109 protein-coding genes and 1 pseudogene (2 of these 110 running past the window's edge) are annotated in these 113,845 nt (G+C 63.4%); 42 read left to right on the top strand and 68 right to left on the bottom strand.

All coding sequences use genetic code 11. The features are described from left to right. Together AC56PL_RS21650 and AC56PL_RS21645 are read left to right on the top strand one after the other, a co-directional pair. Positions 1–267: the 3' end of an NADPH-dependent FMN reductase gene (locus AC56PL_RS21650; RefSeq protein WP_497155121.1), read on the top strand. Its footprint begins 267 nt before the window's first position; the window shows 267 of its 534 coding nt (coding positions 268–534); the start codon falls outside the window, past its left edge; its stop codon occupies positions 265–267. 2 nt (positions 268–269) lie between these two features. Then, complete coding sequence (locus AC56PL_RS21645) at positions 270–1,802, top strand: DHA2 family efflux MFS transporter permease subunit (RefSeq protein ID WP_497155120.1); 1,533 nt, start codon at positions 270–272, stop codon at positions 1,800–1,802. Between the two features lie 8 nt (positions 1,803–1,810). Here the strand turns inward: AC56PL_RS21645 and AC56PL_RS21640 are convergent, their stop codons facing one another. Further along, positions 1,811–2,683 carry a universal stress protein gene (locus AC56PL_RS21640; RefSeq protein ID WP_495518041.1) on the bottom strand — a complete coding sequence of 291 codons (873 nt, stop codon included), beginning with the start codon at positions 2,681–2,683 and terminating at the stop codon, positions 1,811–1,813. 412 nt (positions 2,684–3,095) lie between these two features. On the opposite strand from AC56PL_RS21640, the gene AC56PL_RS21635 reads away from it, so the two are divergent. Further along, positions 3,096–3,251: a hypothetical protein gene (locus AC56PL_RS21635; protein WP_495518042.1), complete on the top strand. Its 156-nt coding sequence runs from the start codon at positions 3,096–3,098 to the stop codon at positions 3,249–3,251. Between the two features lie 121 nt (positions 3,252–3,372). Here the strand turns inward: AC56PL_RS21635 and AC56PL_RS21630 are convergent, their stop codons facing one another. After that, a complete protein-coding gene (locus AC56PL_RS21630; protein WP_497155119.1) occupies positions 3,373–5,004 on the bottom strand; it encodes an AMP-binding protein in 1,632 nt (543 codons plus the stop codon). Positions 5,005–5,102: 98 nt separating this feature from the next. Here AC56PL_RS21630 and AC56PL_RS21625 point away from each other — a divergent pair, with 98 nt between their 5' ends. Continuing rightward, on the top strand, positions 5,103–5,966 hold the full coding sequence (locus tag AC56PL_RS21625) for a LuxR C-terminal-related transcriptional regulator (protein WP_495518044.1): 864 nt from the start codon (positions 5,103–5,105) through the stop codon (positions 5,964–5,966). A 72-nt stretch (positions 5,967–6,038) separates the two neighbouring features. Here AC56PL_RS21625 and AC56PL_RS21620 read toward each other — a convergent pair whose 3' ends face one another. Further along, positions 6,039–6,968, bottom strand: a complete 930-nt coding sequence (locus tag AC56PL_RS21620; protein ID WP_495518045.1) for an NAD-dependent epimerase/dehydratase family protein — start codon at positions 6,966–6,968, stop codon at positions 6,039–6,041. Positions 6,969–7,133: 165 nt separating this feature from the next. On the opposite strand from AC56PL_RS21620, the gene AC56PL_RS21615 reads away from it, so the two are divergent. Then, positions 7,134–8,336 carry a trans-sulfuration enzyme family protein gene (locus AC56PL_RS21615; RefSeq protein ID WP_497155118.1) on the top strand — a complete coding sequence of 401 codons (1,203 nt, stop codon included), beginning with the start codon at positions 7,134–7,136 and terminating at the stop codon, positions 8,334–8,336. Here the strand turns inward: AC56PL_RS21615 and AC56PL_RS21610 are convergent. The 5 genes from AC56PL_RS21610 to AC56PL_RS21590 form a co-directional block, all read right to left on the bottom strand. Beyond that, positions 8,329–9,552, bottom strand: a complete 1,224-nt coding sequence (locus AC56PL_RS21610; protein ID WP_497155117.1) for an MFS transporter — start codon at positions 9,550–9,552, stop codon at positions 8,329–8,331. The two genes, AC56PL_RS21615 and AC56PL_RS21610, sit on opposite strands and share 8 nt — an antisense overlap. Positions 9,553–9,691: 139 nt before the next feature. Further along, entirely contained in the window at positions 9,692–10,921 is a 1,230-nt protein-coding gene (locus AC56PL_RS21605) for an MFS transporter (RefSeq protein WP_495518048.1), read from the bottom strand. A 221-nt stretch (positions 10,922–11,142) separates the two neighbouring features. Further along, complete coding sequence (locus AC56PL_RS21600; protein ID WP_495518049.1) at positions 11,143–11,466, bottom strand: SMR family transporter; 324 nt, start codon at positions 11,464–11,466, stop codon at positions 11,143–11,145. 5 nt (positions 11,467–11,471) lie between these two features. After that, on the bottom strand, positions 11,472–11,822 hold the full coding sequence (locus AC56PL_RS21595) for an SMR family transporter (RefSeq protein ID WP_495518050.1): 351 nt from the start codon (positions 11,820–11,822) through the stop codon (positions 11,472–11,474). An 11-nt stretch (positions 11,823–11,833) separates the two neighbouring features. Then, positions 11,834–13,021, bottom strand: a complete 1,188-nt coding sequence (locus tag AC56PL_RS21590; RefSeq protein WP_497155116.1) for an alpha/beta fold hydrolase — start codon at positions 13,019–13,021, stop codon at positions 11,834–11,836. 151 nt (positions 13,022–13,172) lie between these two features. On the opposite strand from AC56PL_RS21590, the gene AC56PL_RS21585 reads away from it, so the two are divergent. From AC56PL_RS21585 to AC56PL_RS21560, 6 genes are all read left to right on the top strand, one after another. Further along, positions 13,173–14,183: an EamA family transporter gene (locus AC56PL_RS21585; protein ID WP_497155115.1), complete on the top strand. Its 1,011-nt coding sequence runs from the start codon at positions 13,173–13,175 to the stop codon at positions 14,181–14,183. A gap of 38 nt (positions 14,184–14,221) precedes the next feature. Next, a complete protein-coding gene (locus tag AC56PL_RS21580) occupies positions 14,222–14,917 on the top strand; it encodes a type 1 glutamine amidotransferase domain-containing protein (RefSeq protein ID WP_497155114.1) in 696 nt (231 codons plus the stop codon). A gap of 99 nt (positions 14,918–15,016) precedes the next feature. Continuing rightward, positions 15,017–15,988 carry a TIGR00341 family protein gene (locus tag AC56PL_RS21575; protein ID WP_495518054.1) on the top strand — a complete coding sequence of 324 codons (972 nt, stop codon included), beginning with the start codon at positions 15,017–15,019 and terminating at the stop codon, positions 15,986–15,988. Positions 15,989–16,082: 94 nt separating this feature from the next. Beyond that, positions 16,083–16,448: a nuclear transport factor 2 family protein gene (locus AC56PL_RS21570; RefSeq protein ID WP_495518417.1), complete on the top strand. Its 366-nt coding sequence runs from the start codon at positions 16,083–16,085 to the stop codon at positions 16,446–16,448. A gap of 166 nt (positions 16,449–16,614) precedes the next feature. Beyond that, complete coding sequence (locus tag AC56PL_RS21565; protein WP_497155113.1) at positions 16,615–17,832, top strand: acetyl-CoA C-acetyltransferase; 1,218 nt, start codon at positions 16,615–16,617, stop codon at positions 17,830–17,832. Positions 17,833–17,870: 38 nt separating this feature from the next. Further along, positions 17,871–18,743: an LLM class F420-dependent oxidoreductase gene (locus AC56PL_RS21560; protein ID WP_497155112.1), complete on the top strand. Its 873-nt coding sequence runs from the start codon at positions 17,871–17,873 to the stop codon at positions 18,741–18,743. A 45-nt stretch (positions 18,744–18,788) separates the two neighbouring features. Here AC56PL_RS21560 and AC56PL_RS21555 read toward each other — a convergent pair whose 3' ends face one another. Further along, on the bottom strand, positions 18,789–19,907 hold the full coding sequence (locus tag AC56PL_RS21555; protein WP_495518057.1) for an NDMA-dependent alcohol dehydrogenase: 1,119 nt from the start codon (positions 19,905–19,907) through the stop codon (positions 18,789–18,791). 73 nt (positions 19,908–19,980) lie between these two features. Then, positions 19,981–21,411, bottom strand: coding sequence for an aldehyde dehydrogenase family protein (locus AC56PL_RS21550; RefSeq protein WP_497155111.1), 1,431 nt, complete (start codon positions 21,409–21,411; stop codon positions 19,981–19,983). Between the two features lie 296 nt (positions 21,412–21,707). Between AC56PL_RS21550 and AC56PL_RS21545 the strand changes: the two genes are divergently transcribed. The 3 genes from AC56PL_RS21545 (at position 21,708) to AC56PL_RS21535 (ending at position 25,118) form a co-directional block, all read left to right on the top strand. Beyond that, the gene (locus tag AC56PL_RS21545) at positions 21,708–22,451 is read left to right on the top strand and encodes an SDR family oxidoreductase (protein ID WP_495518059.1); all 744 of its coding nucleotides are present in this window, start codon (positions 21,708–21,710) and stop codon (positions 22,449–22,451) included. A gap of 26 nt (positions 22,452–22,477) precedes the next feature. Further along, the gene (locus tag AC56PL_RS21540) at positions 22,478–23,317 is read left to right on the top strand and encodes a mycofactocin-coupled SDR family oxidoreductase (RefSeq protein ID WP_495518060.1); all 840 of its coding nucleotides are present in this window, start codon (positions 22,478–22,480) and stop codon (positions 23,315–23,317) included. Between the two features lie 349 nt (positions 23,318–23,666). Continuing rightward, entirely contained in the window at positions 23,667–25,118 is a 1,452-nt protein-coding gene (locus AC56PL_RS21535; RefSeq protein ID WP_495518061.1) for an MFS transporter, read from the top strand. A gap of 94 nt (positions 25,119–25,212) precedes the next feature. Here the strand turns inward: AC56PL_RS21535 and AC56PL_RS21530 are convergent, their stop codons facing one another. The 9 genes from AC56PL_RS21530 to AC56PL_RS21490 form a co-directional block, all read right to left on the bottom strand. Then, positions 25,213–25,974: an SDR family oxidoreductase gene (locus AC56PL_RS21530; protein ID WP_495518062.1), complete on the bottom strand. Its 762-nt coding sequence runs from the start codon at positions 25,972–25,974 to the stop codon at positions 25,213–25,215. 87 nt (positions 25,975–26,061) lie between these two features. Continuing rightward, a complete protein-coding gene (locus AC56PL_RS21525; protein WP_495518063.1) occupies positions 26,062–26,877 on the bottom strand; it encodes a mycofactocin-coupled SDR family oxidoreductase in 816 nt (271 codons plus the stop codon). 66 nt (positions 26,878–26,943) lie between these two features. Next, entirely contained in the window at positions 26,944–27,999 is a 1,056-nt protein-coding gene (locus AC56PL_RS21520; protein WP_495518064.1) for a 2Fe-2S iron-sulfur cluster-binding protein, read from the bottom strand. Positions 28,000–28,108: 109 nt separating this feature from the next. After that, complete coding sequence (locus AC56PL_RS21515; RefSeq protein WP_497155110.1) at positions 28,109–28,939, bottom strand: MaoC/PaaZ C-terminal domain-containing protein; 831 nt, start codon at positions 28,937–28,939, stop codon at positions 28,109–28,111. Between the two features lie 16 nt (positions 28,940–28,955). Next, a complete protein-coding gene (locus AC56PL_RS21510) occupies positions 28,956–30,134 on the bottom strand; it encodes a lipid-transfer protein (protein WP_497155109.1) in 1,179 nt (392 codons plus the stop codon). Further along, positions 30,135–30,554 carry a MaoC family dehydratase gene (locus tag AC56PL_RS21505; RefSeq protein ID WP_497155108.1) on the bottom strand — a complete coding sequence of 140 codons (420 nt, stop codon included), beginning with the start codon at positions 30,552–30,554 and terminating at the stop codon, positions 30,135–30,137. Continuing rightward, positions 30,551–31,654, bottom strand: coding sequence for an acyl-CoA dehydrogenase family protein (locus tag AC56PL_RS21500; protein WP_497155107.1), 1,104 nt, complete (start codon positions 31,652–31,654; stop codon positions 30,551–30,553). Before AC56PL_RS21500 ends, AC56PL_RS21505 begins: the two co-directional genes overlap by 4 nt. Continuing rightward, positions 31,654–32,592, bottom strand: a complete 939-nt coding sequence (locus tag AC56PL_RS21495) for an FAS1-like dehydratase domain-containing protein (protein WP_495518069.1) — start codon at positions 32,590–32,592, stop codon at positions 31,654–31,656. Before AC56PL_RS21495 ends, AC56PL_RS21500 begins: the two co-directional genes overlap by 1 nt. Continuing rightward, positions 32,589–33,755: an acyl-CoA dehydrogenase family protein gene (locus AC56PL_RS21490; protein WP_497155106.1), complete on the bottom strand. Its 1,167-nt coding sequence runs from the start codon at positions 33,753–33,755 to the stop codon at positions 32,589–32,591. Before AC56PL_RS21490 ends, AC56PL_RS21495 begins: the two co-directional genes overlap by 4 nt. Positions 33,756–33,891: 136 nt before the next feature. On the opposite strand from AC56PL_RS21490, the gene AC56PL_RS21485 reads away from it, so the two are divergent. From AC56PL_RS21485 to AC56PL_RS21470, 4 genes are read left to right on the top strand one after another with little or no spacing between them, the layout of a single operon-like run. Continuing rightward, entirely contained in the window at positions 33,892–34,347 is a 456-nt protein-coding gene (locus AC56PL_RS21485; RefSeq protein ID WP_497155105.1) for a nuclear transport factor 2 family protein, read from the top strand. Positions 34,348–34,354: 7 nt separating this feature from the next. Then, entirely contained in the window at positions 34,355–35,254 is a 900-nt protein-coding gene (locus AC56PL_RS21480) for a TIGR03619 family F420-dependent LLM class oxidoreductase (protein ID WP_497155104.1), read from the top strand. A 16-nt stretch (positions 35,255–35,270) separates the two neighbouring features. Then, complete coding sequence (locus AC56PL_RS21475; RefSeq protein ID WP_497155103.1) at positions 35,271–35,780, top strand: nuclear transport factor 2 family protein; 510 nt, start codon at positions 35,271–35,273, stop codon at positions 35,778–35,780. Positions 35,781–35,823: 43 nt separating this feature from the next. After that, entirely contained in the window at positions 35,824–36,606 is a 783-nt protein-coding gene (locus AC56PL_RS21470; protein WP_495518418.1) for an SDR family oxidoreductase, read from the top strand. Positions 36,607–36,652: 46 nt separating this feature from the next. Here AC56PL_RS21470 and AC56PL_RS21465 read toward each other — a convergent pair whose 3' ends face one another. The 8 genes from AC56PL_RS21465 to AC56PL_RS21430 form a co-directional block, all read right to left on the bottom strand. After that, positions 36,653–37,525, bottom strand: coding sequence for an SDR family oxidoreductase (locus tag AC56PL_RS21465; protein WP_495518074.1), 873 nt, complete (start codon positions 37,523–37,525; stop codon positions 36,653–36,655). Positions 37,526–37,573: 48 nt separating this feature from the next. Next, positions 37,574–38,275, bottom strand: coding sequence for an IclR family transcriptional regulator domain-containing protein (locus tag AC56PL_RS21460; protein WP_495518419.1), 702 nt, complete (start codon positions 38,273–38,275; stop codon positions 37,574–37,576). Between the two features lie 38 nt (positions 38,276–38,313). Then, on the bottom strand, positions 38,314–39,120 hold the full coding sequence (locus AC56PL_RS21455) for an ATP-binding cassette domain-containing protein (RefSeq protein WP_497155102.1): 807 nt from the start codon (positions 39,118–39,120) through the stop codon (positions 38,314–38,316). Continuing rightward, positions 39,117–40,166: an oligopeptide/dipeptide ABC transporter ATP-binding protein gene (locus AC56PL_RS21450; protein ID WP_495518076.1), complete on the bottom strand. Its 1,050-nt coding sequence runs from the start codon at positions 40,164–40,166 to the stop codon at positions 39,117–39,119. The genes AC56PL_RS21455 and AC56PL_RS21450 overlap by 4 nt, the downstream gene beginning before the upstream one ends. Further along, the gene (locus AC56PL_RS21445) at positions 40,156–41,049 is read right to left on the bottom strand and encodes an ABC transporter permease subunit (protein WP_495518077.1); all 894 of its coding nucleotides are present in this window, start codon (positions 41,047–41,049) and stop codon (positions 40,156–40,158) included. Before AC56PL_RS21445 ends, AC56PL_RS21450 begins: the two co-directional genes overlap by 11 nt. Then, positions 41,046–41,987, bottom strand: coding sequence for an ABC transporter permease subunit (locus AC56PL_RS21440; protein WP_495518078.1), 942 nt, complete (start codon positions 41,985–41,987; stop codon positions 41,046–41,048). Before AC56PL_RS21440 ends, AC56PL_RS21445 begins: the two co-directional genes overlap by 4 nt. Positions 41,988–42,011: 24 nt before the next feature. Further along, entirely contained in the window at positions 42,012–43,541 is a 1,530-nt protein-coding gene (locus AC56PL_RS21435) for an ABC transporter substrate-binding protein (RefSeq protein WP_497155101.1), read from the bottom strand. A gap of 121 nt (positions 43,542–43,662) precedes the next feature. Next, positions 43,663–44,580, bottom strand: coding sequence for an NAD-dependent epimerase/dehydratase family protein (locus AC56PL_RS21430; protein ID WP_497155100.1), 918 nt, complete (start codon positions 44,578–44,580; stop codon positions 43,663–43,665). A 336-nt stretch (positions 44,581–44,916) separates the two neighbouring features. On the opposite strand from AC56PL_RS21430, the gene AC56PL_RS21425 reads away from it, so the two are divergent. Further along, on the top strand, positions 44,917–45,741 hold the full coding sequence (locus tag AC56PL_RS21425) for an SDR family NAD(P)-dependent oxidoreductase (RefSeq protein ID WP_497155099.1): 825 nt from the start codon (positions 44,917–44,919) through the stop codon (positions 45,739–45,741). 133 nt (positions 45,742–45,874) lie between these two features. After that, complete coding sequence (locus AC56PL_RS21420; protein WP_497155098.1) at positions 45,875–46,615, top strand: TetR/AcrR family transcriptional regulator; 741 nt, start codon at positions 45,875–45,877, stop codon at positions 46,613–46,615. A 131-nt stretch (positions 46,616–46,746) separates the two neighbouring features. Here the strand turns inward: AC56PL_RS21420 and casI are convergent, their stop codons facing one another. After that, a complete protein-coding gene (gene casI, locus AC56PL_RS21415; RefSeq protein ID WP_495518420.1) occupies positions 46,747–48,399 on the bottom strand; it encodes a steroid-22-oyl-CoA synthetase in 1,653 nt (550 codons plus the stop codon). A gap of 349 nt (positions 48,400–48,748) precedes the next feature. On the opposite strand from casI, the gene casG reads away from it, so the two are divergent. Continuing rightward, positions 48,749–50,410 (top strand): steroid-24-oyl-CoA synthetase, encoded by a 1,662-nt coding sequence (gene casG, locus AC56PL_RS21410; RefSeq protein WP_495518083.1) that lies wholly within the window; start codon positions 48,749–48,751, stop codon positions 50,408–50,410. A 141-nt stretch (positions 50,411–50,551) separates the two neighbouring features. On the opposite strand, the gene AC56PL_RS21405 is transcribed toward casG, so the two are convergent. Beyond that, a complete protein-coding gene (locus tag AC56PL_RS21405; protein ID WP_497155097.1) occupies positions 50,552–51,763 on the bottom strand; it encodes an HNH endonuclease in 1,212 nt (403 codons plus the stop codon). Positions 51,764–52,110: 347 nt separating this feature from the next. Here AC56PL_RS21405 and AC56PL_RS21400 point away from each other — a divergent pair, with 347 nt between their 5' ends. The 4 genes and pseudogenes from AC56PL_RS21400 (at position 52,111) to AC56PL_RS21385 (ending at position 54,963) form a co-directional block, all read left to right on the top strand. After that, positions 52,111–52,488 (top strand): SdpI family protein, encoded by a 378-nt coding sequence (locus AC56PL_RS21400; protein WP_495518085.1) that lies wholly within the window; start codon positions 52,111–52,113, stop codon positions 52,486–52,488. 226 nt (positions 52,489–52,714) lie between these two features. Continuing rightward, positions 52,715–52,780, top strand: coding sequence for a chloramphenicol resistance leader peptide (locus tag AC56PL_RS21395; protein ID WP_497155306.1), 66 nt, complete (start codon positions 52,715–52,717; stop codon positions 52,778–52,780). A gap of 21 nt (positions 52,781–52,801) precedes the next feature. Then, a complete protein-coding gene (gene cmx / locus AC56PL_RS21390; RefSeq protein ID WP_497155096.1) occupies positions 52,802–53,977 on the top strand; it encodes a chloramphenicol efflux MFS transporter Cmx in 1,176 nt (391 codons plus the stop codon). Then, positions 53,977–54,963 (top strand): annotated as a pseudogene (locus tag AC56PL_RS21385) (IS481 family transposase). Before cmx ends, AC56PL_RS21385 begins: the two are co-directional and overlap by 1 nt. Here the strand turns inward: AC56PL_RS21385 and AC56PL_RS21380 are convergent. From AC56PL_RS21380 to AC56PL_RS21355, 6 genes are all read right to left on the bottom strand, one after another. Beyond that, entirely contained in the window at positions 54,960–55,748 is a 789-nt protein-coding gene (locus AC56PL_RS21380; RefSeq protein WP_497155095.1) for an SDR family NAD(P)-dependent oxidoreductase, read from the bottom strand. The pseudogene AC56PL_RS21385 and the gene AC56PL_RS21380 overlap by 4 nt on opposite strands. Before the next feature lie 25 nt (positions 55,749–55,773). Further along, complete coding sequence (locus AC56PL_RS21375) at positions 55,774–56,430, bottom strand: PaaI family thioesterase (RefSeq protein ID WP_497155094.1); 657 nt, start codon at positions 56,428–56,430, stop codon at positions 55,774–55,776. Continuing rightward, entirely contained in the window at positions 56,427–57,296 is an 870-nt protein-coding gene (locus AC56PL_RS21370; protein WP_495518089.1) for a MaoC/PaaZ C-terminal domain-containing protein, read from the bottom strand. Before AC56PL_RS21370 ends, AC56PL_RS21375 begins: the two co-directional genes overlap by 4 nt. A gap of 22 nt (positions 57,297–57,318) precedes the next feature. After that, positions 57,319–59,520 (bottom strand): acyl-CoA dehydrogenase family protein, encoded by a 2,202-nt coding sequence (locus AC56PL_RS21365; protein WP_497155093.1) that lies wholly within the window; start codon positions 59,518–59,520, stop codon positions 57,319–57,321. A gap of 73 nt (positions 59,521–59,593) precedes the next feature. Further along, entirely contained in the window at positions 59,594–60,757 is a 1,164-nt protein-coding gene (locus AC56PL_RS21360) for a steroid 3-ketoacyl-CoA thiolase (RefSeq protein ID WP_495518091.1), read from the bottom strand. A 252-nt stretch (positions 60,758–61,009) separates the two neighbouring features. Beyond that, entirely contained in the window at positions 61,010–61,651 is a 642-nt protein-coding gene (locus AC56PL_RS21355; RefSeq protein ID WP_495518092.1) for a TetR family transcriptional regulator, read from the bottom strand. A gap of 162 nt (positions 61,652–61,813) precedes the next feature. Here AC56PL_RS21355 and AC56PL_RS21350 point away from each other — a divergent pair, with 162 nt between their 5' ends. Beyond that, on the top strand, positions 61,814–63,352 hold the full coding sequence (locus AC56PL_RS21350) for an FAD-dependent oxidoreductase (RefSeq protein ID WP_495518093.1): 1,539 nt from the start codon (positions 61,814–61,816) through the stop codon (positions 63,350–63,352). An 11-nt stretch (positions 63,353–63,363) separates the two neighbouring features. Here the strand turns inward: AC56PL_RS21350 and hsaA are convergent, their stop codons facing one another. Then, positions 63,364–64,530 (bottom strand): 3-hydroxy-9,10-secoandrosta-1,3,5(10)-triene-9,17-dione monooxygenase oxygenase subunit, encoded by a 1,167-nt coding sequence (gene hsaA, locus AC56PL_RS21345; RefSeq protein ID WP_497155092.1) that lies wholly within the window; start codon positions 64,528–64,530, stop codon positions 63,364–63,366. Between the two features lie 184 nt (positions 64,531–64,714). Here hsaA and AC56PL_RS21340 point away from each other — a divergent pair, with 184 nt between their 5' ends. From AC56PL_RS21340 to AC56PL_RS21325, 4 genes are all read left to right on the top strand, one after another. Then, positions 64,715–65,878, top strand: a complete 1,164-nt coding sequence (locus tag AC56PL_RS21340) for a Rieske 2Fe-2S domain-containing protein (RefSeq protein ID WP_495518095.1) — start codon at positions 64,715–64,717, stop codon at positions 65,876–65,878. Beyond that, entirely contained in the window at positions 65,856–66,119 is a 264-nt protein-coding gene (locus tag AC56PL_RS21335) for a hypothetical protein (RefSeq protein WP_495518096.1), read from the top strand. The genes AC56PL_RS21340 and AC56PL_RS21335 overlap by 23 nt, the downstream gene beginning before the upstream one ends. 57 nt (positions 66,120–66,176) lie before the next feature. Continuing rightward, positions 66,177–66,965, top strand: coding sequence for an SDR family NAD(P)-dependent oxidoreductase (locus AC56PL_RS21330; protein WP_495518097.1), 789 nt, complete (start codon positions 66,177–66,179; stop codon positions 66,963–66,965). Positions 66,966–67,050: 85 nt separating this feature from the next. Further along, positions 67,051–67,554 (top strand): ClbS/DfsB family four-helix bundle protein, encoded by a 504-nt coding sequence (locus AC56PL_RS21325; RefSeq protein ID WP_497155091.1) that lies wholly within the window; start codon positions 67,051–67,053, stop codon positions 67,552–67,554. 109 nt (positions 67,555–67,663) lie between these two features. Here AC56PL_RS21325 and bphC read toward each other — a convergent pair whose 3' ends face one another. From bphC to AC56PL_RS21305, 4 genes are all read right to left on the bottom strand, one after another. Then, positions 67,664–68,590 (bottom strand): biphenyl-2,3-diol 1,2-dioxygenase, encoded by a 927-nt coding sequence (bphC, locus tag AC56PL_RS21320; RefSeq protein WP_495518099.1) that lies wholly within the window; start codon positions 68,588–68,590, stop codon positions 67,664–67,666. 25 nt (positions 68,591–68,615) lie between these two features. Further along, entirely contained in the window at positions 68,616–69,794 is a 1,179-nt protein-coding gene (locus AC56PL_RS21315; RefSeq protein WP_495518100.1) for an acyl-CoA dehydrogenase family protein, read from the bottom strand. A 91-nt stretch (positions 69,795–69,885) separates the two neighbouring features. Next, positions 69,886–71,601 carry an FAD-binding protein gene (locus AC56PL_RS21310; protein WP_495518101.1) on the bottom strand — a complete coding sequence of 572 codons (1,716 nt, stop codon included), beginning with the start codon at positions 71,599–71,601 and terminating at the stop codon, positions 69,886–69,888. Continuing rightward, positions 71,598–72,473: an alpha/beta fold hydrolase gene (locus AC56PL_RS21305; RefSeq protein ID WP_497155090.1), complete on the bottom strand. Its 876-nt coding sequence runs from the start codon at positions 72,471–72,473 to the stop codon at positions 71,598–71,600. Before AC56PL_RS21305 ends, AC56PL_RS21310 begins: the two co-directional genes overlap by 4 nt. A 201-nt stretch (positions 72,474–72,674) precedes the next feature. Between AC56PL_RS21305 and AC56PL_RS21300 the strand changes: the two genes are divergently transcribed. After that, positions 72,675–73,178, top strand: coding sequence for a flavin reductase (locus AC56PL_RS21300; protein ID WP_495518103.1), 504 nt, complete (start codon positions 72,675–72,677; stop codon positions 73,176–73,178). 61 nt (positions 73,179–73,239) lie between these two features. On the opposite strand, the gene AC56PL_RS21295 is transcribed toward AC56PL_RS21300, so the two are convergent. Both AC56PL_RS21295 and AC56PL_RS21290 read right to left on the bottom strand, forming a co-directional pair. Then, the gene (locus AC56PL_RS21295) at positions 73,240–74,130 is read right to left on the bottom strand and encodes an IclR family transcriptional regulator domain-containing protein (protein ID WP_495518104.1); all 891 of its coding nucleotides are present in this window, start codon (positions 74,128–74,130) and stop codon (positions 73,240–73,242) included. A gap of 233 nt (positions 74,131–74,363) precedes the next feature. Beyond that, positions 74,364–75,833 carry an MFS transporter gene (locus AC56PL_RS21290; RefSeq protein ID WP_497155089.1) on the bottom strand — a complete coding sequence of 490 codons (1,470 nt, stop codon included), beginning with the start codon at positions 75,831–75,833 and terminating at the stop codon, positions 74,364–74,366. A 357-nt stretch (positions 75,834–76,190) separates the two neighbouring features. Between AC56PL_RS21290 and AC56PL_RS21285 the strand changes: the two genes are divergently transcribed. The 3 genes from AC56PL_RS21285 (at position 76,191) to AC56PL_RS21275 (ending at position 78,894) form a co-directional block, all read left to right on the top strand. After that, the gene (locus AC56PL_RS21285) at positions 76,191–77,123 is read left to right on the top strand and encodes a 3-oxoacyl-ACP reductase (RefSeq protein WP_495518106.1); all 933 of its coding nucleotides are present in this window, start codon (positions 76,191–76,193) and stop codon (positions 77,121–77,123) included. Between the two features lie 96 nt (positions 77,124–77,219). Then, positions 77,220–77,747 carry a nuclear transport factor 2 family protein gene (locus AC56PL_RS21280; protein WP_495518107.1) on the top strand — a complete coding sequence of 176 codons (528 nt, stop codon included), beginning with the start codon at positions 77,220–77,222 and terminating at the stop codon, positions 77,745–77,747. A gap of 4 nt (positions 77,748–77,751) precedes the next feature. Then, positions 77,752–78,894, top strand: coding sequence for an NADH:flavin oxidoreductase (locus tag AC56PL_RS21275; RefSeq protein ID WP_497155088.1), 1,143 nt, complete (start codon positions 77,752–77,754; stop codon positions 78,892–78,894). A gap of 55 nt (positions 78,895–78,949) precedes the next feature. Here the strand turns inward: AC56PL_RS21275 and AC56PL_RS21270 are convergent, their stop codons facing one another. From AC56PL_RS21270 to AC56PL_RS21230, 9 genes are all read right to left on the bottom strand, one after another. Further along, positions 78,950–80,425, bottom strand: a complete 1,476-nt coding sequence (locus tag AC56PL_RS21270) for an FAD-binding protein (protein ID WP_495518109.1) — start codon at positions 80,423–80,425, stop codon at positions 78,950–78,952. A gap of 146 nt (positions 80,426–80,571) precedes the next feature. Then, on the bottom strand, positions 80,572–81,465 hold the full coding sequence (locus AC56PL_RS21265; protein WP_497155087.1) for a TIGR03619 family F420-dependent LLM class oxidoreductase: 894 nt from the start codon (positions 81,463–81,465) through the stop codon (positions 80,572–80,574). 10 nt (positions 81,466–81,475) lie between these two features. Further along, a complete protein-coding gene (locus AC56PL_RS21260; RefSeq protein ID WP_482144506.1) occupies positions 81,476–82,537 on the bottom strand; it encodes a DUF1214 domain-containing protein in 1,062 nt (353 codons plus the stop codon). Positions 82,538–82,576: 39 nt separating this feature from the next. Then, positions 82,577–83,725, bottom strand: coding sequence for a sulfotransferase family protein (locus AC56PL_RS21255; protein ID WP_497155086.1), 1,149 nt, complete (start codon positions 83,723–83,725; stop codon positions 82,577–82,579). Between the two features lie 23 nt (positions 83,726–83,748). After that, positions 83,749–84,558 carry an SDR family oxidoreductase gene (locus tag AC56PL_RS21250; RefSeq protein ID WP_497155085.1) on the bottom strand — a complete coding sequence of 270 codons (810 nt, stop codon included), beginning with the start codon at positions 84,556–84,558 and terminating at the stop codon, positions 83,749–83,751. After that, positions 84,555–84,932: a nuclear transport factor 2 family protein gene (locus tag AC56PL_RS21245; RefSeq protein ID WP_497155084.1), complete on the bottom strand. Its 378-nt coding sequence runs from the start codon at positions 84,930–84,932 to the stop codon at positions 84,555–84,557. Before AC56PL_RS21245 ends, AC56PL_RS21250 begins: the two co-directional genes overlap by 4 nt. A gap of 44 nt (positions 84,933–84,976) precedes the next feature. Next, the gene (cysN, locus tag AC56PL_RS21240; protein WP_497155083.1) at positions 84,977–86,878 is read right to left on the bottom strand and encodes a sulfate adenylyltransferase subunit CysN; all 1,902 of its coding nucleotides are present in this window, start codon (positions 86,876–86,878) and stop codon (positions 84,977–84,979) included. Further along, positions 86,878–87,795: a sulfate adenylyltransferase subunit CysD gene (gene cysD, locus AC56PL_RS21235; protein WP_495518115.1), complete on the bottom strand. Its 918-nt coding sequence runs from the start codon at positions 87,793–87,795 to the stop codon at positions 86,878–86,880. Before cysD ends, cysN begins: the two co-directional genes overlap by 1 nt. Further along, entirely contained in the window at positions 87,792–88,580 is a 789-nt protein-coding gene (locus tag AC56PL_RS21230; protein ID WP_497155082.1) for a 3'(2'),5'-bisphosphate nucleotidase CysQ, read from the bottom strand. The genes cysD and AC56PL_RS21230 overlap by 4 nt, the downstream gene beginning before the upstream one ends. A 150-nt stretch (positions 88,581–88,730) precedes the next feature. On the opposite strand from AC56PL_RS21230, the gene AC56PL_RS21225 reads away from it, so the two are divergent. Continuing rightward, positions 88,731–89,348 (top strand): TetR/AcrR family transcriptional regulator, encoded by a 618-nt coding sequence (locus AC56PL_RS21225; RefSeq protein WP_497155081.1) that lies wholly within the window; start codon positions 88,731–88,733, stop codon positions 89,346–89,348. 11 nt (positions 89,349–89,359) lie between these two features. Here AC56PL_RS21225 and AC56PL_RS21220 read toward each other — a convergent pair whose 3' ends face one another. The 3 genes from AC56PL_RS21220 to scpC form a co-directional block, all read right to left on the bottom strand. Beyond that, complete coding sequence (locus AC56PL_RS21220; RefSeq protein ID WP_497155080.1) at positions 89,360–90,640, bottom strand: MFS transporter; 1,281 nt, start codon at positions 90,638–90,640, stop codon at positions 89,360–89,362. Continuing rightward, the gene (locus AC56PL_RS21215; RefSeq protein WP_495518119.1) at positions 90,637–91,278 is read right to left on the bottom strand and encodes an FCD domain-containing protein; all 642 of its coding nucleotides are present in this window, start codon (positions 91,276–91,278) and stop codon (positions 90,637–90,639) included. Before AC56PL_RS21215 ends, AC56PL_RS21220 begins: the two co-directional genes overlap by 4 nt. Before the next feature lie 181 nt (positions 91,279–91,459). Beyond that, positions 91,460–93,001, bottom strand: a complete 1,542-nt coding sequence (scpC, locus tag AC56PL_RS21210) for a succinyl-CoA:acetate CoA-transferase ScpC (RefSeq protein ID WP_497155079.1) — start codon at positions 92,999–93,001, stop codon at positions 91,460–91,462. 332 nt (positions 93,002–93,333) lie between these two features. Between scpC and AC56PL_RS21205 the strand changes: the two genes are divergently transcribed. Then, complete coding sequence (locus AC56PL_RS21205) at positions 93,334–93,891, top strand: CsbD family protein (protein WP_495518121.1); 558 nt, start codon at positions 93,334–93,336, stop codon at positions 93,889–93,891. Positions 93,892–93,922: 31 nt separating this feature from the next. Then, positions 93,923–94,603, top strand: coding sequence for an IF2 family translation initiation factor (locus AC56PL_RS21200; protein ID WP_495518122.1), 681 nt, complete (start codon positions 93,923–93,925; stop codon positions 94,601–94,603). A gap of 55 nt (positions 94,604–94,658) precedes the next feature. Here AC56PL_RS21200 and AC56PL_RS21195 read toward each other — a convergent pair whose 3' ends face one another. Further along, the gene (locus AC56PL_RS21195) at positions 94,659–94,820 is read right to left on the bottom strand and encodes a hypothetical protein (RefSeq protein WP_497155078.1); all 162 of its coding nucleotides are present in this window, start codon (positions 94,818–94,820) and stop codon (positions 94,659–94,661) included. 195 nt (positions 94,821–95,015) lie between these two features. Here AC56PL_RS21195 and AC56PL_RS21190 point away from each other — a divergent pair, with 195 nt between their 5' ends. Beyond that, positions 95,016–95,294 (top strand): DUF1918 domain-containing protein, encoded by a 279-nt coding sequence (locus AC56PL_RS21190; RefSeq protein WP_495518123.1) that lies wholly within the window; start codon positions 95,016–95,018, stop codon positions 95,292–95,294. A gap of 61 nt (positions 95,295–95,355) precedes the next feature. Here AC56PL_RS21190 and AC56PL_RS21185 read toward each other — a convergent pair whose 3' ends face one another. The 5 genes from AC56PL_RS21185 to AC56PL_RS21165 all read right to left on the bottom strand — a co-directional run bounded on the left by AC56PL_RS21185 (position 95,356) and on the right by AC56PL_RS21165 (position 99,783). Continuing rightward, a complete protein-coding gene (locus AC56PL_RS21185; protein WP_495518124.1) occupies positions 95,356–95,619 on the bottom strand; it encodes an Atu4866 domain-containing protein in 264 nt (87 codons plus the stop codon). Between the two features lie 188 nt (positions 95,620–95,807). Next, on the bottom strand, positions 95,808–96,593 hold the full coding sequence (locus AC56PL_RS21180) for an ABC transporter ATP-binding protein (RefSeq protein WP_497155077.1): 786 nt from the start codon (positions 96,591–96,593) through the stop codon (positions 95,808–95,810). Beyond that, positions 96,590–97,594 (bottom strand): FecCD family ABC transporter permease, encoded by a 1,005-nt coding sequence (locus AC56PL_RS21175; RefSeq protein ID WP_497155305.1) that lies wholly within the window; start codon positions 97,592–97,594, stop codon positions 96,590–96,592. Before AC56PL_RS21175 ends, AC56PL_RS21180 begins: the two co-directional genes overlap by 4 nt. Before the next feature lie 53 nt (positions 97,595–97,647). After that, positions 97,648–98,694, bottom strand: coding sequence for an ABC transporter substrate-binding protein (locus AC56PL_RS21170; RefSeq protein WP_497155076.1), 1,047 nt, complete (start codon positions 98,692–98,694; stop codon positions 97,648–97,650). A gap of 216 nt (positions 98,695–98,910) precedes the next feature. Continuing rightward, complete coding sequence (locus tag AC56PL_RS21165) at positions 98,911–99,783, bottom strand: universal stress protein (RefSeq protein ID WP_497155075.1); 873 nt, start codon at positions 99,781–99,783, stop codon at positions 98,911–98,913. A 302-nt stretch (positions 99,784–100,085) separates the two neighbouring features. On the opposite strand from AC56PL_RS21165, the gene AC56PL_RS21160 reads away from it, so the two are divergent. Further along, positions 100,086–100,451 (top strand): hypothetical protein, encoded by a 366-nt coding sequence (locus AC56PL_RS21160; protein WP_497155074.1) that lies wholly within the window; start codon positions 100,086–100,088, stop codon positions 100,449–100,451. 5 nt (positions 100,452–100,456) lie between these two features. Here the strand turns inward: AC56PL_RS21160 and AC56PL_RS21155 are convergent, their stop codons facing one another. The 3 genes from AC56PL_RS21155 to AC56PL_RS21145 form a co-directional block, all read right to left on the bottom strand. Next, complete coding sequence (locus tag AC56PL_RS21155) at positions 100,457–101,917, bottom strand: multicopper oxidase family protein (protein ID WP_497155073.1); 1,461 nt, start codon at positions 101,915–101,917, stop codon at positions 100,457–100,459. After that, complete coding sequence (locus AC56PL_RS21150; RefSeq protein WP_495518129.1) at positions 101,910–102,377, bottom strand: hypothetical protein; 468 nt, start codon at positions 102,375–102,377, stop codon at positions 101,910–101,912. The genes AC56PL_RS21155 and AC56PL_RS21150 overlap by 8 nt, the downstream gene beginning before the upstream one ends. Positions 102,378–102,569: 192 nt before the next feature. Then, complete coding sequence (locus tag AC56PL_RS21145) at positions 102,570–105,809, bottom strand: ATP-binding protein (RefSeq protein ID WP_497155072.1); 3,240 nt, start codon at positions 105,807–105,809, stop codon at positions 102,570–102,572. A 565-nt stretch (positions 105,810–106,374) separates the two neighbouring features. On the opposite strand from AC56PL_RS21145, the gene AC56PL_RS21140 reads away from it, so the two are divergent. Together AC56PL_RS21140 and AC56PL_RS21135 are read left to right on the top strand one after the other, a co-directional pair. After that, positions 106,375–106,884 carry a hypothetical protein gene (locus AC56PL_RS21140; RefSeq protein ID WP_497155071.1) on the top strand — a complete coding sequence of 170 codons (510 nt, stop codon included), beginning with the start codon at positions 106,375–106,377 and terminating at the stop codon, positions 106,882–106,884. Between the two features lie 140 nt (positions 106,885–107,024). Continuing rightward, complete coding sequence (locus AC56PL_RS21135; RefSeq protein ID WP_497155070.1) at positions 107,025–108,491, top strand: lipocalin-like domain-containing protein; 1,467 nt, start codon at positions 107,025–107,027, stop codon at positions 108,489–108,491. Positions 108,492–108,557: 66 nt separating this feature from the next. Here the strand turns inward: AC56PL_RS21135 and AC56PL_RS21130 are convergent, their stop codons facing one another. Together AC56PL_RS21130 and AC56PL_RS21125 are read right to left on the bottom strand one after the other, a co-directional pair. Then, entirely contained in the window at positions 108,558–109,727 is a 1,170-nt protein-coding gene (locus AC56PL_RS21130) for a zinc-dependent alcohol dehydrogenase (RefSeq protein WP_497155069.1), read from the bottom strand. Next, positions 109,727–110,269 carry a hypothetical protein gene (locus AC56PL_RS21125; protein WP_497155068.1) on the bottom strand — a complete coding sequence of 181 codons (543 nt, stop codon included), beginning with the start codon at positions 110,267–110,269 and terminating at the stop codon, positions 109,727–109,729. Before AC56PL_RS21125 ends, AC56PL_RS21130 begins: the two co-directional genes overlap by 1 nt. A gap of 182 nt (positions 110,270–110,451) precedes the next feature. Here AC56PL_RS21125 and AC56PL_RS21120 point away from each other — a divergent pair, with 182 nt between their 5' ends. Next, positions 110,452–111,516 carry an NAD-dependent epimerase/dehydratase family protein gene (locus AC56PL_RS21120; RefSeq protein WP_497155067.1) on the top strand — a complete coding sequence of 355 codons (1,065 nt, stop codon included), beginning with the start codon at positions 110,452–110,454 and terminating at the stop codon, positions 111,514–111,516. Positions 111,517–111,623: 107 nt separating this feature from the next. Here the strand turns inward: AC56PL_RS21120 and AC56PL_RS21115 are convergent, their stop codons facing one another. From AC56PL_RS21115 to AC56PL_RS21105, 3 genes are all read right to left on the bottom strand, one after another. Then, positions 111,624–112,340 (bottom strand): NADPH-dependent F420 reductase, encoded by a 717-nt coding sequence (locus AC56PL_RS21115; protein WP_497155066.1) that lies wholly within the window; start codon positions 112,338–112,340, stop codon positions 111,624–111,626. 25 nt (positions 112,341–112,365) lie between these two features. Beyond that, positions 112,366–113,694, bottom strand: a complete 1,329-nt coding sequence (locus AC56PL_RS21110; protein ID WP_497155065.1) for an NtaA/DmoA family FMN-dependent monooxygenase — start codon at positions 113,692–113,694, stop codon at positions 112,366–112,368. Between the two features lie 102 nt (positions 113,695–113,796). Next, positions 113,797–113,845, bottom strand: the 3' end of a protein-coding gene (locus AC56PL_RS21105) for a TetR family transcriptional regulator (protein ID WP_495518138.1). 548 nt of this gene lie beyond the right edge of the window; only the last 49 of its 597 coding nucleotides appear in the window; the start codon falls outside the window, past its right edge — the gene reads right to left on this strand; the stop codon is at positions 113,797–113,799.

Below are 113,845 nucleotides of genomic sequence, written 5' to 3'. Positions count from 1 at the left end.
CACAAGCCGGTGACGTTTGTGTCCTATGGCGGCATGTCGGGAGGACTACGCGCGGTGGAACATCTGCGCGCGGTGTTTGCCGAGCTGTATTCGGTCGGCACCCGAAACGGGGTGGTCCTCCACGCGCCCTGGGAGCACCTCACCGACGACCGACTCACACTCGACGAGACCGCGATCATCTCGGCCCGCAGCGCCATGGACGAATTGGTCTGGTGGGCCGAACTGCTCAAACCCGAACGCAAGCACCGAGATCGAGGCGCAGCCTGACCATGGACCTGCGTACGAAGAAAGTCGCGGCCGTACTGGCGCTGGGCACGCTGATGGTGATGCTCGACGTCACCGTCACCGTGGTCGCGATCCCGCGACTGGCCGAATCATTCGACACCAACCTCGCCACGGTCCAGTGGGTGACCACCGCCTACGCCCTCGCATTGGTCGCGGTGATGCCCACCGCGGCATGGGCAATACGCCGGTTCGGCGCCAAGCGGGTCTACCTCACCGCCCTCGTCCTGTTCGTCGGCGGCTCGGCACTGGCCGGTCTGGCCTGGAACATCGAGAGTCTCATCGCGTTTCGAGCCGTCCAAGGCCTCGGCGGCGGGTACCTGCAGCCTGTCGGGATGACCATCGCGTTGCAGATGGTCGACGAACGTCATCGCGGCAAACTGATGGGCTGGCTCGGACTTCCCCTGTTGATCGGGCCCGTTCTCGGGCCGGTTACCGGCGGACTGCTGGTCGATGGCATCGGATGGCGGGCGCTGTTCCTGATCAACGTCCCGATCGGGATCGCGGCCATCACGTTGGCCACCAAAATCTTTCCGCAACAGGCGGGCACCGATCGCGGTCGACTCGACTGGATCGCCCTGGCCACACTGGCTCCCGGCGGCGCATTGCTCGTCTTCGGATTGGCGCAGGCCGGCGACAGCGGTGAGCCGATGTCGGCCCGAGTTCTGATTCCGGCGGGCTGCGGCCTCACACTACTGGCCCTGTTCATCGCCCGCACCCTTCGGTCGCCGCACCCCCTGCTCGATCTACGACTGCTCAAACAACGGTCGCTGGCCGTCGGATCAGGCAGCCTGTTCCTGGTCGCGGGGGCCTATTTCGGGTCGATGATGCTCGGGCCCATCTACATCCAGGCAGTCCGGGGTGACAGCGCCACCACCGCCGGACTGATCGTGATCGGGCAGGCCGTGACCACCGGCCTGGTGGTCCAGATCGCCAGCCGTCTCACCGACCGTGTCGATCCTCGCCGGGTGGTCTGGTTCGGCATCAGTGCCACCGTGGTCGCGATGATCCTGATGACCACGACACTCGACGAGAACACCTCGTACCCAACGCTCGTAGGCATCGGAGTGGTCATGGGTATGGGCATCGGCGCCACGCTGATGCCGCTGATGGCGGCGTCACTGCGCGGAATACAGGGGCCGGCGATCTCTTCGGGTACAACCATTCTCACCACCGGCAACCAATTTGCGGCTGCTGTCGGCGCCGCGCTCAGTGCCACTGTCCTGACCACCCTGTTCAACAACCGCGCCGAGTTGCTCGGCGACACCGGCATGGCCGGGGCCCTTCGGCTCAGCGCCGACGAACAGTCCGTGGCGGCACCGGATCTCGCGAGCGCCGTGGCAGACACCTACCTGTTGACACTCGGTCTACTGATCGCCGCCCTGGTGATCGCCGCATTCCTGCCGAAGTCGTCGCCGCCACCAGAATCAACAACGCCGGCGCCCGCTGAGCGGACACCGGCGCGCAGTGTGGACGAAAAAGTAGTGCAGGAACAAGAACTTTCAGCTGAGCCCAGCTGAAAGTCGTGTCAGCTCTCGGCTGACGGCTTCACCACCAGGACCGGGCACCGCGCCCTGTGCAGGACCGCCTGGCTGGTGGAGCCGAGCAGCAGACCCCGGAATCCACCACGACCACGGCTGCCGACGACCAGAAGTTGGGCATCCTTGGCATGTTCGAGAAGCTGATGCGCCGGACCGTCGGGAACGATCACACGCTTGACCTCGACATCGGGATAGTCGGCACCGAAACCGGCTATCCGCTCGGCGACGACCTCGTGGGCGTCATCGGACAGTTGCTGAAGCTGATCGGGCTCGAGGCCGTAACCGTGAAGCGCATCGGCGGCCAGGTCGGTCCAGGTGTGGACCACGAGCAACCCGGTTTTCAGCAGTGACGCCTGTTCGAATGCAGCAGCAACCGCGCCCTCGCTCAACGCTGAACCGTCGAGGCCGACAACAACCGGTCCTGTTCCGCCCGGACCCGCGTAGACAAGCACCGGGCAGGAGGCATGTGCGGCGACGTCCACGCCCACCGAGCCGAGGAACATCCCCTTGACACCACCGAGTCCGCGGCTGCCGACCACGACCAGCGACGCGTGGTGCGATTCTTCGATCAGCAGCGTCCCGGCGCGCCCTTCGGCGACTTTGGATTTCACCTCGACCCCGGGAGTGATGTCCCGGACCCGTGCGGCGGCCTTGTCGACGTTGGCATGCGCTTCTTGCCGGATGATGTCGATGACATCCTGCGGAATGACCAGCGCCGGCGCGTACAGCGCCCCCTGGGTTTCGTACGCACCCAGTATCGACAAAGATTTGCCTTGCCGCTCAGCGGCTTTCGCCGCCCACTCCACAGCTTCCAGGGATGAGTCCGAACCGTCGACTCCAACAACAATCGTGGTGCTCATGTGTGAACCTCCTTGCTATTCGTCGTGTTCAATACAATCGCGCCGGGCCTGCGCAGTCAACGCGCAGGGCCCGGTCTACTGCACCACAATTCACCGCGCCGACGTAGGGCACTTGTGCCCAATGCAACCGGTTCCACCGAATTGCCCGTACACTAGGTCTTGTCGGATACATCCACCACCGGCAACCTTCGTCGAACTTCCTCGAATCCGATATCCCGGAACCTTGCGAATCGCCGATAGCCGGTTGACGTTTGATCACCAATTTTCCTGGCACCGTGGGAAACCTTGAAGAGGTTCTCGAGTGAGTCCTTTCCAGACCGCGGTCGTCGGCGACACCCGGCAGCTCTTGCGCAGATCCCGTGCAGTGCACGACAACACAAGAGCCGCACCACATCGAAGAAAGTAGCCACACATGCCCGAAACCGAACTGTTCTCGCACCGCGAGTCGATCCGTTCAGAACCCACCGCACAGAGCTCCAAGGACGCGCCGCGGATCCCGCAGCCGGTCTTCTCCGACCAGGTGGTCGATCCCGCGGTACAACGCGCACAACAACGCGCACCGCGCTGAGCGACCCAGCTCGCCGCAGGTAAATCTCCGGATACGACAATGGCCCGCCGATGATCGGCGGGCCATTGTTGTGTGTGATCGGTCACAGTCGCGTGCGTCGTTGACGGTTACCCCGGGTCGATCAGCGCTTACGGAGCAGGAAGCGTTGAACCTTGCCGCTGGGCGTCTTCGGTAGCGAGTCGATGAAGTGAACCTTGCGGGGGTAGGCGTGAGCCGCGAACTTCATCTTGACCAGCTGCTGGAGTTCGGTTTCGAGTTCTGGCGACGCGTCCGACGGATCCCGGAGCACCACATACGCTTCGAGCACCTCACCACGCAGCTCATCGGCCTTGCCCACCACCGCGGCCTCGACCACGGCCTCGTGCATGACCAGCACGCTTTCGACGTCGAAAGGGCCGATGCGGTAGCCGGCCATGATGATCACATCGTCATCGCGGGACGAGAAGGTGAAGAAGCCGTTCTCGTCCACCGATCCGGAGTCTCCGGTGACGTACCAGCGGCCGTCTTCGGTGTACCGGCCTGCGGTCTTCTCCGGCGCGTTCACGTATCCGGTGAACCAGAGCAGGTCGCTGGCGGTGGTGTCGATCGCAACCCTGCCGACAGTGCCAACCGGGGCCACCGAGTCGGACTCCTCTTCGAGCACCGCGCAGGACCAGCCCGGCAACGGCCGTCCCATCGAGCCCGCGGGCACGTCGGCGCGCAGATCGTCGTGCCAGGCGTTGACGATGAACATGCCGTGCTCGGTCTGGCCGTACTGGTCGCGCACAGACACCCCGAGGACATCCTTCGACCAGCCGACGACGTCGGGCGTCAGCGGTTCACCCGCGGACGACGCGCGGCGCAGATTGATCGACTCCGGAACCGGTCCGTCGTCAGCCCGCAGTGCGCGGTACACGGTCGGTGCCGCAGCGAAGTTGGTGACGCCGAACTGCTCGAGCACCTTCCACGTCAACGCGGGCGAGAATCCGGCGTGCAGCAGCAGGCTCCGCGAGCCGGTCGCCAGCGGGCCGAGCAGCGAATAGTAGAGGCCGTAGGCCCAGCCGGGATCGGCCGCATTCCAGAACACGTCGTCGGGGCGCACGTCGAGCCCGAACTCCTGGTACGCGTGGAACGATGCCAGCGCCCGAACCGGAACCGGGACACCCTTGGGTCTGCCCGTCGTTCCGCTGGTGAACAGCTCGACGAGCAACCCGTCGCCTCCGACCGCAACAGGTTGGCCGCCCGGTTCGTCGGCGTCGTGGGCCTCGATCAAATCAGCCAGTTGCAGTTCGTGATCCGCAGACTCACCGGCCGCGATGACCTGCCACGTCGCATCGGCCGGGATGTCCTCGCCGGGGGCCAGCTTGTGGAGCTGATCGAGGTCGGAGATCACGAATTTGGCGCCGCTGTTGGTCAGGCGGAACGCGATGGCCGGGGGCGCGAACGCCGTGAAGAGTGGAACGTACACGGCTCCGCGCCGCCAGACGCCCAACGCCGCGACCACCAGTTCGGCCGATTTGCTCATCAGGCTCGCGACACGGTCGCCCGGCTCGACGCCGAGCGCGGCAAGGGCAGCCGCGAACTTCGACGATTTCTCCCGTAGCTCCCCGTAGGTCAGATCGACGGAAACCAGTTCCCCGGTGTCGTCGGTCTCGATCACCGTGAACGCCACTGCATCGGCTGGGTGTCGATCACACAGCAGGTCAGCGGCACACGCATCGGGACGATCGTACTGAGCCAGCATCTCGCTGACCCGCTCGGTTGTGGCAAACATATTCGCTTGAATCCTCACTGATCAGGACACTTCTACTCGGGAGTAGGATCCACGTCACAGTAACCCACCCGCTACCCCCGAAAAGGGCTGACTGACCGATGACAGGCCGGCATCCACTGCTGCGACCGCGCGATACCGACGCTCTCCGGGACGAGATGCGGGCACTGGCGATGGCGTCACAGACCCCTGTCGTGTTCGGCGGCGAGGTTCATGCCGGCACCTTGCTGCTCACCGAATTCGTCGGCGTGCGCACCAACGGCCTGCGTGGACTGAATGTGAATCCCGCGGCCGGTCTCGGTGGCCGCGTGGTGCAGCGCCGGCAACCGGCGTCGGTGTCCGACTACCGCACCGCGTCCGCGATCACCCACGACTACGACGGGCCGGTCCTGGGCGAGGGCCTGCGGTCGGTCCTGGCGGTACCCGTCGTGGTCGACTCGAGCACCCGGGCAGTGATCTACGCGGCCCGCCGTGACGCGGCCCCGATCGGCAGTCGTACCTCCGAGTCGGTGATCGCGGCGTGCCGGCGGTTGGCAACGGAGATCGCGATACGCGATGAGGTGGACCGGCGAACCCGAATGCTTGCCTCCACGTCCGGGGACACCGCAGAGCGCCCCGACTCGGCGACGCTCGAGGAGTTGCGCAGCATTCACGCCGGGCTCCGGGACCTTGCCGGACGGATCGACCCGGCGCACGGTCGTCGGGCCCGTGAACTGTCCGACCGGCTCGCCCGCGTCGTCGGCGGCGAGCCTGCCGAACCGGCACCCGAGGTGGATCTGTCCCGGCGGGAAATCGACGTCCTCGCCGTGGTGGCGCTCGGTTGCTCCAATTCCGAAGTCGCCAAGACACTCTCGGTGAAGCCAGAGACCGTGAAGAGTTATCTGCGCAGCGCGATGCACAAGCTGGGCGTCCACAACCGGCACGAAGCCGTGGTCACGGCTCGGCGAATGAACCTGCTCCCCTAGCCCGATGATGTGGCCTTCTGGCGGTACCCACCTGGGCTTTTAGTCGCCAAAGGGGCACACCATCGGAAGGATCTAGCGACCAGCTCGAATCATGATGTCCCAGTGAGCATGTAGCGCGTTGGTGTCGAGGACATCGCAGCTGAGCAACACCGGATCGATGCGTCCTTGCGCGGCTTCGATGGCAGCAACGGTCATGGTGGCCGTGATCTCGGACTGGTTGCGGCCCTCGGTGTACAGCCATCGACCGGTGTTCCGGTTACGGACCAGCACCGACCACTCTTCGCTTCCGGGCATATGGATCTTCCTCAGCATGGGCCGGCCCAGAACCGGCATCAGCGCCGCAGCCCGCAACGCCAGCGTCGCCGTGACCGAACTCAGGGTCAGGTAGTTCGCCACGTGAGGTCCATCCGACCCGATCGCCAGATAGTCGGGAAAGTCTGCTCGCACATACCGCTTTCGGGTGTCGTGGGGGCCTTCGAGAATCCGGGACCGGACCATGTTCCGGATCGCCTCCCCCGAGACATAGTCGGTGAACGATGTACCGAGAAGATCGACCGTCCATTCGACAGCGGCCTTGCCATGGCGTTCACCCGCCCCGAGCATCAACCCGATGTCGACGCCGTCGGATGAATCGGCGGCAAGCGCGGTGGCCATGATGGTCGTCAGGCCGGGCGCCAACCCCACGCAGGTGAGCACCCCACCTGCGGCCGGGGCGGCCATGATCGCCTCGAGATACCTGGGGGTGGCGCTGATGTCGACGAATCTCGCTGCCCCGGCTTCTTTCGCGAGGGCGGGATCCTCGATGCCGGAGGCGTTGACGACCACATCCATGCCATCAACCGCCGCGCGATACGCTTCCCCACCGGACGCCGCAAGGTCGACGACCACGTCGCTTGCCTCTGCTCTGCGACCGACCCGGACCACGTGGTGGCCGTCGTCGTGCAATTTACGGACGACCCTCGTCCCGACCTCGCCATTGGCACCGAGCACCGCGATATTCATATGACATCTCCGCCCCGTTTGCGTTCGTGACAGTTCACAAACATTCTCCCACCCGATTTTCGGCTACAACATGTCTTCGGTCGTCATCTGTTCCGGGTTAATTCGGCGGGCGGCGTTGGCGCGTCGCGACTGCGAGTGCGGTTGCAGTCCTCCTACCCTGATGACATGCCCCGCCCCGACAATCACGATCCAGCCACCCTCGCCTTCGACAGCCGCGCGGTTCATGCAGGCAACAGCATCGACAAGGGATCCGGAGCGATCCGAACACCGATCGTGATGGCCAATTCGTATGCGCTACCCGATGATCCGTCGCAGGTCAGCTGGTCGGGCACGGAGATTCCGCTCTACACCCGCAACTCCGGGGCCAATCAGATTGCGTTGCAGCACAAATTGGCCTCACTCGAAGGTGCCGAGGACGCAGTCGTATTGGCTTCGGGGGTCGCAGCGCTGCATGCGGTGTTCTTCACCCATCTCGAATCCGGGGACCATGTGCTGATCGCCGACGTCACCTACGAGGCGACGTTTCGGTTGTTCACCGAACTCCTGCCGCGCAAATACGGTATCGAGGCAACGTTCGTCGATGCATCGGACCTCGATTCCATCCGGGCCGCACTGCGGCCCAACACCCGCCTGGTTCACATCGAAGCGATCGCCAACCCGACCACCAAGGTCACCGATATCGGTGCCGTCGCCGAGATCGCGCACGCGGCAGGCGCGCTGGTGGTGGTCGACTCGACCTTCACCCCGCCACCGCTGTACCGACCACTCGCCGACGGTGCAGATCTGGTGGTGCACTCTCTGACGAAGTACTACAACGGCCACGGCGACGCCATGGGCGGCGTGGTCCTCGGCGCCAAGGCACTGATCGACCCCATCAAGACCGACGCCATGGTTGATGTCGGCGGCGTGATCTCGCCGTTCAATGCCTGGCTCATCAGTCGGGGGTCCGTCACTCTGCCGCTGCGAATGGCGCGCCACCTCGAGTCGGCCGCGCAGGTCGCCGAGTTCCTCGAAAGCGATGCGCGCGTGGCCTATGTCGCCTACCCGGGCCTGCAGTCACATCCTCAGCACGCACTGGCGACGACCCAATTCGGTGGACGCGGCTACGGTGCGATGATGGCGTTTGCGGTCAGAGGTGATCCCGACACCCAGAACCGGTTCGTCTCGAATCTGCGGATGATCACCTCGGCCGTATCGCTCGGTCACGACGAGACACTGATCGTCCACGTCGGCACGAATGGGCCACGGGTGCAGCACTATCCGGAAGAGTTCCGTACCTGGGGACATCTCCGGTTCTCCATCGGACTCGAAGACCCCTCCGACATCATCGCCGATCTCGCAGCGGCGCTGGACGCCACGTTCAGCTGATCGACTCGCGGGGCCGCAGCAGCAAACTGATAAACGCACCTACCGCCAGAATTATGATCACGATGGAGAACACCACACTCGCGGTCCTCAGGCCCCAGGCCTGTTCGGCAAAACCGGTGGCGATGATCGGCACCGAAATCGCCACATAGGCGACCACAAAGTATGCCGACGTCGCGTCCGCCTTACGGTCGGGTTCGATGCGTGCAGCAATCGCCGCGATGCCCTTGGCGAACAAAACACCCTGGCTCGCACCCGAGATCACTGCCGCGACGATCAACGCGATCAGCGATTCCATGAGCAGGCTGACGATCAGCACACCCATGCTCACCGTCAAAGCCACATATCCGTACAGCAAGGACGGCCGAATGGGCGCTTTGGACAACACGATCTGGGTGATCGCCGACGAAGCGAACAGCACGAACACCACCACACCGGAAACTATCGGCGACTTCTCGTTCAGAACATCAGCAAGGAAGTCCGGCGCCACCGCACTGAAGAGACCAAAGACCGCAAATCCGGCAATCGCACCCACGGCAGCCTGTGTGAAAACGCCACGCACAGAAGGTGGAACACTGACCCGCTGCAATTTCGGGCGAGCGCCCTTGCGTACGTCTACCGTTTCCGGAACCGTCAGCAGACCCAAGCCCGCAATCGCCACCAGCACCGCTTGAACCACAAACACCGTGTGGGTCGGGTCGGAGGCCAGATCGGCGACAACACCGGCCAGCAGAGTTCCGAGGCCGAGGCCACCGATGTTGGCACCCGTGGCGACCGACTGCGCCATCCCCCGGCGACTCTTCGGCGCCGCTTCGATCACCGCCACCGTGGCCGTGCTGGTGAAGATTCCAGCCGAGAACCCCGAGATCACCCGGCCTATGAAGAGCATCTCCAAGCTGCCGCCGATGATGAAGAACACGGCGCTCAGCAACGACAGCGCGACGCCGGCGTAGAGCATCGGCCGGCGCCCGATGGTGTCGGAGAACCTACCGACGCCGAGCAGCGCAGCGAGCACGCCAAGTGCGTAGACGGCGAAGATCACCGTGGTCATCAAGGTGCCGAACCCGAACTCCTTGGCGAACTCGGGGTACAGCGGCGTCGGCAGTGTGGTCCCCATCATCACCACCGTGAACGCATAGACCACCGCCGCGAACGCGATCATCTGCGTTCGGTTCCGCGCTGGGGCGGTTGCTTCCTCCGGTGATTCGGAGGGGTCCACGGAAGTCACATCCTCGATCCGGTCCCGGTAGAGAAACGGTGGCTAAGGTCGATCAGCATCCAATGAGTCACGATAGCTCTAACGAGAACCCGCATTCGTGCGTTCGGCAATGATGCTCGGCGGCGCACGATTTGCCTGATCAGATGGCGCTACGCGGCCGCAGGAGCAAGCCGATCAACGTCCCGACCGCGATCACCGCGATCACACCGGAGAAGACCACGCTGGCGGTGGTCAGACCCCACGCCTGGGAAGCAATGCCCACCGCGATGATCGGAACCGAGATCGCCAGGTAGGCAACGACGAAGTAGGCAGATGTCGCTTCGGCCTTACGGTCGGGCTCCACCTTGGCGGCGATAGCCGCAATGCCCTTGGCGAACAACACACCCTGACTGGCACCTGAGATGGCCGAGGCGACTAGCAACCCCGGCAGCGACTCGGTAACCAGGCTCACGATCAGAATCACCATGCTGACCGCCAACGCGAGGTAGCCGCACAGCAGTGCCGGGCGCACGGACGCCTTCATGAAGACGATCTGGGCCACGGCCGAGGATCCGAAGGTCACGAACACAACGAGTCCGGCGATCGCCGGCGATGATTCGTCGAGGACGTGGGCCAGGAAGTTGGGTCCGACGGCGCTGAAAAGCCCCGACACTGCAAAGCCGGCCATGGCCCCGACTGCAGCCAGGGCAAAAACACCACGGACCGACGCTGGGACGCTGACACGTTGCAGCCTTGGCCGCGCGCCGGCGAGCACCTTCACCGTTTCCGGAACGGTGAGAAGTCCGAGTCCGGCGATCACCAGGAGCACCGCATGGACCACGAACACCGTGCGTGTCGGATCAGGTGCGAACTCTGCGACAAGACCCGCCAGCAGCGTTCCGAGTCCGAGACCACCGATGTTGGCCGCGGTGGCGACCGCCGTTGCCATTGTCCGGCGACCTTTGGGCGCTGATTCTATGACCGCAGCTGTGGCGGTACTGGTGAAGATGCCCGCCGAGAATCCCGAGATGACCCTGCCGACAAAGAGGATCGCCAGACTGCCACCGATGATGAACAAGACCGCGCTGAGCAACGACAATGCGAGTCCGGCATAGAGCATCGGACGACGACCGATGGTGTCCGAGAACCGGCCGACGCCAACCAGTGCCGCCATCACACCCAGCGCGTACGTCGCGAAGATGACCGTGGTCATCGCATTGCCGAACCCCAGTTCCCGCGAGTATTCGGGGTACAGCGGGGTGGGCAGGGTGGTCCCCATCATCACAACCGTGAAGGCGAACACCACCGCGGGAAATGCGATCACCTGTAGCGGACGGCGCCGCTCCTCGTCGACCTCTATGGCATCGGCGCGCAATTGAGCGCGGTTCACGGCAGTCACAAATCCTCGATCCGGGTTCACCTCGACGCAGCGGCCGCTGCGTCAATCAGTCAACACCGCGGCACCGTCACAACTTCCGTGTGCCCGCGAGGTCCGTTCGACTCCCGGTGTGCTGCCTGCTTTCTCACCTGGACCCGACCCGGAAGTGGTGGGTTCGGGTGAGGCCGACCAGCGGGTTTGCTCGCCAGAACCCACCAACTTCGGGCTCGGCGTCAGTGTGCGGCACCGATTTCGATGATCAGTACTCCCCCGGCGATCAGGGCGATGCCGGCACCCATCAGCCACGTGAGTGGGTCGTTGAACAGGATCCAGGCCACCACCGCGGTCAGTGCCACCCCGACCGCTGCCCAGATCCCGTACGCGATTCCCACGGGCATGCCCTCGGCAAGTGCCAACGCCAGCGCACCGAATGCGGTGAGGTATCCGAGCACGGTCGGGATGAGCCAGAGCATCTTCCGAAAGCCGTCCGACGCGCGCAGCGACATCGTCCCGATCAGTTCGGCTCCGATGGCGATGGCCAGATAAACCCATTGCATCCGAGCTACTCCGAACCGGATCGGGGCGACTGCTCGGCAGGATGGGAACCGAGTTCCACCAGCAGAACACCCGCGATCACAATCACGATGCCCAGGCCGATCACCCAGGTGAACGGCTCGTCGAACAGCACGGCGGCCAAGACCGCAGTCAACGCCACACCGCAGGCAGCCCAAACGCCGTATGCCACGCCAATGGGCATGCCCTCACGCAGAACCTGTGCCAGGCACGCGAATGCCACTACGTATCCGGCCACGACCAGCGTCACCCAGGCCGCGTGATCCACTGCCGCCCGCAGCGCCAGCGTCGCACTGACCTCGGCAACGATGGCACCGGCCAACAGCGCCCACTGCTTCATCGGCGATCTGGTCACCTTCGGCAGTCATTTCTCACCGGGAGCCCGGCGATCCGATCCTTGAGATATTCCTCGACATCGCCGGTGTTGACGTCGACATGACCGGCAGTGGGTTGAAAGTTGACGGTGATCGGTCCACCGAGCTCGCAGGCCCGGCCGATTGCATCGCCGGTCCACCTCGGATCATTGAATCGATCCCTGCCGCCGTAGAGAACGTAGAGCGGGGCGCTCAGACCTGCTCTGGGCAAAGCCATCTCCTGCAGCAGAGAACGCAATGTGTCGGTGGCCGCCGGAGTTGTCGGCCGGAAGTCCTGGGCCGAGACGCGACTGAGCGCCTGGCCACGTCCCGGCGACCGCCCGCAGTCGCTCAGCGCATTCCATTGCGCCGCCAGTGCCGGGCTGCGCAGCTCGTTCAGGTTCAGGGCGGGATGACGGCGCGCCAGCGACTCCTCCAACCACTGGAGGATTCCCTGCTGCTCGACGGTCAGGGCGCCGGCGACCGCAAGGTCGACCAGCGGAGCCTTGGTTGTCGACGGCACGTGGGCAACCGCGCCGACCAGGTCGAGCTCCGGTGCGTATTGCCCGGCGATCTCGTCGGCAGCCCATGTCACGCCACCCCCCTGCGAAACCCCGTACGCCACCCAGGTTTCCGATACGTCGGGATAGACATCGCCGATGGCACGCACCGAATCGATCATCGTTCGCGCTGCCGCGTACGAGTCGAGATAGGGATGCGGGCCACTGTTGGTGCCCAGCCCCGAGAAGTCTGGAAAGGTCACCGCGAATCCGGCATCCAGGTAGCGCCTCACCAGTCCGGAAAGACCGTACAGATTGTCGGTCAGTGACGGTGCGCAGTTGGCGTTGATCCCCGTTGAACCGTGTCCGACCGCCAGGACAGGCCACCCGCCGGCCGGAGCGACGCCCTCCGGTTTGAACACCGTCCCCGAGACGATCACGGCCTGATCGTCGACATCGGTTGAGCGGTAGAGGATCTTGCTGCCCGAGATCTGCCAACCTGCGTTGGCCGACGAGGTCCAGTCCTCGGTCTGGACCACCTCACCGGGCATGGGAAGCTTCACCTTGGAATGGGTCTGTGGCACCGGTTGTGCCTGGTCGGCCATCGATGCCGAAACCGCATCGCCACAGCCGGCCAGAACAAATACGGCGCAGATGGCAGCCACACCTCGCCTCGGAAATCCCACTGCCGCAATTTACCAGCGATCGCCACCGGTGACAGCCAGGTTGGCTCCGACCGGCGAATGTTCACCGATACACCTGCCGCAGACCGATTCTGGCCCTGCACACCGCCGGATCCACCCGTACCCGAGTCGCCGTGTGGGCTTTACTACTGACATGACCGGTCGAGGAAAAGCGATACCCGCGGATAGCAGAACCCGTCCGGCGTATGGCGTAATGGTCGCGCTGACGTCGGCGATCTGCTTCGGGACGTCGGGTCCACTGGCCAAGTCGCTCATCGACAGTGGTTGGTCGTCGGCCGCAGTCACGGTCGTACGCCTCGGACTCGGCTCGTTGCTACTGGCCATTGCACTGATTGTGTTGCGCCGCCGACTGTTCGCGAATCTGCGCCGTGCCCCGGTGCTCGTGGTCGCCTACGGGATTCTTGGTGTGGCCGTCGTGCAGCTGAGCTTCTTCAATGCCGTCCGGTATCTCGACGTCCCGATCGCCCTGCTCTGTGAATACTCGGGCATCATCCTGGTCGTCGTCTACGACTGGCTCATCCGCAGGCGGCGCCAGAGCCTGCTCACCGGGCTCGGCTGCGTGGTCGCGCTCGGCGGCCTGTTCCTGGTCATCCTCGGCGGCGAAGGCATCGGAGACGTCGACCCCGTCGGTCTGCTGTGGGCGATCGGTGCGGCGGTTGGACTCGCCGCCTACTTCATCCTGGCGACCGACGACTTCACGAAGTCCGGCAACAGCGTCGACCCGCTGGCCTTGGCGGCAGGCGGTCTGATGGTGGGAACCGTGGTGATCGCGATCTCCGGCGCGATCGGTGTGCTTCCGATGTCCGCGGCCACCAACTCCCCGATCCTGGCCCACACAGAGATTCCCTGGTGGCTGGTGGCGCTGGCGGTGGCAGGCATCTCGACAAGTCTGGCGTACGTCACGGGTGTGCAGGCGGTTCGCCTGCTCGGCGCCACCCCGGCGTCGTTCATCGCCTTGGTCGAGGTCGTCGCCTCGGCCCTGTTCTCGTGGTGGCTGCTCGGCCAGACCATGGCGTTCGCCCAGCTCATCGGGGCGGGCGTATTGTTGACCGGGCTGGTGGCTGTCAACGCCGGCGGTCGTCGAGGAATACCAAGCGGCCCTAAAGACCTTGAACCAGGAAGTGCCCTGCAGACACCGGGGTGAAACACCGACGCCGCAATCTACGCGCGAAGGAGCACACCGTGGCAGACATACTGTTCGTCCTGACCGGAGCCAAATATTGGACACTCGCCGACGGGACCAAGCATCCAACCGGCTTCTGGGCCGAAGAGTTCGTTGCGCCCTATGAGGAGTTCACCAACGCCGGCCACCATGTGGTTGTCGCCACGCCCGGCGGTGTGGTTCCGGTCGTCGACGAAGCCAGCCTGAGCCCTGATATGAACGGTGGCCAAGATGGCGCCGACGCCGTCACAGCCAAGGTGCGATCGAATCCCGCGCTGCAACAACCAATCCCACTCGAAACAGTGAAGCTGGACGACTACGCGGCCGTGTTCTACCCAGGTGGACACGGACCGATGGAAGACCTCGCGGTAGACAAGGTGTCAGGCCAACTCCTCACAGAGGCAATCGATTCAGGCCGTCCACTCGGTGTTGTCTGCCACGCTCCGGCCGCATTCCTGGCCGCACGTCGGCCGGACGGCACCGCCACCTTCGCCGGCTACCGGGCCACCGGATTCTCCAACACCGAAGAAGAGCAGGTCGGTCTGGCGTCCAAGGCCAAATGGCTACTGCAGGACCGCCTCATCGAACTGGGTATCGATTACCAGGAGGGGCCACCCTGGGCGCCGAAGGTGGTCGTCGACCGAAATCTCTACACCGGCCAGAACCCGGCCTCCTCCGGACCGCTGGCGAAGGAGATCCTCTCCGCCCTCCCCTGACTGCGCAAACGAGCCACCCATACGAAGACGAGCCACTAGCATGTGGCTCGTCTTCGCATTTCCCGGCTGGTTTGCGAGGTCGGCGAGAGGACGACACCGATGTCGATGCTGATTCCGGACAACCAACGACGCAGAACCGACGAACTCGACGAACGCCTGGACCTTTCCGTCGGTGACAGCCGCGCCAAGCAATCAGCGTTCTGGGCGATGCTCGTGCTGTCGGGCGTGATCGCGACCGCAGGTGTCGCCTCGGACTCGACCGCGACCGTCATCGGCGCGATGATCGTCGCTCCGCTGTCCACCCCGATCCTGGGTGTCGGGCTGGGAATCGTCACCGGCAGAGGCGGTCTGGTGACCCGCAGTCTGCTCTACATACTCGCCGGAATATGCCTGGTGGTCGCAATAGGCTTCTTCGTCGCCCAACTACTGCCCAATCCGACAAACGTACTGAGCAACTCCCAGGTCCTCGGCCGCACGTCACCGACATTGATGGACCTGCTCGCCGCCCTCGCCACCGGATTGGTCGGCGCAATCGCGATCACCCGTCGCGACGTGGGCGATGTGCTGCCGGGTGTCGCAATCGCCATCTCGCTGGTACCCCCGCTCGCGGTCACCGGTGTCTGTCTGGGCTCACACGCGCCCGCACTTGCCGGCGGAGCATTCATCCTCTTCGCCTCCAACGTCATCGCGATGATCATCACGGCCTCTGTCGTCTTCGTCGTTGCCGGATACAACACGGTCGTCGACGAACGTCGGCGCAGGCACAGACGCGTCTACGTCCTCCTGACGGCGGCGTTGATCGTCGTGGCGGTGCCCATGGTCGTCAACTCGCTCTCCGCGTTGTGGGCCCGCCAGATCTTCACCGCCACCGAAGACTGGCTCGAAGGGAACCCCGGGGCGCAGGTGTCGAGCGTGACCTGGCACGGAAAGACCGCCACCATCACGGTATTGGCGCCACCACCGCTGCCGCCGGTATCCGAATTGCAGCAGTCGGTGTCTGATCTGGTGCCCTGGAATCCCACCGTGAAGGTGGTCCACGATGTCGGCTCCACGGTCAGCGCCGGCGGGTGATCTCCCGCCCAGTGGGAACCTGGTAGCAGAACTCGACAGAATCTGGTGATCTCTCCCGGTGACGACAACGAACAGCGGTCCCGCTGACCTGCGAATGAAGATCCTTCACACTGTCTCCCAGTATGTTTCACTCCTGGGAACCGGAACATCGGACGCGATCGCAGGTCTGTACGCACCGGACGCAACGCTCGAAGACCCGGTGGGTTCCGAGCCTCGCCGCGGCGTCGACAACATCCGGGCGTTCTACTCGAGGATGGACAGCACGAGCAGTACGGCAGAGCTGATCACCGTGCGGGTCGCAGGCAATTCGGCGGCGTTTCACTTTCGCGTCGCCACCACAACGGCAGATGCGGTGATCACCATCGAACCGATCGACGTCATGACATTCGACGACGAGGGACTCATCACCAGCATGCGTGCCTTCTGGTCACCGAACGACGTCCACACGGTTCCACTGTGACCACCGCCGGATCCGGCCCGATCGCTCTTCGCTGACCAGGCTCACTTCAGTACCCAACCAAGCACTTGCTAGGTTGGTCTGAGCAGAAGTCTGGCGGCCATGTCAGCAAGTGACCACCGGCACGCCCACGATGCTCTACGCGCTTAAGTTTCCGAAGGGACTCCCCATGCCAGAAGCAGTTATCGTCGCCACCGCCCGTTCACCGATCGGCCGGGCCGTCAAAGGTTCACTCAAAGACGTCCGCCCCGACGAACTGGCCCGCCAGATGGTCGAGACCGTGCTGAACAAGGTCCCCGAACTCGACCGCGCCGACATCGACGACCTGCACCTGGGATCCGGACAGCCCGCGGGCAAGGCCGGATTCAACATGGCCCGCGTCGTGGCCGTCCTCGCCGGACTCGATCAGGTCCCCGGCGTCACGGTCAACCGCTACTGCTCCTCGTCCTTGCAGACCACCCGCATGGCGCTGCACGCGATCCGCGCAGGCGAAGGCGATGTCTTCATCTCCGGCGGCGTCGAAAGCGTCTCCAACTTTGCTTTCGGTAGTGCCGACCGGTGGCCCGACACCAAGAACCCCGAGTTCGCGGTGGCCATGGAGCGCACCGCCAAGGCCGCAGAGGGTGGCACCACCTGGAGCGATCCCCGCGAGCAGGGACTGCTGCCGGACATCTACATCCCCATGGGTGAGACCGCCGAGAACGTCGCCTCCTTCTCGAAGGTCTCCCGCGAAGACCAGGACCACTGGGCAGTTCTCAGCCAGAACCGCGCCGAAGAAGCCATCAACTCCGGGTTCTTCGCCCGTGAGATCGACCCGATCACCCTGGCCGACGGCACCCTCGTCACCACCGACGACGGCCCCCGCGCCGGCACCACCTACGAAAAACTCAGCCAGCTCAAGCCGGTGTTCCGTCCCGACGGCACCGTCACCGCCGGCAACGCCTGCCCCCTCAACGACGGCGCCGCCGCCCTGGTCATCATGAGCGACACCAAGGCCAAAGCTCTCGGACTGACCCCGTTGGCCCGGATCGTTGCCACCGCAGCCACCGGCCTCTCCCCCGAGATCATGGGCCTGGGCCCGATCGAAGCGGTCCGCAAAGCCTTGCGCTTTGCCGGTATGGGCATCGACGACATCGACCTGTTCGAGATCAACGAAGCCTTCGCCGCACAGGTCCTCGGATCGGCCAATGAACTCGGCATCGACCACGACAAGCTCAACGTCTCCGGTGGCGCGATCGCACTGGGTCACCCGTTCGGCATGACCGGTGCCCGGATCACCACCACCCTGATCAACAACCTCAAGACCTACGACAGGACCTTCGGCGTCGAAACCATGTGCGTCGGCGGCGGACAGGGCATGGCGATGGTCCTCGAACGCCTCAGCTGAGCCATCGGTCGCCACCACCACAGGGAAGCTGCAGAGATATGCGCCTTGGCATTTCAACACCGGTCCTGGTCCAGCACCCGAGCACCCGTTCGGAGTGGGAAGCCACCGCAACCATCGACGACGTTGCGGAAATTGCGCAATGCGCTGATCGTCTGGGATTCCACCATCTCACCTGCAGTGAACATGTGGCGGTGCCGATCGATGTGGCGACCGAGCGTGGTGGGACGTACTGGGATCCACTGGCGACGTTCGGCTACCTGGCGGCGCGCACCCGGCACATACGGCTGGCCACACAGGTTTTGGTGCTCGGTTACCATCATCCGCTCGAAATCGCGAAGCGGTACGGCACGCTCGACCGCATCAGTGGCGGCCGCCTGATCCTTGGCCTGGGTGTGGGAACCCTCAAAGAGGAGTTCGAGCTGATCGGCGCGCCGTTCGATGACCGCGGGGCTCGCGCCGATGATGCGCTTGCCGCAATTCGGACGTCTCTGTCGACATCGCAACCGGAGTACCACGGCCAGTTCTACGACTACGAAGGTTTTGTGGTCGAGCCACACGCCGCGGCGCAGCGGGTCCCGATCTGGATCGGCGGCCGCACCAAGCGGTCGCTGCGCCGGGCGTGTGAGCACGGCGATGGATGGGTTCCGTTCGGGCTCAGTATGTCCGAGCTGAAGGCGATGCTCGAAACGGCCACCTGCCCAACGCCCTTCGACGTCGTCCTGTCGGCAGGCTTTCCACTCGATCCGCTGGGTGATCCTGACAAGACCGTCCGGACACTGGCGCGCCTGCGCGATGCAGGGGCGACAATCGCCAGTACCTCACTCGCGGCACGAGCCGCCGAACACTACTGCGAACAGGTCGAAGAGCTTCATCGACTCGCGGCCGCCGAGGGTGTCGAGTTCACCATCTGACCTGATGAACTCGACACCCTCGTCGCGCCTGAATTGTCGCGGGTGTCAGAAGTGGACAACTCCGCGCAGGTTCTTGCCTGCGTGCATATCCGCGAAACCCTGGGCGATGTCGTCGAGCTTGTAGGTGTTGGTCACCAGCTTGTCGAGTTCGAGTTTGCCCGAGGTGTAGAGATCGATCATCCACGGAATATCGGCTGTGGGCGCGCAGGAACCGAACAACGAACCCTGCAAACGCTTTTGGTACAGGGTCAGTTCCATCGGGCTGATCGGAATACCGACGTCCGTCATCTTTCCGAGTCCGGTGACCACACAGGTTCCGGCCTTACGGATCGCCGAGAACGCGGCCGCGATGTGTTCACCGGTGGTGACACCGACGGTGACGATCGCCGCGTCAGCGCCCTGTCCATTGGTGAACGACCTGGCGATCTCGGTGGCCTCTTCCATACCCGAAACAGCATGGGTGGCACCGAACTCCAACGCACTCTGTCGTTTGAACTCGACAGGATCCACCGCGATGATGTGCGCGGCGCCGGCATGGGCGGCACCTTGGACGGCGTTGATCCCGATACCGCCGATGCCCTCGATGATGACCGTCTGCCCGGGGTAGACCTGAGCAGAATTGACCGCGGCACCCCAACCGGTCACCACACCGCAACCGAGCAGACACAGCACTTCCAACGGCAGGTCCTTGTCGACGATCTTGACAGCCGAGTCCGTACTGACGGTGGTGTATTCACTGAAGGTGGAGAGCCCGCAGGTCTGCGCCACCGGCGCACCGTCGAGGCTGAGCCGGAAGCTGGTCGGATCGTCCGGCCGAGTGCCTGCCATGATCGCCGCGCCACGGTCGCAGAGATTCTGCAAACCCTTTGCACACCAACGGCATCGGCCACAGGCGGCGACGAAAGAGAACACGACGTGGTCGCCTTCGGCCCAGCCGTGGGTCTCCGGACCCACAGCCACCACGACACCGGCACCCTCGTGGCCACCGCAGATCGGATAGGAGGCCACCGCATGGTCACCGCAGGCGATGTGGTCGTCGGAGTGGCATAAACCCGAGGCGACCATCCGGACGGTGATCTCACCCCGCCGTGGTTCGTCGAGATCGAGTTCGGCGATCTCGTAAGTGCCGGGCGCCTGGCGGATGATCGCGCCGCGTGTCTTCATTCGGTTGTTTCCCTTCGGGGGTGCTGCGGCGACGTTCGAAACGACGCCGCGGGAGGTCAGGTGGTCTGAATGTTCAGGGCGTGATCTGAGCGGTAATCGCGGCGACAAAATGGTCGCCGTAGGGCGGCAACATCCCCCACTCGCCGCGGGGATCGGCGGCCGGTGCGATGAATACCGTTCGGGTGTGGCTGAATTCGAGAAAACCCTCGCGGCCGTTGTAGTGGCCGATACCCGAGGCACCTACCCCGCCGAACGGGGCGTCCATCATTGCCGGGTGCATCATGACGTTGTCGACGGTGACCCCACCGGAGCTGGTGCGATCGAGGACTGTCCGACGCTCGTCGTCCTCTGCGCCGAAGTAGTAGAGCGCCAACGGTTTCGGTCCGTCATTGATCGCTTCGACGACGTCGTCGACATCGTCGTAGGGCAACACCACCATCGCCGACCCGAAGATCTCCTCGGTGCGGATACGCGAGTTCACCGGCGGGTCGACCACAATGCGAAGCGGCCGGCGACGGTCCGCCCCGGACAATTCCTCGTCGGGTGCGGTGACGACGCGGGCCCCTAGTTCGGCGGCCTCCTGCACGTATCCGTCGACCCGTTCGAGGTGGCGTTCGTTCACCGCGGCCACAACGTCCGCATTGCCGGAAATAGTCGGGTGTAGTTCCGCGAAAGCGCCTGCCGCAGCATCGATGAACACGTCCACATTCTCACGCGGGACATAGACGGTGTCTGGGCTGACGCAGATCTGCCCGCCGTTGGTGGCCTTGGCAATTGCGATCTTCGTCGCCGCGTCCTTCAGATCCGCCGACCGGCCCACGACGACCGGCGATTTTCCACCGAGTTCGAGTGTGACCGGAACCAGATTGCGCGCCGCGTTGGCCATCACAGCCCGGCCGACAGCTCCGCTACCGGTGACCACGATGTGATCGAAGGGCAGCGACGTCAGCGCCTCGGCAACCTCGACTCCCCCGGTGAACGCGGTGACCACTGCGGGGTCCAGCTCTGCTTCGACCGCCCGCGCGAACGCCTCGGCGGTGCGCCCGGTGATCTCCGACGGCTTGAGGACCGCACGGTTGCCTGCGGCGAGCACACCGGCCAACGGACTCAACAGCGTGAACAGGGGCGCGTTCCACGTGCCGATGATCAGAATCGATCCCTTGGCCTGGAACTGCACCTCGGCGCGGGCTCCGAGCGCGTCGTATGGCGCGAACGCCGGACGCTCCTCGGGCTGCATCCACTGCTCTAGGTGATCACGGGCGTGTTTGAGCACTCCGAGTGAACCGACAACGTCGTTCATGAGAGAGAACCCGGGATGGCGACCACCGAAGTCGGCATCCATCGCCTCCGCGAACTCTGCGTGGTGCCGAACCACGAGGTCGATGACGGCCTGAAGGTTGTCCCGGCGCTCGGCAGCCGTGGCGGGTCCACTTGCGCGATGCGCCCGTTGCTGCAGGTGAAGGGCTTCGACAAAAGCGATCGTGGCTGTGCTGTTCGCGGTCATCGCACGAGACTAAGATCACTCCCAATGGCCGGACCCCACAGTCTCGGTGAGCGGGACCACGCTGATCAGACCGGCCGGCCCGCGCCCACCGGCGCATAATTCGCCGCTTTCAGCGGCTCGGCTCCACACCGGCGAAGTCCCGCTGACCGGGATTGATTGCAAAATTGGCGTTGTGCCGCATACGAATAGAATTGATTCTATTCTGGAGACCAGGTAGCCACACGTCTCCGACGCGGTCACCGAGGTTTCACCGATCCGACGGGCTCAGCGCGGAGGCATCGAGCACGAGGAGTGCAATGAGACTGCAAGGTAAGACAGCAATCATCACCGGCGGAGCCGGTGGAATCGGCGGGGCGATCACCCGCGTCTTCGTCGCGCAGGGAGCCAACGTCCTGTTCGTCGACATCGACGACGAACGCGGAGTCGCGCTGGAGAGCGAACTCGGCAGCGCATCAAAGTTTCTCAACATCAACATCTCGGAATCCGGTGCGGCAGAGAAGATACGTGACGCCGCGGTTGCGGCATTCGGATCAGTGGACATCCTGGTCAACAACGCCCACGCATCTCGCCAAGCCCTACTCGTCGATCACACGGCCGAAATGTTCGAATTGTCCTTCAACACCGGCTTCTATCCGACCGTGCATCTCATGCAGGCCTGTTACGAACAGCTGAAGGCATCGTCGGGTTCGGTGATCAACTTCGCTTCCGGTTCAGGTCTCGAGGGTATGCCGACCCAGACCTCCTATGCAGCTGCCAAAGAAGCCATCCGGGGAATGAGCCGAGTGGCCGCCAACGAATGGGCCGCTGATGGTATCCGGGTGAACATCATATGCCCGTTCGCTGCCACCGAGGGTGTTCTCGCATGGCAGAAGGCCTTTCCCGAGCGTGCGGCCGAGTCCGTGGCGAAGGTTCCGCTGCAGCGGATCGGAGATCCGGAGACCGATATCGCGCCCGTCGTGGTCTTCCTCGCGTCCGAGGACTCCAAGTACATGACCGGTCAGACCGTGATGGCCGACGGCGGCATCATCAAACTTCGCTAGATCCGAACAGAATCCAGGAGTAGACCATGACAGACGGTTTTGACGGACAGGTCGCACTGATCACCGGGGCTGCCCGCGGACAGGGTCGCAGCCACGCCCTCGCATTCGCCAAGCGTGGCGCCGATGTGGTCATCTGCGACAGATGCGAAGACAGCCCGGCGGTTGGCTATCCACTAGCGACAGAAGCCGATCTCGCCGAGACCGTTCGACTGGTCACGGAAACCGGTCGCAGGTGTATTGCCGTCAAGGCCAACACCGCCGATCGGGCTGCGATGGATGCACTTGTGGCACAAGCAGAATCCGAATTCGGCCGGATTGACATCGCCGTTGCCAATGCCGGCGTATCCGTCGCCGCACCGGTCCAGGCGATGACGCAGGCGCAGTGGTCCGAGGTCATCGCATCGAATCTGACCGGGGTCTTCAACACCGTCGGCGCAGTTTCCCCAGGCATGATCGAGCGCGGATTCGGTCGCATCGTCACCATCTCGTCCATGCTCGGCCGGGCAGGCAACACCAACATGGTCGGTTATGCGGCGGCCAAGTGGGGTGTCATCGGACTGACCAAGAGCGCAGCACTCGACCTTGCCGGCCATGGCATCACCGTCAATGCGATTGCGCCGGGCAACATCTCGACCCCGATGATCCACAACGCCCAGCTCTACGCGATGATGCGGCCCGACCTCGAATCGCCGACGATCGATGATGTGGCACCCATCTTCACTTCGCTGCACGCCCAGCCGGTGCCGTGGCTCGACGCCGAGGAGATCACCCGGGTGGTGCTGTTCCTCGCCGACAAGGCCAGCGCACACATCAGCGGAACGGTCATCCCCGTCGACGCGGGCAACGCCGCACGCGTCACCGGCTGACACCCTCATCCCCTTCATCCCGCTGTGGCCCCTGGTGATCCGATCACCGTTGGCCACAGCGGGTTCGTTGTCCCAGCGCCATGATGCCTCCATCAAGATGTTGCGCACTAACTGCGTACCGCGACAAACGGTCTGGGGCTCGCACCTAGTTTCCACTCACCGGGACTGAACCCCGTATGTGCTGTGCGTCACTGTATTTGTTTATTCACTCGGCGGTCACTTTCCGCTTCCGATACAGGTAAGGACACACAATGCTGAACGGCACAGCAATGGCCCAAGGGCTTCTGCTCCCACGGTGTTGCAGCGCGACGACCACGCCCATCGCAGGGCACCTTCTTGGAGGAATTCGATGACCACCATTCCCGATCCGGTTGCTCCCCCCAGGCCTCCGCTACCCACGAGCGGGCGCTACAACCGGCGTCGCTCAGCCGGGATCATCATCACCATCCTGGTGCTGGTCGAGATCATCAGCGCATTCGAGACCTCGATGGTGTTCGCCGCGATCCCGACCATCATCGCCGACTTCGGCAGCGACGCAGCCACAGTCGGATGGGCAGTGACGGCATTCCTTCTGGTCGCCGCCGCCTCGGCTGCGGTCTGTGGCCGCCTCGGTGACATGTTCGGACGTGAACGGGTCCTGGTGGTCATCCTCGCCATGGCCACGATCGGTTCGCTGGTCAGCGCGCTCGGAGACAGCATCACTGCGATCATCGTTGGACGCGCGATCCAGGGCGTGGCGGGCGCGATTCTCCCGTTGTGCCTCGGCCTCGCCCGTGAACACCTCGCCAAAGAGAAGGTTCCCGTTGCGATCGCGATCATCTCGGGCTCGGCAGTGGCCGCAGGCGCTGCGTCTGCGTACATCGCGGGCCTGATGATCGACAACTACAGCTGGCACATGATCTTCATCGTCGCGGCCGTCTACGCAGCGTTCGCACTGTTGCTGGTGCTGTTCGTACTTCCGTGGCGCCCGCCGGTCGGTACCACCCAGAAGGTCGACTACATCGGCACCATCGTATTTGCGCCCGCGATCGCAGCAATCTTGCTGGGTATCAACAAATCCAGCACCTGGGGTTGGTCTGACCCGAAGACCAGCGGCCTGATCGTTGCCGGCGTGGTGGCCCTGGGGCTGTGGGTGGTCTGGGAACTTCGGGTGACCGACCCGATCGCCAACGTGCGGCTGTTCACCAACCGCAAGGTGGCGCTGACGATGCTCGCGACTCTGGCCGCAGCCATCGGCCCCTTCGGAGTCGGTAACATGGTCACGCCCTTGGTGCTTCAGTCCCCCACCTCCGCGCCGTATGGCCTCGGAATGTCGCCAACCGATGCCGGCTTGATGGCCCTGATCGGCGCGTTGATCGGTTTCGCATTCACGCCGCTCAGCGGCCGCCTGACGCGCACCGTGGGTTCACGAGCATCGTTGATCGTCGGTGGTCTGCTCTACGTCGGGGTGGCGATCCTGCTGGTCACGGCGCATGATTCCAAGGGTGGGATGTTCGCCATGATCACCACGGCATCAATTGCGACCGCATTCGCGTACACCGCCCTTCCGAACCTCATCGTGGAGGCCGTCCCCGTCCACAACACCAGCGAGGCAACCGGATTGCAGACGGTTCTGCGCACGGCAGGACAGGGTATCGGCACCTCGGTCGCCACGACCGTGCTGGCCGCTTCGGCCGTGGCAGGCAGTGTTGCTCCCACCGTGTCGGGACTCAACGCCATCGCCGGCATCATCCTTGCCGGCGCCGTACTCACCGTCGGACTGGCGCTGATGCTCCGTCGTGGCAGCGTATACGCGCACTGACCTTCGGAAAACTCTGTAACGCAAAACAAATCGAGGTTGCATCGCTGCGGCGATGCAACCTCGATTGTTTGTTGTCACGGAACGCTGTGGAACCTCACCCCCAGCGCGACTGCCCACCATCGAGGGGAATCGTCGCACCGGTGAGATACCCGGCGTCGTCGCCGACCAGGAAGACAACCGCACGACCGATGTCGGTCTCGGGATCGCCGACTCGGCCAAGTGGGATACCGGCAACGAATGCGGCCGACTCCTCCGGGTTCCGCTCCATCCAGCCTTCGAGGGCCGGCGTCGCGGCATGCGGCGCAACCGACAGCACGCGGATCTTGTCTGCGCCCCACTCACACGCGGCCGCTCGCGTCAGCGATCGCATACCTTCTTTGATCGACCCGTAGGCGCCATAGTTGCTCGCGTCCCAACGCACCGCGGCCGAAGTCACCAGATTGATGATCACCCCGCCACCACGGGCTTTCATGTGTGGATGGCAGAGCTGCATCAAGCGCAACGTTGCCAACGGGCCGGTGGCGAACGACTTCATGTACTCGTCGTCGTCGATCGACAGGATCGGTCCGGGCTTGCAGTCATTCGCGTTGTTGACCAGGATGTCCACCGAGCCCAGCACCGACACCGTCTTCTCCACGGCGGCTGCGACATTGGCGCGATCACTGACATCGCACACGACGGGCTCGGCGACCGCACCCAGGTCCGACAGAATCGCGCAGGTGTCGAGCAGCTTGGACTCGGTTCGTCCCGCGACCGCGATCGCCGCACCCTCCTTCGCCAGCGCCACCGATATACCGCGACCGATTCCTTGACCCGCGCCGGTCACCAGGGCCACCTTGCCATCAACTGTTCCCATGATTGCGTCCTCTCATTGGGGGAATTTCCAACATCAGTGCGCCGCAGTGCATCTGGCCGGTGAGGACCGGGCCCATGCACGGGCATTTCACGCCATCGTCTGGCCCATGTCGATGACGATCTTCGACCCGGTCACCGCGCGCGACAGATCGGACGCGAGGTACACCACGGCGTCCGAGATGTCGTCGACGCTGGTGCGCTTCACCCCGGTCAGCGGCCACCGGTAAGAATCCATGTAGGCCGGGTACTTCGAGAGTATGCGCGCAACATTGGGGTCATTGCCCATTTCCGTGTCCACAGCGCCTGGATGAATGCTGTTGACGCGAATGTTGTGGGCGCCCAACTCGGTTGCCGCGGTCCGGGCCAAACCGACCAGTCCGTGCTTGGCAGCCGAATAGTGTGCGCAACCGGGGGCGGCGGCGACACCGGCAGCACTGCTGACGAGCACGATCGAACCCCCGCGACCACCGTCGAGCATGGCCGGAACCGCCGCGGCCAGGGTGCGCCACACACCGTTGAGGTTGATGTCCACCAGTGTCGTCCACTGTTCTTCCGACATCTCCCAGAAGCGGTTCCAGGTCGCGATCCCGGCGTTGGCAATCACGACATCGAGTCGCCCGAACTTCTCGACACCGGCTGCGACGGCGGCGCGGAGAGCGTCAAGATCGCGGACGTCGGCCACCACGGTGACGATGTCGCGCCCTTCGGCCCGGACCAGCCGAGCGGTTTCGTCGAGGTCTTCCACAGTGGCGGCCGCGTACCCGACATCGTCAGAAATCGGCGCACACACATCGATTGCGATCACGTCTGCGCCTTCACGCGCCAGACGCAGCGCGTGGTTACGGCCCTGACCCCGCGCCGCACCCGTGATCAGAACAACTTTCCCTGCCAGCAGATCTGTCATCTCCCGCACGGTACCCAAGTGTCATCGAGATCACACAGTTGTTCCCGTTCAACGAGATTCGAGCCTTCAGAACTCCACGTTCAGGTGGTCACTGAGCGGGCGTGCCTGGCAGGCCAGGATGTAGCCGTCCGCGATGTCGTCGTCGTCGAGGATCGAGGCGTTGCCCATGTCGACTTTTCCATCGACCAATGTGCATGCGCACGAACCACATTCGCCTTCGCGACAGGAGAACGGTACGTCGATGCCCTTGGAGAGCAATACATCGACCAGCGTGGCCGAGCGCGGCCAGCTGTACTCGTGCGCTTCTCCGTCGAGTGTGACCGACACTGTTGCCGCGTCTCCGGCTTCTTCCTCGGAGATGTCAGGCAGGACCACGTCGGCGAACGGATCACCGGAGAGCGAGGTGAACACTTCTGCATGCACGCGGTTGCGTGGGATGCCCGCACGTGCCGCTGCATCATGCACTGTGTCCATGAACGGCTTCGGCCCACACATGAACACCCGGTGGCCGTTGAACGCGGAGGCGAGGCCGGCGAGTTGATCCGCAGACGGCAGACCCTGGACGCTCTCGAGCCAGTGGATCACCGACAACCGGTCACCGTGCAATGCGGTGATCTCCAACAACTCGCGCGCGAAGATCACCGACTTCTCGTCGCGATTGGCGTACACGAGAACTACCTTGCGGGTGCCCTGGCTCAGCGCCGACTTCAGAATCGAGATCACCGGGGTGACACCACTACCGGCGGCGAACAGCAGCAGGTCGTCGTCGAAGTGCGCGGGGGTGAAAACACCTGCGGGTGGCAACACCTCGATCACGTCGCCGACCACGACGTTGTCGCACAGCCAGTTGGAGGCATAGCCGTCCGCAGTCCGCTTGATGGTCACCTTCGGCAGATCGTCGGTGAACGGCGAACTGGCCAGCGAGTAGCACCGGGCGACCGAACCGGTCTGATCACTCGGCACACGCAGGGTCAGAAACTGTCCGGGCTTGTAGGTGAACTCGTCCACCCGGTCGCCGGGTACCTCGAAGACCAGTGACTTTGCATCGCTGGTCTCTTCGACGACCGCCGCGACGGTCACCTTTGCAGAACGCGAGCTGTTCGACATTTCAGCAGTTGTCATCGCGGGCGCTGCCTCTCCATACGTGTACCGGACTCGACGACACTAGGGCACCGACTGTGTCCGGGCACACTGACTTCTCGCTGAACGGGATTGGCAGGTCGCGCGATGGTCATCGCGCGTAGCCGGCACGGCCCCCGGAGATCGTCGGACTGCCATCCTTGACGAGCTCGAATGCCAGATCTGACGTGTCGCCCCACACGCGTAGACCTGCCGTCTCACCCGGGTGGATCGCCGCTGCGAAACGTCCCTCGAGCGTTGTCAGGTCGGCCGGATGCGCACCGGTCAGGCGTGCCAGCTCCACCGCTGCGACACCCAGCGTGCACAGTCCGTGCATGATCGGACGCGGCTGGTTGATCTTGGCCGCAGCCTCGGGATCGATGTGGATGTGATGGCGATCGCCGGTGAGGCGGTACAGCGCTGCCTGATTCTCTGTGGTGTGCACCACGCCTTCGAGAGCCGGATCGCCCTGCGGTCCGGCGGGGCGTGCCGGGCCGCGATCTCCGCCGAAGCCGCCTGCGCCCGGGGCGAAAATCGACCACGTGGCCACGAAGTATTCACTGCGGACCACCACCTCGAACACTGCGGCGGCGCCCTTGTCCCAGACCTCGCCGACCGAGGCCGACAAGGTCACCTCGCCACTACGCGGCAGCGGCGCCAGGACGGTCAGCTGCTGCGAACCGTGCAACGCCGTGGTCATGTCGAATGCGCCACGTGCACCCAGTTCGTCTGGCGCCCACTGTGCCAACGTCAGCGCAAACGTCGGCAGCACCCGCAACCGGTCCTCGAACACGAGGTCGAGTTCGGTTGCCCTGGCGCCTACGGCCAATGCGTAGAGGATGGCGTCGCGCTCGTCATAGGAGACGGTGCGGGTGCCCAGATCCTCACCGCGCCACTGCCCCGCGGTCTTGGTGGTTGTTCCGGCAATGCTGTCAGAGGTCACAGAGAAGTTCCTTGTCTCACGCGGCGCCGAGGATGAGGCCACTGGTGGGCACCGCGGTCCCTGCAGTGACGAGCACATTCTCCACACCATCGAGTTGATTCGTCGAGGTACCCCGCAGCAGGCGGACTGCTTCGGCAATGCCGTTCACGCCGTGCAGGTACGCCTCACCGATCTGACCACCATGGGTGTTCGACGGAAGCCGTCCACCGATCTCCAGGTTGCCGTCGCGGATGAAGTCTTTGGCCTCACCCGTGCCGCAGAAGCCGAGTTCTTCGAGCTGCGGCAACACAAGTGGGGTGAAGTGGTCGTAGAGGATCGCGGCATTGATGTCGGCAGGCGACAGACCACTCTGACCGTAGAGCTGACGGCCGACCAATCCCATCTCCGGAATGCCCGCGATGTCGGGCCGGTAATAGCTGGTCATCATGTGCTGGTCTTTGCCACTGCCCTGCGCGGCGCCCTTGATCAAAGCCGCGGTGCCGGTGAGGGTCTTGGCACGTTCGGCCGAGACGATCACGAGGGCCTGACCGCCGTCGGTCTCCTGGCAGCAATCGAGCAGATGCAGCGGCTCTGCGATCCACCGCGAGTTCTGGTGGTCTTCCAGCGTGATCGGCCGCTCGTAGAACCAGGCGGCGGGGTTGTTCGCGGCGTGCTTGCGGGCCACCACGGCCACTCGGCCGAAATCCTCACTCGTGGCGCCATATTGGTGCATGTACCGTCGGGCGAACATCGCCACCCACTGTGCGGGTGTCGACAGACCCTGCGGCGTCATCCAGGCGTATGCGGCCCGGTCGGCGGTGCTGTCCATCGGCCGGTCGTGCTGACCGAGGCCGTAACGCACGCCCGAACGCTCGTTGAAGGCGCGGTAACAGACCACGACATCCGCGACGCCGGTGGCCACCGCCATCGCAGCCTGCTGCACGGTCCCGCAGGCGGCACCGCCGCCATATCCGATGCGGGAGAAGAACTTCAGCTCTCCGAGCCCGCAGTTGCGGGCCACCAGCACCTCACCGTTCGTCTCGGCGGTGTAGGTGGAGAGTCCATCGACCTCGGACGGATCGATACCGGCATCGGCCAGCGCGGCGATGATCGCTTCACACGCCAACTGGAGTTCGGTGCGTCCGGAGTTCTTGGAGAACTCGGTGGCACCGATGCCGACGATGCCGGCAGCGCCGGACAGTGGGCTGATCGCCATCTAGAGACTTCCTTCCAGGTATGTGAACGTGACGGTGCCCTTGACGTGGTCACCGAGGCTGTTGCTGCCTCGAACCTGTACGGACACAAGTCCATCCTCGACACCTGTCACGGTGCCGGTCAGCGTCATGGTGTCCCCGGGATAGTTGGGCGCCCCGAGCCGGATCGCGACCTTGCGCAGCGATGCGCGTGGACCGGCCCAATCGGTGACAAAACGGCCGACGAGCCCGTTGGTGGTGAGGATGTTCATGAACACGTCTTTGGATCCGCGCTGCTCCGCGAGATCAGGATCGTGGTGCACGTCCTGGTAGTCACGGCTCGCGATGGCCGTGGCCACGATCATCGTGCGGGTCAACGGGATGGCGAGCTCGGGCAGGACCTGCCCCACCGCGACGTGATCCACGGCATTTTCGACGGTCATGACGCGACCCCGGAGGCGAGCTGCGCGCCGAGGCGGGTGAGGTCGGCACTCGAACCGCCGAGGGTCGCCGCGATCTGCTTGCCCCACAACAGGTGCCGGTGCACCGGGTAGTCGGTGTCCACGCCGATACCGCCGTGTACGTGCTGGGTGCGGTGCACCACACGCTGACCGCCGTCGGTGGCCCACCACTTGGCCACCAGCACTGCGGTTTTCGGATCATGATCGTTCGCGAGCAGCCAGGCTGCCTGCCACAGGGTGACCCGCATGGCCTCGAGATCGATGTAGCAGTCGGCCAACTGGTGGCTGACCGCCTGGAACGTCGACAGCGGGCGCCCGAATTGCTGGCGACCGTTGAGGTAGGTCACGGCCTGCGAGACCGCACCGGTGCCGACGCCGACCTGCAAGGCGGCCATGGCAACCTCGACGCGGTCGACGAGCCACTGCACCGACTGTCCTTCGGCGAGCAACTCGGCCGGTGCCGCGTCGAACGTCAGGTTCGATGCGATGGCGCGGGTTGTCGTCTCGTTGTTCTCCGAGGCCACGCCGGTACCTGCCGGGTCGACCAGGAAAAGGCCGGTACCCGACGGTGTCGCGGCCGAGACCACGACGCGCGTGGCAATGTGCGCGGCCGGGACAACGGCCTTGGCACCGGTCAGAGTCCAGGTTCCGTCGGCTCCGGCGTGCGCAGCCGTTGTCGGTGCGGTGGGGTCGGCGGGGCCGAACTCTTCGAGACCGACGGTCAGGAACATCTCGCCGGCAGCGACGGGAGGCACGTAGGCCTGCTTCTGTTCCGGCGAACCGAACTCCGCGATCGCCATCGCGGCCAGCGCGGTCTCCCACAGTGGCACCGGGGCGACATTGCGGCCCTGTTGTTCGAGCAGCACACACAGCTCGGTCAAACCCATTGCGCCGCCGTCGAACTCCTCGGGCAGTGCGATCCCGACGAGTCCGGCCTGGGCGAGCTCACGCCACAGCTCCCGGTCGATACGTTCATCGGTGGACTCGACGACCTTGACGCGGTCGATGCCCGACTTACCGACGAAGATATCCGCGGCCAGGTCACCGATCGCGGTCTGCTCTTCGTTGAAGGTGAAATCCATCAGTTCTCCTCGGGTGCGGCCGGCCGGAACGCGGGAAGCGTCAAATCCGGGTCGGCGTCGATCCAGTCCAGTACCACCGGCATGTCGACCTTCACCTGATCCGGTTCGACACCGACCATGTTGGCGATCAGTCGGGTGCCCTCTTCGAGTTCGATGACGGCGACGATCAGCGGGTAGTCGAACGCGTCGATTTTGGGATGGTGGTTGACGACAAAGCTGTAGACGAACCCCTTGCCCGAAGCGTCCACGGTGTCCCAGTCCAGTGACCGGCAGTGTCCGCACATCGGTCCTGTCGGATGCCGCAGCGTTCCGCACGCGGTGCACCGTTGGATGACCAGGCGATGTTCCTTGGCCGCATCGAACCAGAAGGCGTTGTCCTGGTTGAGTGCCGGCCGGGGACGCAGGGCCCGGGGCGCAGACTTCTCCGCGGGACGGAAACGCAGTGTGCGCCAACGCTGAGTGGCGACGACGTCACCGTCGGCATTGCGGTACGTCTTGAGTGTCGTCACAAAATGCCCGGTACCCAGGCCGGTCTTCTTCTCGGGAGAGATCGATTCGATGACCTCGGTGACGTTGATCAGGTCACCGGCACGCAGCTCGGTGAAGTATTCCTGTTCTGAGTCGGTGGCAACCACCGACGTGAATCCGGCATCGGCCAGCAGTCCGAAGAGTTCGGTCGCCACGTCGGAACCCTTGCTGCCCGCGGCGGTTGCCGCGTAGCCCCGCATGGTCCAAGCCTGCACCATCGTCGGAGGGGCAATCGCACCCTCGCGTCCGGCACTGCGGGCCGCATCGTCGTCGAGGTAGATGGGGTTCTCGTCGGCCATTGCCTCCACCCAGTGCCGGATCATCGGTGTGTTCACCGGATCCTGCGCCCATGTGGTGGGCACCAGCTCCTGGCCGACCAGATCGGCGAGCGCCGCGTCGATCCCGCTCATTTTGTGCGTCCCATGCGGGCGGTGCCCAGGCCGATGGTCGCGACCATGTCCCGCAGCACCTCATTGACGCCACCACCGAAGGTGTTGACCACGCCCTGCCGGGAGATCTGCTCGATCTGACCGGCCAGGATCGCACCCGGGTTGTCGGGACGGATGCGTCCTGCGGCGCCGAGGATTCCGAGCAAGGTCCGGTAGACGTCGACGTGGGTCTCGGTGCCGAACACCTTGGTGGCACCGGCATCTGCACCCGAGAGCGTGTCGGCGGCGACCGCGGCGGTCATCTTCCAGTTCATCAGTCGCATGGCGACCAGCTTCGCGTGCGTGCGGGCGAAATCCTGCTGGACCCAAGGGATGTCGATGGCCCCGGTCTCTTTGGCCCACTCCAGCACCTGATTCCACAGGCCCTCGGTGCGGCCACCGAGTGCGGCCAGCCCGATGCGCTCGTGATTGAGCTGGGCGGTGATCAGGCGCCAGCCGCCGTTGGCCTCACCGACCAGGGCTTCTGGCCCGACCCGGATGTCGGTGTAGTAGGTGGAGGTGACCATCAGTCCGCCCACGGTGGGGATCGGCGACCACGAGAAGCCGGGATCGTCGGTGGGGACGATCAGGATTGAAATGCCCTTGTGCTTGGGCGCTTCCGGATCGGTGCGGCAGGCCAGCCAGACGTAGTCGGCGGTGTTGGCACCCGAGGTGAAGATCTTGTTGCCGTCGACCACCCACTCGTCGCCGTCGCGTACCGCCCGGGTCTTGAGCGACGCCAGATCGGTCCCGGCGTCGGGTTCGGTGTATCCGATCGCGAAAACGATGTCACCGGAGAGGATTCCGGGTAGGAACCGGGCCTTCTGCTCCTCGGTGCCGTACTTCTGCAGCGTCGGCCCGACGGTGTTCACCGTGACGAACGGGAATGGCAGGCCGGCCCGCTGAACCTCGTCGAAGAAGACGAACTGATCCTCGATCGAGCGTCCCTGGCCACCGAACTCCACCGGCCAGCCGATGCCCAGCCAACCGTCTTTGCCGAGCATCTTGACGATCTCGCGGAAGCGGGGGCCACCGACACCCTGCTCGCCGGCCGCGCGGCGCTCGTCCTCGGGCAGCAGGGTGGAGAAATACGCGCGCAGTTCCCTCCTGAGCTCCCGCTGCTCGGGCGATTCAGTCAAATCCATCGTGGTTCTCCTATGACGTTTATGGCTATCGCTGCAATGTTCTGGACGCTAACTGCGCGTCACCGAGCGCGGTACCGAAGTCCCACCCAGCGGGAGGCCCGCGATGTCGAGGTCTCGACCACGCTGGAATGCGATCATGGAACCTTCTGATCGCCTTGCGGTGGCCGGTCTGGCGGCGCGATATGCGCAAGCTGTCGACCACCGAAACATGCAGGTACTGGCCTCGCTGTTAACTCCCCAGATGACACTTGTGCTGCCGGCCCAGATGAACGGAACTGACGCGCCCAGCGAAGTGAAGGGCAGGCAGGCGGTGGCCCAGTCGGTGATCGATTCGCTATCACACCTGGTTGCCACCCGGCACGTCGTCGACCAACAGGTCCTCGAGACCGGCTCGTCCGACATCGTCCACGGTGAAACCTATTGCACCGCGCACCATATCTATTCGCGCGCAAAGGGATACCGGGACAATCGGTTCGCCATTCGGTACCAGGACACGTTTGCGCGCGCCGAAGGCCACTGGTTGTTCGCACGTCGCGAACTCGTTGTCGACTTCACCGAGGACGTCGAGGTGAGACGTGCAACAACAGCCTGATCAGCGCATGAAAGTCGGAATCAACCTACTCGGAGCCGAAGCCCTTTTCGACGGCGACGTACGTATGGTCCTCGACCTTGCGGCTCGGGCGGACCGTGCCGGTGTCGATCTGATCTCGACCGGTGATCATCTCGGCTTCACCGGAGATGCCCACGCACAGCGAGTGCGGGATCACAACTTTCTGTTTCCCCTTGAACACCCCTGGTACGAGCCGATCTCGCTGCTTTCGGGTATTGCGGCCGTCACCACTCGCGTGCAACTGGGGGTATCGGTACTGATCGCCAATATTCGGCCGGCGGCTCTGCTGGCCAAACAGCTTGCGACTCTCGATGCCCTGTCGCAGGGACGCGTCGTGATGGGATTCGGTGTGGGATGGCAAGAGGCGGAGTACACCGCGACCGGCATGCCGTTCGACGCCCGCTTCGGACGGATGGAAGAGGCTGTGCAGGCCTGTCGAGAGCTATGGACGAATGCTCCGGCCAGTTTCACCGGACGGGACTTCTCCTTCACGGACTTCCACAGTCTTCCGTTTCCGGTTCAGGATCGTGTCCCGATCCTGCTCGGATTCGGCCCGAGTCAACGCAACTTCGACCGGATCGCCCGCGTCGCAGATGGCTGGACCGTCAATCCGACCGACCTGTCGTTGTTCGCAGACAGCGTCGCTCTTCTCCGCAAGACATTTGCCGCGCACGGTCGTGATCCCCACTCTGTCCGCATCCAGGTTTCCGTCTCACCGGAGATGGGCGTCGACGGTAACGTCGATCTCGATGCCACCGCCCGGTCGGCGCAGCGGTGGTACCGACAGGGTGCAACCGTGGTCGTCTTCCGTCCCGCGGCATTCGGCATCGACGCGACACAGCTTCCCGGGCTGCTCGATTGGATGACCGATCTTGCAGACCGAACGTAGAGAATGGAACGCGAAAATGGATGAAGCAATGCAGGAACTTCTACACAAACAGGCGATCTACGAAGTGGTGATGCGGTATTGCCGCGGCATCGACCGGCTCGACTTCGACCTGGTGCGCAGGTCTTACCACAGCGACGGGATCGATCACCACACCGGATTCGACGGCACCGTCGACGAGTTCATTGATTGGGTCCGCCCGAAGCTATCCCTCATCGGAGGCACCCAGCATCACGTCGGCAACCACCTCGTGGAGCTGTACGGTCATCAGGCGATCAGCGAATCCTATTTGATGGCAATGCATTGGGGCGGACCAGAGTCGGCCGGGATGATCAACTTCACCAGTGGCACCCGCTACATCGATCTCATGGAGCTCCGCGAAGGACGGTGGGCCATCACCGAGCGTTGGGCGGTGCGAGAGTGGACGCGTTCCGAAGCCGGTCGGCTCATCGATCCCATGGGGGCGGGCCCACGCGGTCAGCGCGATGCCTCCGACCCGCTGGTCCAGTTGCGGTCTCGGATCGTCTGAGTCACTCTCCCAGGAAAGGATTGGGGTGCCTGACTTTTCAGCCATGTCCGGGGCCACGATAGTCACCGGCGGAACCGGAGGAATAGGTCGAGCGGTTTGTCTCGCACTGGCTCAGGCGGGTTCACCGGTCGCGTTCACCTACCGGTCGAACTCCGCCGCGGCCGAACAGCTCAGCGGCGAACTCTCCGAGCACCATCAACCCGCGAACCATCAACCCGCAGTCCAACAACCCTGTACGGCAACCCGTCTCGACCTCGTCGATGCCGCCGCAACCGCCGAGTTCGTGGAACGCGTCGTCGATACCTATGGTTCGATTCACACCGTGGTCCATGCCGCGGGCCCGCACGTCCCCATGACGTACCTGTCGAATGTGACGCCGGCGATGATGGCCGAACAGGTCGACCAAGAGGTCACCGGGTTCTTCAATCTCGTTCATCCGGCGTTACCTCACCTCCGACGGTCTCAGGGATCGGTCGTGGCGGTCACAACAGCCGCCACCACGAGATTCCCGAAACGCGACGGGCTCTCCTCTGGGCCGAAGGCCGCCGTGGAGTCCCTGGTCAGGGCACTCGCCGGCGAGGAGGGGCGCTTCGGAGTGCGCCTGAACTGCGTAGGACCCGGCATGCTCAGTGACGGAATGGCGACACGCCTGATCGCGGACGGACAGCTCGACCAGGCCGCACTCGACATCACCCGCGCAAACATTCCCTTGGGACGCTTCGGAACAGCGGCCGACATCGCGGAGGCGGTGCTCTTCCTCGCCTCCCCCCGGGCCGGGTATATCAGCGGTCAGAAACTCGACGTCGACGGTGGGTACGGTATCTGACTGCGGGATTCGGATATCGTGTGCCACGATCTGATCCGATTGATACTCATCGGACCTCACTGCTCGGGAGTTGTCCCCGCAAAGCACGATCGATGGTGTCGTCGCCGCACACCGACCTCGCCAGGATCTCGAGGTCGGCCGCCCGGCGCAGATGATTGCCACCCTCGACCGGCAGCACGGTGCCCGTGACCCACGAGGATTCCGGGCCGGCAAGGTATCGCACGGCCTCCGCAATATCGTCGACCGTGCCCATTCGGGCCAGCGGCTTTTCGCGAAGTACCTGCTCCCGCTGCGTCTTGTCGGTGGCAAGGATCCCAGGCTTCTCCGCCTTGGTCGGGACGAGACCCGGCCGTATCGCGTTCACCCGAACGTCGAGTGCGCCGAGTTCATCGGCCGCCACCCGGACCAACGCCTCGAGCGCTGCCTTGGCAATGGAGTAAGAACCCATGTAGGGAAAGGAGAATCCGCCGGCAGTGGACGACGTACAGACGATGGAACCTCCGCCGTGGGTGACCATGGCGGCGGCACTGTGCCGGATCGCGAGCAGCGCACTGACCACATTGCGCTCGAAGTCACCGGTGACAACGTCGCGGCCCAATGCCATTGTGGGGGCCATCGTGCCCCCACCGACGGTGCACACGCAGATCCGCAGGGGTGTCCGGTCGGCCGTTTCAACTGCGCGGGCGACATCGTCCTCGTCAATGGAATCGCCCACGATCCAGTTCACCGCAGGGGCTTTCGGCACCGCCCGAGCGACTGACTCGGCCGCCGCGATCAGGGAAGATTCCGTACGCCCCATCAGCGTGACCGACGCTCCGTCCTGAGCGAGCCTTTGCGCCGCAGCTGCGCCGAAGCCACCTCCGCCACCTGTGATCAACGCACCGAAACCGGCCAGCGGTGAGTACTCCATGGTTGCCATCTCCCTCATCTTTCATTCGCGAGGCACCGCGCGCAGTCGGTGCGTTCACTACAGAGCCATCGCGACTTGCCTGGCCGCAGAGGCCACCAGCGGTGCGGCCCGTTCGAGTTGGGCGGTACTTGCATCTGCACACACCGAGATGCCGGCGACCGGTCCGCCCTTGCCCCGGATGGCCGCTCCGACACATCCGACGCCGCGAAAGGATTCACCGCTTTCGAAGGCGAGCCCGCGGCGCTGGCGGATGGTGTTCAGTTCCCTGTGCAACAGCGAGACATCACCGATCGTGCGGTCGGTGCACCGGCGCAGCCGTTGCTCATACAGACTGTCCACCCTCTCCGGATCGAGCCAGGCGAGTATGGATTTGCCACATGCCGTCGAATAGGCCGGCCCACGTCCACCGACCCGAGATGGCAGTGCCGACGCATATCGCCCACCCACCTTGTCGAGGTAGATGGTTTCGCCCACGTCAAGGACCGCCAGATGAACGACCATCCCGGTTCGCACATGCAACTCCTGCAGAAAGGGTGCTGCAGCAAAACGGATCTCGCTGTGATCTCCGCCGAAGCCGCCCAATGCCAGAGCGCGTTGCCCAACACCGTATCCGGACGAGTTGTGGTCCACCCAGTTCAACCCGAGCAGCTGGTTCAAAATTCGATGAACCGTCGAGCGCGGCAACTGCGTACGAGCGGCCAACTCCTCGAGGGTCAAGCGTGAGGTTCCACCATCGAATGCGTCGAGAATCAGGGACATTCGTTCTATCAGGCCCGTGGTTGTTGTGCTACCCACCGTCACCGAATCCGCGTACCGCGTGGGATGGGAACAGGTATGGAATCCAACAACTTTCGGGTGTAGTCCTGCTGTGGGTCCCGGTAGATCGACTCCACCGTCCCCGTCTCGACGACCTTTCCACCCGCCATGACCATCACCCGGTCGGCGATCACCTCGATCAAAGCGAGGTCGTGACAAACGAAGAGATAGGCCAGACCCAATTCTTCCTGCAGGTCACGGAGCAGGTTGAGGACCTGCGAACGCACCGACACATCCAGGGCTGCAACGGGTTCGTCGCAGACGATCATCTTCGGTTCCAAGGTGAGCGCTCGTGCGATTGCCACCCGCTGCAACTGACCTCCGGACAATTCGCCTGGATATCGGGATAGGTGACGCGGACCGATACCAACCTTGTCGAGCAACGTGCGAACCCGTTCATCACGCGCCTTGCGATCCAGATCCGTATGCACGATCAACGGTTCGGCGACCGCGTCGAGGATGTTCATCCGTGGATCCAAGGAGCTGTGTGGGTCTTGGAAGATCATCTGCATCCCTCGGCGCATCGCGCGCAACCGGGCAGGTTTGGCGGCCCGGACGTCCTGGCCGTCGAACACGATGTCACCGGAGTCGGGTTCAATCAACCGCAACACGATTCGGCCCACCGTAGATTTTCCTGCCCCGGATTCACCCACCACGGCAAGACATTCGCCGGCCTCGAGCGTGAACGAGACATCGTGCACGGCATGCGTCCACCCCGAACGCCTGCCGATGAGGCTCCGCCTTGTCGAGAAAGACTTCGAAATGTTCGACACCTCCAGCAGACTCATCGGCCGCTCACTCCCTGTAGTTCGAGCTCGGCAGTACGCAGACACCGGGCACTGCCGCCTTCCCCGGTCGAGATCATCGCCGGATGAGTGGCGTCGCACAACCCTTCGCGAGCGTGCGGGCACCGCTCCCGGAACCGGCACCCGGCCGGCCACTCGCCTGCCGCAGGCACTCGGCCCTCGATCGCGCTCAGGCGCCGGTTCTCGCTGCGACCCGGCTGAGGTATCGACGCGAGAAGCCCTGCCGTATAGGGATGTTCCGGTGTGTAGAACAGCTTCTCCGCGCTCCCCTGTTCGATGACCTCGCCCGCGTACATGACCACCACGCGTTGACACAACTCCGCAACGACGGCGAGGTCGTGGGTGATGAACAGAAGTCCGATTCCGGTTTGCTCCTGCAGATCCCGCAGCAGTTGAAGAATTGTCTCCTGCACCGTGACGTCCAGCGCGGTGGTCGGTTCGTCTGCGATCAACAACCTGGGATTGCAGGCCATGACCATCGCGATCATCACTCGCTGGCACATTCCTCCGCTGAAGGCATGTGGATACTCTCGGACCCGTTCGGCAGCGCGGGGTACCTGGACCAACTCGAGCATCTCGATCGCGCGCGCCATCGCCGCGCGCCGATCGAGTCCGAGGTGTTTGCGGACCGTCTCGGCGATCTGGTCCCCGACCGTGAACGCCGGGTTCAGGCTACGAATGGGCTGCTGGAAGATCATGCCCATCCCGGTCCCGCGGAGTTTCCGCCATTCTCGCGGATGCAGCGACGTCAGGTCACGGCCCTCGAACTCGACCGAACCACCGGAGATCCGCCCGCCGGTATTCCCGGTCAGACCCATCACCGCGAGTGAGGACACAGTCTTCCCCGAACCGGATTCGCCAACCAAGGCAACGGATTCGCCTGCGCCCACATCGAACGAGGCGCCGTCGACGACGGTCACCCAATCACGTCGGCCTGCACGAAACTGGACGGTGAGATCCCGCACCCGCAACAGCTGCGAGGCATCGGCATCTGCGGTCGCCTGCGACCGCAGTGGTTCAGTTGTCACTACCATTGCGACTCCTGGTCAGAGCTCGGCGAACACCGTCGCCGAGGTAGGTGAAGGCGAGCACGGTCAGGAAGATCATCACACCGGGTGGCCAGACGAGATGCGGCGCGAGTTCCATGTTCGAGGCGGCCGTGCTGAGCATCGAGCCCCAGCTCGCCGTGGGGGCCTTTGCGCCGAGTCCCAAGAAACTCAGACTCGCCTCCGCCGCGACGGCCGTACCCAGCGACACCGAGATCACCAGGATGATCGGGGGCATCACGTTCGGCAGGATGTGCCGGACGATCGTCCGAGACGTCTTACAGCCCAACGCGACCGACGCCTCGATATACGTGTCGCCTCGGACATCCATGGTCGAGGCGCGCGCCACCCTGAAGAACCGCGGTGCCATCACCAGTCCCACAGCCAACATTGCATTGGTGATACCGGAACCGAGTACAGCGACGATCGTGATCGCCAGCACCAGCGACGGTGCACTCATCAGTGCGTCCATGATTCGGGTGAGCAAAGTACCGGTCCAGCCGCCGCGGTAACCGGCGATCACACCCAGCGGCAGGCCGAGTGCCAGGGCCAGCGCCACCGCCTGCAGCGACGCTGTCAACGATATGCGTGAGCCGAATATCAAGCGACTGAGCACATCCCGTCCGTAGTCGTCGGTTCCCAGCAAGTGCTGAGTACTCGGTGGCCGCAGTCGGTTCAAAAGGTCCTGAGTGTACGGATCGTAGGGTGCGATCCAGGAGGCGAACACCGCCATCAGCACGAGTAGGACAACGAACAGTCCGGCGATCGCGGTGACGGGCCTGCGGCGTATGAACCCCAGCACCTTGCGGCCCACACCGATGTGATCGCCGACCTCCCTCGTGCCGGCATTCTTGGTCGAGATCATGAGCGCACCTTCGGGTTGAAGTAACCGTACGAGACGTCGACGAGGAGATTGACGAGGACAACAACCACCGTGGTGAACAGAACGAATCCGAGAAGTACCGGCACATCATGGTTTTGGACGCTGTCGACTGCCAAACTCCCCAATCCCGGCATGTTGTAGATGATCTCGATGGTGACGGCGCCACCGAGAACCTCAGAGACCCGGAACCCGAGCACTGTCACCACCGGGATGCATGCGTTCTTGAGACCGTGTTTCAAGATCACCCGGGCCGGAGACAACCCACGCGCATTGGCGTTGAGTATGTAATCACTGTCCATGACGTTTCCGAGTGAAGTCCGCAGTTGCAATGTCACCTCGGCCGCGGGCAGCAACGCCAAGGCCACACCGGGCAAAACCAGGTGCTGGAACCACGGAACAAGCCCTTCAGACATCGGCACGTAACCGAACGCCGGAAAGATCTGGTTCGACACGGCAAAGAGCGACACCAGTACCAACCCGAACCAGAAGGCCGGTATGGCGATCGCCACCGACGCCAGAACGTTGATGCCCCGGTCGATCACGCCACCCGGTCGCAGTGAACCCAGCACACCGAGGACAACACCGACCACGACTGCCAACACCATCGCGAACGCCACCAGGGACAGGGTCGTCGCCATCCGCCGTAGCAGAAGTTCTGCCACGGATTGATCGGACAGCAACGACATGCCGAGATCTCCGCGCACGGCCGAGCTCACCCAGTCGAGGTATCGCAGGAAGACATTCTGGTCCAGGTTCAAGCTCGTGCGTAGTTCGCTCAGACGCTCGGGGGTCGAGTTCTCCCCCGCGAGAACGACTGCAGGATCACCCGGAGCCAAATCCATCAACAGAAATATCATCAACGGAACGAGCAACAGCAACGGAATCGCTGCCAACAACCGCTGACCACCGTAACGCAGCATAAGAGTGCCTCTCCTTCGAGCGAGCTACTTGGTCATACCGATGTGTCGAAGGTCGAAGATTCCGAGATCGGTCCAGGGGACCTCGTCCGCGCCGACGACCTTGTCGGTGAACACTGCAGCGTTGGTCTGGTTGCAGATCGGGACGAACATGGCTTCCTCGAGGGTGAGTTTCCAGATCTGCTGGTACAGCTCGGCCCGCTCCTCCTGCGGCAGCGTCGGATCAGCGGCGACCTTCGCGAGGTCCTTGATCTGCTGATCACCGTTCGCGAGATCGTATGAACCGAGTAGAAACGTATTCACCGTCTCCGCGGGATCAACCTTCGGGCTGAAGCTGTTGGCCACCATCGACTGGAAATCGCCTGCGGTATAACGGGGTTCGTTCTGCGTATTCGGCACCGGATTGAGTTCGGCATCGATTCCGGCATCCGAGAGCGTCGACTGGATGACGTTCGCGGTCTTTTCGGTGTTGGTACCCGCCCCGAAGGTCAAGGTGATCTTCGCGCCGCCGGCCGATTGCACGAGGCTCCGAGCCTTGTCCACATCGTATGGATATGGGTACTCGTATGTTTCGTCCACAGCCCAGCTTCCGGCTGGGTAGATCGACCGGCTCGGGGTGCATGTTCCGGAAAACAGCGCACTGACAGCCTCGGGATCGATCGCCGAGGCCACTGCCTGGCGAACCTCCGGCTTCGCGAGGTCTCCTTCGGGCCGCATGTAAAGGCCCAGAACATTGCGGAAGACCACTTCGTCGACACCCAGGGCACGTTTCTGCGCGAGTGACTGCGCCTCCATCACCTCGTTTGCCGAACTCACCCAACTCAGGTCGGTCATACCCGTCTTCAAGCCGTTCAGTCGGGTACTGGCGTCCGGAATCGCCTCGAATTCGATCCCAGCCAACCGGCCGGCGTCCGGATCCCAGTTGACAGCGTCCGACCGCACGAGCGACAGGCGTTCCTGCGGCACGTATGCACTGACCTCGTAAGCTCCCGAGCCGCTCGCGCCCGGTTGATTGCGAATGTCCGTACCTGCCGCAATGGTCTTCGGACTGATCATCATTCCGGCGTTGGTACTGAACACGCCGGGAAGGTCCACGCCGGTACCAGGAACCAACTGCAGGCGAACGGTGAAGTCGTCGATCACGTCGACTGCCGCCACGTTCTGCAGGGCGGCCTTGACCGTGCTGCCCTCCAATGTCTGACCTCTACCGATGTTCGCAACCACTGTGGCGGCGTCGAACCTCGTACCGTCGTGGAATGCGACGTCGTCGCGCAGCTCCAATTCCAGGTAAGAACCGTCGGGCGCGAACTCCCACGATGTCGCCAGTGCCGGAACGAGATTCCCCTCGGTGTCGACGGTGGTGAGGCGATCGAACACGGTGGTCAGGTAGCCCCAGCCCCCGTAACTCGTCTGCAGGTATGGATCCAGATTTCTGGTCGGCGAGCTCGTGGTGACCCGAAGCACCGCGTCGCGGTCCAGGTCACCGCCCGCGCCACCGAATCCACCACCCATGGATCCCCCGCCACAGCCCGTCATACCCAGAGCCGCTGCAGCCATCACCACAAATATTTTCGGAACACGAAAACCAGTGCGCTTCAACATATTTCCTTTCGCGCGTGCAAAAACCATCGGGCCTGGCCGTCGATCAGCCCGAGGTCGATCAGCTACGGGGTCGAACTCAGGCGGAGGCGTGCTCTCTGGTCAGCGCCACCACGTCGCGGATCGCCTCCTCGGCGACACCACGGGCGTATCCGAGTGCTGCAGTCTCCGCGGCATCGGGTTCATAGGAGATGACGTTTCCGCGCCCCTGCACGATGAACGGGTCCGGAAGAAACGGGTGCTCTTCGTCGCGCTCTTCGAGCTGGATCGAACTTCCGGCAGCGTCGAAGATCGTCTGAAAGTACTGGCGATAAGTGAGATTGGCGTCTCCGACCAAGTACGCCCTGCCTGATTCCGCATTCTGCAATGCTCCCCAGACCGCCTCGGACAGCGACTGGACGGACATGTAGTTGGTGCCACCGGCCGGTGCGAAGTTCGGGATCTTCGGCATGTCGCCGTCGGCCCAGGCAAGCAGTTTCGTGAAAGTCCGCGCGGGCGCACCCAACTTGACCCCCACGATCGAGGGAGGGTTCAAGGTTGAGACGTTGAAATCGGCATCGGCCAGCGCACGCGCACCTTCGTCCGCAAGGTGGCGGGCGCGAACGTACTCGTTTGTCTCGATCAGGTCGGGCATCAACTGGTGGTAGTAACTGCCGATCTGCACCACACGGGCGACACCGGCCTCTTTTGCGCGGGCGACGAACCCGGGCACTCCGCCACTCTGGTTCTTGTCCCAGAACTCGGCCATGTCGGCGCCCTTGGGAACGTGGCGGATGTCGTTGCCGGCCGAGAAGACGATGGCTTCGAAAGGGGCCAGGTCGGCAGCGGAGAACTCATCGTTGCTGTAGTCGCGAAGAATGGTCGGGAACTCGCTTGCGAAAGTACCCGCAGCCGGCGCTGTACGTGCCGCGAGAGAAACTTCGCTGCCCTGCTCGCGCAAATGGTTTGCGATGTGCGTGCCGATCATGCCGGTTCCACCAACAATTAGCGTCTTCATTCTTCTCCTCTTATGGGAAATGCCAGATACAGGGCACCGTCGAGATGCCGCATTCGCAACGAACCAAACGCCGTTTGGTCTACGCAAGCAACTGCTTGCTTGGTACGTTAGATGGATCACAACCGAGCTGTCAACCAAGCGCCTGACATGCCACAATGGCGCAGTCCCGGAGCCGAACAGCAATCTAACGCTGGTTGGGTCGGACCCTTTGATGGAGAAAGTCCACTCGTGCCGACACCGAAATAGCCACCTTGAAGGCAAAACACTTTGCTCGTCACTTCAGTCCTGATGGTCATTGACATCCGGATTCACTCCACATTCATCGAAAGGACATTCATGTCCGCGCAAACGCATCCAAGTCCATCCGTGCCGGGCCCATTACTCACCGGCAAAACCGCCGTGGTGACCGGCGCGGCAAAAGGTATCGGTGCCGCCATCACCCGACTGTTCGCAACGCACGGTGCCGACGTTGTCGCGGTCGACATCGACGGCGAAGCCTGCACCCGCCTGGCAGACGAACTGACCGGGGTCAGATCCGTGATGGCCGATGTCACCGATCCTGTTGTGGCCCAGCAATTGTCTGAGTTCTGTCCGGATGTCCTGGTGAACAACGTTGGCGACTTCATCCGCCCGCCCACATCATTCGTCGACGCGGACACCAGTGAATGGGCTGCAATGGCCGACATCAACCTCCATCACGCCATGCTGGTCACCCACGCGGTATTGCCGGGAATGATCGAGCGCGGCCGCGGCGGATCGATCATCAATCTGACCACTGTCGAAGCACACCGCGGAATACCCGGGCACGTCGCATATTCGACGTACAAGGCCGCTTTACGCCATTTCACCCGCAGCCTCGCGCTCGAAGTGGGGCGCCACAGTATTCGGGTGAACGCGGTTGCCCCCGACCTCATCGAGACGCCCCAGGTGCCCTACGACCGCCTCGTACCCGACGCCGACCGCCATCGTTGGCCGCAGTGGGCACCACTGGGAGGTCCCGGGCGCGCCGACGACATTGCCGGCCCCGCACTGTTTCTCGCTTCGGAGATGTCGCGCTACGTGACCGGGACGACAATTCACGTCGACGGGGGCTCGCACGCGGCCGGCGGGTGGTTCGCCCGCGCCGACGGTTCGTGGACCAACCGGCCTGCCAACGCTTGACCCCCACCGGCCGGCAGCGGCGTATTGTGCTGCCGGTCGTCGAGGTCGATACATCGTCGGGTCGTGTAGCATCCGTTTTCGAGCAGCGCTTGATCACCCAGGACAAACGCGGTACCTCGGGGGGCGACGTCAGATGTCATCGACTCGGCGAGCGAGCATCCTGTTTCATGCGGCCCGGTTGTTCAGCAAACGCGGTGTAGCGCGCACAACTGTCCGGGACATCGCCGAAGAAGTCGGGATCCTCCCCGGCAGCCTCTACCATTACTTCGAGTCCAAGGAAGCGATCGTTTGCGAGATCGTCGTCGCATTCGTCGACGACTTGAACGAGAGATACAAAAACGCGGTCGTCCCGGGCGAGACGAGTCGCGAACGACTCGACCGAATGGTCGCCGTCTCTTTCGAAGCCGCGAAGGATCATCCGTTCGCGACAGAGATCTACCACAACGAGCGTGCCCTGTCGTCGGCGCCGGCAGATAGTCGTATCGCCACCACGGTGCGCGTGGCGAACAGTTACTGGGCGGACGCGATCGCCCGGGGCATCGAGGCCGGTGAGTTCCGAACCGACGTGGATCCGTTCCACTTCCACCAGCTGCTGCGTGAATCCGTGTGGTTCACAGTGCGTTTCCATCGCGCAACCCTCGTGGAGAAGTCCGCAGAGTACCAACAGAACCTGATCGCGATATTCCTTGATGGTTTCACGCTCGGCCCGGCCCAGCCGCCGCAAGCCGGTCCGGCCCAGCCGCTCGAAGCCGACCCGGCCCAGGCTGCACCTGCAGACCTTCGCACGGTGAACCATGCAGTGCTCACCGACCTGCAGCGCGACGTGCGAGAACTCAAAGAGATGGTCCGCGAACTCCGTTCGCCGCGCGACTGATCGCTGCGGACAGACTCAACGGGCGCCCGCGCCCATGATCCAAAACGGCCCCGGGGCCAAAAGCCCCGAGGCCGTTCGTAGGTGATCGTCAGTCAGATGGCCATCGCGTCGAATACGAAAAGCCGCAACGCTCACACGAATTCTGGAAGAAACCTCGCGCGACCATGAGCATGGAAGTCTTGTTCCAGCGCTTCCTTGCCTGCTTCGGTCAGCAATTCGTAGTTCGGCGCCCCTCGGCCAACCCAGTGATACACCGGGTCATCGCAACGCCACAGCTGCGCCTGCAGATCCCGTTTGAGTACCTTGTTCGATCCGGTGACCGGCAAATTGGTCGAGACGCGCACAAACCGCGGCGCCGACTTGGTACCGAGATCATCCTGCTCACCGAGAAATCCTGCGAACTCGATCGGATCGAAGTCGGTCAGGGCCGCCACCTCGATTGCAGCCATCACCTGATCGCCCGAGCGCGGATCGGGGACCGCGTACACGCCGGTGGCGATGACCTTCGGGTGCCGGCGCACGATCCGCTCGATCATCAGAGCCGACGTGTTCTCCCCGTCTACTCGAATCCAATCACCCTTGCGGCCGGCGAAATAGATGAAGCCGTCCTCGTCGATGTATCCCAGATCGCCGGTCCAATACCAGCCATCTCGGATCTTCTCGGCCACTGCCGACTCGTTTTTGTAGTAGCCCTCGAAACGCTTCGCGCCACCCATGTCGACCATCTCACCGATCGCCTCGTCCGGGTTGAGAACCCGGCCGTGCCGGTCGAGTTTCGCCGGAAGACAAACATCTTTCGTCTCCGGATTGACGACAGCGATCTCGTTGTGTGCGGGCCGTCCCAGTGCACCCTCGGGTGCGTTCGGATCGATCGCCACCGACCCGGCGCCCTCGGACGAACCGTAGCCTTCGAGTAGCTCGGCTCCGAATCGGCGGACGAACTCCGTCCTGTCCTCCGGCGAGGCCTCTGTGCCGAACCCGCGGACAAGTGTGTTGTCGATGTCGTCCGGTTGCTCCGGGGTCGCCATCAGGTAACTCAGCGCCTTACCGACATACGTGAAGAAGGTTGCTCCGAAGAACCTCACGTCCGGCATGAACCCGGAGGCCGAGAACTTGCGGGGCAAGCAGACGGTGGCCCCGTTGACCAGGGCCGGCGCCCACAACGCCATCAGTGCATTGCCGTGGAACAGTGGCATGCAGCAGTAGTCCACATCCTCGCGAACGTGACCGTACTTTTTCGAGTTCGTGTAGGCGAGCCTGACCAGTCGACCCTGGCTGCAGCGCACTGCCTTCGACATACCGGTGGTACCCGATGTGAACAACAGCAAGAACAGAGTCGATTCGTCCACCGAAGGCGCTGCGACAGGATGTTCAACCCGGTGCGCTTCCACCCGATCGGGATAGGACGGTGCGTCGACAAGGATGAAACGATCTTCATCCAACCCGAGGTCGAGGTCACGCAATTTGTCCATGCCTGCAGCGTCGGTGACGATCATCTGGCAGTCGACATAACGGATCTCTGCTTCGAGTTCGGAGCCGCGACGCGTCGGATTGATTCCTACGATCGTTGCGCCGTCCAATGCCGCGCCGCCGAGCCAGAACAGGAACTCTGGGGTGTTCTCGAGCAATACGCCGATATGGTACGGACCGTCGACCCGCAGCGAGGCGGCCAGAGACCCGCGGGCCGCGCTCTCGCGCACCGTCTCATCCCATGTCCAGTCCCGTTCACGGGTGCGCACACCCAAGTGTGTGTCTCCTAGGCGATCGAGCAATGCCTCCGCCATGGTTGCGCGTTCCAACTCAACTCCTGTCCTCGTATCGAAATCACATCTGGTCACGACGCCGGCACCGGTGGGTTCGGGGGCGTTCGGTCAAGCAGGCATTGGGTGCCTCCGTATATGGCGCACGTACTTTCGTCGCCGTGATTCCACGAACCGGCCGACGGTGAAAGTCGAGGCCTGCCGAGATCTGGCGTCATCTTGATATTTCCTCCCACTGCAATTCTTGGCCGAACGGTATCGTCGCCAACGTGTGCACAAGAGCCCAGTCTCGCTGAGTGGTAACCGTCACCATGGATACCGCGGGCCGTGAGATTTTGTGGTGTACATCGCAGTACGTAACGAAAGGCTTTTGATGTCTGCCTCCACCGATCCGCAGTTACACATCGCTGCGGTGATGACCCGCCTGACCGGCCCCGGCGGACCGTTCGAATTGGTCGAAGAGGATGTACTCGGTGCATCCATGCAGGTGATGAAGAATCGCCTGCGCGCTGTGGCCGAGCACCTTCCGAACTCCCTGAACTGGGGCGATGCCGACTATCTCGTCACCACTGACCGCCGCATCTCGTACGCCGAGCATGCTCGGTCCGTCGCTGCGCTTGCCACGGCTCTGCGCGACAAATACGGGGTCGGCAAGGGCGATCGTGTGGGCATCCTCGCCGCCAACACCCCCGAGTGGGTCATGACGTTCTGGGCCACCCAGGCTCTGGGTGCGATCACCGTCGGCCTCAACGGCTGGTGGGTGCCGCGTGAGGTCACCTACGGCCTCGAGCACAGTCGGCCCACAGTCCTCGTGGTCGACGCGAAGCGCGCCGCCTCACTCCCCGAGGTCCCCAGCACGGTCACCGTGTTGACCATGGAAGAAGACCTTCCCGCACTCATCGCCGAATACGACGGCGCCGATCTGCCACTCCCGGATGTCGATGAAGACGACCCGTCAGTCATCCTCTACACAAGCGGCACCAGTGGTCGCCCCAAGGGTGCATTGCACTCACAGCGCAATCTGCTGGCGGTGGTCGACTACCAGCGTTACGGTGACGCATTCATGGCCGAACTCAGCGGCCAGACTTACGATCCCACCGCGCCAAGCCCGGCACGCCATCTGCTGACCTCGCCGCTGTTCCATATCGCGAGCCTGCACAATCTGGTGGTGCCGCGTCTGGCAACCGGCGGCGCGGTGATCATGAACCAGGGCGCGTTCGACGCCGACACCATCCTGGGTCTCATAGAGCGGGAACGGGTCACCAACTGGGGCGCGGTGCCGACCATGGCCACCCGGCTCCTCGAGCACGACAACGTCGAGAAGTACGACTTGTCGTCTCTGAAGTCCTTCGCGCTGGCCTCTGCACCCTCCTCCGTTGCGTTCAAGGAGAAACTGCAGGCCAAGTTCGCGTTCGCGCGTAACGCTCTGGTCGACAGCTACGGTCTCACCGAATGCAGCACGGCCATCGCCCTGGCGACCCCTGCGGACATCGAGCAGTTCCCCGGCACACTGGGCCGTCCCGTCGTCACCGTCAGCCTGGAGATCCGCGATCCGTTCGGTGAACCGCTCCCCGAAGGCACCGAGGGTGAGATCTGCGTGCGCAGCCCGTTCGTGATGATCGGTTACTGGGAGGACGAGGCCGCCACCGCAGCCGCGATCGCGCCCGGACGATGGTTGCGAACCGGCGACTTCGGCCGCGTGGACGGCGGACGATTGCAGCTCACCGGACGACGCTCGGATCTGATCCTGCGCGGTGGCGAGAACGTCTACCCCACCGAGATCGAGCAGTGTCTCGACGAGCATCCGGATGTGGCCGAATGTGCCGTGGTCGGCGTGCCGCACCCCGACCTCGGTCAGGAAGTTGCTGCCGTCATCGTCACCCGGCCCGGATCATCAGTGACCGAAGACGAACTCCGCGCCTTCGCGACCGAGCGACTCTCGTACTACAAGGTCCCGACGCAGTGGCGGATCACCGAGCACCCGTTGCCCCGCAACGCGACCGGCAAGATGATGCGCCGCTCGATCACGGTCTGACGAACCAAGACCGGCCACCGTGGCGTCGACGCCTGGCATGTCCGGGCGCCGACCCACGGTCGATCACACTGTGAAGTTGTCAAAGGTGCGTGCGCGGTCCCGACTTGATCTCGGGTGCGCTGTGGTGGCGAGTTGGTTCAATCAGGCGGCGAGGGTGAGGGTTCGCCGGTTGTAGGCCGGTAAAGGTTTTCGCTGCGGGTCGACGTCGGCCGGTGGGATCAGCCACGGATGTCCGTCGGAGCCCATCATCACGTCCCAATCAGTGTTGTGAACCGCCATATGGCAGGTGCGGCACAACAGACAACCGTTCTCCAACGTGGTCGGGCCGCCGTCGACGAAGTGCACGATGTGGTGGCAGTCCGACCAGCTGGCATGCCCCCCGCACTTCACACAGCAGGAATCGCGGATGATGATCGCCTTACGGACCAGGCCGGTGAACAATCGTTTCGGCGGTCTCAGATCGATCGGTACGTCCTGCCCGTCGAGGGTGATCGAGGTGATCGACGAATCACAGGCCAACATCGCAGCGGTCGCCTCGGTGACCGGACCCATCCACGGCAGCGTGGCAGCCTCGGGATGATCGGCGGGAACGGTCACCATTACCTCGGTTCGCGGCGCCGACACCAGCGTTTGACCGCCGCCGCCGCAATCCAACAGTTGATGTAACGCATCAGCGCGGCGCTGGGTCGGAGAACGCGGATCATCGGAGCCATCGGGTTCAGGACGCGCCCTTGACCAGAAGTCCAACGCGGAGAACAGCTTTTCCCCGATCACCGCATCAAGATCGAATGTGCCGACACAGCGGCCCTCGTGAACTTTGTATTCGAGACTGTTCAGCGACCGGTCCTCCGCCGGCGGCGGACCACCCGTGTCTTTCGCCACCTCGTTCCCCAGCGCTCGGGCTGCCGCGCTGATCTCTGCGGGTGGCGCTCCGGAGATGGCGTGGTTCAACAATTTCCGTTCGAACTTGATCTGTTGCTCAGCGGTGATCGGATCCTCGGACCGCCCGACGACATGCGCGACGCCCTTGACCACCGCGTCGACGTGTTCGGAGGACAGGAACCCGTCCCGTGAATAGCCGGCGGTACGATCCAGGCCTGCGAGGCCCGGTCCGATGCGCAACCACCGATACGCCGATGCTGGTGCCGAACCATTGGCCTGCAACAACTTTGACGTGGTAGACCCCTCCTTACGGGCGATACCCGACTCGTCGATCACCGCGGCGCACACCGCGAGCTGATGCTCGGTGGCGTTGCGTAGGGTGATCAGATCCTTCGCCATGCCCAACGTGGCAGTTGGATCATCGGGTATGACCAGGTCGACCAGATCGTCGACCATCTCGAGAAGTCGCATAGCACAGCACCTTCCAAGGAGAGAGCAAACCGGGGGCGTCGACCGGAGTGTCTCTGCGGGGAAGGCGTCAGATACGTGATGCTTGTGGGCGACTGACTCCAGACTACCTGCTCGAACAGATGTTCGCAATGGATTCGAGAATCAATACCGTTCTGGCACAATATATTTCGATAGCCAGACAAAATATCTCGTGTCTTCCCCGATGAAGGGCCGAACTGTCGAGGGGTGCAGGAACCACCCCGGACGGCCGCCATAGGCATCGATTCGCATACAGTCACGCGTGTCCCATCGGGAACCCACCCGGGACACTGCGTTGGTGTCAACAATCTGACGAAGGGGTCTGGGCGGTGGCTTCATCTGACTTGCTGGGTCTGACGGCATCGCTGACGTCGTCGACGCTTATCGTCGCGTTCGTTGCCGGACTCATGCCGCGGCTCGTCGGCAATGAACCGAATCCCGTTATGGGCATACGCACGAAGGCCACCATGGCGAGCCCCGAAGCGTGGCAGTTGGCCCATCAGATAGCGCGGCCGCTTCTGCGCCGGACTGTGTGGACAGCCGTTGCAGGATTATGCATGCAGGTCGCGATCGGTGTCGTGACAGGTTTCGGGTCCGTGGTGTCAGCTGTCGCTGCACTCGCCGTGTTTCTGGTAGTGCTCGTCGTCCTGCTGTACGCAGCGTTGAAGGGCAACAACGCGGCGAAATCGCTGCGTTCGTGCATGTAGCAACCGCGTGAAAGGACAATTGCCAGACGTGCCCTAGTAGTGATTTCCATGGACGTTGTTCTGCCCCGCGCGAAATGACACCGTGCCGATTCAAGACGTATCTGTCCAGACCGCTCACCATTGAAGGCGTGTAGATTTTGGGGCATGTCGAGTCCCGAATCAGACAGGTCAGGGGTTGTTGGTCACACCGCCAGCCCCTTGAACCACTAGTTACGACGCCCACGATCTGTGTGGGTGTATCTCTGGCGTACCCGGGGCGCTGGCCGTGGTGACAAGAAGAACAATTTCTTGATCTCACACCTCGGAGTACTCGATGCCTTTTGCTCTCTACACGCTTGCCCTGGCGGTCTTCGTCATGGGCACTTCAGAATTCATGCTCGCGGGATTGCTCCCCGCGATCGCGACCGAACTTGACGTCTCGGTCGGCACTGCGGGCCTGCTGACCTCCGCATTCGCGGTCGGTATGGTCATCGGCGCGCCAGTTATGGCGGCATTCGCTCGCCGTTGGCCACCGCGGCCCACATTGATCGTCTGCCTTCTCGTGTTCGCGGGAAGCCACGTCATCGGAGCGATGACACCCGTGTTCTCTCTCCTGCTCGTCACCCGGGTGCTCAGCGCTCTCGCAAACGCAGGATTCCTCGCCGTAGCACTGAGCACGGCCACTACCCTCGTGCCAGCGAACCAGAAGGGACGTGCACTGTCGATCCTGCTCTCCGGCACGACGATCGCAACCGTAGTGGGCGTCCCCTCCGGGGCACTGCTCGGCACAGCGCTGGGCTGGCGGACGACGTTCTGGGCGATCGCCATCCTCTGTATTCCCGCGGCCGTTGGAGTCATTCGTGGAGTCACGAACAACGTTGGTCGGAGCGCGACTAGCGCGACCTCACCAAGGCTCCGTGCCGAGCTCAGCCAGTTGGCGACGCCGCGGCTCATCTTGGCCATGGCACTCGGAGCGCTGATCAACGGAGGGACCTTTGCGGCATTCACCTTCCTGGCACCCATCGTGACCAAGACCGCGGGCTTGACTGATGGGTGGGTGTCCGTCGCGCTGGTGATGTTCGGCATCGGATCATTCCTTGGCGTCACAATCGCAGGACGCCTATCAGATCAACGACCTGGCCTCGTGCTCGCAGTCGGCGGACCGCTACTGCTGACAGGCTGGATCGTGTTGGCAGTGGTCGCATCCCATCCCGTTGCGTTTATCGTCCTCGTCCTCATTCAGGGCTTCCTGTCGTTCGGCGTCGGCAGCACTCTGATCACGCGGGTGCTGTATGCAGCGTCGGGTGCGCCAACGATGGGCGGTTCGTACGCCACTGCGGCGCTGAACATCGGAGCTGCCGCGGGGCCGGTGCTTGGTGCCTTCGGACTCGCGACCGGGCTGGGGTTGCTCGCGCCGGTTTGGGTCGCCTCGGTGCTGACAGCGATCGCTCTCGTCATCATGCTTCTCACAGGGCGCGCGCTCACGAAGACCGCGGCGGAGACCAATTGATGACTCATCCGAACGCGCTTCTCACTCCTCGTACCCGTCTCCGGTTAGCTCGTCTGATTGTCGAAGACGGCTATCCGGCCACGATCGCCGCAAGATGTTCATGGTCTCCCCGATCACTGCCCGGAAATGGGCCGGTCGCTACAGGGAAGAAGGCGAGTTTGGGATGCAGGATCGCTCCAGCAAGCCGCACCGGATCCCAAGCAGGACGCCCGAGCATGTCAAGAAGAAGATCATCACCTGCGCTGGCGGCTTCGACAGGGGCCGGCCCAGATCGCTGCGCGACTTGGTCTCTCGACGTCCACTGTTCACGCGGTCCTCGTCCGTTGCCGCGTGAACCGCCTCTCGCATATCGATCGTGTCACTGGCGAGCCCTTGCGGCGATATGAGCATCCTTATCCGGGATCGTTGATTCATGTCGATGTCACGAAGTTCGACAACATCCCCGACGGCAGTGGACATCGTTACGTAGGTCGGCAGCAAGGCGCACGGAACAAGCTCGCGACTCCGGGATTACCACGAGGAAAAGACCACAAGCCGCGCACCGGAACGGCGTTCGTTCACACAGTCATCGACGACCACTCCCGCGTCGCGTACGCAGAAATCTGGTCGGACGAGCAGGCGAGCACCGCGGTGGGAGTTCTCGAACGCGCCGTGGCCTGGTTCGCCGAACGAGGCGTGACCGTCGAGCGAGTCCTATCCGACAACGGGTCGGCCTACAGATCCCACGTATGGAGGGACTTCTGCGCTCGGCTCGGCATCCGACACAAGCGGACACGCCCTACCGGCCGCAGACGAACGGGAAGATCGAGCGATTCCACCGCACGCTCGGGGACGGATGGGCCTATCCCAGGTTTTACGGTTCAGAAGCCGAACGACGCCTGGCACTGCCCGGCTGGCTCCACGTCTACAACCACCACCGACACCACTCTGCGGTTGGCGGCGCACCCTTCGACCGACTCAACAACGTCCCTGGACATCACACCTAGTCGACAGCAGGCGCCCATTGGACGCCGTTGATGTGGGCACCACCGTCGACGAAGAGGGTGTTGCCGGTCAGATACCGGCTGTCGTCGCTCGCCAGGAAGACAGCAACGGGACCGATGTCGTCGAGCGGATCACCGATCCGGCCCATCGGATTCTCCGCAGCCATGCCTGCGGCCATCTGGGGGTTGGCCTCGACCACCCGCTTGTAGGCCTCGCTCTGTGCGCCGGGACAGATCACGTTGCAGCACACCTGATGTGGCGCCCACTCCCGGGCCGCGGTCCGGGTCAGGCTGCGCAGGGCCTCTTTGGCAGCGTTGTACTGCACCGAGTACATGTGCGCGTTGACACCGTTGAGCGAGCACAGGTTGATGACGCGTCCGGTGCCGTGCTTCTGCAATTCCGGCAGGGCCCTTTGCATCGCCCAGAACGCCGCCATCACCGCCATGTCGAAACCGCCACGCAGCTGCTCATCGGTCATGTTCTCCAGGCGCGCATAGCCGGAGCCACGCCAGGCGTTGTTGACCAAGATGTCGAGCCTGCCGAAACGCTCCACCGCCACGTCCACCATGGCCAGGACCTGAGCCTTGTCGGTGACGTCGGTGCGGACGAACTCCGCGGCAACACCCCACTCGTCGCGCAACCATGCGGCGGTCTGTTCGCCTGCAGCAGTGTCGATCTCGGCGACGACAACCGAGGCGCCCTCGCGGGCAAACGCCCCGGCCATGCCTCGACCGATACCCATACCGGCTCCGGTGACCACAGCCACCCTGCCGTCCAACTTGGCCATGAAGTCTCCTTCGCCCGGTTCCCGCCTAGCGCGGGCGGGGCACCGTCTTGTCGATGAACAATGCCTCAACCGAGACACAGACCGTTCCGTCCGCGGTGCGGATGTCGCCAACGGTGGTGATCTTCTTGCCGTCTTCCGTCATCAATTGTCCGCGTATGGTCAGCGGCTCGAACAACGGTGTCGGCGCGTGATACCGCACATTGAGTTGTGCGGTGGCACCACTGCGACCGGCCCAGGCGTTGGCCACACCGAGTGTGTGATCGAGCAACATCGCCGACACGCCACCGTGGACATGGCCGGGTGGGCCCTGGTAGGGGAACGTCAAACTCACGACACCCTCGACATGGCCTTCACCTCGGCCGACCAACGTCAGCGGTGGTGCGATGGCGTTCTTGGGGCCGGTGACCGGGTCGTGGCCGGTGACACCCTCTCCACGCCACATGTCGATCAGCCGGACGGCGACCTCGGGTGCGTGTTCTTCGAGGTGCTCGGCAATGCTGTTCAATTCCTCGGTGACGCGGTCGAGATTGGCGTTTGTCCGATCGGTACGCAGCAGCGCGTCCACCACGCGCCGCGCCGCAGCGGTGGCCCGATCCACAGGCTCCTCGCCCGGCATGGATGTGAGGACGATGCCATCCGGCGCGTTCCCGACAGTCGGATGCTCGTTTGAATCCAGGGTCATCGAATCTCCATCGTGGCGTGGGTGAGGATCGGCTGCTGATCGCGTTCAACGCAGACGGCCTGCAAGATCAACTGGTTGTCTTCGCGCCAGACGGAGGTCTCGATGGTCTCCCCCGGGCACAGCGATCCGGCGAATCGCACCGAATAGGACTGCACCACTGCGGGATCACCGTCGAGGACACCATCGATCACGGCCTTGCAGACGACGCCGTACGACGCCAGTCCGTGCAGGATCGGTTGTTCGAAACCGGCCATCTTCGCAAACGCCGGATCGGCATGCAACGGATTCATGTCGCCACTGAGCCGGTACACCAACGCCTGCTGCGCGGTGGTCGGGGAAACGAGGACCTTGTCCGGCTCCCGATCCGGGATCACTGTCACCGCATCAGGACCGGCCGGTCCCCCGAATCCGCCTTCGCCGCGGGCCCAGATCTGCATCGAACTGGTCCACAGCGGATTCCCGTCGACATCGGTGGCCGCCTGTTCGAGGACGATCACCGCCGCCTTGCCCTTGTCCCACACATCGGAAACGCGCGATGCGATCTGCGCGGTACCGGACACCGGGATGGGTGCATGCAGTTGCAGCGACTGTCCGCCGTGCAGGATCTTGCGCAGGTCGATGTCGATGCCCGGCAGGTTCATCCCCGGCGCTGCGATCGCACCGGCCGAAATACCCTGTCCGGCAACCATTGCGAAGGTCGGGACCACCCGCAGCTTCTTTTCGTACGCCCAGGCCAACTCGGCCGGATCCAGATTGTTCACACCCGCACCGAGGCCCAGGTGATAAAGCAGGACGTCTCGCTCGGTCCAGGACACGTCGCGGACGGTCGGCTCGGCGGACAATGCCACGTTCAGGTCGATACCCACGGCTAGGACTCCTTCGTAGTGGTCATGCCCGCGCCGACTTCACCGGTTCCGGGTCGCGGGGCAGGCCCAGGATCCGCTCACCGATGATGTTCAGCTGGACATTGGTGGTACCGCCGGCGATCGAGAGGCACTGGGAGTTGAGGAACTGCTGGGTGTGTGACCACCGATCCTGCTCACCCAGGAGCGAGGACGGGCCGGACCACTCCATCGCGACCTCCCACACCTGCTGGATGTGCTCGACACCGAGCAGCTTTGCGATCGACGACTCGGCGCCCGGTTGACCGCCGGTGAGCGACCGCAGCGTGGTCCGCAAGCCCATCAACCCACCGGTCTGCGCGTCGCACAACACCTTTCCCAGGACGGTCATCTGCTCGGCGTCGAGGCCACCGGGCACCGTTGCCGCCAGATCGAGCAGCGCTTCGCCACCGGAGCCCAGTGACGAGTCGTTGGACAGGGAGACACGTTCGTTGGCCAGGGTGGTGCGGGCCAGCTTCCACCCGTCACCGGGCTGCCCGACCAGGAACTCATCGGGCACGAACACGTCGTCGAAAAAGACCTCGTTGAACAGTGATTCGCCGGTGATCTCCCGCAGCGGCCGGATATCGAGGCCTTCACTGTTCCTGATGTCGATCAGGAAGTACGACAGGCCTTTGTGTTTGGCGACGTCACCGTCGGTGCGTGCCAGGCAGATGCCCCAGTGCGCATCGCGAGCCATCGAGGTCCACACCTTCTGGCCCTGCAGCTTCCAGCCACCGTCGACCTTGGTGGCCTTGGTGCTCAGTCCGGCCAGATCCGACCCCGCACCGGGTTCGGAGAACAGCTGGCACCAGACGATGTCGCCGCGGAGTGACGGCGGAAGGAACCGCTGCAGTTGCTCGTCACTGCCGTGGGCGATCAAGGTGGGAACCACCCAGTTGCCGATGATCATGTCGTGCGGCTCGAGCTCGGCGGCCCGCAGTTCGTCGGCGATGACCAACTGGGTGATGGCATCGGCACCCTTGCCCCACGGGGCGGCCAGATGTGGTGCCGTATAACCGTTGTCCGCCAAGAACGCCTTGCGTTCGGCATCGTCGAGCGCTACCGCACCGGCGAGTTCGGCCCGGATCTCGGCGCGAATCTGTTCGGCCTCCGGCGGGAGGTCGATGCCAAGGACACGACGCGCACCATCGATGGTGAGGGCGGCGACCCGACGACGCCAGGTGGCAGTCGAACCCAGCATGATTCGAAGCGTCTGCGCGCGACGCAGATACAGATGTGCGTCGTGTTCCCACGTGTAGCCGATACCACCGAGAATCTGGATGCAGTCCTTGGTGACGGTGAACGCGACCTCAGGCGCAACCGAGCCGGCGACAGCCGCGGCCAGGGAAGCCTCGACAAGATCGGTGTCCGGTCCCATCGCGCGCGCGGCGTCCCAGGCCGTCACCCGCGCCTGTTCGGTCAGCCCGAGCATGCGCGCGGCCTTATGCTTGACACCCTGGAACTGGCCGATGACCCGGCCGAATTGCTGCCGGACACGGGCATATTCGGCCGCGGTGGTGGTGGCCCAGTCGGCCAGACCAGCGGCTTCGGCGGAGAACAGCGTGGCCGCGATGTCGAGGACCCGCTGCGAATTCAGTCCGAGGACATCCGCGTCGGACAACTCGAGGCCGTCGACCGTGGCCTCGGCGTTGCGCCGAACGAGATCGTGGCCCGGCAGGTCGGTGAGGTCGAGACGCTCGCGGGATACCACGACATAGGCGAGGGCACCGTTGTCCTCGACGGCCAGCAGGAACAGGTCACCCACCTGGCCCCCGAGGATGTGACTGGAAGTCCCGGACAACGTCACCGTGCCGTTGTCACGTGTCAACCGCAGCGAACCGGGTTGCAGCGCAACCGCTCCGAACAGCGAGCCGTCGGCGAGCCCGGCGAGTTCGGCGGTCCGGCCGGCCTCGTGCAGAACCGTCGAGACGACAGCGGTCGGCAGGAACGGTCCGGGCACCATCGAGCGCCCGAGTTCCTCGGTGACGATGGCGAGCTCGACCAGTCCGACACCGGCACCACCGAATTCCTCAGGCAGGTGAAGTCCGAGCATGCCGAGTTCGGCCAACGACGACCAATAGCTCGGGCGCAGTTCGGTTTTGGCTTCCACCGCATCCCGGATCACGGTCGGGGTCGCGTGGCGCGCGGCCCATCCCCGCACGGAATCGCGCAGTTCGCGGTCGTCGTCAGTGAGTTCAATTCCCATGTCGTTCAATTCCCATGTTGTTCAGGCCGCTGTTGTTCAGGCCGCTGTCGGACTCGTGGTTTCGGACGGGGTGTCAGATGCGTTCGATGATGGTCGCGGTCGACAACGCACCGCCGGCGCACATCGTGATCAGCGCGGTCGACTTGTCGCTGCGTTCGAGTTCGTGCAGCGCGGTGGTGATCAGTCGCGATCCGGTCGAGCCGACCGGGTGGCCGAGCGCGATGGCTCCACCGTTGACGTTGACCTTCGACATGTCGGCCTCGTAGACCTGCGCCCACGAAAGGACAACAGAGGCGAATGCCTCATTGATCTCGACGATGTCGATGTCGCCCAACGACATTCCGCTGCGCTCGAGCACCATCCGGGTCGAGTCGACCGGTCCGTCGAGGTGGTAGTACGGGTCGGAGCCGACCATCGCCGATGAGACGATGCGCGCGCGGGGACGCAGGCCTGCCTGAGCCGCCTTCTCCTCGCTCATCAGCAACACCGCGGCGGCGCCGTCGCTGACCTGCGATGAGTTGCCTGCGGTGTGCATGCCGTCCTCGATGACCGGCTTCAGCGCGGCCAACCCTTCGGCCGTGGTGTCGCGCAGGCCGCCGTCGCGCGTCACCGTGGCGATCTCGCCACTGGGCGTGCCTTCCTTGTCGACAACGGGTGCCTGCACGGGCACGATCTCGCGGTCGAAACGACCCTCGGCCCAGGCCGCAGCCGCGCGGAGCTGCGATTGCAGACCAAGCGCGTCGACGTCGCCACGCTTGATGCCGCGACGCTCTGCGATGCGTTCGGCCGAGGTGAACTGATCACGCATGTCGATGGTCCAGTCATCCGGATACGGATTCCCGGTACCGGGGGCGTTGGCCTGACCGAGGAACACCCGGCTCATCACCTCGACGCCACAACCGATGCCGGCGTCGATCTGGCCGGACGCGATCAGGCCGGCAACCATGTGCACGGCCTGCTGCGAGGAGCTACATGCGCAGTCGATCGTGGTCGCGGCCGTGGTGTAGGGCAGTCCGGCATGCAGCCAGGCCTGCCGCGTGACGTTGTTGGACTGCTCGCCTGCCTGGGTGACACAGCCACCGACCAGCTGTCCGACGTCGGATGCCGGCAGACCCGTGCGGTCGAGCACGGCCTGCTGGGCAGCACCCAGCAAGACGGCCGGGTGCAGGCCGGACAATGCTCCGCGGCGACGACCGATCGGTGTGCGCGCTGCTTCCACGATGACGACATTGTTCATGTTCGCTCCTTCGAATGGCGCGAGAAGTTCAGGCGCCCAGGGGGTATTTTTAGAATGTATTCTATTTATTGACGCCGAGCAATGTTCCGCAGCGGGTTTCGGTGTATCAGAAAGAATCAGACCGTACGGTCGACGACTTCCACACGCATAACCGCAATTTGGACACGCTCAGGGGCTTTTCTGGGTCCAGTCGACGGCCGTTTCGGCACGCTCGACAGAAATCGCAGGGCCAGCGAAGAGAACGTATTTCAGTCAGAAATGATTGTGCGACATCCGCGCCTGATCGCTGGGTGACATCCGCGCCAACAGGAGGTCACACGCGGAGCGGATATCTGATTCCGCGTCGGGGATGGAGATGCGTCCGTTCAGGCACGACTGGATCACTCCCAGCCACAGCTGCATCAACAGCCGGACGGCGGTGTGGTCGTCCTCGGTGGGATCCTCGATCCCGGCCGCCGACATCACGATCTCGTGGAACAGACGGTCGACTTTGCCCGCGTCGGGCACTGTCGCCGCGTTGGCGGTGCTGCTCGATTGGATGATCGCCGTCGACAGCGCCGGCCTGCGAAGAAGACCCCGCGTCGCCCGGACGAGTACCTCGTAGATGGCGTCCTTGCCGCCGTTCGCCGCCGGGGGCCGCTGCTCCAGATTCTCGTTGATCTGCTCGATCTGCTCGACCATGACGGCCACGAAAAGGTGCGTTTTCGAGGGGAAATACCGGTACAACGTACCGATCGCCACGCCCGCGCGTCTGGCCACTTCCTGCATCTGGACCCGCGCGAACTCTTTCTCGTTCGCCAACTCCGCTGCGGCCTCGAGTATCCGGACATGGCGGGCCCGCTGATGGTCGGAACTGGGTTCCGCAGCGTCTCGCGCCTCGGCGATTCTGGGCACCGTCCAACCTCCTGTTCATGCGCTGTCCTGCGATCTGGATATCTGACTGTCTCACCAGCCTAGGAAACGATCGTATTCTGCCCACTCAGTGGGATATCCGGCGTGTCCAAAGCCGGAATGCGCTTGCGTGGGACTCCGACTCGACCAGATGGAGGAATGACGATGCAGGACTGGACCATTCAATGCGACGTGCTAGTTGTGGGATCTGGCGGTGGCGCCCTGACCGGCGCGTATACAGCGGCAGCCAATGGCTTGGACACCATCGTGTTGGAAAAGACCGGTCTGTTCGGCGGTACGTCGTCGTATTCGGGTGCGTCGATCTGGTTGCCAGGGACCGCCGCGCAGGAACGCGCCGGCCTCGATGATTCGACGGAAAAGGCGCGAACCTATCTGCGGGCCGTTGTCGGTGACAACGAAATCGACCGCCAAGAGGCATACGTGACGACCGCCCCGGCGGTGGTCGAGTTCCTCGAACGTGATCCGCACATCGAGTTCGTTTACCAGGCATTTCCCGACTACTACAAGGCACCGGGACGGATGGATACGGGCCGCTCGATCAATCCCGTCGCCCTGCCCAGCGACGAGATCGGCGACCTTCGCGAACTGGTCCGGCCCGAACCGCACATCGACCGCGCCGGACAGAAGCATCCGGACACGACCCTCATCGCCGGACGCGCCCTCATCGGCCGCCTGCTGCTGGCGTTGCAGGGCACCGGCCACGCGGATCTGCGCACCAATACGTCCGCTCGGTGGATCCTGACCGAGGGTGACCGGGTCGTGGGTGTCGAGGCCGTGACAGCCGACGGCGAGATCCTGCGCATCCACGCCAAGCGTGGTGTTCTGCTGGCTGCGGGCGGTATCGAGGGCAGCACCGAACTGCGCTCGGTGAACCACACTCCCGGCCGCGCGGACTGGAGCATGGGCCCGAAGGGTGCCAACACCGGCGACCTGATCCGCGCAGCAGTCGAGATCGGCGCGGACACCGCGCTGCTCGACGAGGCCTGGTGGTGCCCGGGTGTCGAGTTGCCCGATGGTTCCGGCGCGTTCATGGTTGGTGTCCGCGGCGGCCTCCTGGTCGACTCGTCCGGCAACCGGTACCTCAACGAGTCGCTGCCCTACGACCAGTTCGGCCGGGCGATGATCGCTCGCGGTGCCGACTCCGCCATTCCGTCGTACCTGGTCTTCGACTCGGTCGAAGGCGGCCCGGTCCTGCCCGCGATCGTGATCCCCGAGGTCTCGGCGCAAGAACATCTCGACGCCGGAACGTGGGTGCGTGCGGACTCCATCGAGGAACTCGCCGAGAAGATCGGCGTGCCCGCCGAGGCGCTGCGACACACCGTTGACGGATTCAACGACGCAGCCAAGCGCGGAATCGACGACGATTTCCACCGCGGCGAAGACCCTTACGACGCATTCTTCTGCCGCCCGAGCGACGACCGACCGAACGCCGCACTGCGACCGGTCACCACCGGTCCGTACTACGCGGCCCGCATCATCCTCAGCGATCTGGGCACCAAGGGTGGTGTCCGCACCGACGTCGACGCCCGGGTGCTGCGCAAAGACGACACCGTGATCGATGGTCTCTACGCGGCAGGCAACACGAGCGCGTCGCTCAGCGGCAAGTTCTACCCGGGTCCCGGGGTGCCGCTGGGGACCGCGATGGCGTTCTCCTACCGCGCCGTCCAGCACATGATGGGCTGACTCCCCAGGGGTCAGACGAGGTTGTCCTCGACCGTCAACCCGAACGCTCCCCGGCCGTACAAGGCCAGGGCGCGTTCGGGTTCGTTCGCGACGTGAACACTGCCCGCGTGGGCATCACGCCACGCCCGTTCGATCGGATTTCCCCGGGTCAGAGAGTTGCCGCCGGCCGTCTTGAACAACAGGTCGATGGCTTCGACTGACCGTTCCGCGGCCCGGACCTGATCCCGGCGGGCCCGCAACCGCATCCACATCGGCAGATCTTCGCCGGCCCGGGCCAGATTCCACATATCCCGGACGTTGCGATCCATCTGCAGGATCGCGGCATCGATCTCCGACGCCGCCCGGGCCACGGCCACCTGTGCGGACTGATCCTCGGCGAACCGGCCACCACCGAGGCTGAGCCGCACCCGCTCACGCATCGTCGTCAGATATGACTCATGACATCCGGCCACCACACCCACGATCGGTGCTGCGACGGCGGAGGTGAAGATCGTCGCAAAAGGCAGTCGGTACAGCGGCCCGGTGTTGATCTTCTGCCCGCGACCGCGAAGCTGAGCGGTCTCATAGTTCCTGATGGTGCGGTGTTCGGGCACAAACGCCTTCGTGACGGTGATCTCGTTGCTGGCCGTACCGCGCATCCCGACCACGTCCCACACGTCCTGGATGGTGTAGTCGCTCCGCGGCACCAGCACGGTCATGAAATCGACCGGCCTGCCCTCGGCTCCGAACACCAGCGCACCGAGCAGCGCCCACGATGCGTGTTCACAGCCAGAGGAGAACCTCCAATTCCCGGTGAGTTCGAATCCACCGTCGACCGGCGCGAGTTTGCCCACCGGCGCATAGGCCGACGACAGCAGCTCCGATTGGTTCTCGCCCCACACGTCGTCCTGGGCCCGCTGATCGAACAGCGCCAGGTGCCACGGATGAACCCCCAGCACCGACGCCACCCATCCGGTGGATCCGCAGGCCCCCGCGATGGCTCGGACGACCTCGTAGAACTCGACGGGATCACCTTCTGCCCCGCCATAGCGTTTGGGTTGCAACATCTTCAACACTCCGGCCTGCTGCAGGTCGGCGATCACCTCGGCCGGCACATGTCGCGATTCGTCGACCTCACGCGCCCGATCGGCGATCGTGGGCAGCAAGTTACGAACTGTATGCAGAACCTCGTTGGTCATCGTCAAAAAACTCCATCAGTGCGTTGCGGGCCGTTCTGGTGATGGTAGGCCGGTGTCGTCCACCGAACGGTCGGCGCGGTAGGTCTCGGTTAGTGGGACATGACCTTTGGATGTGTGCGCGATCACCTAGCGTTCTGGACAGCAGATCTGCAGCCACACTCTCCATGGAAAGGACGGACGCATCGTGACCACACCGCAGTCCGAATCAGTCGAGATCCGCGAAATCGAGACCGGGACCCCGCCCGCACGTTTCGCCCGAGGCTGGCACTGCCTCGGCCTCTCCGATTCTTTCCGGGACGGCAAGCCGCATCCGGTCCACGCTTTCGACACCAAGCTGGTGGTGTTCGCCAACAGCGACGGTGAGCTGGCGATCCTCGACGCGTTCTGCCGCCACATGGGCGGTGACCTGAGCCAGGGCACTATCAAGGGTGACGAGGTGGCCTGCCCGTTCCACGATTGGCGTTGGGGCGCCAACGGCCGCTGCAAGAACATCCCGTACGCGCGCCGGGTCCCTCCCGTGGCGAAGACACGGTCGTGGAAGGTGCTCGACCAGGACGGCATGCTGTTCGTCTGGCACGATCCCGAGGGCAATCCCCCGCCCGCTGATGTCACCATCCCCCGCATCGAGGGTGCGCTCAGCGACGAGTGGTCGGACTGGGTCTGGTACCGGATCGAGGTCGACACCAACTGCCGCGAGGTCGTCGACAACATCGTCGACATGGCGCACTTCTTCTACGTGCACTACTCGTTCCCGACGTTCTTCAAGAACGTCTTCGAGGGTCACGTCGCCAGCCAGTTCATGCGCGGCCAGGCCCGCGAGGACATGCGTCCGCACGCCACCGGTCAGCCCCGCATGCTGGGAAGCCGCTCGGAGGCAACATATTTCGGACCCTCCTTCATGGTCGATGACCTGGTGTACCAGTACGAGGACCACGACGTCGAGTCGGTCCTGATCAACTGCCACTACCCGGTCAGCGCCGACAAGTTCGTGTTGCAGTACGGCATGATCGTCAAGAAGTCGAGCCACCTCGAGGGCGATGCCGCCGACGAGATGGCCAAGAACTTCGGTGTCTTCATCGCCAAGGGTTTCGAGCAGGACATCGAGATCTGGAAGAACAAGACGCGCATCGAGAACCCGTTGCTCTGTGAAGAAGACGGACCCGTCTACCAGCTCCGCCGGTGGTACGACCAGTTCTACGTCGATATCGCCGACGTGACACCCGAGATGACCGAACGCTTCGAGTTCGAACTCGACACGACCCGTGCGGTCGAGTCGTGGAAGAAGGAAGTGGCAGCAAACCTCGAACGAAACGCAGCAGGCACCGATGCAGCCGTTGCAGTGCACTGAGTGCGCAGCCGAGGTCCTGGTCGAAAAGAACAGTTGGGAACACACCTCGGTGCAGTGGAACCCCGCCGCCCGCAGTGCATGCCGGGATTTCTCCGGTGAACAGACCGGCGCAGCCCGCCGGTCCGGCGCTCCGCGCGAACGGTGCCGCTTCCTGACCGAGGCGATCGAAGCCGGCGCGCGCGCAGGTTCGGTTTCGATTCTCGACACCACACCGGTTCGGCCACTCGGTTCGTTGCACTGAACAATTCGCCGGGACGCGAGAGTTTGCCCGGCAACGCAGATTTTGAAGGAGCATGTCTTGATCGACAAGAGCTATTACGGTCCGTGGGCGGTGATCGCCGGCGGTTCCGAAGGTGTCGGCGCATCGTTCGCCGACGAACTGAGCAAGGCGGGTATCAATCTGGTGCTGATCGCCCGGAAGCCCGGTCCCCTCGAGGAAACCGCTCAGCACGCGCGTTCCAATGGGGTCGAGGTCCGTACCCTGGCCCTCGATCTCCTGGCCCCCGACGCCTTCGATCAGATCCGTGCGGCAACCGATGACGTCGAGGTCGGGCTGTTGATCTTCAACGCCGGAGCCAACAGCTACGGCCACGAGTTCGTCACCGGTGATCTGGCCGGCTTCCAGGGCGTGATCGACCTGAACGTCACCTCGCAGCTGACCCTGTCGCATCATTTCGGCGCCAAGATGAAAGACCGTGGGCGCGGCGGCATCATGCTGCTGGGTTCGCTGTCGGGCTACATGGGTGCCGAACATCAGAGCATCTACGCTGCCTCGAAGGCCTTCGGCCGCATCTTCGCCGAGAGTCTGTGGCTCGAACTCGAACCGTTCGGCGTGCACGTGGTCGAACTCGTCCTGGGTGTCACCCGGACCCCTGCCATGGTTCGGGCCGGACTCAACTTCGACATCCCCGGCATGAACGTCGCCGAGCCTGAAGATGTTGCGCGTGAAGGACTCGAACACCTCACCGACGGTCCCCTGTGGGTTGCAGGCGGCAACTACGAGGCCGCTCAGAAACGCAACGGCTTCCCTCGCGCCAAGCTTGTCAAGGGAGCCGCCGAGAGCATGCGTAAGCTGCTCGGTCGCTGACACTTTTGGCCCGTACATCACGTGGTCCTGCCCGGCTCGTCTGACGACGAGTCGGGCAGACCTGTTTCTGGAGCATGATGGATGCATGCGGACACCAACACGCGAGGAACTCGTCTCCGGTCTGAACCAGGCGCACGGCGAGTTGCTGGCCGAGCTCACGGCCGCCGACGACGATCCGTTGTGGTCGATGGTGGCGATCGACCAGTGGACTGTGAAAGACGTTCTGGCCGTCCGTACCTGGTGGACCGAATCAGTCTTGGAGTGGATCAGGGCCGGCGTCGCACACGAACATCCGACGACACCGGCGCCAGGGTTCACGTGGAATCAAACACCCGCGCTGAACGCCCAGACAGTCGAGGCAGAGCGAAGTACCGCCCCCAACGTGCTCGTCGCTCGACTGAACACGGCCGTCGACGGCCTGCATTCGACGATCGATGATCTGGGCGAGCCTGCACTCGTCGAACCTGGCCAGTTCTCATGGACACGAACGTGGCCGATTTCGCGCTGGATCTCGGTCAACAGCATCACGCAATACCGGACGCTTTCGGCGATGATCCGTAGAACACGGAAGGTGGCCGGTCCGGTCTGAGGTACCAACAGACCTCAGAAGCTGAATTCCCTTGATACGCAAGAGTGGCCGGAGATCGCAAGGTTGTTCACCCGCGATCTCCGGCCACCTGTGTCTGTCCGTGCGCCGATCAGCCCTTCGCCGGTGGCATGAATGCTGCCAGCGGTTCGGATCCGGACCAGTCGTGGCCCCAGTAGCTGTCGGCAGTGATTTCTTCTGCCGTGTAATAGCTTTCGTCGACGAGCATGCCCTCGGTGCCGAACTCGATGTCCCAGCCGCCGGGTGCGCGCACGTAGAATGAGACCATCTTGTCGTTCGTGTGGCGGCCGAGCGTCGAGGACAGGCTGAAGCCGAGCTTGTTGATCCGATCGAGGGCCTGACCGACCGCATCGAGGGTGTCGACCTCGACCATCAGGTGCACCATGCCGGGATCCTGGCTCGCCGGCGCCGGGCACAGCGCGAGGCTGTGGTGACGCTGGTTGACGCCGAGGAACCGCACGCGACGGGCCGGGCCGGGTGCGTCGGGGCCACCGAGCCGGATGGCGCCCCGCGGCAGAAATCCGAGAACCTCGGTGTAGAAAGCATAGGTCTCGTCGAACGCCGGTGTGGGAAGCACCGCATGTCCGAGACCCTCTGTACCCGTGACGAATCGGCCGCCGTGTGGCGTGACGACCGGGCTGTGGTCGAGCACGGCGCCGAAGAAGATCTCCGTCCGCGTTCCGCTCGGGTCGTCGAATGCGATGACCTGCTCGGCATCGCGGTACCGCGACTCCTCCTCTGAGAGGGTCTCGACCGCGATCCCGGACTTCTCGACCGCTTCGCGCACACGCTGCAGTGCGAACTGGTCACGCACCTCCCAGCCGATGGCCAGAGCTTTGTCGCTCTCGCCCGGCAACACGATGATGCGGGCGCGCCGTTCATCGAGCCGCAGATAGAGGCCGTCTGGTTCGGGACCCGAACCGATCGACATGCCCAGACCATCGACGGTGAGTTCGCGCCAGCGGTCGATGTCGCAGGTCTGGACCCGGAGGTATCCGAGTGCACGGATGTCAGTCATGGAAGAACCTTTCGGTGGTGCGGCACTAGATCATCGAACGTTGGGCGCCCTGGGGTTCGCCGCCCATCTGGGTCAACGCCGAGGCGTGGTAGATCGAGCCCGGCACGTGGATGGCGTGCGCCAGACCGGCATGGGCATCGCGCCAGAACCGCTGCATCGGGGTCCCGAGCTGCAACGCTCCGCCGCCGGAGCGCGCGAAGATCTCGTCGACGGCTCGCACCGCACGCCAGGCCGCACTGACCTGGCTCCGACGGCCGATGGCACGCAATTCGAATGAGATCTCCTGACCCTTTTCGGTCATGTCCCAGAACCGGTCGACCGTGTCGAGAATCGCTGCCCGCGATGCCGCGATCTCCGCCGCTGCCTCACCGATGGCGAAGAGCACGTAGGGGTCTTCCTTGATCGCGGTGCCCGACACCGTGACCCGCTCACGCTGAGCGTTGATGTGGCAGGCCAGCGCACCTTCGGCGATACCGATCAGCGACGAGGTGATGCCGAGCGGGAAGATGCACGAGAACGGGAAGTTGTACAGCGACTGGGTGCGTCCGAACTCCTTGGGCGCCGAACCGTCGAAGACCTTCTTGGCCGAAAGGGTGCGGTACGTGGGGATGTACGCATCCTTGACGATCAGGTCCTTGCTGCCGGTGCCACGCAACCCGACCACATTCCAGCTGTCCTGATCGATGTCGTAGTCAGCCCGCGGCAGCAGGACGTGCAGGTGCTGCGGTGGCATCAACGGCTTGCCGTCCTGATCCCCGACTGTCGCACCGATCATGACCCAGCCGCAGTGATCGGTTCCCGAGGAGAACGACCAGCGACCATTGAGGATGTAGCCACCGTCGACCGGCTTCGCCACACCCATCGGGGCGTACGGCGAGGCCATCCACATGTCGGGATCCTCGCCCCAGACCTCGTCCTGGGCCTTGCGATCGAAAAAGGCCAGCTCCCAGGGATGTACGCCGACGATGCCGCTCACCCAGCCGGTTGCGCCGTCCATGGCACCGATACCCATTGCGGTCTCGGCGAACTCACGGGGATGCGACTCGAAGCCGCCATATTCCTTCGGCTGCAGCATGCGGATCACACCGGAGTCGCGCAAGCGCTTCGCCGCGGTATCCGACAGCTGCATCAGCCTGTCGCCCTCGGCGCCCTCGGCGCGGATCTCCTCGGCGAACTGCTGAATGTTGTCCAGGACCTGGCCCATGATCTTCTCGGCTTTCTTGTTCAGTACCCGGACAGACGCCTGGGTAAAGGTTGTGTCAGTGGGGTTTTCGTCGATACGCGGAAATCGCGTATCAGCCGGCCGCCACGTCTACGGCGCTGTTGCGCTCTGCCTCGGCCACACGCAGGGCCGCGATGTATCCGAACACCATCGACGGGCCGATGGTCGCTCCGGCGCCTGCGTACTCGTTGCCCATCACCGAGGCGGTGGTGTTGCCGGTGGCGTACAGGCCGTCGATGACGCTGCCGTCTTCACGAAGCACTCGGCTGTCGGCGTCGCAGACCAGTCCGCCCTTCGTGCCCAGATCTCCGGCTTCGCAACGGATTGCGTAGAACGGTCCCTTGACGATCTCGTCGAGGTTCGGGTTCTTCATGGTCGGGTCACCGTAGTAGCGGTCGTAGGCGCTGTCGCCGCGGCCGAAGTCCTCGTCCTTACCGGTGCGGGCAAATCCATTGAACCGCTCGATGGTCTTTGTCAGCTCCTCAGCCGGAATCCCGACTGCCTGCGCAAGTTCCGCCAGCGTATCTGCCTTGTGGATGACACCGGAGTCATAGAAACCCTGCGGGAAAGGCACATTCGGGAGCACCTGTGCGAACGGGTACCGATTCTTGGCCTTGGTGTCCATGATGAACCAGGCCGGAACGTGGCCGCCGTCGAGCTGATCGTGGACGAAGTTCACGTACGGTCCCGATTCGTTGGTGAACCGGCGTCCGGTGCTGTCGACGATGACCGAGGCCGGGATGCAGCGCTCCGACACCAGCGGGATCACCGCGCCCATCGGGTGGAACACCGACGGCATCCACCAGGCGTCGTCCATCAGGTCGACGGCGGCACCGAGTCGCTGGCCGGCGACGATGCCGTCGCCCACGTTTTCCCTGGCACCTGCGCTGATGTCCGGGGCACCCTGCTCCGGAAGGTATTTCGCACGCATCTCTTTGTTGTGGTCGAACCCACCGGTGGCCAGCAGCACACCCTTGCGTGCCCCGATGCGGATGGTCTTGCCATCACGCTCGGCGACCACGCCGATGACGGTGCCGCGATCGTCGGTGATCAGGTCGGTCATGGAGGTCTTGAGCCACAACGGAACCCCGGCGTCCTTGAGCACCATGCGCATCCGGGCGACCAGAGCGCGGCCACCGGTTGCCATGTGCCGGCGCCGGATCACGTTGGACGACACCCGCCAGGCAGCGACCAGAGACGCCCTACGTCCGGCCCATGTCCGCTTGACCATGGCCAGGTCGTGGTAGTCCTTCGAGGTCACCCACAGACCCATCGGGCCCTTCATGCTGTTGGGACGCTGATACTTCTCGTCCTCTTTCAGTGCCCGGGTGTCGAACGGCTTGCATTCGATGGTGCGTCCCAGCGCACTTCCGCCTTCGAGCTCGGGATGGTAATCGGAGTAGCCCTTGACCCAGTACATCTTCATGTGCGGGCTCGCCTCGAGCAGGTCCATCAGCTCCGGGCCGTTGTCGACGTAGGCGTCGAGCCGGTCCGCGGGAACCTTGCCCTCGGTGATCACATCGAGATAGCGACGGATCGAACTACGGCTGTCCACCGCACCTTTGGCGCGCAGTGTCGGGGCATTGGGGATCCAGATCCCGCCACCGGAGATCGCGGTCGAGCCGCCGTACTTGGAGCCCTTGTCGATGATCAGGGTGTCCAGGCCGCGGTGGGCTGCGGTGATGCCTGCGGCCATGCCACCGCCGCCGCTGCCGACGATGAGGAAATCCACGAAATGGTCGAAATCCCCGGCTGTGTTGTGGTTGTCCGTCATCCGGTTGTCCGTCATCGTGGTGTCCTGTCTGTACGGGTGAGAAATGCCAGCACTGCGTTGAGCCAGGCCTCGCGGGCCTCGATCATCGTCCAGTGCCCACACTTGGGGAATACGTGGAGCTCGGCATTGGGGATGTCGCGCATCGGCAGCATGGCCATGTCGACGGGGCTGACCCGGTCGTCGCGACCCCAGGTGAGCAGCGTCGGCGCGGTGATCTTGGCCAACCGTGCCCAGTACGGCGTCGCATCAGAGGCGGCGGCAGCGGCCATGCTCGCACCGAATGCCTTGCTGCTGTACATCCGTCGCGCGATCTCGAGGGTGGTCGGTTCGGTCGCGAGGGCCCACCGTTCGTCGATCAGTTCGGGAGTCACCAGAGCCGGGTCATGGACCATCGACAGCAACCAGCGGACGAGACCGTCGCGAGTGGGGTTGTCGGTGAACTCCATCAGCAGCTTGATGCCTTCACTGGGACCCGACGAGAAGACGTTCTTCCCCATGCCGCCGATCGTGACGAGTTTGTTGACCCGTTGCGGCTCGTCGATCGCGACCTTGGTCGCGATGATGCCGCCCATCGAGTTGCCGATCATGTCGACCGCACCGAGTCCGAGGCCATCGAGAAACTGGCCGACCGCTGACTGCGCCATCACCATCGGATGGCCGTCGCCCGGGTCACTCACGCCGAAGCCAGGGAATTCCATTACCAGGCAACGGAAGTGCTCGGCCAGATCGGCGAGCACACCACGATAGTTGCGCCACCCCGTGACACCGGGGCCGGATCCATGGAGCAGCAACAGCGGAGGACCGTCGCCGGCCTCGTGATACCGCAGCACCCCGAGACTGGACTGGAGCTCCCTCCGGGTGCCCTCGTAACTCACGTCTGTGGTCATGAAGGAGACGTTGCCAGGACGTAACGCCGCTCACAGAAATCGTCCCGTTGAGCGAGATCGGTCATCGGCGGCGAACTGACCATCTTTGCCTTCTTCCACTCAGCGAGACGAAGCTACGGCCCGCCCAGAGGCCGGTCATACGCTCGCAATGTCAACTGGAGTCGAATCCTCGACCACACAACGGAATCGGAGGTGGATCAGATGTCGATCGAAACGATGTCACAGGCTGAGATGCGAAGCGCACTGGGCCAGTTCGCAAGTGGCGTGACCGTCGTGACGGGTATGGACGACGAGGGCCCTATCGGGTTCGCGTGCCAGTCGTTCGCGTCGGTGTCGCTCGACCCGCCGCTGATCCTCTTCTGCGCCGACCACCGCGGACGGTCCTGGCCCCGGATCCGCAACTCCGGACGGTTCAGCATCAACGTGCTGCACGAGGAACAGACCGACCTCTGTGCGCGGTTCGGCGGTAGCGCCGGCCGCAAATACGAAGAGCTCGAGTGGGAGATGTCAAAGTGGACAACCCCATCCCTGCCGAACGTGCTGATGCGGGTGCACGCCGAGATTCATGACGTCCACACCGCAGGCGATCATGACGTGGTCATCGGCCGCGTCCTCGAGTTCGAGTCGGTGACCGAGGAACGTCCCCTGATCTTCTTCCGGGGCAAGTTCGGGATCGAGGCACCCCCGACGCTGCTACGCGCCTAGTCTGCCTGCGCTGAACCCGTTGCTGCACCAGAGCCATTGGTACGCCAGAGCCGCTGCTGCACTAGAGCCATTGCCCCGACTCGACCGTCAGAAGGCGGTCGAGCGCCTCAGACGACCAAGTCTTTTCAGGCGCGGCCACGGTTTTGCGGGTGCGTCGCGGACTGTCTGCTTCCGGGTACAGGATTTTCGACACCTCTCGGGCGGCGTGCACAACCAGCGGTGCAACCCTTTTGAGCTGTGACGTGCGCGCATCACCACATAGCGAGATCGCGGCGACCGGACCGTCGTAGCTGCGGATCGCCACACCGACACACGCCACGTCGCGCACCGACTCCCCGCGTTCGAACGCCAGACCGCTGCTTTGCCGAATGCGGTTGAGTTCCTGATGCAGTGTCGGGAGATCGGTGATGGTCCGTTCGGTGCACCGCTTCAGCAGATGCGGGTACAGCGCGTCGATTCTCTCCGGGTCCATCCAGGCCAGCATCGCTTTACCGCCTGCAGTGGAGTACGCCGGAGCACGGCCCCCGACCCGGGAAGGCAGCATGGACGCAAATCGTCCGCCGACCTTGTCCAGGTAGACACTCTCGCTGCCGTCGAGCACAGACAGGTGCACCACCATTCCGGTCTGCATGTGCAGGTCGTGCAGCAACGGTGCCGCCGCTTCACGAAGTTGGGCATGTCCACCGTCGCCACCACCGAGTCCGATGGCCCGGCGTCCCAGGCTGTAGCCGAACGAGGCATGTTCCACCCAGTTCAAACGGACCAGCTGATCCAGGATCCGATGCACCGTGGAGCGTGGCAGCTGCGTACGGCAGGCGACTTCCTCGAGTGTCAGTCGAGTTGTCGGACCGTCGAACGCGTCGAGGATGAGTGTCATGCGCTCGACCATCGACGGCGGCAGATCGCGCCGTGGGGTTCCTGCAGAAGCGGTTGTAGCCGTGTCAACTGTCATCGGGCCTCCAAACAAACCTGGCCAGTTCTAGGCCTAGCGCCAAAACTGAAATGAATTCTCATTATCGTAGCAGCAGTCCCGGTGACCGGGAGGTAATCGCCGCTCCGGGGTACTTCGCGATCCTAAAGAATGCATCTTACGGTCGCTGCGCGAACATTGCGCGAACACTGCGCGACGCACGAAGGGCCCGCTCCTCTCGGGAGCGGGCCCTTCCTTCACAGTGACTACCAGGGTCAGGCGAGTGCGCCCGAAGCCTTCACCGGCGGCTGCAACATGGCACCGGCGTTGCGGAGGAGCAACACACCCATGACGCCGGCGAGAGCTCCGGCCACCGCCAGTGCCAAGAAGGCATAGACGAAGCCCTTTTCCGGGTACAGCCCGTACGAACCCATGAGGATCAGGCCGGGGATCGCCAGGATGCTGAGCATCACCTGACTGCCGACCGCGCTGCCCATCGAACCGGCGAGGTTGAGCATGCCGCCGCCGATCCCCTGGTCCTCGGCGGGCACCGTGCGCATGATCAGGTTGGGCAGCGATGCCGACGCAGAACCGAGGCCCAGGCCCATCACGAACTGGCCGACGAGCAACTGCGGCGTCGTATCATGCATCACCGCAATGAGTATCGAACCCACCGCGAGGAAGAACCCGCCGAACGCGAGCATCGGCGCCGGTCCGAAACGCTTACTGAGGTGCCCGCTGACGGGGCCGGCGATCATCGAGGCGACACCGGTCGGCACGGTGTAGAACGCCACACCCAGAGCGGTCGCACCGAACCCGTAGCCGAGCCCGAGGTCGGCCTTGGTCATCACCATCATCGGGATGAGCATCGAGTGGCTGATCAGGACGAACTGTACAAACGCACTGCCGGCCAACGCCTTCGCAACTGGCGCGTGCAACAGCAGATCCAGATCGATCAGTGGCTCCTGCGGCTTGCGCTCGTAGTACAACCAGCCCGCGAGGATCACGGCGCCGACACCGATGCACAGCAGGGTCTTCGGGGAGGTGTATCCCCAGGCGTTCATCTTGCCCAGGCCGAACAGCACCACAAACGCGCCGACGGCGAGAATGGCAGCACCGATCACGTCCAGTCGCGACTTCGTGCGCAGCGTGGATTCGGGCACCAGGATCGCAAACGCGATGCCGGCCACGGCAACGTGGATCAGCTGCGCCCAGAACACTCCGGTGTAACCGAAGTGGTCGATCAGATAGCCACCGATGATCGGGCCGAGAATCGTGCTGGCGCCCATTCCGGTGGCAACAAAACCCACTGCGACCGGAATCATGCTGCGGGGCATGATGTCCCGGATCAATCCGTACGCAAGTACCAGGATCGCCATGCCGACACCCTGCATGCCGCGACCGACGAGGAACAGCGCGAAGTTCGGCGCGACAGCGGCCACCAGCGCGCCGGCACCGAAGATGACGGAACAAACGAGCATCACCCGCTTCTTGCCGTAGATGTCGCCGAGCTTGCCGACAATCGGGGTGGCAGCGCCCAAGAGCAGGGTCACGATCGTGATGACCCAGCCCACCTCCGTCGTGGCGAAGTGTTGGCCGATTTCCGGCAATGCCGGGGTGACGAAGTTGTAGGCGAGCGGGATGACCTCGACCAGCAGGATGATGATCGCCAGAAGTCCCAGCGATTTCTGGCGCGTGAGGGGCGCGCGCTCGGCCTCTCCAGACGAGAGGGGCAGCAGGTTCATATGTGTTCGACTCCGAGTTAGAAGGACAGACAAGCAATCCAAAAGGTGACAGCGATCACGTGATGTCGGCCACACATTCCCGTTGACCGGGATACCGGTCGCCCCGCGCCCTGATCGCTCCCCCCGTACCACCCCAACCCGCACTTCACCATCGGTAAAACTCCGGCAGCCACGGCCAAAAGACCAGGTGAACACGCCTACGCACCGCTGGTCCCGGTGACCGAAGGGGAATGCAGGTCGGAGTTGCCAATTCGCCCTCGTCCCAGTGAGCGAGACCGCGGAACCCTATGTCCCACTTGGTAGAAACTAGAATGAATACTAGTTTTGGCGCGACACGCAATCTATGAGGAGCTCAACATGGTGGAAACACTCGATCTGTCCGGCCGCACAGCCGTCGTCACCGGCGCGGGGGCCGGCCTCGGGCGTGCAGAGGCGCTCGCCCTCGCCGCGGCGGGTGCTGCTGTTGTCGTCAACGACATGGGCGAGAACGCGCACACCGTTGCAGAGGAGATCATCGCCGCCGGCGGGCAGGCAGTGGCTCTGACCGGCGACGTCTCCGACTGGTCGCTCGGTGAGCGTCTCGTCGACACGGCAGTGTCCACATTCGGATCGTTCGACATCCTGGTCAACAATGCCGGGATCGTCCGCGACAAGATGATCTTCAACCTGTCCGAGTCCGACTGGGACGACGTGATCCGCGTCCACCTCAAAGGCCACGCCGCCACCTCCCGTGCGGCGGCCGTCCACTGGCGCGCTGCCAGCAAGGCCGCGGGCGCTCCGGTTTTCGGTCGGGTCATCAACACCTCCTCGGAGGCATTCCTGTTCGGAGCGGCCGGTCAGCCCAACTACTCGGCAGCCAAGGCCGGGATCACCGCGCTGACACTCTCAACGGCGCAGGGCCTGTCCCGCTACGGAATCCGTGCGAACGCCATCTGCCCGCGGGCGCGCACCGCGATGACCGCCCAGGCCTTCGGCGAGAACACCGGTACCGCCGAACTCGATCCGCTCGCACCCGAACGCGTGGCAACGCTGGTCTGCTACCTCGCCTCTCCCGCGTCCGATGAGATCAACGGACAGGTATTCGTCGTCTACGGCAAGATGGTCGCGTTGATGGAAGCACCCAAGGTGGAGAACCGTTTCGACGCCGCAGGCTCGGCGTTCTCCGTGGAAGAACTCAACGATCAGCTCACCCCGTACTTCTCGGGACGCGGACCGTACGAGACGTACGCCGCCTACAGCGTCGCCGCACTCGAGGAGGTCGCGCTGGCGACCGAGCCGGCAAGCGTCTGAGCCGACGAACCGTAGTACTTGCGGCCGGTGTGCGGCGTTGCCACTGAGCGGGACGGCGATTGACCCTCGCCCGCCACCGGCCGCAAGCTCTAGTTCATGTCGCAGGCTTCTCCCCCATCGCACTCGTTGTCGGCTGCCGAAGCTGTTCTCGCCATAGAGGAGATCAAGCAGCTCTTCGCGGCCCGACTCCGGTGCATGGACACCAAACAGTGGCACGAGTACGCGCCGCTACACACCGACGATGTCGTGAGCGAGACGTGGGGCGGGCTGCCGGAAGACAAGCAACCCCGCACCGGCGACACTGCGAACCGCATTGTCGGCAAGGAGAAGTTGGCCGAGGCGATCCGCAACCTGCTCGACGGACCCGTCAGCGTCACGACCGCCCATCACGGACACACTCCCGAAATCGAACTGACCTCCGACACCACCGCGCGGGGAATCTGGGCGATGGAAGACATGCTGTGGTGGCACGACGGTGACGAAGAGCTCCACCTTCACGGTTACGGCCACTACCACGAGGAATACCGAAAAGTAGACGGACGGTGGCTGATCAGCTACCGAACCCTCACCCGCTTGCGCGTCGACTCGTCACCCGGATTCTTCCGCTTCATGAAAGCGCTGTGAACGCATGAACAACAATGACTCCGTACTCTTCGAGCCGCTGAAGATTCGCTCGCTCGAACTCGCCAACCGCATCGCGATGTCGCCGATGACCCGATCATCCTCGCCCGCAGGTGTTCCCGGACCCGATGTGGCGCAGTACTACACGCGTCGCGCCGAGGGCGGCACCGGGTTGATCGTGACCGAGGGCGTTGCCATCGAGCATCCTTCCGCCGTCGACAATGCCAACGTGCCACACATGTACGGCGACGATGCCCTGGCCGGATGGCGCGCGGTGGTCGACGGTGTACACGCCGCCGGGGGCAAGATCATTCCGCAGCTCTGGCACGTCGGACCGCTCTGGGGCGCCATGAGCAAGGTCGACCCGGCGATCAAGCCCATGCGTCCGTCCGGCCTGTGGGGTCCCGTCGGCACGACATCCTACTCGGACGAATACGTCGCGAGCGCAGCGCAGCCGACCGAACCGATGACCGAAGAAGACATCGCTGACGTCATCGCGGCCTATGTTCAAGCGGCACGCAACGCCGTCGCAGCCGGTTTCGACGGCATCGCCTTGCACGGCGGCCACGGCTACCTGCTCGACTCATTCGTGTGGCATGGGACCAACACCCGCGACGACGCATGGGGCGGAGATCTGTTGGCCCGCACCCGCTTCCCGGTCGAGGTCGTCGCAGCAATCCGGGTGGCCATCGGCGACGATCTTCCGATCTTCTACCGGTTCTCCCAGCACAAACAGCAGGACTACACCGCACGCATCGCCGAGACCCCTGACGAACTCGGCGTCGTTCTCGGCGCACTCGCCGATGCCGGAGTCGATGTGTTCGACGCCAGCAACCGCCGCTTCGATGCACCGGTTTTCGCCGGAAGTGGTGTGTCTCTTGCCGGGTGGGCCAAAAAACTCACCGGTGCCCACTCGATGGCCGTCGGCAGCGTAGGACTCGGTAAGTCACTGCGGGACAGTCGTATTGAGGGTGCCGCCCCGGTGGTCGACAACATCGGTGACGTAGAGCAGCGGATCAGTTCCGGTGAGTTCGACCTGATCGCCATCGGACGTCTACATCTGGCCGACCCGGCTTTGGCGAGCACCCTGCGCTCGGGCGCACCGTTGACCGCGTTCGACCGGGCAGTCCACGAAGGCAGCCTGCGCTGAAAAGCTTTGCCGCCGATCCCGTGTCGTTCCCGGGATCGGCGGCAATTCCAATCGATCAGTTCGCGGCAGCCGCGATACCCGCACGCCGACCGAAGTAGCTACCGTCGCCGAGTGAGGCTCCGCTGGCGTACCCGCCGGCACACACGCCCGCAGTCGATCGACCCGCTGCGTACAGGCCCGGGATCGGATCACCGGATACGTGCAACACCTCGGAGTCGAGGCTCGTGCGCAGACCGCCCAACGTGAATCCACCTGTCATGCCGCGCAGATCGATGGCCGCAATCGGCGATCCGATCGGCTTGACCCACTCGGCTTTCTTGCCGAACAGCGGATCCTCGCCGACCACCGCATGTCGGTTGTAGAGCTCGACAGTCGACTGCAAAGCCCCTGCGGGCAAACCCATCTCGGACTCGAGCTCTTCGACCGTCTCGGCAACCCACGTCGGTTGACGACGCAGCTGCGGGCTCGACGTCGGCCGCGTCAGCGCTTCCTCATACGCTGCCTCGTCGAGGACCAGATATGCCTGGTTCTGGTTCTCGATGAGCACAGCCTGCCCGACGCGTCCGGGGTAGGTGTCCTCGTTGATGAATCTCTGACCACGCCCGTTGACCAGGATGCCCCGGATGAACAGTTGCGGGTCGCAGAAGAAGGCGACCTCGGTGGCATCCATGTGCGCCAGGTCGGCACCGATCGACTGCGACATGCGGATCGCCCGGCCGTCGTGCTCCTCGATCGAGGCGGCCGGTCGATTGATCAGTCGAGGCGCGAAGGACTCGACCATCGTGGTGTTGTAGGCAAAGCTGCCGGTGGCGAGTACCACGCCTTTGCGCGCCCGCACCGCTACGCTGTGGCCGTACTGCTTGGCCTGCACACCGACCACACGTCCCGTTTCGTCGACGATCAAAGCCTGTACGCGCATGTCGTATTCGGCTTTCACACCCAGGTCGGTGGCCTTGTCCGTGAGCGGCTTCATCAACATGTAGCCGCCACCCTTTTCGGCGCTGACGTGTTTGTCTTTCATCTGCGGCACATGGCCGCGGGGCGCCGGCGGGATCGTCGCATTGAACGGTGCTGCATTCTCACCGCCGGTGTATTGCAGGCCGTCGTCTCCCGGTGGTTCCCAACCGGGTTCGCCCCAGAAGCTCTCCTTGAACGGAACGCCACACTCGTCGACGAGCCAGTGGTAATGATCCACACTGCCCTCGCAGTAGATGTCGATCTTCGCTTCATCGACACCGGGTCCCAACGCGGCTTTCATGAAGGCCTTCATGGCCTCGACGGTGTCGTCGAACCCGCAGGCCTTCTGTAGCGGAGTGCCGCCACCCATGTAGATGAAGCCGCCTGCCATGGCCGCGGCCCCGCCCCATCCCCCGGTGCGTTCGAGCACCAGAACCTCGGCACCGGCCTGCGCCGCGCCCACCGCAGCCGCTGCGCCGGCAACTCCGAAACCGGCGATGACCACGTCGGCCTCAAAAGCCCACTCGGTGATCTCCCCCGACGGGATGGGCATGATGGATGAACTGTCGGCCATATGTTGTCTCCTCACGAAAAACGCTGTAACACCTATGTGTTACGCACTTTCCGAGTTTCAGACACGGGCGATCCCGGCCAACGGGAGCGACGACCATCGGACCGTCCCACCCGTCCGATGTGACCGCGACCGTCCGGTCACCGATTTCACGGGCGGTCTGCAGATGTGGACTTGTCCATACAGTCGTCGGCAAATCGGCGAACTGCGTCAAGTTTTGCCTGGCGGTCGGTCGGGTCGGCATCATAAAGCCGCCATGGCATCACCCGACACCGGGTGACGCCGATGTCGGCGAGAGCCCGGTATCCATCGATGTCGTGGACATCAGTCGGTGAGGCATCGATTTCGAAAGTCACTTCTTCACGACCATATTCGGTACGCAATTCTGTCAATCGATCGATGGCGACCCGCAGTTTTGCCACGTCGGTGTTGACTGAGATCCATCCATCTGCAAGCCGTGCGGCGCGACGCAAAGCCGGCTCACTGTGCCCACCGACATAGATCGGAACCGGTTGGTCCGGAGCTGGACTCATCATCAAACGATCGAAATCGTAGTGCTTACCGTGGTACTCGACCCACTCGGGACCGCCGCCGCCACAGACGGCCTTCAGGATCTCGAGTGCCTCATCGGTACGGGCTCCGCGGGTTCGCATCTCGGTGCCGGTAAACCGGAACTCCTCAGGAATCCACGACAGACCAACACCGACACCGATCCTGTTGTCCGACATCACCGCCATGGTCGCGATCTGTTTCGCCAGCACCAGCGGTTCCCGCAACGGCAACTTCAGCACGTTGGTGTAGAAGCGCAACCGCTGCGTGATCGCCGCCATCGCCGTCATCGCGATCAAGGGATCAGGCATCGGGGTCTGGCCGGTCCACATGCGTTTGCCGTCGGCGGAATACGGATAGCCCGCCGAGATCGTCTCCGGGTAGAACACCGAGTCCGGCATCGCGATCGCGTCATAGCCACATTCGTCGGCGACGCGTGCCAACGCCGGAAGATCTTCGGCCGCCATCATCGCCGCAGGTAGTGCCCATCTCACAAGTGTGACCTCACAGCTTCACTACCTTCGATGTCGGGATCGGATGCGAATCGGCCTTGATCCAACGCATGGCCCACGTCCCCTCCGCATGAGAATCGGTGTTGATCCAGTTGCCATAGCCGGGATCCTTCGCCGCCACCACGATGGTCAGTGTGCCGTCGTCGTTCAGTTTCGCGGTGTGGTTGTTGATGTAGATGTTCGTCCGGTTGTAATCGAGGGATTCGACCCAGAAGTTCTGCAGCACAAAGTTGAAGTACTCGCAGTTCGGAACCTCGGTCTCGATGACCCACGCCTCGTCCTCGGCGAGCTTCCAGTAACCGTGCAAGTAGAAGATCGTCGGATCGCCGCCGGCGTTCTGAAAGGTCTCCTGCCCTCGGTCGAAAATCTCGTTGGGCTCCGGCTGGAACGTACGGGCCCATTCGAGGAAGGTACCCGCCGTGCCCCGGACCATGGCGACCGCCTTGTCGAGGCGCTGCCCCATTTCTTCGGTGCTCAGCGGCTCGAAAACGCCGTCGGGGTCCAGGCATTCGATGGCCAGCTCCGCGGGGAACTCGCTGCGACGATCCCGATAAGTCTGCCGGACCGAGATGAGGTTGCTGTCCGGTGCCATCGGCAGCCACGCGCCCTCGGCAGGCTTGTCGACGCTGGCAATGAACGAGAACCGACCGCTCTCATCGACTTCCAGGTCGTGCACATGTAGATCACCGGTTTGCATCATGGTGCCGTCGATATGGTAGCGGTTGACGCGCGATCCGAACGTCACCAGCGGAACCGTGCCGCGGGTGCCGGTGATCCGGTAGCGGTACTTCCCGGATATGTTGGCCCGCATATAGATGTTGTCGGGGTTGTCGGCGCCGATCTTGGTCATCATGTTCGGGTTGGGCGCAGATGTGAACTGAGGCCACCGCGGATCCGTGTACTCAACACAATTGATTGTCGCGTAGCGCAGCAGCCGGGTCAGGTAGCGTGCGCCCTCGGCCTGCGTGAGCGAATCCTGCGGGACGATCTCGTCGTCGAACATTTTGCCGAGATCGAGCAGGTCTGCGCAGTACTTTTCCCAAACGTCATTCATGAAAGTCCTCTTGTTGTCGAAATGGTCACGGCAGGAGCGTCACACGGTGGTGACCGCAAACTTGGCCTCGACGTCGGCGACGGTGACACCGAAGTCTTCGAGGGAATACTGATGCGCCGGGCGCCGATGTTCGGCGAGGCTGGCTTGATGCGAGGCGGCGACGGCGGTGCGCGCTTCATCTGTGAACGGCAACGAAAATTGCGTGTAAATGGTCTCGATCGTGCCAATCGGGTCGGCCACGAAGTCCTTGAAGTCCACGTCTATGAATTGTTCCGGGTTGTAACGAGCTCGAGCCCGGTTGAAGTCTGCATTGCCGCGGGCCCACAGGTCGAGCTGGGTGCGGCCGATTGTCGCCCGGTCGAACGCATCCGACATGTCGTGCTTACCCTGCTCCGCGAGACTGAACGTCGACGCCATCGACGTCTTCGGATCACGGAAAGTTCGCACTATCAACGCATCCGGATAGACGTTCATGATCTCATCGATCGCGAAGACGTGACTCGGACTCTTGAGCACCCACCGCCGATCGGTGTCGTTCACACCGATCAGCTGCAGATTCTTCTTGTGCCGTTCATAGGTCGCGGTCCAGTCCTGTTCGGCCAGCCACCGCGAGTAGGACGGCACGTACGCGACACATTCAAAAGAGATCGACAACATCGTCTGTTGCAGCAGTCGCCAACATTCTTCGACTTCTTCGGCTCCCATGAAGTGCACCTTCATCAGGTCGGTTTCGTTTGCCTGGCGTGAGCGATAGAGGGCATCCGACCGCAGGAAGTCCTTGTTCTGTGCCCACCGGCCACGGGCGGGTCTGGGCTGCGGAGACTCGGCCAACCACATCTCGACGCCTTGATGTGATGGGTCGGCACTGAGGAGGCGATGAAGCGCTGTGCTACCGGTTCGCGTGATGCCGGAAACAAAGATGGGTCGTTCAACTGCAACATCGGCGTGCTCGGGGTGACGGGCGAATCCCGCCTCACTGATCAGTCGGCCCGAAAGCGCACTGATGATCATCTTGCGTGCGATCAACCGGCCGTGCGGGGTGAGATCGGCCTCGGTCGCGAATGAACCGAGAAGAACCTCCAGACCGGCGCGATACTCGCCGCCACCGAAGTCGTCGTAGCCGGTGGCATCGATTGCGCTCTGATGCAGGTTCTCGATCGAACCAATACCGTCGTAATCGTTTGTCATCAGTACTTCCTTGTCTGAGTTGATCAGTGGTGGGTTTGTCCGCAGTTGACGTCCAGGCACTGGCCCGTGATGGCTCGCGCAGAGTCAGAGGCCAGGAACACCACTGCGTTCGCGATGTCGCCGGGCTCAGGCAGGCGACGCAGATCGGTACCCGAGGCCGTTTCGTCGTAGATCTGCTGCGGCGTGACGCCCCGCTTCTGCGCCTGATCCTCGAACATGGCCTGGACCGAGTCCGCCCAGATATATCCCGGTGCAACAGAATTGACGCGGACACCCTGCGGCCCCAACTCGACGGACAGACTGCGGGCCAGAGCCAGTAGTCCGGTCTTCATGACCCGGTATGCCCCGAGATCGGGCAATTGGTTTCGGAGCACCATCGAGTTGATCATCACCACCGAACCTCTCGACGCGATCAGCCCGGGCGCGAAGGCTTGGGCGAGATCGAGCGCCGCAAGCAGGTTGATGTCCATACCTGCGCGTAACGCGCCGATCTCCGCATCAAGCAGTCGCCCGTGCGCAGGCATCACAAACCCGTTGTGAATCAGCACATCAACTCGGCCGTACCTCGACTGGGCGCGCGCGGCCAGCTCGATGATCGACGCGGAGTCGGTCAGGTCGGTCGGTACCGCTTCAGCGTCACCACCGGCGCTGCGAATCTCCTCGGCGATCTCCTCGATCCGTCCAGCGGTCCGTGCGGCGAGCACCACAGCAGCGCCTGCTTCGGCACTGCGGAGTGCGATCGCACGGCCCAGACCAGGCCCCACACCCGAGATCACCACGACCTTGTCCTCGAGCAGTTGCGTCGAGCCAGGCAGCGGTGGCGACACAGTCATGGTTGTCCGGGCGCAGTGACGTGCGCCTGCGGGTCCAGAACGACGCTGAGCGAGGCGATCTTGCCGTGCTCGTCGAACTCGAATAGATCAGTGGCCAAGAAGTCGGGCATGCCCTTACGCTGCACGCAGATCTGCATGGCCGCGTAGCGGCCGGTGACGGTGATCGGCGAGTAGCGGCTGACCGTGAAGTCGACCTTCGCATTCTCGGTGCCGAATCCCCGGATCTCCTCTACGCCGCGGTAGGTCTGCACACCGAGCGGCTCATGCTGCACCGCGTCGTCCGCGAAGAGCGACACCAGTTGATCCACATCATGGTTACCCAGATACTTTACGTACGACTCGAGTGCCGAACAGATTTCGTTTCTTGTGGGCAAGAGACACTCCTTCTGTGATGGGTGGGTGAACTCGGGAAGCGTCTTCAGGCGATCGCACCGCGGCTGCGCAGGTGATCGATGATCTGCCTGACGGCTTCTTTCGAAGACGTTGCGGTGGTGTCGATGTGAAGATCTGGATTCTCGGGCGCCTCGTACGGAGAGTCGATGCCGGTGAAGTTGGCCAGCTCTCCTCGACGCGCCTTCTTGTAGAGGCCCTTCGGGTCTCGACTCTCGGCAAGTTCCATCGGGGTGTCGATGAAGACTTCGCAGAATTTCTCGGACCCGATCACCTCGCGGGCAGCTTGCCGCTCGGCTCCGAACGGTGAGATGAACGAAGCCAATACGATCAGGCCGGCGTCCACCATCAGCCTGGCGACCTCGGTCACCCGCCGGATGTTCTCCACCCTGTCGGCTTCGGTGAACCCGAGGTCACGACCCAGGCCGTGCCGTACGTTGTCGCCATCGAGCAGGTAGGTGTGGCAGCCCAGTCCGTACAGCTGCCGTTCGAGTTCGTTGGCGATGGTCGACTTACCCGAACCGGAGAGCCCGGTAAACCACACCACGTGGGGCTCATGGTTTTTGAGCTTTGATCGTGCCTGTTCGTTGACATCCACGGCTTGCCAGTGAATGTTGTCCGATCGGCGCAGCGAGTGCGTGATCATTCCGGCGCCAACGGTGGTGTTGGTCAACCGGTCGATCAGGATGAAACCGCCGGTGTCCCGGTTCGCGGTATAGACATCGAACGGCACCGGCCGGTCGAAGCTGATGTTGCACACGCCGATCTCGTTGAGCGCCAAGGTGTTTGTCGCCGTCTGTTCGAGCGTGTTGACATTCACCTTGTATTTCGGCTTGGTGATGCGCGCCTGCACCGTCATCGTCCCGATCTGGCACAGGTACGGACGTTCGGGCAACATCGCGTCTTCGCCCATCCACACCACGTGCGTCTCGAACTGGTCTGCCAGACCCGGCAGCGCGTCCACCGCCGCCAACACATCGCCCCGGCTGATATCGATCTCATCGTCGAGAGTGATGGTCACAGACTGCCCAGCTATCGCCTCGTCGAGGTCAGCTCCCATCGTGACGATGCGTGCCACGGCCGATTCCTTGCCGCTCGGAAGAACTCTCAGCCGATCACCCGGCCGCACCGTACCCCCGACGATCTGCCCCGAAAATCCCCGAAAGTCCAAGTCGGGTCGATTGACCCACTGGACGGGCATGCGAAAGGGGCTCTGGTGGAGCTCGTTGGAGATCTCCACGGTCTCGAGATGTTCGATCAGTGTGGGCCCCTGATACCACGGCGTGTTGGCGCTGCGTTCAGTGAGATTGTCGCCGTGGTAAGCGGACAGCGGGATCGCGACGATGCCCTCGAGCCCGATTTCCGCGGCGAACGCCCGGTAGTCTTTGGTGATCTTGTCGAAGACGTCCTGCGAATAGTCCACGAGATCAAGCTTGTTGACAGCGAGCACCACGTGGCGGATGCCGAGCAACGACACCAGATAAGAGTGCCGACGTGTCTGGGTGAGCACGCCTTTGCGGGCATCGATGAGAATCACCGCGAGATCTGCGGTCGAGGCACCGGTGACCATGTTTCGGGTGTACTGCTCGTGGCCGGGGGTGTCGGCGACGACGAACTTGCGGCGCTCGGTGTTGAAATAACGGTAGGCGACGTCGATCGTGATGCCTTGCTCGCGTTCGGCGGCCAAGCCGTCGACCAGGAGCGCGAAGTCGAGTCCCTCACCCTGGGTGCCGACCTTTTTGGAATCGGCTTCAAGTGCCGAAAGCTGGTCCTCAAAAACCAGTTTGGATTCGTAGAGCAACCGGCCGATCAGCGTGCTCTTGCCGTCGTCGACACTGCCGCAGGTGATGAAGCGAAGCATGGACTTGTTGGCATGACGCTCGAGATACTGCTCGATGTCGTCGGCGATCAGTGCAGATGGGTGGGTCATCAGAAGTAACCTTCCTGCTTCTTCTTCTCCATCGACGCGCTGCTGTCGTGATCGATCACGCGGCCCTGGCGCTCGGAGGTGGTGGTCAGGAGCATCTCCTGGATGATGTCTGTCAGCGATGTGGCGTTCGACTCGACCGCACCGGTGAGCGGGTAGCAACCGAGGGTCCGGAAACGCACGCTCTTGAGTTCGGGAACTTCACCGGGCCGCAACGGCATCCGGTCGTCGTCGACCATGATCAACGTGCCGTCGCGTTCGACGACGGGACGCTTGTCGGCGAAGTAGAGCGGCACGATGGGAATGTTCTCCTGCCGGATGTACTCCCAGACATCGAGTTCGGTCCAGTTCGACAGCGGGAACACGCGCAGGCTCTCGCCAGGGGATTTGCGGACGTTGTACATGTGCCACAGCTCGGGCCGCTGCTGCTTGGGATCCCACCGGTGCTCGGCCGATCGGATCGAAAAGATCCTCTCCTTGGCGCGGGACTTCTCCTCGTCGCGCCGGGCTCCACCGAAAGCGGCGTCGAACTTGTGAAGATCGAGCGCCTGCTTGAGCCCTTCGGTCTTCCACATGTCGGTGTGGGTCGCAGAGCCGTGCGTGAATGGGTTGATCCCCTTCTCGACGCACTCCGGATTCTTGTGGACGATCAGATCGAAATCACCTGTGGCAGCTGACTCGTCGCGAAGCTTGTACATCTCGCGGAACTTCCACGTGGTGTCCACGTGAAGCAGCGGGAACGGCAGTCGCGACGGGTAAAACGCCTTGCGAGCCAGATGGAGCATCACCGCGCTGTCCTTGCCGACCGAGTACAGCATCACCGGGTTTTCGCTCTCGGCAACGGCTTCGCGCATGATGTGGATGCTCTCGGCCTCGAGTCGTTCGAGGTGAGTGAGTGTGCGAGTGAATGTTTGGGTCATTTCAGTAGCTCCAATGCATCGGCGGCCAGCTCGGGTCGACAGATCAGCAGATCGGGCAGCCAGGGGTTGGCCTGGTTGTATCGCAGTGCAGAACCATCGATTCGCGAGACGTGAAGGCCCGCGGCACGGGCGACCGCAACGGGCGCAGCCGAATCCCACTCGTACTGTCCGCCGGCGTGGGCGTAGACATCCGCTTCGCCACGAACCACCGACATCGCCTTCGCTCCGGCCGACCCCATCTCGATGAGCTCGGCGTCGAGACCCGCGGCCATCGCCATGACCGGCTCAGGCCGGCGGGTGCGGCTGACAACGACCCGAGGGCGGCGGGGAATCGTCTGTGTCGTGACCGCCACATCGCGTGTCGAATACGTTGTCCCCAGCGCCGGCATCGCCACTGCGCCGACAATCAACTGACCATGCTCGACGAGCGCGACGTGGACGGCCCAGTCGGCCCGCCCTGATTCTCCGAACTCGCGGGTGCCGTCGAGGGGGTCGACGATCCACACCCGCTCGGCAGTCAGGCGACGCTTGTCATCGGCGCCTTCCTCGGACAGGACCGAGTCGCCAGGGAGTCTCCGGGCGATCGCATCGACAAGGAACTCGTGGCTACGCCGATCCCCTTCGTCCCGAATCTCGCTTGGATTGCGAGTCGCGGTATCGAGATCCTGTCGAATCTCGACGAGTAGTTGGCCTGCCGCAGTGGCGAACTCGACTGCTGCAAGCTGGTCTTCGCCCTGGGCTATCGCCGATGGTGGGTTCGGCTCACTCGTTGTGGCGTGGGTCATAGATCGAACCGTAACACGAGAATGAACTCTGTTCAATCTTACTTCGAACATTGTTCATTCTCTGCTTCGAAACGCCTGCGGAAGTACGCATCAGGGTCTGCCTCAACGGTATTCAATTGAAAAGTGCGTGGAAACGACTACGGTTGGCCGGTGGGTGAAACGGAAAAAAAGTCGATCTACGGCGACGCCGAAGCCAGGCGACGCCGGACGCTGGATGCGGCAGCAGCCTTGTTGGACGAGGGCGGATACACGGCACTGACCATTCGGTCTGTGGCAAAGCTGTCAGGTACCAGCACCGGCCTGATCTATCAGTATTTCGTGGACAAGCCAGATATCTTCGTCGCGCTGCTGAGCGAGAGCCAAGTCGAATCGCGCATATTTGTGACCGCCCTCCCCCGCGACCAGGGAGTCGCGGCAATGCTCGCGAGCATCATTCCCGAAGCCGCGCGGCAGTGGGCCAGGGTGGGCCGCTTCGCCGGGACTTGGCGAGACATCGAAGGTGACAATCACACCGAACGCGAGTCGATCCGTGAGGTGCGCAAGACGGCGCAGCAGTACAACGACGCGCTCTACAGCGCACTCCGGGAGGCGGCATCAGTCGAGGGCCTACGCCTGAAAGACGATCCGGCACTGCTGCCGTTTGTACTCTCCGGCCTGCGGGGCGTGGCAGACACCATCGTCAACAGTTGGGCCCCCGATCTCGATCCGACCGAGTTCACCCACTTCGCCGCGACGTCGATGGCCCAGGCCATCACATCATCGGACTGATGATCGACCGTTCACGGAGCTGATCTGGATCGAACGACCCCGATAACCGCTCCACTGTCAGACGGCAGATGCTTTCGATATCCGACGATCACGATCAGCGTCGACGCCACGGCGAGAACCGTCAGAACCATCAGCAACACAACGGTCGTGAAGGGAGGTGTCAGAGCGGCAAGGATCGTTGGCATCAGAAAACCGGTGTACGACAATGCATAAAAGACGCCTGTCAACTTCGCCAGATCTTCCGGTGGCGCGATCCGCTGCACTTCCAGCAGACCCGAGACGAGCCCGATCCCGAAGCCCACGCCGAATATCACGCTCACGAGAATCCCCACAACAGGGGAATTCATCTCGACCGCAACGATCATCACCACCAGGCCGACAATCATCATGGTCAGAGAAACAACGATGCCACGCGCGCTGGATGCCGAATCGATCCGCTTCGCGATCGGCTGGATCAGTGCACCCGATCCCAGAGCGACCACGCTCATCGCGGTTCCGTATGCCAAACCCATTCCCCCGGTGGCACCTTCGAGTAGAACAGGGAGATAGCCGTACGACAGACCACAGGCGATGAACAGCCACGGCCCGCAGATCGCCACCACCCGGATGAAGCGCCGGTGCCGGGCCGAGGGCACCCCGAACCTGGTCCGCAGACTGCGATGCCCATCGGTGCGTTCGATCGTCTCCGGCGCCTTCCTGATCAACCACACGAACGGAGCGATCACCGCGATATGGACCAGGTACGGAAGGACCTCGGGCAACGGCCCCCATTGCGCGAGGCTTCCTGCGATCAACGCACCCAGACCAGAACCCAGGGTGAAGGCAAGTGACGCACGCCGCGCCCCCGAACCCCGGTCCGCCGCCGGGTCGTACGGAGCTTGCGACAGCTCCTTGAGCCAGCTGGTTCCGACAGCCATCGCCGTCCCCACCGACATTCCGGCCAGAAAACGACCGACATATATTGCGGATGCACCGAGTTCACCGGCGCCAAGGAGAAGACTGGCAATCAGCCCGAACCACACGCCGGCGAACATCAACGGCCGTCGACCGAACTTGTCAGACAACGCTCCCGCGATCAACAGAGCCGGCACCAATCCCAGGACGTAGATTCCCAGGAAGAACGTCACCGTTGCCGACGAGTAGTGCTCGACGTTCTTGTACAACAACAGCATTGGGCTGAACTGGTTTCCCGACCACGCGCAAACGAACAACGCTCCGAACACAAAAGGCCATGCGCGCCGGTGGCCTACGTCAGCGACGGCCGAGTCTCTCCGCTCGGTCTGTAAACTCACAACGCACCCTGATAGCGATCGAGATGGGCAGTCAACGCGGTTCCGAAACCGGCCTCGTCACCTCCGATGAAACAGGCCGCCAGGACCCGATGGTCCGCAAACGAGGACGCGAGGTTGGCGGGGTCGACGCGCAACAATAGGTTTCGCAATCGTTGTTGGCGACTGCGCAGGTGATCATAGAAGTGGCATGCCACCGGGTTGCCCGACGCCTCGACCATCAGCGCATGAAAGTCGTCATCACAGGCAACAAAGCCCGACACATCCCCCGACTCGACCAGCGCCGCCTGTTGCCCCAGGTTCTCGCCAAGCAACGCAACGATCCGAACACTGGGCCCACCTGCCGAAAATACCTGTCCCGCAGAAGCATTCTCGATACCTCTTCGCATGGCCAGGACGTCTGCAGCCTCAGTGGGAGTCATCGGCCGCACGATCGCACCTTTACGAGACACGAGGTCGAGCAGCTGTTCTGTGCTCAAGCGCAGAAATGCCTCGTGCACCGGCGTCCGGCTGATTCCGAGCTCGGCTCCGATCGCTCCTTCGCTGATGAGTTGCCCACCCGCGAGTTCGCCGCGAAGTATCCGTTCTTTGGTGTGCGTATAGGCGAGCTCTGCTGCGATCGGGGGCTGTAATGACGCCATACGAGCGATCCTACTCCTTGCATGCATGGTTGCATGCAAGGAGTGAGTTCGGCTGGGACCAAGCCGAGCAACGTCTGGACCATGGCGCTACGCAGGCGGACTGTGCACCAAGTCTGTTCGGTGCCGACCAATCGAGCGCACGTCGCGGTGCCGCCTATCGCACGGCTGACGCATCGCTACCTCACGACCGCTGCATCGAACCGGTGTCGAGGTAGCGCTGATGGAACGCGAAGGCCTCGCCGAGTAGGTGTGGCGTTTGCCCCGCATCGGGCATCGCCTCGGCGCGGGACAGATAGTCGTGCAGCAACGGGCGGAAGTCGGGGTGCGCACAGTTGTCGATGATCAGCCGTGCCCGACGTCGCGGCGACAGGCCGCGCAGATCTGCCAAACCCTGCTCGGTGACAACCACCTGCGTGTCGTGTTCGGTGTGGTCGACGTGCGGGACCATCGGGACGATTGCGGAGATGGCACCGCCGCGAGCCGTCGACGGGCTCAGGAACATGGAGACGTAGCCGTTGCGGGTGAAGTCGCCCGAGCCGCCGATGCCGTTCATGATCTTCGTGCCCATGATGTGCGTCGAGTTCACGTTGCCGTAGATGTCGGCTTCGAGCATGCCGTTCATCGCGATGATGCCGAGACGACGGATCACCTCAGGATGGTTGCTGATCTCCTGCGAACGCAACGTGATGCGAGTGCGATAGAAGTCGACGTTCGCGGTCAGCTCTTCCATGCCGGCTTCACTCAGGACCAGGGCCGTCGATGACGCATGGGCGACGGTTCCGTCCTTGATCAGGCGAAGCATGCCGTCCTGAAGGACCTCGGAGTAACAATTCAGACCTTTGTACGGCCCGCGGTCCAAGCCACCGAGCACTGCGTTGGCAACGTTTCCGATACCGGCCTGCAGCGGGAGGAGGGTGTCGGCAGGCAAGCGGCCTGCACGCACCTCGTAATCGAGAAAATCCAGGACGTGGCCGGCGATGGCCTCACTCACGGCGTCGGGCGCGCTCACCGGACTGGCGCTGTCGCGGCAGTTGGTTTCGACGACCGCAACAACCTTGGCCGGATCGACCCGAAATGTTGTCTGGCCGATGCGGTGCTCGACATGGGTGATCTCGAGAGGCTTGCGATTCGGCGGCAGCGCGGTGCCGTAGTACACGTCGTGCATGCCTTCCATCGCCTCAGGCACCCAGGAGTTGACCTCGAGGATGATCTTGTCTGCGACGTCGAGCCAGGTCTTGTTGTTGCCGATCGAGGCGGCGGGGATCAATTCACCCGACTCGGTGATGCCTGCGATCTCGACGATGGCCACATCAACGTTGCCGTAGTAGCCCTCCCACACCTGCTGCGCGACGTGCGAGAGGTGGATGTCGACGTAGTCCATGCGGCCATCGTTGATCCGGCCCCGGGCAGTCGGCTCCGCCTGGTAGGGCATGCGCAGCGCGATTCCGTCGATTTCGCAGAGAATCTTCTCGGCCTCGGAGGACACAGAGGCGCCGGTCAGGAGGTTGATCGTGAATGTCGATCCCTGCCCGCGGGTGTGCTCGATGCGCTCCGCCAGGGCAGGGATGGTGACCTTGGGCGTGCCGGCACTGCCAAAACCACTGATGGCGACGGTGTCACCCGGGTGAATGAACTTCACGGCGTCAGCTGCGGACATCACTTTCGGAGCGAACGCAGCGCTTCGTATACGACCGGAGGTCGTGGGCTCACCTGATGTGGTCACGGCAACAGGATAGGCACCACACTTCACGACGATCTGCCGAGATTCCTGCGGCAGGACCAATGCGGCGTGATATGGGTAACCGGCTATCCGCGATTGAAAATCTGCTCCACCTGCCTGCGTTCGCGCCGGTTGCAACCACAGCGAACGCGAAGAAGTGGAGCGGATTTTGGACGCGGGGGCACCCCATACACCTCCGCCGAATGTGCCCGTGGTCACACACTGGATGAGTTTCCGGTTCGAACCCCGCAGCTTGGGGAACCCCACCAATCAATGGACACCTGACCCGGGGTTCAACGTGTGAGCATCCTATCGATGCCATGGAGGGAGTGAGCATGACTGACGACAGCAGAGCTGAGCAAGCCCGCAAGGGCCTTTTCGACTCGGTCAAAGGCAAAGCAAAGGAAGTGGCCGGCGCTGTGACCGGCAACGATTCGCTGACAGCCGAGGGGCAACTCGAGCAGACCCAGGCCCAAAAGCGCAAAGAAGCAAACGCCGAGGAGGCTGTTGCCAAAGCGGAAGCCGAGAAGGCTCAGCGCGAGGCCGCCGAAGCCCGAGTTGAGGGCGCGCAGGAACGGACTGAGGTGGCAGCCGAGACTGCGACCACTGAGCGGGTGGTCGAGACGGTGAAGCAGACCCAGAAGGCGGCGGCTGCGCAGCAGGCCGAGCACAAGCTCGCGGTCGAACAGACACAGGCTGAACTCGACGCCAAGGCCAAACAACAGCAAGCGCGAGCCGAGGAGCAGGTCGAGGTCGCCGAGACCACTAACGATGTTGTCGACGCAGTCGACGAACATCAGGAATCGGTGGCTGAGGCGAACCGCGCCCGAGCGCAGGCCGAGCAGTTGCGACGCCAGGCGGACGGCCTCACCGATCAAGCCGACCTTCCGTAAAGCGACCACACCCAAGTTGAGGAGAGTGCACATGAACATTACCGAACTACCGTTGGTTGTACTACGAACGCAATATCGGATCGCCCGAATCCCGTTGCAGCTCATCGAGGATAGAGTCGTCTCCCGACTGGATTCGGAGGCGGCCGCTCGGCTCCTGTTCGAACGTTCGTTGGGTGTTCTCGACTCAACGGTTGGGAGTCTCCTGGGGGACCCATTGATCGAAAAACGTGGATCGGCGCTCACCAAACGGAGCGAAGCCCTCGGTCGCGCAGCGCAATTGGAGGCCGAAGCCGAGCGCAAGCGTCAACAGGCCGCCGCGACATTGAAGGCCAAGGCCGACCACGCCGTCGAAGACCGGAAGGTGGCACGCGAAACCAAGCAGGCAGAGATCAATGAGGCGGCACGGCAGGCGGAGGAAGACAAACGAGCCGCCGCCGAGAAAGCTCGGCAACGGACCGCTGAGGCCGAGCGACAGGCCGACGAACTCGCTGCCAAGCGCAAACAAGAGGCCGAAGCCGCCAAGCGGGATGAGCAGGCCAAGATCAATGCGGCTGAACTGAAAGCGACCGCTGCCGCTGCAGCAAAAGCAAAGGAAGCAGCAGCCAAGCGGGACGCCGCGGCGACCAAGCGCGACCAGGCCGATCACATCGAGAAACTCGCCGACGCCGAGAAAGACAAGCGTCGGAAAGATCGGGCGGACAACAAAAGCTGACGGCACAGCGGTTTTCGGTTCAGCTACACCCAGCGCGCTGTCGCGCTGACCTCGTCTACGACCGAACGGGCAGCGGCTGGACGAAGAGCGCGTCAGCCACCGCACACACCACGGCGCCGTGGGAGAGGGTTCCGGTGACGAACGTTTTCCGGCCTTCGATCCTGTCGATCGTCGCGTCCACGCGCAGTTCCTGATGGACCGGTGTGGCCCCGACCACGGCCGTCCGCACGGTGCCCGGTCGCTGTCACCGTGCTCGCCGTCCCTGGAAACGCGTCCGTGTCAACAGGGTTGTGACCACTTGCCCTACCGAGCCGCACCGAACGGTGGGATAACGGTATTGGACGGCAAACGATCGTCCACTGGCGGCGACGTGGCCGCTGTAAGGCTCCTCGCCCGGGGAAAGGACAGTGACATGCACGCAAAAACGGGTGACTGGTTGGTGGTCAAGGGCACCGTACTCGACGACCCCGATCTGTTCGGACTGATCACGGAAGTGCATTCATCGACGGGTGAACCGCCCTACGTTGTCCGCTGGACACACAACGATGTCGAAGCGTTGGTCGTACCGGGGCCGGACGCGCGAGTGCTGACACCCGAGGAGCACGAGCACGAAGTTCAGCGCCGGGAAGACCACATCGATGCCGTCCAACGGACCATTTCCGACCGAGCATCAGGCGACCACCGGCCCTGAGGACTCGACCAGGGGACCAGAGACAGGCCGGAGCGATCGCCCCGGACATGACCGGACAGATTCATGAAGCCTGTTCCTCGCGGTAGAGCACCAAGTGCTCGTGGTACAACACCCCATCGCGAATATCCCCGGTCGCGGTGAACCCGGTGTCGTCGCGATAGTCCAGGTGCGCGCCGGACACGGTATACGTACCGGTGTAAGCGCTGGAAGTGTTGCCTCGCGCCTCGTCGTAGCGCCCGTTCGGTAACAATTCCTGACGTATGTATCCGTCTGCCGTAACCCACATTCCGACGACGTCAAGGTCTGCCGCCGAAGCGTTGTTCATGCCATTCCCATCCGTGAATCCACCTGCGACGGAGACGTTCTGAGTATTCTTCAAGCCCATAGCTCCTTCCGATTCCTCCTCAACTTGCATCGTCCAGTTGACTTGGTTCGAGGATATGGCGAATCGGGCAATTGAACATGGGTGCATCGCACCCTTGCTCAGACCTCAGACATCACCACACGATGCGATCAGCCCGCGGGAACGCCCGTAGATTGCGGTCGATACGTGACCGCGGGGTATCCGATGACGGGGTCCACGGTGACATTCGCCCGGACCTGGTACACCTGCTCCACCAGCTCAGCGGTGATCACCTCGGTCGGAGTACCGACCGCGACGACTCTCCCGCGGTCGAGGACGATCACCCGATCGCAGAACATCGCCGCCAGATTGAGATCGTGCAACGCGATGTAACTGGTGAGCGGGAGTTCGGCGACCAGGGCCAGGATGTCGAGCTGATGCCGGATGTCGAGATGATTGGTGGGCTCGTCCAGCAACAATTCGTCCGGCTCCTGCGCGAGGGCCCGCGCAATCTGAGCACGCTGCCGTTCACCGCCGGAAAGGCTGTGCCACAGACGTTTCGACTTCGACGTCATTGCGGTGCGCTCGAGCGCCAACGCGACAGCCCGCTCGTCCGCGGACTCGTCACCACCGAAGATTCCACGGTGCGGAATGCGGCCGAGCCGCACGATGTCGAGGACAGTGATGTCGACCTCGGTGTCGGAGTGCTGGTCGACCGTTGCCACCCGGCGGGCGATCTGACGACGTCGCAGGTTCCTGATCTCGACGTCGTCCAGGAGAACGCGGCCCATATCCGGGACCGCGATTTCACTGAGCACCCGCAGCAGCGACGACTTTCCGGAGCCGTTCGGGCCGAGCAACCCGATGGTCTCACCCTTCACGGGGTCGAGGGACACTCCATCGAGCACCAACTGTCCGCCTCGACTCCATTCGATATTCTTGGCACACAGCGTCATCGGCTCGACCTCATCCGGAAGAGGATGAGTGCGAACGCAGGAACACCGATCAGGGCCGTGACGACACCGACCGGAACTTCCTGGGGCGCAAAGACTGTGCGGGCCAGCGCATCGACCCACACCATGAAGATCGCGCCGACCACCGCAGCGGTGGGCAGCAACCGACTGTGCCGTGGGCCGACGATGAACCGGGCAGCGTGCGGCAATACGAGACCGACAAACCCGATCGCCCCGGCTGCACTCACCAGGGTCGCGGTGACAAGTGCCGTGATGCCGAGTAACAGCATCCGGACCCAGCGCACCGAGATGCCGAGAGACGAAGCAGCGGTGTTGCCGAAGGTGAAGGCATCCAGCGCCGAAGACTGCGTCAGGCACACCAGGAGGCCGGCCAGGGTCTCCGTGCCACAGAGCATGACGTTGGTCCAGTCGGCCCCGGACAGCGACCCGAGGAGCCAGAACAGCACACCGCGGGTCTGCTCGGCGTCGGCCGAGGAGATCACGATGAATGACGTCAGGGCCGAGAACAGTTGTGTGCAGGCCACTCCGGCCAGCACCACCCGAGACATTCCGCCACCCGCGCCGACGGCCAACAACATCACAAGGGCGAAGGAGAGAACCGCGCCGAGGAACGCGCCCACCGACAGCGACACCGCTCCGGCGCCGAGTCCGAGGACAACGATCACCACTGCGCCCGTGGACGCCCCGGAAGAGATACCGAGAACAAAGGGGTCGGCGAGCGGATTGCGCAGCAACGACTGCATGATCGTCCCGCACAACGCCAGCCCGGCACCGCAGACGGCCGCGAGCAGCGTGCGTGGGAGTCGCAGTTCCCACACGATGCCGTCCTTGATCCTGCTCACTCCCGAACTGCCGAGGCCAAGGTGATCGAGCACCACCGCGTAAACGTCACCTACGGAAACGCTGGCGGGGCCGATGGTGATGACGATCGCGACGGACAGGGCCAGCACCACGAGGCCGACCAGCAGGAGGATCCCGAGCAGTGGGCGGGAATCGGTCCGTGCCGGTCGGACTTCGCGGTGGGTGCTGACCGCGGTCAGCGCGCCAGTCCCCACTGTTCGAGCGCGGCCGCCGTCTTCTCCACACCGTCGATGGTGCGGATCGACGGGTTCAGGTCGGCGCCGTTGACCACGATGTACCGCCTGTCGCGAACGGCGGTGAGCCGCTGGGTAACCGGGTTCGATTCGAGAAACGCGATCTTGCTGTCGAGGGCGTCGCCGTCGATGCTGCGCCTGCTGAGGTCGGCGAGCACGAGGGCGGTGGGGTCCCGGTCCAGGATGCTCTCCCAGCTGACCTGAGGCCATTCGTTGGTGGTGTCGGCGAAAATGTTCTCGGCGCCAACAGAATTGGTGATGATGCCCGACGAGCCACAGCAGCCGGCCATATAGGGGGTCTTGGTGTCGGCGAACCAGTACGCCAACGACACACCCGCGGCATCCACCGATCCCGTGGCAGTTTCGAACCGTTGCTGCAGTTCGGCGACGAACGCCTCACCGCGGTCTCGGACGTCGAAAATGGCTGCGAGGTCGCGGATTTCCTTGTAGACGGTGTCGATGCGCAGGGGGTCGGTGCGGGCGCCGTCGGCGTTGACGCTCGCGCCGGTCTTGCCGTCACAGTCCGTCGGCGAGAGATAGTTGGGCACACCGAGCTGATCGAACTGATCTCGGTCGGCGACGCCACCGGGTCCGAGTGTCCCACCGAAAGATGCTGAGACGAAGTCGGGTTCGGTATCGAGGACCACTTCGAAGGAGGGTTTGTTCTCGGCCAGGCGCGGCACGCGGGCGTTGTCGGTGGCGAGGTTCTCGCGGACCGGGTCGGTCCAGGTGGCGGTGCCGACCATCCGATCTGCGAGCCCGAGCGAGAGCAGGATCTCGGTGGACCCCTGGTTGAGCGACACCGCGCGCTGTGGTGGTGCGTCGATGGTGACGGTATGACCGCAGTTCTCGATGGTCAGCGGAAAGGCAGACCCGCCTGAACCCATCTCCGACACCGGTTCATCGGCCGTCGACGAACACGCCGACAGGAGCAGGATCGAGGTGATCGTCAGGGTGGTGGCACCGATGTGCCGCCGAGATGTGCGCATGAAACGGTAACTCCTACATCAGGGCCCAGTCGCGGAGCCGAGGAACTTCTGAACCGATCAGTGAGTAACCGGACTCCGACCCCATTCGAGGTCGTTACCGTTGCGCGTCAGTCCCGGATTCACACCGGGTTCCCTCGCTGATCGTGGCCGCATGGGCGGCCTCGGCAACCATATACGGCGCTCGCGCGCCGGTCGTCTGCGCCTGTGCCGCAGGGACTACCTGGTGGGTGCGTGCACGACCATCACCGGGCAGGGTGCGGTGTGGAGAATGGCCTGACTGACCGAGCCGAGGAGCAGTCCACGGAACCCACCGCGGCCGCGGCTGCCCACCACGATGAGTTGAGCGCCACGGGCTGTGTCGACGAGGTACGGCGCGGGGGCCTGGGCAGCGATGCGCGTTTCGACCGCAACATCGGGATGGTCCTCGCGGTGGCCGGCCATCAGTACGCCGAGGCGTTCCGCGGCTTCGTCGTGGACCTGCTGACTGACTTCAGGATGTCCGTCGTCCCCGCCACGGGAGAATCCTGGATCGGCACGCACCACGATCAGCGAGGTATTCAGCTCGTCGGCTTGGATGAAGGCGTGGGTCAATGCTGCCTGCGAGTTGGGAGAGCCATCGACACCGACCACCACCGGGCCGGCTGTGGGAGGTCGCTGGGGGACCACGACGACGGGGCAGTCGGCGTGAGCGGACACGTCGGTGCTGACAGACCCGAGCAGCAGGCCGGTGACTCCGCCGATCCCGCGACTACCGACGACCAGCAAGTGCGCTGAGCTGGAGATCTCGCGCAGCACCAGCGCGGGTTTACCGTCGAACACCTGTCCCCCGACTGCGACGTCGGGATTGGCTGCTTTGACCGTCCCGACAGCGGCGTCCACGATGCGGCGGGCGTCGTCGTGGAGAGTGTCGATTATGTCTTGGGTCATCACCACGCCCGGCGCGTAGCCGGCCACGATGGTGCCGACCGCCGTGACGACCAGTAACGTCCGATCTTCGCGTATTGCGGCGGCGGCGGCCCACATCAGCGCGTTTTGCGCGTGCTCAGAGCCATCGACTGCCACCACTACCGGCGCGTTCAACGTAGCCATTACCTATCTCCTTTGCAGCTGAGATCGTCCACCATGCGGTCACTCCACGATCGCCGATCTGTTCGCCGGTTGCAGGCGAACCGCAAACCGAACATCGAAACGTGTCCAGCTCGCTCTGAGCCGATGCGAGCGTTGTCCAACCGCTGGTCGACCAGCGGTCTCGAACAAGAACTGCCGCGCGCATATGTCATGCCACTGGTCCATCGCGACGACTGGCCGATATCCGTTCTGCGCGTGGAGAAAACAGATGTCCGGTTGCTCCAGTAGCCTCGGACTCACCAACTCATCAAGGGAGACAACACGTGACGTTTGCTCGCACTACGACCGGGACGATCTCGGGATTCATCGCGGGCGCCCTGCTCGTCAACACTGTCCCCCACACGGTCAAAGGAATAACCGGCCAGAGGTTTCCCACCCCGTTCGCGAAGCCGCCGGGAGTCGGGCTGTCCTCCCCCATCGAGAATGTCGGATGGGGCGCGATCAACTTCGCTGTCGGCAGCGCGCTAGTACGCCGGCGTCCCAGGACCGCCCGGGATGAGATCGCCGTTGTCGCCGGTGGGGTTGCGACGGCATTTTTCCTTGCGCACTATTTCGGCGGCCTGGACCTCGACAAAGCAGAACCGGCCGATCAAAGCCCTGTTCTTCAGTTTGCCCGGTCACCTCGATGAGACGACTATCGATCGACCACCTCGAGTAGTTGCATCATGCCGTGGTCCTCGTGGAACAGGATGTGGCAGTGCATGACGAACTGGCCGGTGAAGTCCTCGAAACGGTGCCGGATGGTCAGGCTACCGAACGGCGGGAGCATCGCGGTGTCCCGGTAGTGCTGCTGGTCGACGGGCTCGTCATTGATCGCAACGACTTGAAAGTCGTTGACGTGTATATGAATCGGGTGAGGTTCGTAGGTCCGATTGATGAAATGCCACTCTTCGGTGTCACCAAGTGTCATGGTCTCGTTGACAACGTGGTGATCGAACGTGGTGCCGTTGATGAAATACATGAAGTGCTCGATGTCGCCGGTACCACGCGGCTCCATCTCTTCGAAGACGAATTCGCGTCTGCGATCGATGACGGCGTCGCGAAGGTCGTCGAAGGGCAGCAGTGCAGTGGGAACGGGTTCGGGACTCTGCCGGTCACCCAGCGACACCAACGTGAGCAACGGCATCGGGGCCGGGACCATCGATGAATAGAAGGGGCCGAACTCTTCCCAGCTCAGGGACTGCAGTTGGTATGTTCCCTCGTCGGCTCCCCCGATGAGCACATCTGCTCGTCCCCCTGGGACCACCTCGATGACGTCGCGTGTCTCGACGGAGGTCAGTGCGTCGCCATCGATGGCGATCACGTGCATGGGATGTCCGTCGAGCTGCAGTCGCAGGAACAAAGAACTCGCATTGATGATTCGCCAACGCTGCACTTCTCCCGGCGCGATCTCGGTGGTCGGCTGGAACGTGCCGTTGACCAACGTCTGCTGCAGGTTGTTCGAGCTCTTGTCACCCGGAACCATCTGACCGTCGGCGATTTCGGTCTGACTCAGCACGAGGAGCCGCTCGGGTCTACCCGCAACACCCGGAAGTTCGTCGAGCTCGCCACGCACGATCAGGGCGCCGAACAAGCCCCCGAAAACCTGTGTGTCACTGAGCGTGTGCTGATGCGAGTGATACCAGAACGTTCCGGCCGAGTGGTCCGACGGGAGATCATAGGCATAGTCGAAGGTCTCGCCCGGCTCCACGGCCAGCAAGACATCGTCGCTCGGCTGTTTCGGCGAGACATGCCACCCATGGGTGTGCAGATTGGTCGGTTCGCCGATCTCATTGATCAAGGAGACCTCGATGCGATCGCCTGGACGCACATCCAGTGTCGGTCCCGGATAGGTGCCCTCATACGTGACCGCCTGGACCTTCCCACCGCCCAAGGCGACATCGGAATCCCGAACGCGCAGTTGAGTCCTCAGCGTACCGTTCTCACTCGCTCGGACATTCGGCTCGAACCAGGTCGCGCCGTCCGAGGCGGCGTTGCCCGATGCGCACGCGGACAGCAACGGGGCCCCGAGTAGTGGCAGACCGATCAGTGCGGCGCTGCCGGTGAGAAACCGGCGTCGGCTGACCGAGCCGGCCTGGGACGTGGCATCAGCCATCGTTGGACTCCTTGGTGACGGTGACGGTACGAGAGGCCGGTAGGATTCCCGGCGCTGTCCACTCGATATCGATGGTGTGCGAAGTCGTTCCGTCGCAGGCGAAGACAACTGCTGCTCCGATGCCGGTCGGTCCGCCCGCCGGAACTTGATATGGCAGGTTGTCCTGAATCCCGACCGGCAGTATCTGGCCATCGAGAGACATCGTCACCTCCGTCGCCGACGGCGCACTCCAGCCGACCGTCACAACCACTCGGGCCGGTACATCCTTCAGACACACAAAGTTCGGCAAGACGGTGAAGTCGTTGACCGCCAGCGCCCCACCAGGGTCGGTGGCGGGGGCCAACGATGTCGCGGCCGGTGTGGTCCGGGTCGGAACAGGTTTCAACCCGTCGCGGCTTCCGGACCCGGAATCGGTGCATCCACTCACCATCAGTGTCAACGCCACGGCACTGAGCGCCACACCAACGCCTGACTTCCGAAGTCGGCCGATCACACGTTCACGAGACACTTGCAACCGACCACAGCATCGAGCAGGTCATATCTACGTCCATTTCGGGTCTCGCGCGGGCCTGGATCTCCGCACACCGGATTCAGTACAGCTACAAAGTGCGTATATTTTGCAATTGCCCTGCGGCATTGCCATCGGACACCGTCATGGTTGACCGGAGAGTAGAGCGTCGATCCGGCGAACGACCGCGGTGGCGCCGATCTGTGCTGCCTGCGCGCGAACCCGCGCCGCCTGCGCCTGGTCGAGAGCACCTTGGGCGGCATCGATTCGTAGTCCGAGATAGTTCGATTCGGTTTCCCATCCACTGAATCCACGGTCAGCATGGGCCTGTTGTGCATCAGTGACGTGGTAACCGGCCCGAGGGAGATCACCGAAACCCAGGGCCAGATGGGCGAGGTGGTGGTGCACCACGCCATAGAGGCTGGCCCATGTCAGCACCGTGCAGTCGGCATGATCCACGAGACGCTGATAGAGCTGTTCACACAACTCCGCCGCGGACAGGTCGGCTGCGGCCCTGGCGATGAGGGTCACCGTGGACAGCCACATGGGGTCGACCGGAATGCCGGCGATACGCTCTGGGGTGTACCACTCCAGGAGGTCGGCTGCGCCATCGCGCTCACCGATGTCGAGTAGGGCAACGGCCAACGCCGGCCGCAACGTGTGGTTCGTATCGAAATGAGCACGCATCAGGGCGGATTGGTCCACGACTTCCTGCAGACTCCCGCGGAGTGTCCCCAGGGCGGTCAACGCCGGAAGCAGCCTGCCGTAATAGCCGGTATCAACCGGTGACGGCGGAATCGCGCGAATCTGCATCAGTTGCTCCTGCGCCCGGTCCAGACGACCGGCAGCCAGATCTACGCCGAGTCGGCCGTATTTGACCAGCCACTCCAGTTCGGGATCACCATCGATGTGTGCGTCGGTGATCGTATCGAGAGCAGATCGGGCGCCGATCAGATCGCCCTCTTCGAGCCGGGCCCGCGACAACCACACCACGGTGGTCACATCAGGCAACGCACCGGCGTGTGAATCGACAAAGCTGTTCAACTCGCGTAGAGCTGCAGTGGTCATGGTGTGGCTGTGCGGAATCCGCAGTCCGATGAGCGCGGCAACACATACGTTGGCGAGCAGCGGACCATCTCCGAGCCGGCGGGCGATGCCGGCCGCCTGCTCGAGCATTCGGTCGCGGTCAGATCGGCTGTCGTCCCACGCATGCTCGATAACCAGCTGGGACAACAGAGTTGCGAAGTCGGCGGACGAATCTTGGCCGGTCTGGGTCATATCCGTGCAGATGGCATCGATGACGTCCACGCGCTCGTTGTCGACCTCATAGCGCTGCACGAACTCGATCCCCCGTCGCCCACTGGCCAGCACCGCATCGACCTGGAGCGCACGGTCACCCAGGCGGCGGGCCATCGCCACCGCTGCCAACGCGGCCGCCCGGGCACCTGGATCACGGAGCGCGCGGCGGGCGCGTCCCATCCCGATCAGCATCCGACAATGACGGTCGCTGTCCTCACCGTCCGGGACTTGTTCCGCGGCGTAGGTGTAGTGCGCCAGCGCATCTTCATAGGCACCGAGAGCGAAAGCCTGGTCGCCGGCCTGCCGCGCGAAGACAGCTGCGCGATGTCGGTCAGTGGTCAGTCCGCGGCTCAGGTGGTAGGACACACGCGCGTAGTCTTCCGGGTCGGTGTGAATCCCACGTTGAGCCAATGCATGTCCGACGCGCGAATGCAGCATTGCGCGCTTTCCCGGCGAGATGTCCGAGTACACCACTTCCTGAACCAATGGGTGTCGCAGCGCAACAGTGTCATCAGTGGTGGCGGACAAGTACATTCCCCGACTACTGGCCGGTGCGTGTTGCCTGGACTCGACGAGGGTCGCGAGGCGTGTGCGAAGGAGTTCGTCGAGGGCTTCTGAGAACTCGGCATCATCGACAATGGTGTCCGCCGCCAGGCGCACGACCGATCGAGGCGCCGACATGCCGATCACCACGCACAGCCGCAGCAGATCTTGTGCGGCAGAGCCGAGACCATGTTCGGCGCGACGCACGAATTCGACCACCGACGTCGGTAGCGTTGAGCTGTTGTTTGCCGGACCGGCGGCAAGCAGCGAAGTCACGAACAATGGGTGCCCATTCGTACGCGCGTGCAATTCCGCCGGATCCAGGGTTGACCCCAGGGTCGATGCCATCTCACGAACGTCGTCGACGGTGAACTCGCTCAACGAGATCCGGTGCACCTCACCCAACCGGGTGGCGGTGTTGAGCGTCGTATTGAGATCTGGATCATCCAGAGCATGTGTGCGGGCTGCGAGTACAAAGCACACGGGCTGAGTCGAACACACCTGCAGCAGATAGCGAAGGAGCGAATGCGTTGCACTCGACGCCCAATGCAGATCATCGATGAAAAGGAGCGTTGGAACTGATCGTGACGGAGCAGTGAGCCACTGGTGGACCGCGGTCACCATCTGCGACCGATCATCGCCTGCAGATGCCCTCGGAGCGAGATCATCGAATCTGCGTGCCACGTGCGGAATCAACCGCAAAATGTCAGAGCCATTCTCACTCAGCCACTGCCGCGCCTGCGCAACTCCCATCGCGTCGAGTTCGCGACCGGCAGCTTCCACGAACGGCTCGAATGCAATGATCGCGTCCTCGCTGCACCGACCGAACAGAACGTCGTAGTGCAAGGCTTGTGCGCGATCGATCGCTTCGGAAATGAGGGTGGTCTTGCCCAGGCCGGCATCGCCGGTGACAACTATGCACTGGCCCACGCCACCGGCAGCCTTCTCCCACGCGGAGGCGATGATGTCGAGTTCGCGGTCGAGGCTCACCAGAACTTTGGGGCTACCCCCACTGTCAGGACCGTCGAATGACCCGCCAGGCGCAGTTGCGACAGAAGCATTCTCGGTCCTCAACGCTTCGAGAAACAGTTGTTCGGTCTCCGGCGAGGGATCGACGCCCAGATCACGCGACAGGTTATCCCGGCACCGTGCTGCCACATCCAGGGCTTGTCCTCGATCACCGAGCCGGAGGTAGCCACGCATCGCGAGCCGGTACGCACGCTCTCGTAACGGATCAAGATTGATCACCAACTCCGCACACGACACCGAGCGATCCAATGCGTCGAGTTCGTACGAGCTCTGGCCGTCGATATCCAAAGCCTGCAGACGAAGTTGCTCACACTCGGTTCTGACCGCATCCGCCCAGTCCCCCGCGACACCACGCAGCACCGGGCCGGCAAGGAGCCGATGCGCAGCCTGCGCGCGGTCCGCCCGCACCCAGTTGGCCTCATCGTCGCTGTGGCACACGGTCCGGATGGACTCCAGATCAACTCGGACCGATTCTGGAAGCACAAACTGGATATGACCACGACGCGATCGCATACAGTCGCCTGGCACATTCGCCGCTTCCAGAGTTGCACGCACTTTCGAGATCACCGTGCGCACCGTTGAGTTCCACGACTGTGGCCGGATATTCGGCCACAGGATCGACCCGATTTCGTCGAGCGGAATGTCACGTTGCCTATTGACCGTCAAGTACGCGAGTACCTCAGAACAGCGCGGACCTCCGATAATTTGGGGATCAACCACGCGGTCACCACATCGAACTGAGATCTCTCCGATCAGTTGAATGGTCACACGGTCCGACGCGGGCATGAGAACTATGTTTGCATAACAAAACCAAATCGGCGCCAAAGACGGCCGCTTGAAAAGCGCGGAAACTTCTGCGGTGCAACTTTTTTGCATATCCGCGCAATCAGCGATCCAACAATCTGCCTGCGATCACTTCGACGGTTTTCCGAACAGCTAAGACCTGCTCAGGCCGAGAACCCTCCTGAGGCGCATAGACCGCGGACAGACCCGTTGTTGCAATTTCTATGCAGTCGTTCCATAACGTCGGTCGCGAAAGCGCCGATGTTCGGTACTTCAGGAGTTGAGGGAGCATTTCATGTCAGTTCGCACGCTGATGCGCGGCGCGTCCGCATTGATCGTGGCCATCGGGGTCAGCGCCACCGCTACGGCAGGAATGGCAGCGGCGTCGCCGATCGCCGACATCATCAAGTCGCTCGACACCGGATCGTCGGGCGTTGGCCCTCCGGGCGAAGGTGAATACCAACCGGTTTGGATCAGTTTCAACGACCTGGGTCGTGAGACAGTGCACATAACGATCGAGGGCACCTACAACTGCGTCAGCATCGAGGACCCCTCGGCTTATCGGCTGCGCAGCTATTCGTCCCTGCGAGTATCAGCGGTGCCGGACACCACCCCGCCGTGCCCCGGCTCCGCGGATATCAAATACACCGTGCGCACTATCGAAGGGGCACCATGGGGTGCATTCGCGGTGGAGTACGGACCGCGCGGTGCGGACGCACGGTGCATTCCTACACCGGCACCGCCTGGGAAACAACAACTTTACTGTCGTGATGGTGGCCGGCAACTCGAATTCAGTCTTCGCTAGGGTCGTGCCGCGCCATCCTCGGTTCAGCCACGGTTCAACAACGCTCAAGACTGAAACGAATTGCCCACCAATCATTTTGGAGACTTCGGGTATCGCATGGACTTCAGCAGAATGCCCGTATCGCAGAGAGCAACAGCCAAATGACACAAACTTCCGTGAAAGCCCGCGCAGCTGCGCTCGGCGTCGTCGCGGCGCTCACGGCGGCGCTGACCGCGTGCGGAGGCGCGGAAGAAGTTGCCGCGCCGAATGATTCGGGAGCAGTCACCGCATCGAACGTTTCGGGCGCAGTCCCCGCGCCGAGCGTTCCCGTCCCGGCCAACCCGATATGGACCGGCACGACCAAACCCGACCCGGTACCCGAGGAGAACGCCGTCCTGAGCGTGCCCAAGGACATGTACCGCCACGAAAGTGCCCCCACCGAATGGTGGTGGCACATCGGCACGCTCCGCGCCGGCGACCGGACGTTCGGCTTCGAGATCAACGCCGCATCCTTTACCGGTCAGCAATTCGCGATGACTCAGGTCTCCCTCAGCGACATCAAGAACGAGCGCCACTACCAGCGCACGCAGGTGTACGGGCCGACCCCCTTCGGAGCCTTCGACGTCGCGACCTGGGCAGAGGGCGATCCGAACAAGGACTGGTACGCGAAGCTCGGTGATCCCGGCTGGGCGGTCGGCGGTTTCAGCGTGCCGGACGCGGGATCCGGATACACGAAGGCCCCCGACGTGAAGATCGAGGGCGACGGATCCGGCGCCTCGGGCATCGCCATCCTAGATGCCGACGGCGGCGTCGGCCAGGTCGCCCTGCTGCAGCCGGGCACCGGCTACACGACCACGCCTACCGTGACTCTCACCGGCGGCGACGGCCAGGGTGCCACCGCGGTCGCCGTCCGCAACTACGTATCGATGACTGCACCTCAGGCAGACCCGAGCAGGAACATCGCTGTGCAGGCGCTGCTCGTCGACGATAAGACACTCGACGAGGTCGAATTCGATCTCACCTTCTCTCAGCAGGGGCGTCCGTTTTACGTCTGGGGCACAGGGATTGAGCCCAGTGCCACGACACAGGACATCACCAAAGACAACTACTACCTCTCCTACACCAGGCTCGCGGCATCGGGCACGATCACCGTCGACGGCGAGGAGTTCGCGGTCGAGGGCACCACCTGGATGGACCACGAGTACGGCTATTTCGGCGGCAAGACGTCCGACACCCGCGTTCGCTGGCTACTGCAAGACATGCAACTCGACAATGGCTACACGATCTCGAACGCAGGCATCATCGCCGAAGGCTACAAACCGCAGATCGACGTCTCGGTCGATGCCTACGCGACCCTGCAGGATGCGGACGGCAACATCTATTACGTCGCGAGCAAGGTCACGCCGGTCGGCGAGCTGTGGACGAGCCCGGACAGCGGGAACGGCTACGCCCAGCAGTTCCGCGTCGAGATCCCCTCCTTCGATGCAGACATCACCGTCACGACGCGACTCCAAGACCAGGAGTTCAACGTGGGCAGCGCACCCATCTACGAGGGCACCGCCGACCCGGTGGGCACGTTCCAGGGCAAGCCGGTCTCGGGCGACGCGTGGATCGAGCAGGCGTTCTGACGCCAGCGAGGCCCCGGTGCTCGGCTAATTCGGAGTAGCGCGAGAGCGAGCCTTCGGAAGGCCACCTCACGGACGAAAAACAGCCCGCACACATCCGTCAGATTTGTTCTTGAACAGGTCGTATCCTCGGGCCGCGTCGATGAGCGGCATCTCGTGTGTGATCAGGTAGCTGGTGTCGAGGCGCCCGGACTCGATCAGAGCCAACAAAGCCGGTACATAACGCTGTCCGTGCTGCTGCGCTGTGCGCAAGGTGAGACCTTTGTTCATGAGCGCACCCGTGGGGAATTTGTCGGTGACTCCGTATACGCCGAGCATCGCGACGGTACCCCCTTTCCCGCACGCGATGATGGCTTCCCGCAGCGCGGCCGCACGGTCGGTTTCCAGGCGAAGTGCCTGTTTGGCCTTGTCGTAGAAGTGTTTGGCTCCGTCGGTCACGCCTTCCATGCCCACCGCCTCGATGACGGCGTCCGGCCCCCGTCCACCGGTCATCTCACGCACCGCGTCCACGACGCTGTCCGTCGAAGAGAAATCCAGGGTTTCGGCTCCGACCACATCCTGTGCCAGTTGCAGTCTCTCCGCGATCTGGTCGATCACGATGACCCGCTCGGCGCCGAGCACTCGTGCACTGGCTGCCGCCATCAAGCCGACGCCGCCTGCACCCCACACAGCGACGGTCTCGCCGCCGGTCAGATCGCAGAAGTCGGCTCCCATGTACCCGGTGGGCAGAGCGTCGGAGACGAACAACGACTGCTCGTCGGTGACGCCGTCGGGTATTGTAAAGCAGTTGGTGTCTGCGAACGGTACACGGATGTACTGGGCGTGCGACCCCTGGTATCCACCGAAAGGGTGTGTGTAGCCGTAGATTCCGCCCGTTGGGTAGCCCAGTAGCGGCCTTTGTAGTTCCGCGTTGGGATTTGTGGTGTCACACAGGGAGTACAGGTCGTCTTCGCAGTACCGACACTGCCCACAGCCGATGAACGAAGGGACCACAACCCGGGTGCCCACGCGCGTCCGCGACACCTCGGGACCGGTTTCGACGACGCGGCCCATGAACTCATGGCCGATGACATCGCCTTCACGCATACCAGGAATGTAACCGGACAAGAAGTGGAGATCCGACCCGCAGGTCGTAGTCAAACCCACCTCGATGATTGCGTCGTGGGGATTCACGATGGTGGGATCGGCGACGGTTTCGACGCTCAACTCGTTGACGCCCATCCAACACAGTGCCTTCATCACAGGTCCTTTCCGGAGGTGGCGGGACGGGCGGCCGGAAGCGGTGCCAAAGCGGGTATCTCGCCAGTCTGGATCAGCGCTCTGGCGCGGTACAGAATGGCGAAAGCTGCGGTGCGAGAAACGAATCCCGGTATTGGAAGAGACAGCTGCAGCGAGACGACAGTCCCGAGATCGCCTGGTGCGGCGGCCGTACGGACCTGTGCCAACGGTGGCACATCCTGATCCTCGGTTCGCTCGAACACAAGCTCGTGTTCGGTCTCGGCGACAGCGGTCTTCACTTCTGTCGACGCTCCGTCGACGTCGAAGGTCCAGATGACGATGTCGTTCGTCGCCTTGACCGAAGCCACGTCACCGAGAATTCGAGAGATTTTCTCCGGGTCCTGCCACACCGCCCTGACCAGCGCTTCGGAAGCGGCAATGGTGAGGCTGACGGGCGTCGACAGGCTGTCCGGATCCCGGCCGCCGCCTGCTTTTGCGGCGACCCGGCTCGCGGTTGCCACCGCCTGTTGCGCGATCTTTCTGGCTGGTCCGCTTGCGTCCATGCCGGACGACTACCCGACTCCCCCGGTTGACAAACGACACGTCTATTTATTTCGGACGTCTGCATCCATTGCAGCCAGGCGTTTGGGCTCCGCCGCGATCTGCGGAGTGGCCCCACGAGCATCGAGTCCGTGCGAACGCAGTTGCCGGTGTCAAGACGGCCGCATGTGGGTATCCGGTGACAATGAGCAAGCACGGGCTGACTGTGGTCGTCACCGGCGCGACGGGCAATGTGGGAACCAGTGTCATCGCGGCACTCGGCAAACGCCCCGAGGTCGCGGCAATTCGCGGCGTCGCTCGTCGACGAACCACCCTGGCCTTTCCGAAAACCGAGTTCATCGTCGCAGACACCGCCGTCGACGATTTTCGAGGAATTGTCCGGGGCGCTGACGTCGTCGTCCACCTGTCCTGGATTTTCCAACCGTCCCACGACCCGGTGGTGACGTGGGAGAACAACGTCCTCGGAGCGATGCGAGTGTTCCAAGCGGCCGCGAACGAGAAGGTGCCCGCAGTGGTCTACTCGTCGTCGGTCGCGGCGTATTCGCCAGGTCCGAAAGACACCACCGTCGACGAAAGCTGGCCCACCCATGGTTGGCCGGGAGCCGCCTATCCGCGGGAGAAGGCCTACCTTGAGCGTTGGCTCGACGATTTCGAGCACCGCACCCCGCAGCTGCGGCTCGTCCGGATGAGACCGGGCTTCATCTTCAAACGCGAGTCATCGACGTCGCAGCGACGCCTGTTCTTGGGACCCTTCGTGCCCCGGCGATTGATCCGAGATTCGTTGATACCCGCGGTGCCGCAGACACCGGGCCTGGCGTTTCAAGTACTCCATAGCTCCGACGTCGCAGAGGCATTTGCCGAAGCCGTTGTCCGACCGGTCAGCGGTGCATTCAACGTATGTACCGACGAGGTCGTCGATGGACGCTTTCTCGCCGATATGCTCGGCGCCCGGGTAGTCCCGGTCCCTGCGAGTGTGCTTCGTGCCGGGATCTGGGCCGGATGGCATGCCCATCTTGTGCCAGCTTCGCCAGGCTTGTTCGACACCGTGTTGCGTATACCTCTGATGAACTGCGACCGCGCTCGCGGCGAACTCGATTGGAACACACGATTCACCGCGCGGGACGCACTCGAGGAGGTGTTATCCGGTATGCGCACAGGTGCCGGGCTCAATACCGAACCACTGGCTCCCGACAGCGCCCGTCGCCGCCTCAACGAAATCGCTCAGGGCGTGGGACGGCGCGATCGGTGAAGTGACGCCTCGTGTCGAGGTGTATCCGGATGGCAAACCTTCAGTGATCATCGGCGGCAGCGGTACGTAATCCGCCGCTGACACCGGCTCGTACCTCCTACATCTTTCTAAAATGTGCGGTTGGCGACGTCCACGGGTGTGGCGGCGTCGAGTGCCGCGCGGAGCTTCTCCTTCGATACCGGCGCGGCCGGAGCGGTCATGAACTCTTCGACCGGCACATTCGGATCGGCAAGATAGACCTGTGTGTAACCGGCCGCTTCCGGCTCAAAACGCCACGTCTGCGAAACGGATCCGACATCGAGGGTGTCAAAACCCAGGCGGTCGATCAGACCAGCGGCGAGAGCGACCGCATCAGAATCAGCTCCGGCAATGGGCAGGGCGCTGCGGTCCGAAGCACCGGACGGACGCGCCAGCTGCGGAATGTGGTGGGCAAGAATGTTGTTGAACGCCTTCACCAGAAATGCATCAGGCAGATGCTGCTGGTTCCACTGATACTGGTTGACCGTTCCCGAGTCGAGGTCGGCAATGCGGCCGTCCCGAGACGGATAGTAGTTTCCGGTGTCGAGTACCGTCTTCCCGCTCAACAACCCCTTGGGCAACGCACTGTAGGCGTGGGCCGGGATACTGAGCAGCACGGCCTCCCCCGCGTTCGCGGCTTCCTCGATGGTGCCCGCTGCAGCGCGGGGTCCCAGCTCCTCGACCAAACCTGTAAGGCTCTCGGGCCCTCGCGAATTGGCGATCACTACGTTGATATCGGCGGCGACCGCCAACCGTGCGACTGCAGTGCCGATGTTTCCGCTACCGATGATTCCCAGTGTTGTCATGATGTGTGCCCTGTTCTCTTGGAGGTCAGTGCGATACGCGCGCATCGCGCCCGTAGCGTGGTGCGGCCTTGAGGTTGTCTCGCAAGGTCGGACCGTCGTAGTCAAAGTGAAAGATCCCGCGTTCCTGCAGGATCGGCACAACCCGATCAACAAACGCGTTCACGCCGTCGTGAAGACCGTCCACGGCGATCGAGAAGCCATCGCACGCACCGGCTTCAAACCATTCCTGCATGTGATCGGCGATATCCTCGGGCGTTCCGGCGACAACAGGGTGATAGTCGATCACGCCGTGCGCTATGACATCTCGCAGCGACCAGCCTTCTCGGACTACCTCGAGCGCCCGTTCCGATCGCGGATCGCCAGGGTCGGCCACGGCACGAGCGAGCATGGCACCGGAGACCGGGCGATCAATATCGTTGTAGCTCAACCGAAGTCCCAACATTGCTCCCAGGTATCCGACGCGCTGTTCGAGATCGATCGACTCATCCAGACGACGACGCCGCGCCAGTGCATCCTCCTTCGAATCGGCGACGGTCGGCATGAACCCGGCAAACATCTTCACATCGTCCGCCTCACGGCCGGCCGCGACCGCGGACGCACGCAGCGCTTGCCGTTGCGCACGCCCACTCTCGATGGTGTAAGGGTTGGCGTACACACCGTCCGCGTACATGCCGGCCAACTCGATCCCCTCCCGCCCACCACCGGCCTGAAAGATCACCGGCTGCCCCTGCTCGGACGGCGGAATGGCCAGAGGGCCCCGCGCAGCCACGTACTTGCCCCGCAGATTCACTGGACTCACCTTGTCGGGGTCGGCGTAAACGCCGCGTTCGACATCACCGATGAACGCGTCCTTCTGCCAACTGCCCCACAAAGACTCGACGATCTGAATCACCTCGTGGGCCCGCTCGTATTTCTGTTGCCGCGGAGGAATAGCGGCACCGAAGTTGGCCGCCGCCTGAGGACTCGAGGTAGTCACCGCATTCCAACCGACGCGGCCGCGACTGATCACGTCGAGCGCCTTGTATTGCCTGGCGAGGTTGAACGGTTCCGTGAACGTCGTCGAGCTTGTCGCCACCAATCCGATCCGTGAAGTCTCCCGCGCTATCGCCGTCATCACCACAATCGGATCGAGCACGTAATTCAAAGGTTGCCGCGCAAGATCGATGTCCAAGGCCGGCGTATCGGCGAAAAACAGCAACTGGATCTTGCCGCGCTCTGCGCTTCGCGCGAAGCGGACGTAGGCGTCCATGTCGGTGTGGCTGTCCAAGTTCACATCGGGCAACCGCCAGGCACCCGGTTCGCTGCCGTATCCGCCTACCAACTGCATGGCCAGCAGCATCTGCGGCTTATCCATCGATCAAACCTCGCTATCCGGAGAGGCTCTCCGCTGCGCTCGACGTTACGGATAGGTTCTCCGCTTAGCAAGCTCAGGTCGAATCACACCTCGCCTACGCGCTTACTGCCGCGTGTCTGCAGATCGGGCCCAGCCCGATCGCATCAACGCC

Source organism: Williamsia sp. Y721, from assembly GCF_059683565.1.
This window is presented reverse-complemented; position numbering and strand designations above follow the sequence as displayed.

Excerpts from the sequence above, each read along its gene's own strand:
- AC56PL_RS21190 (WP_495518123.1), top strand. The coding sequence starts at position 95,016 with ATGCACGCAAAAACGGGTGACTGGTTGGTGGTCAAGGGCACCGTACTC.
- AC56PL_RS21510 (WP_497155109.1), bottom strand. The coding sequence starts at position 30,134 with ATGGCGATCAGCCCACTGTCCGGCGCTGCCGGCATCGTCGGCATCGGT.
- cmx (WP_497155096.1), top strand. The coding sequence starts at position 52,802 with ATGCCTTTTGCTCTCTACACGCTTGCCCTGGCGGTCTTCGTCATGGGC.
- AC56PL_RS21620 (WP_495518045.1), bottom strand. The coding sequence starts at position 6,968 with ATGAATATCGCGGTGCTCGGTGCCAATGGCGAGGTCGGGACGAGGGTC.
- AC56PL_RS21585 (WP_497155115.1), top strand. The coding sequence starts at position 13,173 with ATGACCGGTCGAGGAAAAGCGATACCCGCGGATAGCAGAACCCGTCCG.
- AC56PL_RS21170 (WP_497155076.1), bottom strand. The coding sequence starts at position 98,694 with ATGCGCACATCTCGGCGGCACATCGGTGCCACCACCCTGACGATCACC.
- AC56PL_RS21295 (WP_495518104.1), bottom strand. The coding sequence starts at position 74,130 with ATGACAGTTGACACGGCTACAACCGCTTCTGCAGGAACCCCACGGCGC.
- AC56PL_RS21435 (WP_497155101.1), bottom strand. The coding sequence starts at position 43,541 with ATGGCTGCAGCGGCTCTGGGTATGACGGGCTGTGGCGGGGGATCCATG.
- AC56PL_RS21525 (WP_495518063.1), bottom strand. The coding sequence starts at position 26,877 with ATGACAGATCTGCTGGCAGGGAAAGTTGTTCTGATCACGGGTGCGGCG.
- AC56PL_RS21350 (WP_495518093.1), top strand. The coding sequence starts at position 61,814 with ATGCAGGACTGGACCATTCAATGCGACGTGCTAGTTGTGGGATCTGGC.
- AC56PL_RS21505 (WP_497155108.1), bottom strand. The coding sequence starts at position 30,554 with ATGACCGTCGAAAATGCCGTGGATCACGTCGCGGTGGGGCAGGTCCTG.
- AC56PL_RS21640 (WP_495518041.1), bottom strand. The coding sequence starts at position 2,683 with ATGAGCACCACGATTGTTGTTGGAGTCGACGGTTCGGACTCATCCCTG.
- AC56PL_RS21540 (WP_495518060.1), top strand. The coding sequence starts at position 22,478 with ATGACAGACGGTTTTGACGGACAGGTCGCACTGATCACCGGGGCTGCC.
- AC56PL_RS21315 (WP_495518100.1), bottom strand. The coding sequence starts at position 69,794 with ATGGGCCAGGTCCTGGACAACATTCAGCAGTTCGCCGAGGAGATCCGC.
- AC56PL_RS21365 (WP_497155093.1), bottom strand. The coding sequence starts at position 59,520 with ATGGGAATTGAACTCACTGACGACGACCGCGAACTGCGCGATTCCGTG.
- AC56PL_RS21575 (WP_495518054.1), top strand. The coding sequence starts at position 15,017 with ATGTCGATGCTGATTCCGGACAACCAACGACGCAGAACCGACGAACTC.
- AC56PL_RS21600 (WP_495518049.1), bottom strand. The coding sequence starts at position 11,466 with ATGCAATGGGTTTATCTGGCCATCGCCATCGGAGCCGAACTGATCGGG.
- AC56PL_RS21570 (WP_495518417.1), top strand. The coding sequence starts at position 16,083 with ATGAAGATCCTTCACACTGTCTCCCAGTATGTTTCACTCCTGGGAACC.
- AC56PL_RS21545 (WP_495518059.1), top strand. The coding sequence starts at position 21,708 with ATGAGACTGCAAGGTAAGACAGCAATCATCACCGGCGGAGCCGGTGGA.
- AC56PL_RS21270 (WP_495518109.1), bottom strand. The coding sequence starts at position 80,425 with ATGGCCGACAGTTCATCCATCATGCCCATCCCGTCGGGGGAGATCACC.
- AC56PL_RS21200 (WP_495518122.1), top strand. The coding sequence starts at position 93,923 with ATGAACATTACCGAACTACCGTTGGTTGTACTACGAACGCAATATCGG.
- AC56PL_RS21485 (WP_497155105.1), top strand. The coding sequence starts at position 33,892 with ATGGAACCTTCTGATCGCCTTGCGGTGGCCGGTCTGGCGGCGCGATAT.
- AC56PL_RS21250 (WP_497155085.1), bottom strand. The coding sequence starts at position 84,558 with ATGACTGTGTCGCCACCGCTGCCTGGCTCGACGCAACTGCTCGAGGAC.
- AC56PL_RS21635 (WP_495518042.1), top strand. The coding sequence starts at position 3,096 with ATGCCCGAAACCGAACTGTTCTCGCACCGCGAGTCGATCCGTTCAGAA.
- AC56PL_RS21425 (WP_497155099.1), top strand. The coding sequence starts at position 44,917 with ATGTCCGCGCAAACGCATCCAAGTCCATCCGTGCCGGGCCCATTACTC.
- AC56PL_RS21560 (WP_497155112.1), top strand. The coding sequence starts at position 17,871 with ATGCGCCTTGGCATTTCAACACCGGTCCTGGTCCAGCACCCGAGCACC.
- AC56PL_RS21405 (WP_497155097.1), bottom strand. The coding sequence starts at position 51,763 with ATGCGACTTCTCGAGATGGTCGACGATCTGGTCGACCTGGTCATACCC.
- AC56PL_RS21165 (WP_497155075.1), bottom strand. The coding sequence starts at position 99,783 with ATGGCTACGTTGAACGCGCCGGTAGTGGTGGCAGTCGATGGCTCTGAG.
- AC56PL_RS21110 (WP_497155065.1), bottom strand. The coding sequence starts at position 113,694 with ATGGATAAGCCGCAGATGCTGCTGGCCATGCAGTTGGTAGGCGGATAC.
- AC56PL_RS21285 (WP_495518106.1), top strand. The coding sequence starts at position 76,191 with ATGGTGGAAACACTCGATCTGTCCGGCCGCACAGCCGTCGTCACCGGC.
- AC56PL_RS21455 (WP_497155102.1), bottom strand. The coding sequence starts at position 39,120 with ATGAGTCTGCTGGAGGTGTCGAACATTTCGAAGTCTTTCTCGACAAGG.
- AC56PL_RS21615 (WP_497155118.1), top strand. The coding sequence starts at position 7,134 with ATGCCCCGCCCCGACAATCACGATCCAGCCACCCTCGCCTTCGACAGC.
- AC56PL_RS21145 (WP_497155072.1), bottom strand. The coding sequence starts at position 105,809 with ATGCGATCGCGTCGTGGTCATATCCAGTTTGTGCTTCCAGAATCGGTC.
- AC56PL_RS21280 (WP_495518107.1), top strand. The coding sequence starts at position 77,220 with ATGTCGCAGGCTTCTCCCCCATCGCACTCGTTGTCGGCTGCCGAAGCT.
- AC56PL_RS21215 (WP_495518119.1), bottom strand. The coding sequence starts at position 91,278 with ATGGCGTCATTACAGCCCCCGATCGCAGCAGAGCTCGCCTATACGCAC.
- casI (WP_495518420.1), bottom strand. The coding sequence starts at position 48,399 with ATGGCGGAGGCATTGCTCGATCGCCTAGGAGACACACACTTGGGTGTG.
- bphC (WP_495518099.1), bottom strand. The coding sequence starts at position 68,590 with ATGACTGACATCCGTGCACTCGGATACCTCCGGGTCCAGACCTGCGAC.
- AC56PL_RS21130 (WP_497155069.1), bottom strand. The coding sequence starts at position 109,727 with ATGAAGGCACTGTGTTGGATGGGCGTCAACGAGTTGAGCGTCGAAACC.
- AC56PL_RS21260 (WP_482144506.1), bottom strand. The coding sequence starts at position 82,537 with ATGAATGACGTTTGGGAAAAGTACTGCGCAGACCTGCTCGATCTCGGC.
- AC56PL_RS21310 (WP_495518101.1), bottom strand. The coding sequence starts at position 71,601 with ATGACGGACAACCGGATGACGGACAACCACAACACAGCCGGGGATTTC.
- AC56PL_RS21565 (WP_497155113.1), top strand. The coding sequence starts at position 16,615 with ATGCCAGAAGCAGTTATCGTCGCCACCGCCCGTTCACCGATCGGCCGG.
- AC56PL_RS21625 (WP_495518044.1), top strand. The coding sequence starts at position 5,103 with ATGACAGGCCGGCATCCACTGCTGCGACCGCGCGATACCGACGCTCTC.
- casG (WP_495518083.1), top strand. The coding sequence starts at position 48,749 with ATGTCTGCCTCCACCGATCCGCAGTTACACATCGCTGCGGTGATGACC.
- AC56PL_RS21290 (WP_497155089.1), bottom strand. The coding sequence starts at position 75,833 with ATGAACCTGCTGCCCCTCTCGTCTGGAGAGGCCGAGCGCGCGCCCCTC.
- AC56PL_RS21180 (WP_497155077.1), bottom strand. The coding sequence starts at position 96,593 with ATGACGCTGTGTGCCAAGAATATCGAATGGAGTCGAGGCGGACAGTTG.
- AC56PL_RS21155 (WP_497155073.1), bottom strand. The coding sequence starts at position 101,917 with ATGGCTGATGCCACGTCCCAGGCCGGCTCGGTCAGCCGACGCCGGTTT.
- AC56PL_RS21595 (WP_495518050.1), bottom strand. The coding sequence starts at position 11,822 with ATGAAGCAGTGGGCGCTGTTGGCCGGTGCCATCGTTGCCGAGGTCAGT.
- cysD (WP_495518115.1), bottom strand. The coding sequence starts at position 87,795 with ATGACCCAAACATTCACTCGCACACTCACTCACCTCGAACGACTCGAG.
- AC56PL_RS21645 (WP_497155120.1), top strand. The coding sequence starts at position 270 with ATGGACCTGCGTACGAAGAAAGTCGCGGCCGTACTGGCGCTGGGCACG.
- AC56PL_RS21420 (WP_497155098.1), top strand. The coding sequence starts at position 45,875 with ATGTCATCGACTCGGCGAGCGAGCATCCTGTTTCATGCGGCCCGGTTG.
- AC56PL_RS21375 (WP_497155094.1), bottom strand. The coding sequence starts at position 56,430 with ATGACCCTGGATTCAAACGAGCATCCGACTGTCGGGAACGCGCCGGAT.
- AC56PL_RS21530 (WP_495518062.1), bottom strand. The coding sequence starts at position 25,974 with ATGGGAACAGTTGATGGCAAGGTGGCCCTGGTGACCGGCGCGGGTCAA.
- AC56PL_RS21465 (WP_495518074.1), bottom strand. The coding sequence starts at position 37,525 with ATGGCAACCATGGAGTACTCACCGCTGGCCGGTTTCGGTGCGTTGATC.
- AC56PL_RS21490 (WP_497155106.1), bottom strand. The coding sequence starts at position 33,755 with ATGGATTTGACTGAATCGCCCGAGCAGCGGGAGCTCAGGAGGGAACTG.
- AC56PL_RS21115 (WP_497155066.1), bottom strand. The coding sequence starts at position 112,340 with ATGACAACACTGGGAATCATCGGTAGCGGAAACATCGGCACTGCAGTC.
- AC56PL_RS21305 (WP_497155090.1), bottom strand. The coding sequence starts at position 72,473 with ATGACCACAGACGTGAGTTACGAGGGCACCCGGAGGGAGCTCCAGTCC.
- AC56PL_RS21630 (WP_497155119.1), bottom strand. The coding sequence starts at position 5,004 with ATGTTTGCCACAACCGAGCGGGTCAGCGAGATGCTGGCTCAGTACGAT.
- AC56PL_RS21230 (WP_497155082.1), bottom strand. The coding sequence starts at position 88,580 with ATGACCCACGCCACAACGAGTGAGCCGAACCCACCATCGGCGATAGCC.
- AC56PL_RS21360 (WP_495518091.1), bottom strand. The coding sequence starts at position 60,757 with ATGAACAATGTCGTCATCGTGGAAGCAGCGCGCACACCGATCGGTCGT.
- AC56PL_RS21430 (WP_497155100.1), bottom strand. The coding sequence starts at position 44,580 with ATGAAGACGCTAATTGTTGGTGGAACCGGCATGATCGGCACGCACATC.
- AC56PL_RS21125 (WP_497155068.1), bottom strand. The coding sequence starts at position 110,269 with ATGGACGCAAGCGGACCAGCCAGAAAGATCGCGCAACAGGCGGTGGCA.
- AC56PL_RS21535 (WP_495518061.1), top strand. The coding sequence starts at position 23,667 with ATGACCACCATTCCCGATCCGGTTGCTCCCCCCAGGCCTCCGCTACCC.
- AC56PL_RS21440 (WP_495518078.1), bottom strand. The coding sequence starts at position 41,987 with ATGCTGCGTTACGGTGGTCAGCGGTTGTTGGCAGCGATTCCGTTGCTG.
- cysN (WP_497155083.1), bottom strand. The coding sequence starts at position 86,878 with ATGACCCACCCATCTGCACTGATCGCCGACGACATCGAGCAGTATCTC.
- AC56PL_RS21480 (WP_497155104.1), top strand. The coding sequence starts at position 34,355 with ATGAAAGTCGGAATCAACCTACTCGGAGCCGAAGCCCTTTTCGACGGC.
- AC56PL_RS21335 (WP_495518096.1), top strand. The coding sequence starts at position 65,856 with ATGCAGCCGTTGCAGTGCACTGAGTGCGCAGCCGAGGTCCTGGTCGAA.
- AC56PL_RS21555 (WP_495518057.1), bottom strand. The coding sequence starts at position 19,907 with ATGAAGACACGCGGCGCGATCATCCGCCAGGCGCCCGGCACTTACGAG.
- AC56PL_RS21140 (WP_497155071.1), top strand. The coding sequence starts at position 106,375 with ATGTCAGTTCGCACGCTGATGCGCGGCGCGTCCGCATTGATCGTGGCC.
- AC56PL_RS21550 (WP_497155111.1), bottom strand. The coding sequence starts at position 21,411 with ATGACCGCGAACAGCACAGCCACGATCGCTTTTGTCGAAGCCCTTCAC.
- hsaA (WP_497155092.1), bottom strand. The coding sequence starts at position 64,530 with ATGACCAACGAGGTTCTGCATACAGTTCGTAACTTGCTGCCCACGATC.
- AC56PL_RS21185 (WP_495518124.1), bottom strand. The coding sequence starts at position 95,619 with ATGAACAACGCTTCGGCGGCAGACCTTGACGTCGTCGGAATGTGGGTT.
- AC56PL_RS21380 (WP_497155095.1), bottom strand. The coding sequence starts at position 55,748 with ATGGCCAAGTTGGACGGCAGGGTGGCTGTGGTCACCGGAGCCGGTATG.
- AC56PL_RS21445 (WP_495518077.1), bottom strand. The coding sequence starts at position 41,049 with ATGATCTCGACCAAGAATGCCGGCACGAGGGAGGTCGGCGATCACATC.
- AC56PL_RS21520 (WP_495518064.1), bottom strand. The coding sequence starts at position 27,999 with ATGACAACTGCTGAAATGTCGAACAGCTCGCGTTCTGCAAAGGTGACC.
- AC56PL_RS21135 (WP_497155070.1), top strand. The coding sequence starts at position 107,025 with ATGACACAAACTTCCGTGAAAGCCCGCGCAGCTGCGCTCGGCGTCGTC.
- AC56PL_RS21275 (WP_497155088.1), top strand. The coding sequence starts at position 77,752 with ATGAACAACAATGACTCCGTACTCTTCGAGCCGCTGAAGATTCGCTCG.
- AC56PL_RS21120 (WP_497155067.1), top strand. The coding sequence starts at position 110,452 with ATGAGCAAGCACGGGCTGACTGTGGTCGTCACCGGCGCGACGGGCAAT.
- AC56PL_RS21255 (WP_497155086.1), bottom strand. The coding sequence starts at position 83,725 with ATGACAAACGATTACGACGGTATTGGTTCGATCGAGAACCTGCATCAG.
- AC56PL_RS21500 (WP_497155107.1), bottom strand. The coding sequence starts at position 31,654 with ATGGATTTCACCTTCAACGAAGAGCAGACCGCGATCGGTGACCTGGCC.
- AC56PL_RS21325 (WP_497155091.1), top strand. The coding sequence starts at position 67,051 with ATGCGGACACCAACACGCGAGGAACTCGTCTCCGGTCTGAACCAGGCG.
- AC56PL_RS21470 (WP_495518418.1), top strand. The coding sequence starts at position 35,824 with ATGTCCGGGGCCACGATAGTCACCGGCGGAACCGGAGGAATAGGTCGA.
- AC56PL_RS21300 (WP_495518103.1), top strand. The coding sequence starts at position 72,675 with ATGTCGATCGAAACGATGTCACAGGCTGAGATGCGAAGCGCACTGGGC.
- AC56PL_RS21495 (WP_495518069.1), bottom strand. The coding sequence starts at position 32,592 with ATGAGCGGGATCGACGCGGCGCTCGCCGATCTGGTCGGCCAGGAGCTG.
- AC56PL_RS21205 (WP_495518121.1), top strand. The coding sequence starts at position 93,334 with ATGACTGACGACAGCAGAGCTGAGCAAGCCCGCAAGGGCCTTTTCGAC.
- AC56PL_RS21460 (WP_495518419.1), bottom strand. The coding sequence starts at position 38,275 with ATGTCCCTGATTCTCGACGCATTCGATGGTGGAACCTCACGCTTGACC.
- AC56PL_RS21475 (WP_497155103.1), top strand. The coding sequence starts at position 35,271 with ATGGATGAAGCAATGCAGGAACTTCTACACAAACAGGCGATCTACGAA.